Genomic DNA, 112,801 nt, shown 5'->3' on the forward strand with positions numbered 1-112,801 from the left:
TTGAGGCGCACGAAGAGCCGTTCGGGGCCGCCCAGCTGGGCCTCCTGGCGACCGCGCTCCACGGCTTTGCGTACCGCCTGGGCCACCTGAGCGGGACTATCCATGGCGTTGCCCAGAGCCGCGTTCATGGCCTCCACCTCGGGGGCGTTCATGGCGGTGCGGGTGGCCCGGGGCGAGACATGCAGCACCCGCACCCGAGTGTCGGCGAGCTCCCGGCGCAGGGCCTGGCTGAAACCGCGCAGGGCGAACTTGGTGGCGCAGTAGCCGACCTGTCCGGGATAGCCCAGGGTGCCGAAGGTGGAGCCCAGGGTGATCACCCAGCCCTGGCGCGCCGCCATCAGCTGGGGAAGCAGGGCGCGGGTCAGCTGCAGGGTGGCGGTAAGGTTGAGGGTAATGAGTCGCTCGAGATCGGCATCGGAGCCCTCGGTGAACAGTGCCGCCCGGTTCACGCCGGCGGCGTTGATCAGCATGTTGCAACCCGCTCGTCGGGCCGCGGCCACCAGCTGCTGGCGCTCCTCGGCACGGGTCAGATCGGCGGGCAGCGCGGTGATCCGGTCGGGGTGGCGGGCCGCCGTGGTCTCGAGGTCCTCCACCCGGCGGCCGGTAATCAGCAGCTGGGCGCCGGCGGCGGCCAGCTCGTCCACCAGTGCCTGGCCGATACCGCCGCTGGCCCCGGTGATCAGTACCCGCTGGGCGGGCCAGCCTCCTTCGGGTAGCCGAGGGTGTCGGGTGCGGCGATCAGACCAGCGCATCGGTGAACTCCTGGGCGGTATTGCCGCCGGCACAGCGTGCCTCGACGCCGCGGAACATGGCGCCGTAGAGGCGGTAGACCACTCGTGCGGTGTCGATCACAGCCGCCAGGTCCTGCTCCTCCAGGCGGTTCACCAGCCCTTCGAAGAAGGCCAGGTGGCCGATATCCAGGCTACCGTGGGAGGTCAGGTAGCGTACCGCCTCGTCGGGGAGGCCGAGGCTTGCCTGCAGTCGTTCGGCGGCCTGGGTGGCCAGCGCCGTGCTGGTGCCTTCCAGTACCTGGACCATGCCGAAGAAGCCCACCGGCTGACCATGTTCGATCTCATCGCGCACGGCGGCCACCATCAGCCGGGTGGCAGGATCCGCCGGCCGTGCGGCGGCCGCCGCGGGGTCACCACCGGTGGCGCGGATGTCGTCGAGAATCCACTGCTCGTGGCCATGCTCCTCCTCGATATACTCCACCAGGGCGCCGCGCAGCCATTCCAGCCGTTCCGGCAGGCGGGCGCCACAGGCCATCATCAGTGGCACCGTGAAGCGGACGTGGTGATAGGCCTGGCCGAGGAAGGCGAGGTACTCGTCACGGCTGACCTGGCCGGCCAGGGCGCGAGTCAGCAGCGGGGTGGAAAGCAGCCATTCGCGCTCATGGCGGGTGGCGTGCTGTAGTTGCTGATAGGGGGTCATGGGGTCACTCCTTGCATCGTCTGGGAAGGGTGGGACTCGTGCCGAGTAGGGGCGGCGCGCAGCCAGTCGCCATGGGCGCGGAGGATGGCGTCGCGACGCAGACGGCCATTGGCCGTCAGCTGCTGGTTGTGAGGGGTGAAGGGGGCACTGCGGCGCCACTCGTGGATTCGGGCGTAGTCGGGCAGACCGGCATTGGCCTCGGCCACTGCGGCGGCCAGCGTGGCGTCGTCGATCGCGGGAGAGGCGGGCACCAGCAGCGCACGGTTGATGGGCAGCGCCTCGCCGTGAACCAGCGCCTGGGCGATGGCAGGGCAGGCGCAGAGCTCGCCCTCCACCCACTGAGGATTGACGTTGCGCCCATAGGCGGTGATGAAGACCTCGCGACGACGTCCCCCCAGTACCAGGGCGCCGCTGGCCCAGTGCCCAAGGTCACCGGTGGCATGCCAGGCCGAGGCAGACGCCGGCTCACCGAGATAGCCGAGCTGGATGGCACCACGCACCCACACCTCGCCCGCGTCATCGATGCGCACCTCGGCATGGGGCAGTGGGCGGCCGACGCCGTGGGCGGGTTCGCCGGTGCGATTGAGACTCACCACCGAGGCGCATTCCGAGAGGCCATAGCCCTCGAAGACCGGCCAGCCACCGCGTCGGGCCCGTGCCAGCAGGGAGTCGGCGACCCGGGCGCCACCCACCGCCACGAACCGCAGGCTCTCGGGGGCCCTGGGTCGCGCCTCCACCAGCGCCTGGAGGAGCTGGGGAACCAGAATCAGGCTGTGGGGACGACAGGCGTCGAGGGTAGCCAGCGCTCGGTACGGGTCGAAGCCGCTGGCACCGCGCCAGCCCAGCGTCTCGACCCCGGGCAGAAAAACGCGGCCACCCAGCCACAGTGGCACATAGAGGCCGCCGATATTCTCCAGCAGGGTGGAGAGCGGCAGCATCGCCAGGTGGCGCTCTATGGCCAGCGGTGCCACTGCTTCGGCGATACTGGTAGCCACCGTAAGCGGCGCCGTGGCGTCGAGGCAGACCCCCTTGGGGGCACCGCTGGTGCCGGAGGTGAAGGTGATGCGCCTGGTACCAGGATGCAGAGTCGGGGGAACGACGACGCGCCGGCTGGCGATGGCCGGGTCGCGGCTGCTCTGGAAGCCATGGGCTTCGCCGCCGGGGCCGATCCAGGTGTCCAGCCCGGCGGCGGCGACCAGGTGGCGGCGCTGGGCAGCACTGAAGAAGCTGGGAACCGGTACCGCCACCCGCTCATCCTGTAGCAGCGCCAGATCCCATAGCGCCCAGTCGATGCCGTTGTCCAGGGCCAGGGCGACCCGCCGGGCGTTGGCTGCGTGCAGGCGTCGCCGGCGGGACGCGATTTCGCTTATCAGCTCGTCCCAGGGGAGTCGGCGGTGACCGTCGTCCAGCGCGATATCAGACCGCCGATCGGTGGCATGGCGGACCAGCCGTTCCTGCAGGGCGTCAGGCGTGGTGCGCATGGGCCACCTCCGCCGGGCAAAGGCGGGAGGGAAGCAGGCCGCGTTCGCTCAGCTGGCGGTGGGCGCGGTGCAGGTCACCGGCCATTATCCAGGGTTGGCGCTCGTAGTAGCGTCCCCAGCTGGCCTGCTCGTCACCGAGTCGTGTCGGGTCGGCGACCATCACCGGCTCGAGAGAAAGGCCCAGGCGACGAATGGCGTTGGCCACCTCCGGCGTGGCGGTGAACAGCAGCCAGCCGATACCCTCGTGGCCGAGCTGGTCCACCAGGTGCAGGAAGAGCTGGCACTGCAGGCCGGGACGGCGGCTGGCCAGGTTGCCGATCTCGGCGACCCGGTGACGGTCCACGGGCTGGGCGAAGCGCTCGGTCAGCAGGTGTTCGGCACTGACATCCAGGTAGCGCTCCTGGAAAAGCGGGCCGCTTGCCGCTGCACGCACTCCGACCGCCGCCTGGGGCCACTCGCCCTGCCACAGGCCGAACAGCCGCGGCAGCAGGTGGGTGATGGTGGCGCCATGCTCTTCGGCGAAGCGGCGTCGGACCAGGTGTTCCAGGCGTCGGCGACGGGTCCAGTGGTGTGCTTCTTGCCACTCCAGCGGTGAGATAGCTGGGATGACGGCGGGAAGGTCCACCGATGGTCGGCGACAGGGGACGGGGGAGAGAACGAGATCGGGGTGTGGCATGGGGGCGTCTCCATGACGTGTCACCCATACTCTGGTTCCGGTAACTTAACGTCCGCTTAAGGGCGGCAGAAATTCCGACCTCGACGATTCAGGCGCGGATGTAGACACGCTCCTCGGTCAGTCGCACGCCAGGCGGATGCCCGAGGCCAGGCTCGGGTCATCCTCGACCAGCACGATGAATGTCGGCTCTTCGCTTCCTGTGGCTGGCCTCCCTTCGGAACCGACTTGCCAGGTTGGACGTCAGGGTGCCAGGGCGGCGGCGCCAAGGAAGCGCTCCTGCCAGTAGGCGATCTCCACCGGCGAGGTCTCCACTCGGCGGCCACGACCGGGAGCGTGGATCATCTGCCCATTGCCGCGATAGATGCCGACATGGCTGGCCTTGCCGCCTCCGCTGGTGTCGAAGAACAGCAGGTCGCCCGGGCGGGCGCGGTCCACCTTCGGCAGCCGACGAAACTGATCGTCGGCGGTGCGTGGGACGGCAAGGCCCGCGGCCCGGTAGGCCAGTTGGACCAGGCCCGAACAGTCGACGCCGGAGGGCGAGTTGCCGCCGAAGCGATAGGGCGTGCCGAGGGTGCGCTCGGCCGCGGCGAGTATCAGCACGCGATCGATGGAGAGCCCCTCGTGAGGCGGCGGGTCTTCTACCGCCAGCTGCTTGCCGGCACAGCCGGTAAGCAGCATCAGGGTCATCAGTAGAACGACCAGCCGTGTCGATATCGGAGGCAGGTGAGCGGAGAGGGCAGGGGGCATTCGGGCTCCATGCGGGCGGCAAGTTTGCCCCTAGCCTAGACCGCCGGCTTCATTAACGAAAGGCGATGCGCGTGCCATAGGCAAGCATTTCATCGGGGGTCACGGCATGGCCGGGCACCCCGATCATCTCGTCGCCGCACTGATCGGACCAGGTCAACACCCCATGACTTAGTCCCAGGTTGCCAAGCAGGTCGCGAATCTCTCCGGTCCCGAGAAAGGTGCGAGTGTTGCCCTTGGCGTCGGCGAGCTCACAGACGCCTGTGCTGTGATGAAAGCGCACCGTATAGATGCCGTCCATCGACTCTATCTCGACGACAGGTGTGAAGCCGTGACTCAGGGCGTTGGCCAGCTGTTTCAGGGTGATACGGTCGTGAAGGTCGTAGGCGTGGGCGTTCATGGGCAGGCCTCGAAGGTTGATCCAGCCGAACGGCTAGTGGAAAACATCATCCCTGTATAGGAAGTGTAGAACTATTGTGGCGCCATACAAGCAGGATTTGGCCATTTTCTGGCAATTTTCGGAGGGGAAGCATGTGAAAGTAATGCGTTGTATAGCTTTTATATACAGTGCTGATGTATCGCTGCTGTGTATCCTGCTTGCTCCGCGTGATTCGGGTGGAAACCTGCCGTCGTCGCCCCCATGTCTATGCTCACATTCGCGCAATACAGGAGAGACCCATGAGCTTTCAGGGTGAACAGCATCCCGGGGTAAAGGCCCCCACGGCCGAGACCGATGGCTTCCGCCTCAATCACACCATGCTGCGGGTCAAGGATCCCGAGAAGGCCCTGGCCTTCTACTCGCGGGTGTTCGGCATGTCGGTGGTGCGCCGCCTCGATTTCGAGGAGATGCAGTTCTCGCTCTACTTTCTGGCGCGGCTGGAGAAGGACGACGTCGTGCCCGAAGAGGCCGGCCAGCGTACCGTCTGGACCTTCAGCCAGAAGGGGCTGCTGGAACTGACCCACAACTGGGGCACCGAAGAGCAGCAGGACTTCGCCTATTACGACGGCAATGCCGAGCCCCAGGGCTTCGGGCATATCTGCTTCAGTGTGCCGGATCTCGAGGCGGCCGAGGCATGGTTCGACGCCAACGATGTCGAGTTCATCAAGCGCTCCGATCAGGGCAAGATGAAGAACGTGGTGTTCGTGAAGGACGCCGATGGCTACTGGATCGAGGTGGTTCAGGCCGACCGTCTTGCCGCGATGGGCGACTGAGGTCGCGCCGGCGGAGGGGCGCTTCGTGGAAGTTGGCGTTTTTGCCCTCCACGTTGGAGGGCGATAAGGTAAGTTCATGACCATTCATGGCATGATCTGCCAAGGAGTATTGATGAATCTGCCACGTCGTCCTATCACCCTTGCCCTGGCTGGCGCCTTGCTGACCGCTCCGCTGGCCATGACTGCTCAGGCCGAGGAGCCAGCCGAGGTACGCTTCTCCGTGCCGCCCTGGCCCGGGGTGACGGTCAAGACCGAGCTCGCCTCACAGCTGCTGAATGCACTGGGGTACGAGAGTCAGTCACAGGAGGTGGGCTCCACCATCACCTATCAGGCGCTGGCCCAGGGTGAGCTCGACGCCTTCCTGGCCGCCTGGCTGCCGGCCCAGCAGGGCATGTACGACACCGCCATGCAGAGCGACAATCCGCTGGTCGACCTGGGCACCAACGTAGACGGTGCACGGCTGGGCTTCGTGGTACCCACCTACGTCTATGACGAAGGCTATACCTCGGCCGAGGATCTCTGCAGTGAAGAGCTGCGGGACAAGGCCGGCGGTACGCTCTACTCCATCGAGGTGGGCTCGGGTACCAGCGAACTGCTGGCCGGGATGCAGGACAACGGCACCTACTGTCTCGATGAGTGGCGTCTGTCCGAGACCTCCACCACCGGCATGTTCAGCCAGGCCAAGGCGAGCATGGATAGAGACGAGTGGATCGTCTTCTATGCCTGGACGCCCCACTGGGCAAGCATCGAGTATGACATTCGCTTCCTCGATGACCCTGAAGATGCCTGGGGGCCGGATGGTGGCCGCAGCGACGTTATCTCGCTGGTTACCAGCCGCTTCGCTGAAGGAAACCCCAATGCTACTCGGCTGCTCGACCAGCTGGTATTCAGCGCCGATGACCAGAGTGCGATGATCTACGGCTTCAGCTACGAGGAGCGTCCGCCCGAGGAGGTGGCCCTGGAGTGGCTGCGCAACAATCCCGAGCGGGTCAAGGCCTTCCTGGAGGGCGTGACCACCCGTGATGGGGAACAGGACGCCTGGCCGGTGGTTCAGGAAGCGCTGGAGATTCCCGACGCCTGAACCGGTCGCTGAGGCGCTGCCCATCGTTGCCGTATCGAGGCCGCCTACGGGCGGCCTCGATGCTTTGGAAGCATCGTGAACCAGCGTCACGCCGTTCGGCGACGGTCCTGGCGCGCGGCGGGAGTGCCTGATCCGATGGGCTTACACAGCTAGAGTGCCCAGCGGCGCAGCAGGTTGTGGTAGACCCCGGTCAGCTGGATGCTGGTGGCGTGGTCGGCCCCGAGCTGCTGGTGGGTCTGCTGGATGGCCGTGTCCAGGTCAAACAGCAGGCTGCGTTGGCCCTCGTCGCGCACCATGCTCTGAATCCAGAAGAAGGCGCCGAGGCGTGCGCCACGGGTCACCGGGGTGACCCGGTGCAGGCTGGAGGCGGGATAGAGGATCAGGTCTCCCGCCGGCAGCTTGACGCTGTGCGCGCCATAGGTGTCCTCGACGACCAGCTCGCCGCCGTCATAGCTCTCCGGCTCGCTGAAGAACAGTGTGGCCGACAGATCGGTGCGCAGGTACTCGCCGCGCTGGCGATCCATGCGCATGGCGTTGTCCACATGCAGTCCGAACGACTGCCCGCCCTGATAGCAGTTGAACAGCGGCGGAAATATCCTGGCCGGCAGGGCACCGGCGACAAACAGCGGATGGCGCTCCAGTGCCGCCAGCACCACCCTGCTCAGCCGCTGGGCCACCTCGGTCTCCTCCGGCAGCTGCAGATTGTTCTTGGCCAGAGCCGACTGGAAGCCGGCGGTGGACTTGCCGTCCTGCCAGGGCGCCTGGAGGAGCAGCTCTCGGCACTCGGCGACCTGCGCCTGATCGAGCACCTCGGGGATATGCAGCATCATGGGTCACGACCCTCTTGAATGAAGCGTGCCCGACCCCTGGGTGGGGTCGGGCGAGGAAAGACAACGGGCGTCACGGCCGGTTGATCAGAAACGCTGGATCAGAAGCGATAGTCGAGGGTCAGGATGCCCGCGCGACCGTCGCCGATCTCCACCGCCGAGCTGCGCGATGCGGTGCCGGGGCGCGGACGCACGCGCTCGACATACTCCTCGTCGAACAGGTTGTTGACGTTGAACTGGGCGCTGAGGTTGTCGGTCACCCGATAGGCCAGCATGGCGTTGTGCAGCCAGTAGCTGTCCACGGTGCCGGCCACGTCGGAGGCGACCTGTCGCTCCCCCACATAGCGGGCGCCATAGCCCAGCTGGAGGTCCGGGGCGATATCGTAGGTCGTCCACAGGTTGAAGCTGTGATCCGGCGTGTTGCCAAGGGAGTGACCGACGGGGTCGCGGCCGTTGGCCTGAGGCTCGGCGATCGACTTGCGTGTCTCGCTGTCGAGATAGGTGTAGTTGGCATAGACGCCCCAGGCATCGGTGAGCTGGCCGGTGACGCCCAGCTCGACCCCCTGTACCCGCTGCTCGCCGGCCAGCCGGAGGTCGTCGTTGGCATCCTGCTCACGCACGTTGTCATTGTCGACCCGGAACAGCGCACCCTCCAGGCCCAGCCGACCCTCCATGAACTCCCACTTGGTGCCCAGCTCCCAGGTCGAGCTCTCCTCGGGCGACAGGTTCTCGCCACCATTGCCCCGGGGCAGGCCGCCCGAGGTGGCCAGGTTTTCCGCGGAGGGGGCAAAGGAGGTGCCGTAGGCGAGGTAGACGCGGCCGTTGTCTGCCGGCTTGTAGACCACCCCGGCGCGCCCGCTGAGCTCCTTGTCGCGGGTGGATTGGCGCTCGTTGCTCTCCTTGTCGATCGCCTCGCCGTCGATCCAGTCGTGGCGCAGGCCCAGGCTCAGGTCCCACTGCGGGTCCAGGGTGATGGTGTCGAACACATAGAGTGCCTGATTATTCAGCGTCGCCTCGTCGGCGCCACGCGGCGTATAGGTGGTGTCGCCGTCCCAGCGGCCCGGCGGGTTGGAGAGGTCATAGCCGCCGTCGGGATAGGGGTGCGCGTCGCTACCCAGACCCAGATTGGAGGCGGTGCGATCGTAGGTCTCGCGGGATACCTCGGCACCCACCAGCAGCTCATGCTCGAAGCCCGCGGTGTCGAAGCGGGTGGTCAGGTGGGTCTGGTTGATCCACATCTCCGTGGTCACGTCCCGTCGGTAGGCCTGGGGGCCGGCCGGCTCGTAGTGTCCCGGTAGCAGGCCGGGAGCGGTGCGATCGACATGCGCCGCCGAGATGGTGGTGTCCCGGTCGAGATGGGTGTAGCGCGTCTTGTTCTCCAGCCAGGTCCTGTCGCTGACATCGTGCTCCAGGGTGAGCGTGGCGATATTGCTCTCGATCCTCTCCTCGTCGAGGTCGCGCCAGCCGTAGTAGGCCTCGTGATCGACGCCGGACAGCACCTTGCCGTTCTCCGCCGGCAGGCCGTAGTCCGGCAGGTTGTCATCCTTCTGGTAGACATAGCTCAGGGTCGCACGGGTGGCATCGCTCAGCCCCAGGGTCAGCGAGGGTGCGATGCCAAGGCGCTCGCGACCGATATCATCGCGGCCCGGCACGTCATTTTCATGGGCCATCAGGTTCAGGCGCAGGGCACTGCCTTGCCCCACGCCATCCAGCGTCTGGTTGGCATCGAGGGTCAGGCGGCGGTAGTCGTCGCTGCCCAGCCCCAGGCCGGCATCCACGAAGCTGCGGTTCTTGGGGGTCTTGCTGATCATGTTGACCACCCCGCCGGCGGTGCCCGCGCCGCCGAATACCGAACTCGGGCCCTTGATCACCTCGACGCGCTCGGTGTTGAACATGTCGGTGCGGTTGTTCTGGCTGCTGTCGCGCAGGCCATCCACCTTCATGTTGGCGTTGGCACTGAAGCCGCGGATGTTGATCTTGTCACCCGAGCCGCCGCCGCCCTCGCCGGCGTCGAAGGTGATGCCCGACACATTGGAGAGCACCTGGCGCAGGCTCAGCGCCTGCTGCTCCTCGATCACCTGCTCGGGCACCACGCTGACCGTCTGGGGCGTATCCAGCAGCGGCTTGACGTACTTGCCGGATGCCGAACGCTCGCTCTTGTAGCCGGTATCGCTGTACTCGCCGATTACCGTCAGCGATTCGAGCTCTATCGCCTCACTGGACTGGGCGATGGCGGGGGCGGCGGCCGACGCCATGGCAAGACCCGCCGCCGAGGCCAGCAGACGGTAGGGGGAGCGTTGGACAGATGTGATACCAGGTTTCACTGCACAGTTCCTTGTCAGGGGAGGTGGTGGAAGAGAACTATTATCAGAAAGCGACACATTCTCATTTGCACCAACTGCACAGTCAATCACTTTTTTTCCATATTCTCTGCCGAATGCTCGCTCAGTAGCCGGTCATCTCGAGATATCCGACTCCCACTCGTTCGCCGCCATCATGATCGCGGGCGACCACCTCGCCCTCCCAGTAGGGCACCGTGGTCTCCATCCAGCGCTCGGCATGGGGCGCCTCGACGATCAGATCGAGGTCGCGCCCGGGTACCTTAAGGCGCCAGCGGGTAGGCATCTCGCGGCCTGCCACGCGGGCGGTGGCCAACGGGGTCATCGCCAGCTCCTGCGAATCCAGCGGATGGGTGATGCCATCCGCCAGGATCCAGCTGCCGGAACGGTAGTCATCACCGTCGTTTCCGCCGCCACGCAGCCGGAAGGCCATCAGGCGGTGGCCGCTATCGAGGTGCAGCGAGAACCAGTCCCAGCCCGTCTGATCGGGGCTCAGCAGCTGGCTGCTCCACTCGCGGTCGAGCCAGCCTCGGCCGCTGACCTCGCGCGTCTTGCCGGCCAGGGTCACCTCACCCTCGATATGCCAGAAGGGCTGGCTGTAGTAATGGGAGCCCTGACCGTCGGCCGACTTCTGGCTGAAGCCGTCGTCGCCATGTCGTACCAGGGGACCCTTCGCCGTCAGCTCGAGACGATAGCCGAAGCGCTTGTCGCCTTCACCATCGAAGGCGGCGAGCCTCAGCCGCTCGAAGGTGTCGGCCTCGGGGTCGCTGACATCGCTGGCCAGCACCCAGTCATCGATCCAGGCCCGGAAGGGGTGGGCGGACGCACCGGCCTGGCTGGCCGCCTGCCTGGGAGAGGTCGTCGAGTGGCTGCGCGCGAAGCGCTCGCTGACGGCGTGCTGCTCCCCCCGGGAGACGGCCAGATGTGCCATCCATAGCTGATCGGCCACCCAGGGGGTCGGCTCGGAAGGCGTCTCCGTGGGGGCCGTTCCCGGTGGCAAGAGCGCCTGGCGGAACAGGGTCCACTGCAGCCCCAGCGGCTCGCCCTGCTCATCCTCCAGGTTGGCGGTGAGATACCACCACTCGATGCGGTAGTCGGGGTGCGCGCCATGATCCGCGGGAAAGTGCAGAGGCGTGCCGGGACTGGCCTGCATGAAACCGCCATCGCTCTCGCCCAGTCCGGCGAAGCCGGCGCTCGGGCGCTCGGGTGGAGCGTCGTCGCATCCGGTCAGGAGCAGGAGAGCGCCCAGTAGTGAGCCCAGCAACAACACCGCTCGCCAAGACCGCCAGCTAGCACGAACCGGCATGTGTATCGCTCCTTGAGGTAGATGGTCCCTACAGTAGCGCCGTCGTCCAGCGGTGTGAACGGTGTGGCGACTCGCTATGAATGAGGGGTGCCTCGCATCCGTGGGCGAGGCAACGTCCGGTTAGTCAGCGGGCCTGGGCCGGGAGATGACCCGGTCATGATAGCGGTGGCAGCTTGCGCAGCTGTTGAAGTCGAGTCCCAGGTGATAGTCGTGGTCGGTGACGATGCCGGCATGGCATAGGGTGCATTGGTCGGTGGGCAGCGCGCTGGCGAAACCGTCACCGGCGCGAACATGCCCGTTATGGCAGTCCAGGCAGCCATCCGCTCGGGTGTGCCAGGGGGAGTCACCGCGGCCAACGACGGAGAGGTACTCGGGCGAGTGGGCTCGCTGCTCGCCGAGCACTTCCTCGTGGCAGCCCTGGCAGCCGGTGATCAGCGTGGCCTGGCTGCTGTTGATACTGAGGTGACAGTCGGCGCACTCGAGGCCGACATGGCCCCGGGAGAGCGGTGCCGGGCTGGCGGCGCGCTGCCATTGCCCCAGCATCAGCAGGGCGGCGCCGGCCAGCAGGGCCAGCAACAGACTGATAAACAGAAGGCGTTGGCTGGAGATCATTGTCGGTAGCCGCCCTCAATATTGATAGATGAATACCAGATGCAGCAGCGTCGCCACCAGCAGGAGCAGCGTGGCAACCCGATGGCCAAGACGCAGCAGGAACGGCCGCCGGTGCAGCATCACCAGGGCACCGCTCAGTACGACCAGCAGCATCAGTGCGATGAGCCCGGCGTTCAGTCCGGCACCGCTGGAAAGGCCACCCAGGGCGTGCAGGGGCATCAGCAGCAGGGCGCCGCCCCCCAGCAGGCCATGCCACCAGTAGCGACGGGGACCTCCGCGGATCACCAGCGTCAGCAGGATGGCGAGGAGCAGCAGATAGCCGCTGAGCTCCCGGACGATGGCATCGGTCATCAGGCGGTAGGCCGTGAAGACATGCGTCGGGAGCACGCTGTCGGGAACCGGCCAGACCGGCAGCGCCCCCAGCACGCCGACGAGGAGTAGCGTCGTCACCGCCATCGACCAGCGCATCAGGCGCCTGCGCCACGGGCGGCGGCCGGCCAGGTCGGCGATCTCATCGAGGCAGTTGCCGCAGTAGTCGCCCGCTCGGGTGGCCTGGCGGATCATCGCAGGGTCGCTGCCATGCTCGGCGATGGCCGCCCGAATGGCCGAGTGGCGAACACCGGCGCAACGACAGACCAGGGGGTCGGAGGGACGGCGCGGCGGTAGCCAGGCCAGCCAGCGCAGTCCCACCATTTCGGTTCGGCTGAGTGTGCCATGGTCTGACCAACGTTCGGTGAGCCGCCTGGCCTGAGGGGAGGGCAGCAGCGCCTCGAAGGCAACGATGCGCTGCTGTTGTAGCGTCGCGCGCAGTACGCGTGTTCCGCGTCGCACAGTGAGCGCCTCTCCCTCCGTGGGTGTAGCGCTTGAGGTCGAGACCGAAGGCGGGTGCGGCCCGGCCACGACCAGCCGGGTGTCATCCCCCAACCGGCACTCCCGAAGCAGCCCTTCCGGGGGCGGTGGTGGCGGCTCGCCAGCGGCCGCGGCGAGGGCCAGGTCGGCGAGGTAAAGGACCTGAACGATATTTCCCCGCATCGATGGCCAGGGCGGCTGGGCGCAGTCGCCCACGGCGAAGATCCTGGGGTCACTGGGGCTACGCATGTCGGCATTGACCAGAATGCCCTCGTCGGTGGCGAGCCCCGCCTCCCCGGCCAGTCGCGTATTGGGGGTGATGCCGCAGGCCAGCACGACGCGTCGTGTTGTCAGGGATCGGCCGTCTGCCAGCAACACGCCGGTCACCCTGTGGCGGCCCAGCAGGCGATGCGGCGGCGCCTGCTCCAGTACCCGGACACCGCGTATCTCGAGATGCCGAACGACGCTGGCGCCGATGTCGGGGCTTAGATAGCGCCTCAGTAACCGGCGACGTGCGATCAGGGTGACGCTGGTGCGTCCCGCCGCCAGGGCGGCGAGTTCGACGGCGAGCAGGCCGCCGCCCACGATCAGCAGAGATTCCCGATGATCCAGGGCGTCGAGCAGGGTGTTGAGCTGGCGGCGGGTATAGAGGGTCTGCACTCCGGTGAGCCGGCTTCCGAGTAGCGTGGGCCAGCGGGGCGAGGCGCCCAGGGCGAGGAACAGGCGAGAGTAATCATGGGCCTGGCCGGTCTCATCGATGACCCGGTGGTTATTCCGATCGATCCTTACCGCTCGGCGCCCGGAAAGCAGACGGAGCCCTGTTGTCGGCGGCAAGGGGCCGGGGTTCGTAGGCGTGCCCGGAGACACGCGAGCGGAGTGGGAGGGATCGAAGGACAGAGGGGCGAGCAGTTGCGGACGCGCCTCGGTGGCCTGGGGGCTATCGGGGTCGGCGTCCAGCACTAGCACCTCCTCGTGCCGGGCCAGCCGGCGCGCCAGGTGCATGCCGGCTGGCCCGGCGCCGATGACTATCGGCGTGGCCACGCGTGAGCCCCCTGTTGCCGGCCTGGGCAAGGGCTGCCCGTTGCGGCGTTAACGCTAGGGGCGATCCTTGAGGCCATCATGAATGGCAATGTCCTTGGCCCGCATGCGGTCGAGCAGCACATCGCGGGTCTCCTCGACCTTGCCGAGCGGTTGGGCACGCAGTGCCGCCACCTCCTCGGCGGTGTAGGGCGTGAACTCCTCGGGTTTGCTGGTGCCGGCGATGCCGTCGGTGATAATCCAGTTGATCAACTCGGCCAGCTGGTCGTCGGCGAAGCTCGAGTAGGCCGAGCCTGGCACCTGGACGAGGAACTCCCGGCCGCCTTCGACTGACAGGAAGTGACCGACGAAGTCCTTCATGCGGGGAATGTCGTTCTTGCGCTCGCCTTCGCCATCGGCCAGGTGGCAGCCGCCACATTCAAGCTGATAGTAGACCTCGGGGCGGTAGACCATCTGGTGTGGTGGGGCCGGTCGTATCTCATTGCCCGGTGCCGGCTTGGTGTTGGGCATGGGCAGGCTTTGTGCGGCCAGCGAGCTGGCCGCGATCAAGCTGAATAGTCCCACCAGCGTTCTGGCGCCGTTGGAAATACGTAGCGTCATCATGGCAATCAGGTGGCTACTCCTTGAATGACCGTGATGGTGCAGACATAGGTGTTGCTCTCCGCCCCGATGCACCAGTTGATATCGTTGTTGTTGAATGGCCGGTAGATCGGCTGCTCGCTGTCGTTACGGTTACAGGCACACTTGCCGCACGGCTGGTTTCCACAGCAGTCGTTGTAGGAAATGATGTAGTCGCGACCGTCCGCCGGGTTGCGACAGGTGCCCACCCAGGCCACCCGGGAAATATCGGTGCCCGGGGGGCAGGAGGTCTTGCTGCCACCGCAGCAGCTGCACAGGTAGCCGTCGATGGAGCAGTAACGCCAGTAGTCGCACGACGTGGGATCGCCCGGGTCGCCGGGTTCGCCCTTCTCGGCCGCATGGGCGTTGCCGGCGCTGCGGTCGATGGGCAGGATCAGCGGCAGGGCGCTACCGGCTACCATCCAGGAGCCCAGCTTGAACAGGGTGTTGCGGCGGGAGGTGGAGTGGGCCACACGGCGTGAAGTACGTTCGAAGAAACGGTCGAGTAGGCTCATGTGAGCGGTCCTCCAGTTGTTGTTGTGCTTGTTGTTGTGTTCATTGCTGTGTGCGTTGTTGAGCTTGTTATTGCGTCGCCGCGGTCTGCTGGCGCATGTATTCCTGCAGCGTACCGACGCCCATCGCCTGGGCCTCGAACAGGCTCTCCAGATGCTCGCGGTTGTTGACGAGTCCCTTGGCCTTGAGCACGCCCTCGGCATCGATCAGTACGGCATAGGGCAGCTTGCCGATCTGATAGGTCATGCCGATCTCCGGCCCGATGACATAGCGGGCATCCTCGAGGTGATGCTGCTTGATCAGCTCCATCTGCTGTTCATGATCACCGTCACTGACGTAGATCACCTCGAGCTCCTGGCGATAGCTCTTGCCCAGCGAGCGCAGCGTCGGCAGCAGCGACTTGCACACAGGGCAGGTGGGTGACAGGAAGAACAGCAGCTGGCCGCGCTCCCCCTTGTAGCCGACGTTGACCGGCCTGCCGTGCCGGTCGGCGGAGGTCACCTGTGGGGCGGGGTTGTTCACCTCGACACCCTTGTCCAGGATCAGGGCGCCGGCGGGGGCGATGCGGGCGTGAAGCACGCCGATTTGTCGTACCAGTGCCACCACCACCAGGGCCAGGGCGATGAGGCCGATCCAGAGCAGGATGTGCGAGATCATGTTGGCATCCATAGCGTTATTTTCCTTGTAGTGCATTGAGACGTGGCCGATTGGCCAGGAGACCCTCAACCGAGGTGTAGATCATCAGTCCTACCAGGCTGCAGGCCAGGATCAGGAACAGATCGAAGCCGCCGAGGGGGTGCTGGTGAGCGGGCAGTGCCGCCAGCAGTGCCATCAGCACCAGCAGACCATTGCGCCACAGCAGGGCCGCGCTCAGCGGACGTTCCATCCCCGGGCCACTGCAGCCACAGTCGATGTCGCTGCGCCCACGCCACAGGTTGATGGCCATCGCGCCGGCATAGCCGCCCAGCAACAGCGCCGTGCCAAGGGCGCCCACCACACGCAGGGCAGGGATCAGCAGCAGGATGGCCAGGGCGATCTCGAGCGCCGGTACGATGCGGGCAACGACCCTCAGGCTGCCTGGAGGCAATAGCGCATAGTCATCCAGCTGTCGCCGAAAGCGCTGCGGGGCCCGCAGCTTGTGCATCGCGGCGCTCAGCAGGATGACGGCCAGGATGGCCGAGAGCGCCAGGGTAAAAACGGGATAGAGTGTCATGCCGTCCCCCTTAGTGGCTCAGCATCAGGATGGGGGTGCCGGCGATCTCTTCCATGGTGGCCACATGGCTATCCTGGGAGAGGTCATAGACCTCCATGTCACCCTCTACCGTGCCGCCGAGCAGCAGCGGTGATTCATCCTTGGTGACATGAATGCTCCAGACGTGATTGGGAAGCGTGATCTCGCCGACCTTCTCGCCACTCTCCAGGTCGTAGGCCCAGACGGTATCGCTGGGGTCTTCCCACTTGCGTGGCTCATGGTCAGGGTGCACCAGCGCATAGAGGCGGTTCAGGTGAGGGGAGGCGGCCAGTAGTTGCCAGCCACCGACACCCCAGTTTTCCTGCTGATGATCTTCATCGAACAGCGACCAGCGCTCTCCGGCCTGAAGCTCGCCATCGACGATATGCACTGGCTGGATCACGCCATCGGTGGTGGTGAAGTAGTAGGTGTCCCCGTTGAGAATGGCCCGTTCGTTCATCAGCTCTTCGTCGGGGTCGAAGAACCGTGTCTTGCTACGGCTGACCTCCTGCCCCTGGTCGTCGATCACCACCTTCTGCAGGGTGCCATCGCCGCAGATGGAGGCGAAGGCGCGATCGCCCACCGGATAGTTGAGCATGCAGCCGGGGATCTCGATCTCATTGACCATCTCCTGGTTCTTCACATCGACAACGGAGATCGAGGTCGCCGGCGTAAAGTTGTAGGCGTAGACGAAGCGGTCATCATCGCTGATGGTCAGCATATACAGCTCGGTCAGCATGTTGGCGAGCTTGGCGGGGAGTTCGACTTCCCACAGGGGATTCAGCGTTTGTGCGTCCGTGGCGGTCAGCACATCGGTGCGCTCGCCGCGGGTGCTGCGAGCGTAGAAGATATCGGCGGTATATATCGTGCTTTTATCGTGAGACAGCACCATGGGAGCCATATAGCCCGTCGATATGGTACCGAGAAGCTTCTGCTCGTTGGGATCGACGACGCGAATGCGGGTGGACAGAGCATGCGTGAAGTTGTTGTCGACGATATAGGTGCGGTGCTGATCCGGTTCGTCGAGGGTTTCGATCGAATAGCTTTCTCTCGCCAGCTGGGCCGAGGCGGTCGATATAAGCAGGGAGCTTAGCGACACGGCTAGCCCCGTGCGATAGAGAGACTTCTTGAGCATCCTGTCTTCCTTTCTTGTTGAATTATTAAGCGAACGACTGCCGATCAACACTCCTGCCGTATCGAGATGACGGTCGCCGGCATGACTCAATTGAAGGCATATGCTGTTCCGGCCTTTTTTTATATTAGTTTTATTGCCTTGCAGCCTCTGGTATAGCAAAGGGCATCACTCAGCACCGTTGCAGCGGGGAATGACATTGTTGCCATGAGGCAATAATCAGCAGAAGGGCAGCAGGAGTGACGTTGCGTCATCTACCAGTGCCCCGAATCGAGGGGTTGGACCTAGGTGGCATGGTGATTTCGTGGTTTTCTACTACTGCTGTGGGCAGACCAGGGCTATCGTCGAGGGCAGGCCAGGACTATCGCGGAGGCGCCCCCCAGTGTCAGGATGAGTGCCCGGGCAAGCGTCACTCAAGACGCCTGCTCCTCGGCCAGCAGCGCCCGGGGTGGCGTGCGCCATAGGCGCAGTGCCGGCAGCGTGGCGGCGAGCAGCGCCACCACCACGGCGGTGGCCAGGGTCAGGGCGATCTCCCCCGGGAAGAGGTGCAGCGGTAGCCGCCAGCCGAAGGCGGCCACGTTGATCACCGCTACCAGGCCCCAGGTGATGGCGATGCCCAGCGGCACGGCTACCAAACCCACCGCCAGTGCCGCGCCGCCCAGCTGAGCGAGCTGTACCCGAAGCAGCCGGCCCCTCGGCACGCCCAGGGCCCACATCGGCGCCAGCCGTCGGCGTCGCTCGCGGGCCTGGGCGAGCAGGCTGGCCAGCAGCGCCAGGGCGGCCACCGCCAGGGTCAGGGCGTTGAGGGCGCGGGTGATGGTGAATGTACGCTCGAAGATGCCGGTGGCGATGCGCTTGACCTCGGCCTGGTCGCGCAGGGCATCACGGTCCAGGGCGAACTCGCGGCCCAGCGCCGCGGCGAGGGCCTCGGCATCGGCGCCGTGGGTCAGCATGATACCGATGGAGTCCGGCGGGGCGGCGAAGCGCCTGCCCAGCTCGTCGCTGGTCATCAGCACCTCGCCGCGCGGGTTGCCGTAGTCGGGATAGATCGCTGCCACATGAAGGGTCTCCCGGCCGCGGGGTGAAGCCAGGTCCAGGCGATCCCCGGGGGCGAGCCCCTCGGCGATGGCCAGCTGCTCGTTGATAAAGGCGGCCCCTTCTCGCAGCGACGCCCAGGCCGTCGTCACATCCTGGTGGGTCTCCAGCAGCGGCCAGGTCGGGGTCAGGTGGTTACCCGGGGTCAGGCCGAACAGCGAGACCGGCAGCGCCAGGGGGCGTTCCCCCGAATCGCTTTTCACCGCCAGTAGGGTGCTCTCGCCATTGCGGGTGGCCAGGCGCTCGTCCACCTCCGCGCGCTCGCCCAGCCAGGCGTGCACCGCGTCGAAGCGTTCCGCCGGTGGGTCCAGGTAGAGGTCGGCCACCAGCCGCTGATCGAGCCACTCCAGGAAGGTCAGGCGGAAGCCGCCCACCATGCTGTTGACCCCCAGGCTTGCCGAGAGCGCGATCAGCAGCGCCATCAGCGACAGCGACAGCCGCGGTAGCTGCAGTTGCAGGTCGGCAAGCGCCCACTGGGCCAGCGGGCGCCGGCGGGCCAGGCGCGCAAGCCCCGCCAGGGCCGCGGCCAGCAGCGGCGGCAGCCAGAGTGCCCCCAGCAGCAGCATGGCGGCCATCAGGGCAAATCCCGCCGCCAGCCCCTCGCCGGCGGGCTGTCGCGACAGCCAGGCCCATAGCGCCAGGCCGCTCAGTGCGACTAAACAGCCGGCCAGGGTCATGCGCCGCAGCTGGCGCTGGTAACCGGTGCGCCACGCCTGGGCACGCCCCAGATCGAGCACCGACAGGCGGGCGGCCCGCCACAGCACCCCGGTGCCGGCCAGCAGCAGACCCCCCAGGGTGACCGCCAGGCCGCCGAGCCAGTAGTGCCAGGGTAGGCGCAGCTCCACGCCCACCCCGGCGCCGTAGAGGCTGCCCAGGGTGGCGGCCACATCGGGCAGCAGCGCCCGGGCCAGCCACACCCCGCCGGCGATGCCGGCCAGGGCACCGATGACGCCAAACAGCAGCAGCTCCAGGGCCAGGCCGGCCACCAGGGTGCGACCCGACACTCCCAGGGCGCGCAGGGTACGCAGCATCTCCAGGCGCTGCTCCAGGGCCAGGCCCAGGGCCGCCTGGACGATAAACAGGCCGACGATCAGCGCCAGCAGGGCCAGGGCGGTGAGGTTGAGATGGAAGCTCTGGGTCAGCTGGCCCGGCGAGACCAGGCGGGTCGAACGGGTCAGGGTGAGGCCCGCCGGGGCCACCTCCAGTGCCCCCGGGGCGCTGACCAGTCGGCTCAGGATCGCGCCACTCTCGAGCAGCCTGGCCGCCGCGGCGATATCCATCACCAGCGTGTGGGGTGGCAGCGAGGGGGCCAGAAAGAGCGGCGGCAGTCGCCCCGTCTCCAGGGTCGGCGTCGCGCCCGGCGCTTCATCGAGTGCCAGGCCCAGGGTCGGCAGGGTGTCCGGCGCGATTCGCGTCTGCCAGGGTGGCGTCAGAAAGCCGGTCAGCTCACCGGTGTTGTTGGCGGTGGCGAAGGCGCTGTCGCCGGGCAGGGTCAGGGGATCGATGCCGATCAGCGTCAGTTGGGTGCCGTCGGGTGCGGTGAGCTCACCCTCCAGCAGCGGGGAGACCGGCAGGCCCTGGCGGCGCAGGGCGAGGTAGTCGTCACGGGCCAGGGGAGCGCCATCGAGTCTCTCCAGACGGTCGAGGCTGGTGGTGAACAGCGCTTCGGCCCGGGCATAGCTCTCCTTGGCCGAGGCATTGATCGCCTGCACGCCGCTCCACAGGGCGCTGGCCACCCACAGGCCCAGCAGCAGCATGGCCAGCTGGCCGGGGTGGCGGCGGTAGTGGGAGAGCAGGGTGGCGAGTAGCGTGGCAAGCGGGGTGGCTATCACGATGTGGCCTCCTGCGCGGCCTGTTGCGACGAGGTCAGCCGGGCGTGCGAGAGCACCAGGCGGCGATCCAGAGGGGCGGCGATTCTCGGGCTGTGGGTCACCATCAGCAGTGCACAGCCGGTGTCGCGGACCAGCTCCAGCAGCAGGGCCAGGATAGCGTCGGCGCTGCCCTCATCCAGATTGCCGGTGGGCTCGTCGGCGAGCAGCAGAGAGGGGCGTGGCGCCAGGGCGCGGCCGATGGCCAGGCGCTGCTGCTGGCCGCCGGAGAGCTGCTCGGGATAGCGCCCCTCCAGCCCGGCCAGCCCCAGTCGCTCGATCAGCGCCCTCGACCAGGCACTCTTCTCCACGCCGGCCAGGCGCGCCTGCAGGCGCAGGTTGTCGATCACGCTGAGGCTGGGCACCAGGTGGAACTGCTGGAATACCAGCCCCAGGGTCTCCCGACGCAGCCTTGCGCGCTGGGGCTCGCCGAGTATGGAGATCGCTTGGCCCCCCAGGCGCACCTCGCCGCTATCCGGCAGGTCGAGGCCCGCGGCCAGATGCAGCAGGGTGGACTTGCCGCTGCCCGACTCGCCCATCAGCGCCAGGCTCTGGCCCGCCTCCAGCGTCAGGTCGACGCCACGCAGCACCTCGAGGGGCCCCTGAGGGGTGATATAGGCCTTGTAGACCTGGCGAAACTCGAGCATGGCGGCCTCCCGGACGCTGGAGTGAGCGGATGCAGTCCAGCCTGGAATGGTGGCACAGAACCCGTGCCAGCCCCAGACGACGGTGGAAGGAGTGTGACCGACGCCATGATCGGGTATAACCGAAGCACTCATGGGCCGGATGGCAAGAGGGAGACGAAGCGCATGACGGTGACGGTGTCACGGCATTTCGTTGGTGAGCTGTTCCAGGGTGTACCGGGCATGGCGGCCGAGCGAGCCAGCCTGCTGCGGCGCGCAGGCATTTCGCCGCGGCTGCTGGAGTCGTCACATGGCCGGGTGACCGTCGGGCAATTTGCCACCCTCTATCGACTGTTGGTCAACGAGTGTGATGACGAGACCCCGGGCTTCTTCTCGCGGCCGCTGCGAGGCGGCACCCTCAAGCTGCTCTGCCTGAGTCTGCTGGAGGCGCCCACCCTCAAGGTGGCCCTGCACCGCTATCGGCTGTTCTTCCATATCCTGCTCGATGATTTTGGCTACGAGGTCAGTCATGCCGATGACCTGGTGCGGATCGGGCTGGTGGAGCATCGCCCGCCGGCGGGCAGCCGCATCCTGGTGCATGAGCTGATGCTCAAGCTGCTGCATGGCATCGCCTCCTGGATGATCGCCCGCAAGATTCCGCCGATCACCCTGGAGTGCGCCTACCCCCAGCCCGCGCATAGCGCCGATTACCGCTACTTCTATCCCGGCCGGCTACTCTTCGATCGCCCCCAGACCGCGATCTACTTCGATCAGGCGGTGCTCGACGAGCCGATCCGCCAGACCAAGCGTCATCTGGGTGCCTTTCTGCAGCGCGCCCCGGCGGACTGGTTCTACGTCTCCTTCGAGGAGCGACTGCTCTCCCATCGGGTGCGCGAACATCTGACTCGTCATGATGCCTATGCCGCCGGGGTGGCCGAGGTAGCCGAGGCGCTGCATATGTCGGTGCGAACCCTGTCGCGCCACCTGGCCGCGGAGGGCACGCGCTTTCAGGCGGTGAAGGACGAGTGTCGACGCGATGTCGCCGTGCAGGCCCTGACTCGCAGCGATCAGCCTCTCGCGAGTATCGCCCAGCGGCTCGGCTTCGAGGATCAGGCCTGCTTCAGCCGCGCCTTCCGTGGCTGGACCGGTGATACCCCCGCCGCCTACCGGCGGGCGGCGCTAGCTTATACCTGCTGACGAATCCGTTTCTTGTCGAGCTTGCCGACGCTGGTCTTGGGGATCTCGTCGACCAGGCGAATCCTGGCGGGCAGCGCCCAGCGAGTGATCTGCCCCTGGTCGACGAACTGCCGCAGAAACACCTGGATCTCGTCGGCCTCGGGGGGAGCATTGAGGTCGCGTGGCACCACCAGGGCGACCGGACGTTCGCCCCACTTGTCGTCGGGCATACCGATAACGGCGACTTCGGCGACCCCGGGGCACTGGCTGATCAGGTTTTCCAGCTCCAGTGACGAGACCCACTCGCCGCCGGTCTTGATCACGTCCTTGATACGATCACGTATCTGCACACAGCCATGCTCGTTGATGGTGGCCACGTCTCCGGTATGTAGCCAGCCGTCCTGCCACAGCTCCTCGCTGCGGGTGGTCTCCTTGTAGTACGCCTGAGTCAGCCAGGGAGCGCGGACCCGCACCTCGCCGACGCTTTCATCGTCATGGGGCAGTGGTTGACCCGCCTCATCGACCACTTGCAGATGTACCAGGGGAATGGGCAGGCCGGTACTGCAGCGCCAGGGCAGCTGGGTTTCGAAGTCCGCCTGCTCGACCTCTCGGGGCAGGATGGCGGCGGTAAGCAGCGGACAGGTCTCGGACATGCCATAGGCCGTACGCGTGTCGATACCCAGCTCATGGGCCTGGCGGGCCAGCGAGCGGGTCAGGGCGCTGCCGCCGATCAGCAGCTTCCAGCCCGAGAGATCGATACGCCCGGAGGCGACCGGCTCAGCATTCAGCACCATGCCGAGCAGGGTGGGCACACAGTGCGAGAAGTCCACCTTTTCGCTGACCAGAAGCTTGATCAGCATCTCGGGTTCGTAGCGGCCCGGATAGACTTGCGTGGCGCCGAGCAGAGTGGCGGTATAGGGCACGCCCCATGCATGCACGTGGAACATCGGCGTGATCGGCATGTAGACCTTGTCGCGATTGAGCAGCTCCATCCCGGGCGCCTGTAGCGTGCTGGCCTCGGCCAGGGTGTGCAGCACCAGTTGGCGATGGCTGAAGTAGACCCCCTTGGGGTTGCCGGTAGTGCCGGTGGTATAGAAGAGCGTGGCTATCGCATTCTCATCGAAGGTGGGGAAGTCGTAGTGACAGGGCTGTTTGGCAAGCATCGCCTCGTATTCGCCCACCAGCGGTAACGTGGTCTCCAGGTCGGCCGGCTCATCCCGGCAGAGCAGGTAGCCACGCACGCGTGGCAGGCGCCCGTGGTGCTCTTCGAGCTGGGGCACGAAGTCCTGGTGCGTCAGGACGAAGTCGTCCTCGGCATGCTCCATGGTGTAGTGGATCTGCTCCGAGGAGAGGCGCACGTTCACGGTGTGGAGGATGGCCCCCAGCATCGGCACGGCGAAGAAGGCTTCCAGGTAGCGAGGGCTGTCCCAGTCGAGTACCGCCACGACGTCCCCGGCGCGAACTCCCTGGGCGGTGAGCAGGTGAGCGAGCTGGTGCACCCGTTCCTGAAAGCGATGGTAGCTGTGGCGGCTCAAGTCACGGTAGACGATCTGGTTGTGACCGGCCATGCGCACACCGCCCTCCAGCAACTCACGAATCAGCAGTGGCGGATTGGTGGCGGAAGGGGTGGGGGGCAGGATACGAGGATTTACGGTAGTCATGTGGCGTGCTCCTTTACGACTGGGTCGACCCTGACGAGATATCAGCAGCGCTCGATCAACAACGCGATTCCCTGGCCGCCACCGATGCAGAGGGTGATCAGGCCGTAGCGGCCATTGGTACGCTCCAGCTCGGCCAGTGCCTTGATCACCAGGATGGCACCGGTGGCGCCGACGGGGTGGCCCAGCCCCACGGCACCGCCATTGGGGTTGAGCTTGTCGGCGGGAAACTCCAGCGCATCGGCGACGGCGATGGCCTGGGCGGCGAAGGCCTCGTTGGATTCGATGACATCGATATCGTTGATGGAGAGGCCGGCCTGCTCCAGGCAGCGGCGTACCGCGGGAATCGGCCCCAGTCCCATCAGGTGTGGCTCTACCCCGGCGCTGGTGCCCACGCGCATCCGCGCCCGGGGCCTCAGACCCTGGCGTTCCGCCTCGTCGGCATGGGCCAGCACCAGGCTTGCCGCGCCATCGTTGAGGCCCGAGGCGTTGCCGGCGGTGACCAGGCCCTCCTTCTGAAAGGCAGGCCTGAGGCGGGCGAGCTCCTCCAGGGTGACACCGTCGCGCACATGCTCGTCACGCTCGAAGACGCGCTCCTGCTTCCCCTCACGCACGGTGACCGGCACGATCTGCTCGGTAAAGCGCCCCTCGGCGATGGCTCGGGCCGCCTTGTGGTGACTCTGCATGGCAAACCGGTCGACCGTCTCCCGGCTCAGCCCGCAGCGGCTGGCGATGTTCTCGGCGGTAACGCCCATATGGCCACTGCCGAAGGGGTCGCTGAGAATGCCCAGGGTCAGGTCGGTCACCCCGGCGTGGCCCATGCGCAAGCCGCTGCGCGCCTGGGGTGGCAGCAGATAGGCCCCACGGCTCATGGACTCGGCGCCGCCCGCCAGGGCGAAGCGGCTATCGCCCAGGGCGATCTGCTGGGCGGCCGACAGCAGCGCCTGCACCCCGGAGCCACATAGGCGATTGACGTTGAAGGCGCCGGCGGCATCGGGAACGCCGGCATCCCGTGCGATATGGCGTGCCAGGTAGGCGTCCTCGGGGCCGGTGGTGATGATATGGCCGTAGACGGCGTGATCGATCGCCTCGGCCTCGACCCCGGCGCGCTTCAACGCCTCCCGAGCGGTGATGGTGCCGAGCTCATGGGGGGCCAGCCCCGCGAGGCTGCCGCCAAAGCCGCCGATGGCGGTGCGGGCGCCGTCCAGGATAACAACGGAATCGAGATGCATAAGGGATCCTCCAGGTTCAGGCCTTGCCCAGCAGCGAGCGGGCGACGACTTCTTTCATGATTTCCGAGGTGCCGGCATAGATGGTCTGCACTCGGGCATCCAGATAGAAGCGTGCGATGGGGTATTCGCGGGTATAGCCATAGCCACCGAACAGCTGCAGGCAGGTATTGGCGGTGGCGCACTGCATTTCGGTGAGGCGCAGCTTGAGGATGGCAGCCTCGGTAGGGCCCATGGTGCCCTGGCGATACTGGGCCATGCACTTCTCGAGATAGGCACGGCCCATGTCGATATCCGCCCGCACCTCGGCCAGGGTGAAGCGGGTATTCTGGAAATCGCCCACCCGCTGGCCGAAGGCGCGGCGCTCCTTCACGTACTCGAGGGTCAGCTCCAGTGCGCCCTGCATGGCGCCCAGTGCCTGGGCACCGACGCCGAGGCGCTCCCGGGGCAACTCCTGCATCAGGTAGGCAAAGCCGGCGCCTTCCTCGCCGAGCAGGGCATCCTCGGGCAGCTCGATGCCGTCGAAGAACAGCTCGGCGGTGTCGCTGGCGTGCTGGCCGATCTTCTTGATCGGCTGACCACGGGTGAAGCCGGGCAGCGAGGTGTCGACCAGGAACAGCGAGACGCCCTTGGCGCCGGCATCGGGATCGGTCTTGGCACAGACGATCACCAGATCGGCCACCTGGCCGTTGGTGATGAAGATCTTGCTGCCCTCCAAGCGCCAGCCCGCTGGGGTACGCCGGGCCCGGGTCTTGATGGCCGCCAGGTCACTGCCGGCACCGGGCTCGGTCATGGCGATGGCGCCAATCGTCTCACCACTGGCCATGAAGGGGAGCCAACGCTGCTGCTGCGCCGGGGTGGCGATATGCAGCAGGTAGGGCATGACGATATTGGCGTGGATGTTGTAGGCGCTGGCCAGCCCGCCGAAGCCGTGCCGCGAGATCTCCTCGATGACCAGCTGGGTGATGGCGACGTCGGCACCGGCCCCACCCAGGTCTTCCGGCATGTCGATACCCAACAGCCCCGCCTCACCCATCTGGCGCCAGAGTGCGCGAGGCATCTCGCCGGCTTCCTCCCAGGCCTCATAGTGGGGAGTGACCTCCTGTTCGAGGAAACGGCAGATCATGTCGTGAAACAGCGGGGTCATCTCGTCCTGTGGTGTACTCACGGTCACGGGTGAAGCTCCTTGCGCAGGTGTCGCTTGAGAATCTTGCCGGCGGTGCTCTTGGGCAGCGCATCACTGAAGTGAATCTGCTTGGGTACCTTGTAGTGGGCCATGCGGGCTCGGGCATGCTCGATCAGCGCCTCCTCGCTGACCTCCTCCCCCTCCTTGAGCACCACCACGGCGGTGATCGCCTCGATCCACTTCTCATCCGGCAGGCCGATCACGGCCACCTCGGAGACGGCGGGGTGCTGGAACATCACGTCTTCCACCTCGCGACTGGCCACCAGCACACCCCCGGTATTGATCACGTCCTTGATGCGATCGACGATGAACAGATAGCCCTCCTCATCGAGGTAGCCCACATCGCCAGAGTGGAACCAGCCGCCAAGAAACGCCTCTTCGGTCATCTCGGGCTTGCCCCAGTAGCCGGTGAGCAGCTGAGGCGAGCGATGAATGATCTCGCCCTGCTCCCCGGCCGGCACGTCGTTCATCTCGGCGTCGACGATGCGGGTCTCCACGGTGAGGATGGGGCGCCCCGCCGAGGCCGGCCTGGCATCGTGCTCCTCGGGGCGCAGCACCGTGGCCAGTGGGGCGATCTCGCTCTGGCCGTAGCAGTTGTAGAGCCCTACCCCGGGGATGCGGCGACGCAGCTCCTCCACCACCGGAACCGGCATGATCGAGGCACCGTAGTAGGCCTTTTTCAGGCGGCCGAGATCATGCCGATCGAACTCCGGATGGCGCAGCAGGCCGATCCACACCGTGGGCGGGGCGAAGAATGACACGATGCCGTGGCGCTGGATCTGTGCCAGGCAGTCGTCCGGGGCCGGCGCCTCGCGAAGATGTATCGGTGCGCCCAGCAGCAGGGCCGGCATCAAGAAGACGTGCATCTGTGCCGAGTGATAGAGGGGCAGGGCGGCCAGCATCGGCTCGTCGGCCTTGATATCCAGCTCCACCATGCAGGCCATGTACTCGGCGAGCAGGGCCTGGTGGGTCATCATCGCCGCCTTGGGGGCGGCGGTTGTGCCCGAGGTGTAGAGCAGCTGGGCCAGGCTCTGGCTATCGAGCATGACCTCGGGCTCGGAGGCATCACCCGTGCCGAGGGCCTCCCGAATCACATCGAAATCGTCACCCTCCTGAGCATGCAGGGTGCCGGAAAGCACCAGGTCACGGCCTCGGCAGGCGGCCTCCACCTTGTCGGCCAGGCTGAGATCGCTCAGCAGGCCGCTGGCGCCGGACTGTTCGAGGATATAGCTGAGCTCCTCGCTGCTCAGGGCGAAATTGATCGGCACATGCACCAGGCCGGCACGGGTGGCGGCCAGCCAGGCGATCACATAGGCGTCGGAATTCTTGCCGTAGACCGCCAGGCGATCCCCCGGCTCGAGGCCCAGGGCCAACAGGCGGTTGGCCACCCGGTTCACTGCCCGGTCGAGTTCGCCATAGGTCCACTGACGATCGTTGAAGGTCAGTGCCGAACGGGCGGCGTGCTTGCGGGCGGTGCGCCCCAGGGCGGCGCCGATGGTGTGCTGCTGGATGCGGTTCTGCATGGTCATCTCATCTCCACGAGTTGTGCTGTCTTGTTGGGGGAGAGGGGCGTCAGGCATCACTGGGCGTGATCAGGCGGCAGTCGCTCTGGTCCAGGGGCCGAAACGCTTCCGCGGCGGGAATGGTGCGTACCAGGCGGAAGATATCGTCCTCGTCGGTGGCTTCCTGCGGTGACTTCACTTCCACCAGGTACATGTCATGAACCATGCGCCCGTCCTCGCGGATATAACCACCGCTGGCGAAGATGTCGTCGATCGGAGTTGCCGCCATCTGGGCGCGTACCGCCTGGGCCTCATCGGTGGCGGCCGACTCGATGGCCTGCAGATAGTGCAGGGTGCTGGAGTAGAGGCCGGCATGAACCTGAGTGGGCATGCTGCCGGTGCGCTCGCGGAAGCGCTCGGCCCAGGCGCGGGCCTCGTCATCGATATCGTAGAACCAGGCGGTGGTGAACTGCAGACCCTGGGCGGCCTCCAGGCCGAGGCTGCGAACGTCGGTGCTGAACAGCACCATGCCGGCCAGGATCTGGCCCGCCTGTGTCAATCCGAACTGACCGGCGGTGCGAATGGCATTGATGGTGTCGGAGCCCGCGTTGTTCAGGGCGATAACATCGGCACCAGAGGCCTGGGCCTGCAGCATGTACGACGAAAAGTCGCTGCTGGGGAAGGGGTGGCGGATGCTGCCGACCACGTTGCCGCCACTCTCCTCCACCACTCGCGCGACATCGCGCTCCAGGGCGTGGCCGAAGGAGTAGTCGGCGCTCAGCAGGTACCAGTCGGTGTTGCCTTCCCGGGTGATGGCACTGGCAGTGCCGTTGGACATGGCCCAGGTGTCGTAGACCCAGTGGACATGGTTGGGTGAGCAGTTTTCGTTGGTGATGCTCGAGGAGACCGCACCGTTGACCAGTCCCAGGCGGTTCTCCTCCTCGAGGAGCTTGACGGTGGCAAGCGTTACCGAGGAGGCCACCAGGCCGGTCACCATGTCCACGTTGCGCTCGTCGATCCACTCGCGTACCACGCTGGAGCCCACGTCGGGGCTATTGCGGTCATCGGCACTGAACAGCACCACCTTGGCACCGGCCACCTTGCCTCCCATGTCCTCGATGGCCATCCGGATGGCGTCTTCGCCCAGGGGGCCGATGGGGTCTCGATAGGCGCCGGTCATGTCGGCCAGGTAGCCGATGCGGATCTCGTTATCGGTGATGGCGGCGGTGGCGGCCTGTGAGGCGAGCAGCATGGAGGCGGCGAGAGCACCGAGGGCAGGCGTGCGGGTAGGGATCATGTGGGTGCCTTTGCGTTGTTGTTGTCCGATGGGTGGCTGGCGCCAAGGGCGGCGCCTGGATCCATGGTAGGAGCAAAGGCGAGGGCAGGGTTGACCTATCAGGCCAGGATTTTTGCATTTCATGCCATATTTGTCGGCAAATTTACCAAGCTTGCGAAGTGGTGACGCGACTTTCCGACATAAACGGCCACGGTTTTAGACCCCCAATAACGCAAGGAGGCGCCCGAAGGCGCCTCATGCTGGCTGGTCAAACTCGGTGGCTGAGTGGCTCAGTGATCGTGACCATGATCCTCGTGATCGTGATCGTGATCGTGATCGTGATCGTGATCGTGATCGTCATGCCCCGGTTCGGCCAGGGCGTCGTGCAGGGTGTGGGCGTTGTGGCGCATCATGCCCAGCCAGGTGCTGGCCTCGCCTTCGCTGGCCAGGGCGTCGGCGTAGAGGGTGCCGGCGATGGGCAGGCCGGTCTCCTCGGCCAGCTGCTCGAGCAGGGCGGGGCTGGTCATGTTCTCGTGGAAGAGGGCGCGCACATCCTGCTCGTGGATCACCTCGATCAGGCCGGCCATATCGGCGGCGCTGGGTTCGGCGTCGGTGGAGAGCCCCTGGAGTGACATGAAGCGAAGCCCATAGGCGTGGGCGAAGTGGCCGAAGGAGGCGTGACCGGTGATGACGCTGGTGGTGGCGGGGATCTCGTCGATCAGCGCGCGGACCTCGTCATCGGCCGCGTCGATCGCGTCGATATAGCGGGCCGCGTTGGCGGTATAGGCATCGGCGTTCTCCGGGTCGGCCTCGATCAGGCCGTCGCGGATATTGGCCACATAACGCTTGCCGGCGATCAGGTTCTGCCAGGCGTGGGGGTCCTGGTCGCCATGGTCATGCTCGTCATGATCGCCGTGGCCATGATCCTCGTGTCCCGTATCGTCCAGCGCCTCGATGCCCTCCGTGGTGACCACCAGTGGCCCGGTGTAGTCGCTGGCTGCCACCAGGCGCTTCATCCAGCCCTCGAACTGCAGGCCGTTGAAGACCACCAGATCCGCCTCGGCCAGGGCTCGGGCGTCGGTGGGCCGCGGTGAGTAGACATGGGCATCGCTGTCGGGGCCCACCAGGGAGGTGACCTCGACATGTTCGCCACCAACATTCTCGACCATATCGGCGAGGATGCTGAAGCTGGCCAGCACCTGCACGCGCTCCTCGGCATGGGCGGTGGGCAGGGCGAGCAGGGCGGCCAGGCCCAGGGCGTTGATGGCGGGGGACAGCGGACGCATGACAGGGGATCTCCGTTGAGTCATTCGGGTTCCGGGGCGCCCAGCGGCGTGGCGCGGCGACGCAGCCGGGCGAGCAGGCTGTGGTGGCGACCCACCAGGGCCGAGAGCAGGTAGCCGCTCCCGGCGAGCAGGATGATCGAGGGGCCCGAGGGCAGGTTGAGATGATAGGAGAGCAGCAGCCCGCCGCTGCTGGCGATCAGGGCGACCAGGATGGCGATGCCGATCAGCCCCTCGAGGCGCTGGCTCCAGAAGCGGGCGGTGGTCGCCGGCAGCATCATCAGGCCCACCGCCATCAGGGTGCCCAGGGTCTGGAAGCCGGCGGTCAGGTTGAGCACCACCAGGCCCAGGAAGACGCCATGGATCAGGCTCACCGGGTTGCCCTGGCCACGCAGGAACAGCGGGTCCAGGCACTCCACCACCAGGGCGCGGAAGATCACCGCCAGCACCACCACGATCAGGCTGCTGATGGCGGCGATCAGCAGCAGGGCGGTGGTGTCGACGGCCAGTATCGAGCCGAACAGCACATGGGTGAGGTCGACGCTGCTCCCGCCCATGGAGACCAGCATGACGCCGGCGGCCAGCGAGATCAGGAAGAAGCTGGCCATGGCCGAGTCCTCGCGGTGGCCGGTCATCTGCGACACGCTGCCGGCCAGCACCGCGACCAGCAGGCCCGAGAGGATGCCACCCAGGCTCATGAGGGGCAGCGAGAAGCCGGCGGCCAGGAAGCCCAGGGCCACCCCGGGCAGGATGGCGTGGGCCATGGCATCGCCGATCAGGCTCATGCCGCGCAGCATCAGGAACACCCCCAGCGGCGGGGCAGCCAGCGACAGCGCCAGGCCGGCCACCAGGGCGCGCTTCATGAAGCCGTAGTCGAGGGGGGCAAGCAGCCAGGCGTCAAGCAGTTCCAGCATCGAAGGTATCCGGGAAGGTGAGGGGCAGGCGGGGGGCACGGGGCGGCTGTCCGGCGTAACGCTCCAGCAGCGAGGCGGGGTTCGCCCAACGGCCGTGGCCACCGGTCAGTATCAGCACGTCGTCGGCCAGGCGCGAGAGCTGCTCCAGGTCATGCAGTACCACCACGATGGTGGCGCCATTCCGGGCCATGTCGCGCAGCACATCCATCAGCACGTCCACCGTCTCGATATCGACGTTGGCGAAGGGCTCGTCGAGCAGCAGCAGCTCGGCCTCCTGCATCAGGGTGCGGCCGATCAGTGCGCGCTGGCGCTGGCCGCCGGAGAGCTCACCCAGCTGGCGATGGGCCAGGTGCGAGATGCCCAGGCGCGCCATGATCTCGCGGCCGCGGCGGTAGTGGGCCGCACAGTACCCCTTGAGGGCGCCGTGGCTGGGCCAGCTGCCGGTCATGATCAGCTCTTCCACGCTCATCGGGAAGGTGAGATCCAGGGCCAGCTGCTGAGGCAGCCAGGCACGGCGCTCCTTGGGCACCTGGCAGGCCACCCGGCCGGAGATCGGTCGCAGCATGCCCATGATGGCGCTGATCAGGGTGCTCTTGCCGGCCCCGTTGGTGCCCATCAGGGCGGTGATGGCCCCGTCCTGGAAGCGACCCTCCAGGTGCTCCAGCACGGTGCGCCCGCCACGGGCCAGGGTCAGGTTCTCGAGCTGCAGGCGTGACATCACACCCCCCAGCCGGCGGCCCAGGCCACCGCCAGCCACAGGGCCACCAGCGGCAGTGCCGCCAGCAGCAGGCGGCGGGTGGCCGAAAGCGACATCAGCGAGAAGTGGCAGGGTCCTTCCGGGCGGTGCCGGTGTCTGCGGTGTGCCATGGGGTCCTCTGGGCAGTAGGCGGCGGAAAGCGGCAAAGGTTATAACATAACAAAATGCCGGCTGACCAGTGCCTATAGGCCGACCGGCCCCTGCCTGGAGCGGTCGCTGCGCGGGGCTTCGTAGGGGTGGGCCCTACAGCCCCAGGGCGTGACGCATCACCGCGCGCTTGGCACCCTCCAGGCGCTCGGCCACGGCCATGCCGGCGGCACCGGCGTGGCGCAGCGGGGCGGCGCCGGTGAAGACATGGTGGAAGGTCTCCATGGCGGCGATCATCGCCAGGGTCTGGGGGCGCCGCTCCCGGGCATAGCCGGCCAGTGGCGCCCGGCCGCCGGGGTCCTGCCGCGACCGGAAGGCATTGATCACCCGCCGGCTCAACGCCTCGGCGTCCTGCATGCCCAGGTTGAGTCCCTGGCCGGCCAGCGGATGGATCACATGGGCGGCATCGCCCACCATCGCCAGGCGCGGGCGCACATAGCGTTCGGCGTGACGACGCCGAATGGGGAAGCTGGCCCGCCCGAGCACCTCCTCCACGCCGCCCAGACGAGCGGGAAACTCCTGCTCGATGGCCAGGCGCAGCGCCTCGTCATCCAGCGCCTCCCGGGCCAGGGTGGCCTCGGCAGTGTCGTACCAGATCAGCGAGGCGTAGTGACCGGGCAGCGGCAGCATCGCCTGGGGCCCCCGGGGGGCGAAGCGCTGCCAGCTGACATCCTGCTGGGGCAGCCGGGTGCGCACGTTGGTGATCAGGGCGCGCTGGCCGTAGTCCTCGTCGCGGGTGGCGATGCCGGCCAGCTCCCGGGTGTGGGAGCCGGCGCCGTCGGCCCCCACCACCAGCCGCGTCGCCAGCAGGCGGCCGTCATCGAGCTCCAGCAGGCAGCGGTGCCCGCCGGGCACCCAGGCTACCGGGCCGGCGTTGCAGATCGTGGTGACGCCAGGCAGCTCGGCCAGGCGCTGCCACAGGGCGCGACGGATCACCCGGTTCTCGACGAAGAAGCCGAAGTCGGGCAGCTCGAGGTCGATGGCACTGAAACGGATATGGCGCTTCTCGGCCGCGTCGCTGGCCTCGATATGGCGGAAGGGGCAGCGCCGCGACTCGGGAATGAAGGACCAGGCGCCGACCTCCTCCAGCAGGCGCTGGGAGGCGAGGTTGAGCGACGACACCCGCAGGTCGAAGGGAGCGTCATCGGGAATCGCCGCCGGTGGGGCGCCGCCCTCCACCAGTGCCACGCGCATGCCGGCCTGACCCAGCGCCGCCGCCACGGCCGCCCCGACCATGCCGCCGCCAACGATGACCGCATCCAGGGTCTCGTCCATACCTCTCTCCTCGCCAGATGACTCTACGAGGCTGGCAGCATAACGCGTTACCCCTTCCGGGTCAGTCGGGCTTCGAGGCTGGCAACTCGCGACGTGGCAGTGCCCGCTAGAGAGAAGCCGGTGATAGTGTCACCGCTATAGTGGATGTAAGTATCGTTAGCCTCACCCTGAGCCACCCACTCCCCGGGTGTCAGCGGCGGATAAACGGCGAGTGGCAGGCATGGCGTCTTGATCACGATGGCCGAGTCATGGCCTGAATAGCACGCCTTCTGTCCGGCCAGAACAGACCCGATGACCTCTGCCTGGGCACGCAGCGGCTGCACATAGGGTGTTAGCTTGCCACGATGCTCCATGCAGTCACCTAACGCAAATATAGCGGGATCCGATGTTCTGAGCTGATCGTCGACCTGGATGCCGCTGCCGATGCGGAGTCCCGCCTGCCTGGCCAGACGCGTATTGGCCTTGAGCCCCAGAGCGCTGATCACGACATCGACGGTAACCTCTTCACCGCTGCTGAGCGTGGCCCGTAGTGTCTCGTTTGCGCCCTCCACACAGCCCACATGGTCCATATGGTGCAGTTCGCTAAGCGTACTACCGGTGTGCAAGGCTACCCGGCGATGTCGCAGGGCATCAGCCAGGCGAGTGGCGAGCGGTGGTGGCAATAGCCTGGAGAGCGGCTGGGCCGCCTGGTCGACCAGGGTGATGCGATGCCCCGCCGCGCTCAGGTCGTCGGCAAACTCGCAGCCGATCAGCCCCGCACCGAGAATCAAGACACGGGCCGAGCTCAGGGCGTCGATCCGCTCCCGCAGGCGCCGATAGTCGGCGAGGTGATTGACCTGCAGAACGCTGTCCGCCGCACTGCCTGCCAGAGCAGGGCGTGGCTGATGGCCTCCCAGTGCCAGGACCAGCCGTCCGTATGGCAGGCCGCCGCGCGGCGTAATAAGACGCTGATGCCGTCGGTCGATCTCCAGGACTCGCGTGTACGAGAGTAGAGTGATGTTCCAGCGTGCGGCCTGTTGAGCACCCGTCGCGGTAATCAGCGCCTCGGGTGTCCTGCCCCGCGCGGCGGCACTGGAGAGCTGGGGCTTTGGATAGACGTCTGCGCCACAGTGTGTCACCAGCACGATGGGGCAGTCAGGGTCACGCTTGCGCAGCGCTTCGGCGGCTGCCCAGCCCGCCATGCCACCGCCCAGAATAATGACTTGCTCGGGACACTGCGGCAGCCCACGGGGCGCCGTGGAAGCAGTTGGGCGGCCAGGCATTGGACCTTGCTCCTGAGCGGCCTCCAGCAGCACGAAATCGGCCTTGCCGACACCACAGTCGGGGCACACCCAGTCGTCCGGTATATCGTCGTAGCGGGTGCCGGGTGGCAGACCTCCATCAGGGTCACCCTCTGCTTCGTCATAGATGAGACCGCAGACGACACAGAGGTAACGGCGGAAGGGAAGGGCAGCTTGGCTCATGGCGATCAGGCGGCCTCGAGGCGCGCCAACTCCTTGCGAATATGCTTGATGGCGGGTGTCACGATGGCGACGAAATAGGCCTCTCGCAGCTTGCGCTGGGCCGGTGCATCGGCAAGGTAACCGCGGGCGCCAGTGTGCAGCATGGCGCCCTGGGCGGCGCGCAAGGCGAGGTGCGAACTGCCCTCGCGTAGCTGTAGCACATCGGCAAAAAGCGTATCGGAGTGATCACCGGCTACCTCACTGCCCAGCAGTCTGGTGGCCCTGCGGGCGTCATTGAGTTCCTCTTCCAGTGCCTCGGGCTGCTCATCGAGAAAGCCATTGACATGATGGTGGGTCTCGCGTGTGGCGTACATGATATCGATGCAGGCCTGCACGACCCCCAGCCCCATGCCCATCTGTAGCAGGACAAAGCCGCTGCGAATGCGTGGGATCAGCTGGGCGACATCGTGGCTGATCACGTTAGCATCGGGGATGAAGCTGTCGCGGAAATGGCAGGCATAGGTGCCGCTCCCCTCCAGCGCAATGAACTCGGGGCAGGCCCTGAGTGTGAAGCCGGGCTGATGGCACTCGGTCAGAGCCATGACGCGGCGTTCGCTTCCTTCTAGTTCAAACACGGCCGCAAAGACATGCTCCGGCCCCAGATTGGAGACCCAAGGCAAGGTACCGTTGGCGATGTAGCCGCCAGCGACTCGCGTCAACCGTACCTTCAGAGGTTCAATGCCAGCCAGGTGCTTCATCGCATTCGAGAGCCCCGTACCGCCCAGCCGGGCACCTGAAGCAAACTGCGGGAGCCAGCGTTCCCGCACCGCACTCTCATCGCTGTTGTCCAGATACCAGCCCAGCGCGTCCTGACACCACACACAGAAACCGGTGGACATGCACTCCCGTGATACCTGAGCCATGGTGTCAACCGCAGCGTAAAAGGCGTGGCCGTTGCTGGCGAGATGCCGAGAGTAGCCGCCAAGCTGTCCCAGTGAGTGCATAAAGGAGCTGGGGTAGTAGCCTTGGCGATCGATCGTTTGGGTGTGAGGTGCAAGCCCCTGGGCAATCAGCTGCTGAAGGTCAGCTGTCCGAGCTGTCGCCGGTGGAGACGAGTAGGCGTCGGGCGCTGTTACGGTGATATCGGCGGTGGCACCCATGAAAACCTCCCTCTGGCCCTCTCTCTGGCCCTCTGGCAGTGACAGAAGCAGCGGCGATAACGCTGCTTATGGAATAAATAACTGTTTTTCAGCTTATAAAAAACTATAAGCATTGGAAAATAACCATTCTCGCTACACCCATCGCTCTATGGAATATGCGATAAGGGAATAGATTTTTAGTCTGCATATTCTAAATTGGTATATATGGGTGAGGAAAGAGTCTTTTATTTCCTCTCCGGCGGCGGGCTACTCTGCCTGGCTCTAGCCCCTTATGCATGGCCTACAGGATGGAGCGTTATCATGGGTGCCAGCATCCAGATCGACAAACTGACGCATCGCTTTCACAAGTATGCAACCCCGGTCATCCGTGATTTCTCGCTGGAGATCTCTGCGGGTCAAAGCCTGGCGATCATCGGTGAGAGCGGCTGCGGCAAGTCGACCCTGCTGCACATGCTGGCTGGCCTGACGCAGCCCAGTGGGGGCTGCGTTCGTATCCAGGACAAACGAGTGTGTCGGCCGCACCCTGAGTGGAACATGATGTTTCAGAGCCCGGCGCTCTATCCCTGGCTTAGCGTCGAGCAGAACGTCGCGCTGGGGCTGGAGTTTACCGGCCAGACCCGAGGCCTAAAGGCCAGGGTGGCGGAAATGCTCGAGTTGGTGGGGCTGGCAGAGCGTGGCCGAGCCAGGCCTCACGATCTGTCTGGCGGTCAGCAGCAGCGAGTCGCACTGGCGCGCTCGCTGGCGGTGTCTCCCGAGGTGATTCTGCTGGATGAACCGTTCTCCGCACTGGATGCATTTACTCGCCGCGCCCTGCAGCGGGAAGTGACCCAGATCGCTCATGATCACGGCATTACTCTGGTGCTGGTCACTCACGATATCGACGAGGCGCTGATCATGGCGGATCAGGTGGCCGTCATGGGTCGGAACCCAGGCACTCTGCGCAGCCTGCTTGACGTATCGCTGGCCTATCCGCGTGACCCCAAGGAGCCGGCCTTCAAGGCGCTGCGCGATGAGTTGATGTCTCGCTTCCATGATTCAGTGTCATTGAACTCGGCGGTCACCGCCTGTGGTGTAGCAGCCGATGACGGCTCGTGCGTGGTGAGTAGCGCCTGATCGGGTCGCTGTCCCCGGCTGGTAGGTCCGGCACGTCGATTGTTTATCTCGTTTGCTGCTCAGGCGATCAACAGGAGAGTCAGGGTTCATGTCTCACACGCCTCCTTATCACGCTCCTCCTCATCATGCACCCGGCTGCGGCTGTCATGGCGCCGGCACGCTAGAGGAGTATCGCCTGGACAGTGGGCGTCGGCGCTTTGTACTCGATGGCCTGGCGGCTATCGGCGGACTTGGAGCGGCACTGAGTTTGCCGGGAGTGCTGCCCAATGCCATGGCCGACACTACGCCACCCAGCACTGATATGACCGTGCGTATCGGCTACCTGCCGATTACCGATGCAACGCCGCTGCTGCTGGCCCATGCCCTGGGCTATTTTGAAGATGAGGGCCTTGCCGTGGCTCAGCCCGAACTGATTCGTGGCTGGGCACCGCTGGTCGAGGGGTTTGTTCGTCACCGCTTCAACCTGGTGCATCTGCTCAACCCGATTCCCGTGTGGCTGCGCTACAACAACGACTTTCCCGTGAAGGTCGTGGCCTGGGCGCATGTCAACGGCTCAGGTCTGGTGATTGGCAAGCACCGCCAGGCACGCGAATTTGCCGACCTGGGCGGGATGCAGATCGCAGTTCCCCACTGGTATTCGGTTCACAACACGCTGCTGCAGATGGCGCTGCGTCAGGCAGGACTTGAGGCAGTGATCCAGGATCAGTCTCTGCCTCTAGCGCCGAACCAGGTCAATCTGCTGATCCTGCCGCCGCCTGAAATGCCCCCGGCGTTAGCGGCAGGGCGTATCGATGCCTACACCGTCGCTGAGCCCTTTAACGCCGCCGGAGAGCTATTGGCCGAGGGCACGGTGCTGCGTTTTACCGGTGATATCTGGAAGAACCACCCGTGCTGCGTCGTGTGCATGCACCAACGCGACTGCGACACGCGACCAGAGTGGACACAAAAGGTGACCAATGCCCTGGTTCGGGCCTCGGCCTATGCCCAGCAACATAAGGCGGAGGTGGCCAGGTTGCTATCACGGGACGGCAAGGGCTACCTGCCCATGCCGGCAGAGGTCGTGACTGACGCCATGACCCATTACGCCGCCGAGGACTATACCGATCCGCCCGCGATTCGCCATGCGAACTGGCAAACAGGGCGTATCGACTTCGCCCCCTATCCGTTTCCTTCGGCGACCGTTGAGCTGGTACGCGCCATGAATCACACCAGGGTCAGTGGTAACACCACCTTTCTCAAGAATCTGGATCCTGACTGGGTGGCGCAAGACCTCGTCGATTATCGTTTTGTTCATCGCGCCATGGAGCGCTATCCGCAGGCTCACCTTCCCGGAACCCCTGCTTCTCAGCGCTGGAACCGGGAGGAGGTGATCAGCCTATGAATCTTCAGCCAGTCAGTACGCCAACCGTTCCGCCCTGGCTACTCTCCAGGCTGCGCGACCTGGGTTACACCCTGCTGGGGCTAAGCCTGCTGTTGAGCGTGTGGTGGCTTGGCGGCTATCTGATCGCCAATGAGCCCACGACCCAGGCGTTTGCCGGGTTTGCGCCCTCTGCAGCGCTGCCCGAGGCGTGGCGGCTGATCGTTACCGGTGTACTGCTCGATTCCGCGCTACCCAGCCTCGAGCGCATCTTTTTCGGGCTGCTCTGGGCGGCTCTGGTGGCGGTTCCGGTGGGTATCCTGGTGGGGGTCTCTTCCGTTCTGCGCCAGATCACCGGCTTTTCATTCCAGCTTCTGCGCATGGTCAGCCCGCTGGCATGGATGCCGGTCGCCGTGCTGGCCTTCTCGACCTGGGACGGGGCGATCATCTTTTTGATCTTTATGGCCGCGGTATGGCCGATTCTTTTCTCCACGGCGTTTGCCGTACAGCGTATCGACCCGGTGTATTTCAAGGTGGCACGTAATCTCGGCGCCTCGCCGTGGGCCAATCTGAAGCGTCTGGTGCTGCCCGCCATTACGCCGGACATTCTGGCCGGCCTGCGGCTGTCACTGGGTGTAGCCTGGATCGTGCTGGTCCCCGCCGAATACCTTGGCGTGACCAGTGGGCTGGGATACGCCATCAACGATGCCCGCGACATCCTGGCCTATGACATGTTGGCGGCGCTGGTACTGCTGATCGGAGTTATTGGCTACACCCTGGATGCCATCCTTGTGGCGCTGATACGTCACTTTGGTTGGCAGAGAGGCGCCTGAAATATCCGTCGACGACACCTCCTTTTCACGCTCCCTGCGATATCCATTCACTTACCCACACTCATCAACCCTGCATATAGGAGTTTATATGAGCACTGATACCCAAGCCCCTCAGACCATCACCACCACCCTGCGGCCCATCGATCGTGAAGGCCTGTTGGGTTTTGCCGAAAAAGGCCGCAACAACCCTGGCATGCGCGGCACCAACAAGGTGCATACCGTTACCGAAGGGCAGTACCGCACCATCAGCCATGTGAATGGCCATGAAGTCGTCGTGGATGAGCCACTGCATCTGTTTGGGCAGGACACCGCACCGGCACCGGGGGAGATCGTGTTGTCGGGGCTGGGCGGCTGCCTGGCAGTGGGCATCACCGCTGTGGCGACCTGGAAGCAGGTCAAACTCTCCAAGCTTGAGCTTTTTCTGGAAGGCGATATTGGCAACTCCGCGGCCTGGGGCGCGGGTGGCGCCGAGAACCTGCCGCCGGAGATGGGCTTCCAGGCCATTCGTGTCAAGGTGCTGATCGAAGGCGATGCCAGCCGCCAAACGCTGGACGAGATTGTCCAGCACGCCAACTTTTACTCCCCCGTGGCCAACACCATGCGCAATCCGGTCGATTTTGCTATCTCACTGACCGACTGAGTGACGCACCTGGCGTCGCATATTCGGCTATTCGGCAAACTGCTCGGTATCGACCTCGGCTTGTGGCGCTTCGGCATAGCGTGCGCCGGCGATACGCGGCGGGGCGAACAGCGCATCCAGGTGCGTTACGTCATCGGCGCTAAGGGTCAGCTCCTCGGCGGCCAGGTTCTCACGCATATGGGTCACGTGGCGGGTGCCGGGGATGGGCAGGATGTCGTCGCCCTTGGCACGCAGCCAGGCCAGGGCGAGCTGGCCACTGGTGGCTTCCCGCTCGTGGGCCAGGCGCTCGAGTTCGGACAGCAATTCCAGGTTGCGAGTGAGGTTCTCGATGGTGAAGCGGGGCATGCCGAGGCGTACATCGCCCTCGACCAGGCTCTCCCGTTCGCGGACCGACCCGGCGAGGAAGCCGCGCCCCAGTGGGCTGAAGGCCACGAACAGGGTATCGGCCTCACGGCACGCCTCGAGTACCGCGATCTCGGGGTTGCGGGTCCATAGCGAGTATTCTGTCTGCACCGCTGCAATGGGGTGCTCGGAGCGCGCCCGGCGCAGGGTGGCCGCGGATACCTCGGAGAGGCCAATGGCGCCGATCTTGCCTTCCTCAACCAGTCGACCCAGTTCGCCCACACTCTCCTCGATGGGCACCCCCTTATCCCAGCGATGCAGGTAGTAGAGGTCGAGATGGTCGGTCTGCAGGCGCTCGAGGCTCGCCTCGCACTGGCGGCGCAGGGTGGCCGGGCGGCCATCGATCACCTTTCGGCCCAGCTCGGGATCGATGGCCATGCCGCACTTGCTGGCCAGCAGAATCTCGTCACGCTTGCCGGCGAGCGCCCTGCCCACCAGGCGCTCGTTGGCGGTGGCGCCATACAGGGTGGCGGTGTCGAAGTGGCGATAGCCCATCTCGAAGGCCTCCTCCAGGGCGCGCCGCCCCTCGGCCTCCGAAAGCGAATGGCCGTAGCCGTGGGAGAGGTTCATGCAGCCCAGGCCGATGGCGGGGGAGGCGACGGCCTCGAGGCGAGCGATCAGGGGGTTCATCACGGCTCCTTCTGGTGTGTTCAGTATGGTGTGTTCAAGGTGACGGGCGATACTGTTCAGCACGCGGCCAAGCGTCGGGCTCGGCTCTCCTGGCGATGCAGATGAGGGACTCCTAGTGTCATCGCCTGGGTCCCGAGAGTAGCAAGATACGCCATCCTGTTGGCCGCTCCCTGCTAGCGTATCTCGACACCTGGTTCATATTTCTTGTGCGAACGGCCAGTAGCCTGTGGCGGTTTTTCCCGCTCCTGGCGTGAGGACGGGTCGGGCCGGCGCCACCTGATCGTTTGACCAGGCGTCGAAATTTGAGCGATCGCTCAAGATGCGTTAGGGTAACCAATGAAACACGGCGTAGCCATGCATGCGTCTAAATTTGAGCGATCACTCAAGTGCATGCTGGTCCCGACGACATCTTGTCGGCTTTCCGCTATTTCTCCTGACTCAAGGATTCGCCAAATGACCGAATTTACCCTTCACGACAAGCAAAGCGCACCAGAAGAGAGCCAGAAGCTTCTCGATAACTCCATACAAGCCTTCGGCATGGTGCCGGGCCTGCACGCCGTCATGGCGGAGGCGCCCGGCCTGCTCGATGCTTACCAGCAGCTTCATCAGCTGTTTCTGGACAGCAGCTTCAATGACGAAGAAGTGACCGTGGTATGGCAAACCATCAACGTTGAGCATGCGTGCCACTACTGCGTGCCCGCGCATACCGGCATAGCCAAGAGCATGCGGGTGGACGATGCCATCACGGAGGCCCTGCGCAACGAAACTCCGCTGCCTACGGCGCGTCTTGAGGCCCTGCGAGACTTCACGCTTGCAGTGGTGCGCGGGCGCGGAAATGTCGACGACAGCGACGTTCAGGCATTTCTGGAGATGGGCTTCACCAAGCGTCAGATCCTCGAGGTGGTTCTGGCGGTGGCGCAAAAGGTCATGAGCAATTACACCAACCACCTTGCCGATACACCGCTCGACGAACCCTTCAAGAAGTTCGAGTGGCACAAGGTCAGCTGAGATAGGGAGACGACGTGAATAATCTGACAGCGGTCGATGAAAGCAGTTACGTCGATGAGGTCGTGGAAAGCCACAAGCCCGTACTGATCAAGTTCTGGGCGCCGTGGTGTGCTCCCTGCAAGATGCTCGACCCGGTAATCGAATCCATCGCCGAGGAGCGCAGGGAGACCCTCAAGGTGGTGACCCTCAATGTCGATGAGGCGCCGGTACTGGCTGCCCAGAATGGCGTGCGAGGCCTGCCTACCGTGACCCTCTACAGGGAAGGGGAAAAGCTCGAGTCACTCAGTGGAGTGCAGCCCAAGGAGAGCCTGGACGCCCTGCTGGATCGCAACATTCAAGGCTAGGCGCCTGGGTATCGTGAGGTGCTACGTGGCCCGTTGAGGAGAGTTCCTCAACGGGCCACGCCTTTACCGCTCAGTGAGCAGAGGAGCGAAGCGCTTCCAGAGAGGATGCCATGTCGTCGGCCAGAGCATGTACGGCTGCACTATCGACATCGCGCTGGGCGAAGGAGCGCAGCCCCATCACCTCGGCCTGTAACCGCCGACCAAGCCGGGTGGGGTCGAGCTCCTTGTCCAGCTCTCCTGCCTGCTGGGCCTTCGCGAAGCTGTCGATAAAGCGCCTCTCCATCGTCGTCAGTAGCGCCTCTGCCTTCTCCCGGGCGTCCTGCTCCCGCTCCCCCAGTTCCAGCAGGCTCTTGACCAGCATGCAGGCACGGCTGGGTACCGCTTGATCGCGTAGTCCGCCAAACTGGCGCAAATAGGCAGCCAGTCCGGCTAGCGGTGACTCGTGAGTCGCCAGGGTGCGCTCAAGCTCAACCAGCGCCAGGTGGGCATAGCGCTCCAGCGCCTCCTGGAATAGCTGACCCTTGCTGCCGAAAGTGGCATAGATGCTCCCCGGGTGCATCCCCAGCGCCCGCTCGAGATCCTTGAGTGAGGTGTCATGAAACCCCTTGTGCCAAAATAGTTGCAGGGCACGTTCCAGAGACTCTTGTCGGTTATGTTGTGTAACTCGGGACATGATGCCGGTCCATGATTTCAGCGCTTCACCCCTTGAGGATAAAGCTTGAGTGATCGCTCAATGCTATCCTTTCGGCCCTGCCAACGTCCAGCCGTCGCCATTCGGCGCTGGCCGCCAATGAAAGCAGAAAAGTGCCTCCTTCATGGCTGATTAAGCGGCTTGTCACGATGCTCGATCGCACCGATTTCGTCTCGAGGAGTGATGAAGGCAAGGCGTTTTCTATGCATTGGCCGCTTCCATCCATTGGCTGCGACCAAAAGGAGATGATGTGGCCCGCATCCTCTTCCCGCTCGCAATCGCTATCCGGTGGCCCCCATGGGCCGTGTCCTCCCTGTGCAAGCCTGACTCGTCTGCCGGGACGCACCTGCCCAGTTGGGCGAACGTCGCGATTTCCTATCACCGAGCATGTGGTAGGTTGGCCGGTGATGCGCCCCTATCGGCGCCACCTTCCAAGGATCACGGAGCGCCAGGCATGGCCAAGCCCTTTCTACTCTTACCGCGCTACCGCGTGCTGCTGGCCGGGCTGTTCAGCCAGCTGCTGTGTGTGGGCGTGGCGCGTTTCGCCTATACCCCGCTGCTACCGGTGATGCAGCAGCAGACCTGGCTGAGCGACGCTCAGGGGGGCTGGCTGGCCGCCCTCAACTACGCCGGCTATATGCTCGGGGCACTGACAGCGGCCTCCATCAGCAGCATCCGGCTCAAGGATACGCTCTACCGCCTCACCCTGGTGCTGGCGCTGCTCTCCACCGCCGGCATGGCGCTGGCCGACAGCTTCTGGCTATGGGCGACGATGCGCCTGGTGGCCGGCTTCTCCAGCAGCGGCGCCATGCTGCTCGCCTCGGGGCTGATCCTGCACTGGTTGATCAGCCACCGGCAGCGCGGTGAGCTTGGTATTCACTTCGCCGGGGTTGGCCTGGGCATGCTGCTGGCGGCCCTGGCGGTCGAGCTGATGCTGCGGCTCTCGTTCGACTGGCAGGCCCAGTGGTGGGGCTTCGCCGCCCTGGCCGTGGGGCTGCTGATTCCCGCCTGGTGCTGGCTGCCGAGACCCGCGAAGCCGGCACCGGGTAGCGGGGGAGAGCAGCGCCGGGCCCAGCCCCCCAGCCGTACCTTCATGCGACTGATGCTGGCCGCCTACTTCTGTGCCGGTTACGGCTATGTGATCAGCGCGACCTTTATCGTTGCCATCGTCGAGCGCGAGCCGCTGCTGGCCGGGGCCGGCAACTGGACCTTCGCCCTGGTGGGCCTGGCGGCGGCGCCTGCGGTAATGCTGTGGGATCTGATCGCGCGTTGGGTCGGCTATCTCGGCGCGCTGATCGCCGCCATGGGCCTGCAGGTGGTGGGGATCGTGCTGCCGGCGGTGACCGACAGTCTGGCGGGGGTGCTGACGAGCGCGCTGCTCTACGGCGGCACCTTTCTGGGCTGTGTCAGCCTGGTGCTGACCATGGCCGGCCGGCTCTACCCCCAGAGCCCAGCGCGCATGATGGGGCGCATGACACTGGCCTATGGCGCCGCCCAGATCATCGCCCCGGCGCTGACCGGCATGCTGGCCGAGGCCACCGGCCACTACGATATCGGGCTGTGGCTGGCGGGTGGCTTCGTGGCGCTGGGTGCCGTGCTGCTGAGCTGGCTGCGCGGGGTGGACCAGACCGCCCAACGGTTGGATGCGGAGGCCAAGGCGGTGGCCTAGTGCACCGTTGGGCGATTCGCTTACCTCACTCGTCGATGCCGAGCATCACATCCGAGGCCTTGATGACCACCTGAACCTCGCTGCCCACGGCGATGCTGAGCTCCTCGATGGCGTCGCTGGTGATCATCGACTTGATGGTGTTGCCGCCGCCGATATCGACGCGGACCTGGCTGTTGACCGGGCCTTCCTTCACTTCCAGCACGGTGCCCTTGATCACGTTGCGTGCGCTGATCTTCATCCTTGAGTCTCCTCGAGAGTGGTGAGTCAGGGGCAGTGGCCCCTGTCAGGCGGCGTGCCCTCGGCGCGCCTGCGCACAAGATGCCGGCGCAGTCGCTCGCTGGCAAGTCCTACCCCCAGGCCGACCAGTGCGCTACCAAACAGGGTTGCCACGGCGGTGACGGCGATCACCGGCCGACAGTCGGGGCGAGCGTCAAACAGCCGCTTGCTCAATGCCAGCTCGAGCCCGGCAAAGGCCAGCAGGGCGCCAACCAACGGCGTGGGAATCGCCACCAGCCAGCCGATCACGGCGTCCCCGTGCAGCGCGGCCGCAGTGCAGGCGATTGCCATGGTCAGCGGAGCGATCAGGCTGCGGGCGCCGAAGCGATAGTGGGCGGCCATGCCACCGGCGCCGTGACACATCGGCATGGCGCCCAGCGGCGTCAGCACCAGGTTGAGCAGCCCGCTGGAGGCCGCCAGGCGACGTTCGCTGATGCGCGGCGCCGCGGTCGGAAACAGCGAGCGCGAGACGGCGGTGGCCACCACCACGGCATTGAGCAGTGTCAGCGGCAGCTGGGCCAGGAGCCCGCCCGCCACCGATGAAAGCGAGATGCCTTCGCCCGCCGGCGTCGAATGCCCCGCCTCGAGCAGCATATCGGCCGGCATCAGCCAGATGGCGATGATGACCACGAACAGTGCCCAGGGGCCCCGCGGCCAACGCCAGGACAGGCTTAGGGCGGCCACGGCCGGCAATGCCAGCCACCAGCCTGCGGCCATCATCTCGAACGCGAGTGCCATCAGCATCAACCCCAGGCCGGCATGCAGGCCGACCGTCACGGACTGGGGCAGCGCCCGGGCCGCACGGCCAAGATAGGGAGTGGCGGCCAGCACCAGCAGTACCAGACCAAGCGTGGCGCCGGCCAGGGCCGTTTCACCGGCGGTGAGGCCGCCGACGAGGATCATTGTCCCCAGCGCCTTCATCGGCTGCACGGCGATGGGCGCGCGGTAGAGCAGAGCCACCAGCAGATAGCCGATGGCGAGGCCGACAAACACCGGCCGCGGCGACAGCACGCCCAGGGCAGTCGCGCCGATCACATAGGGCAGCAGCGTGCCCAGGTCGCCGAAGGCGCCGGAAATATCGCCGCTCAGTGCCGCCAGGGCCTGCCGGCGAGGTCGCCATGGGGTAAAGGAAGACATACCCTCCACTGTAGCGCCTTGGCGCAGGAACAGAACTCAGGCGGCCTGTTCGCTACCGCCGCCGTCATATCAGTTGCCACAGCAATCACCACCCCAGGAGTGACCCGACCATGGCTGAACGCGTGATCCTGACCACCTCATCGCACCTCGAGGGTTACCGAGTCACCGAGCATATCGACATCGTCTCCGCCGAATGCGTGTTCGGCATGAACGTTCTCAAGGACATGTTCGCCGGCTTCCGCGACTTCTTCGGCGGGCGAAACAAGTCGTCCCAGAACGCGCTGCGCGATGCCAGAAAGACCTGCCTAGACGAGCTGCGAAAGGAGGCGGAATCCGTGGGCGCCAATGCGGTCATCGGCATCGACCTCGATTACAGCGAGATCTCCGGCGGCGGCAAGTCGATGCTGTTTTTGGTGGCGACCGGCACCGCGGTGAAGGTCGCTAGGGGGTGAGGTTGTCTGTCACCTTACAGACACTGCAAGACCCTGTATCCGGGCTATGGGTTCAGGTTAACAACTGCTAGCTGCCCGGCGGCATCACCACCCACTCTGGCTCCTCGAACTCGCCGATCACGCGGATCTCGCAGTAGGGTGCGGCGCTCTTGATGATCTCCTTCACCTTGGGCGCAGGCTGGGCCTCCATGGCGTCGCGGCTGGCCTTGCTGTCCCAGTGGGCGATGGCGATCAGGGTCTTGGGGTCGCCGATCTTGCGATGCAGCTCGGTGCCCCGGGCGCCGGGGGCCTGCTGGATCAGTTCGCTGGCGCGCACCCAGGCGTCGGCATACTCCTCTGCGGTGTGGCCGTCGCGGATCGTCACTTCGAAGAGGTATTTCATGGTGTCTCCTCCCGGCGGGTGGCGTGTCGGTCTACCTTGAGGGTATCCAATGATGCAAGGTTTGCCCGGGCTTGAGCCGCCGCCGATGGGGCGGGCGGCCGAGGGCAGGGCATCAGGGAGCGGCCATGTCTCACCCTTCTCAGCGTTTGATCCTGTTGTTCGACGGTACCTGGAACGATCCTCAGGACCGAACCAATGTCTATCGGCTGGCGGGGGATATCCACGACCTCGATGCTCACGGCGTACGCCAGCGCTTCTTCTACGAGCCGGGGGTCGGTACCCGGCAGTGGGAGCGCCTGGTCGGCGGGGCCTTCGGAGTGGGGCTGAGCCGTAACCTGCAGCATGGTTATGACTGGTTGGTGCGCCATTACGTGGAGGGCTCGGAGGTCTTTATCTTTGGCTTCAGCCGCGGGGCCTATACGGCCCGCAGCCTGGTGGGCATGATCCGCAAGTGCGGCTTGCTGCGGGTCTCCACGCCGGCCCTGGTCAAGCAGGCGGAGTCGCTCTATCGCAACAAGCGCATCGCCCCCGATGCGGCGCCCTGTAGTGACTTTCGCCGCCACTACAGCCGCGAGATCAGGGTCGACTTCATCGGCGTCTGGGAAACCGTGGGGGCCCTGGGGATCCCCGGCACCCAGCTTTCCGAACATGGCCGCTTCTCCTGGCATGATACCGAGCTCTCCTCCATCGTGCGGCGAGCCTATCAGGCGCTCGCACTGGATGAGCATCGCGCGGCCTACGATGCGGCCCTGTGGTCGCACCCCAGCGGCAAGTTGAAGGCCAGCCAGCGTGAGGTGGAGCAGCGCTGGTTTGTCGGTGCGCACGCCAATGTGGGAGGGGGATACGAGATGCCCGACGGCGGCGTCGACCCGCTGGCCGACCTGGCCTATGCGTGGCTGTGCCGCCAGGCTCATGAGGCGGGGCTGGCGGTGGATCTGTCGGAGGCGGCGGAAGTGGCGCACCGCGGCGAGATACGGGACTCCCATGCCGAGTTCTTGAAGGGGCTCTATCGCTGGTACCGCTCGCTGCGCGATCGTGATGGCAGCGGTCGTCACTTTCGGCACTATGGCCGGGACTCGCAAGGACTGCCCGCCGTGGGCGTCAGCGTGGATCCCTCGGTGTGGCGGCGCTGGCAGGAGAATTCGAATTACCGGCCGCCCACCCTGGTACGGGCCGGCTGCACACCGCCGACATCTGCTCCTCCCCCTGCGGAGGAGTGACATGGCCTGGGTTGAAGCGTCAGCATTGCCGCTCACCATCGGAAAGGATGCCCTGCATGTTTGAGCTCCCCCTGTTGATCGCCATCGCCGCCCTGATCGGGGCGGCGCTTCGTTGCAGAGTGGCCGATGCTTTACGCCCGTTGGGGCGTCAATGCCTGGGTATGCAGGGCGTTCCCGGCCGCATCCATCAGGGTGACGGTGAGGACCTCGCTCTCGCCGTCGAGGTCCACCTGGCCGAAGAACTGGTAACCGTCGGAGGGCGGCAGGTTGGACTGCCCTTCCGGCGGTGCCTTCTGGAACACCACCTCGGGGCCGAAGGTGCCATCCAGCTCGCCGGGCCCGAAGGTGCCGGCGTGGAGAGGACCGCTGACAAACTCCCAGAAGGGGGCGAACTCCTTGAAGCTGGCGCGTTCGGGTGAGTAGTGGTGGGCGGCGGTGTAGTGCACATCGGCGGTGAGCCACACCACGTTGTGAATGGCTTCATCGCGGATGGCGCGCAGCAGCTCGGCGATCTCCATCTCACGTCCCAGTGGCTCGCCATGGTGATCGTTGGCGATGGCCTCGAAGTGCTCGCCATCGCGCACGATCAGCCCGATCGGCATATCGGCGGCGATGATCTTCCAGGTGGCGGTGGAGCGGCGTAGGCCCTCGAGCAGCCAGCGCAGCTGATCCTGCCCCAGGAAGGTGGCTGCCTCACCCTCGGCCTGCCGGTTGTGGCTGTTGGCCGCGCGGTAGGTGCGCATGTCGAGCATGAAGACCTCAAGGCTGGGGCCATAGGCGAAGCGTCGATGGATCCTGCCGGGCGCCTCGGGCAGTTGGCGCAGCGGCATGTACTCGAAGAAGGCACGCCGCGCGCGAGCCGCCAGCAGGCTGGCGTTCTTCTCGGTGTAGCGGTCGTCGTCGAGGAGTTCGCCCGGGTACCAGTTGTTGGTGGTCTCGTGGTCGTCCCACTGGGCGAGCATGGGGACCTCGGCGTTGAACTGGCGAACGTTGGCGTCCATCAGGTTGTAGGCGTACTGGCCGCGGAACTCCTGCAGCGTTTCCGCCACCTTGAGCTTCTCCGGCGTGATCAGATTGCGCCAGGTCTCGCCGTTGGCCAGCGTCACGCTCTCCTTGAGCGGGCCATCGGCGTAGACGGTGTCGCCGGAGTGGATAAAGAAGTCGGGATGCTGACGACGCATGGTGGCGTAGGTGGTCATGCCGCCGCGCGATTCGTCGATGCCCCAGCCCTGACCGACGGTGTCGCCGGACCACACGAAGCGGACGTCGCGGCGGGTGACGGGCGGCAGGCGCAGCCGGCCGGTAATCGGTTCACTGATGGCGCGGTGGTCATCGAGGGCGGCGAAGCGCACACGGTAGTGAGCGGTATCCATGCCACCAAGGCCGGTGACGTCGAGCTTGGCGGCAAGGTCGGTGGCAGGCAGGACCTCGGGGCCCATCAACTGACGAGCGTGGCGGAATTCGGGGTTGTCGGCGACTTCCACCAGCATGCGTGAGGGACGGTCGGCGCGTGCCCAGAGCATGGCGCGGTCGTGACGCATGTCTCCGCTCATCACGCCGTAGGGCAGTATCGGGCGGCGGCCCTGGGCCAGCACGATGGAGGGAGCGGCCAGGCAGGCCCCGAGGGTGCTGCCTGCCCTGAGGCCGAGCTTGAGGGCATTACGCCGCGTGATATTCCTAGGGAACTCCGGAGGTAATGAAGTCTGCCATCGCATCATCCGCGGCGATGATGACAACCTCTTGTCGGCGTCATGACATCTGGCTTTCCTTGTTAAGCCATTGATGTTTCGGCGTCAGGCTAACCTTGAAAGTTGGGGTCAAGCTGCGCATAGTCAAAATGATCAAGATTGAGGAACTCAGCTTGCCCCGTTTACGCCAATATCTTATCCATGCGGCATGGCTGCTGCTGATGGTCGGGGGAGTGGCGCTGGCTTCCCCGGCTGGGTTGATACTTTCTCAGGGCACCACGAAACGCACCCTGACGCTGGACGAGGTGGAGGCTGTGCCAACGACCAGCATCGATATGCGGCATCCGGAAGGTTTCGAGGGGCGCTTCGCCGGGGTCTGGCTGGATGATTTCCTGCGCGAGTATGGCCTGGATTCGGCGCCTCGGGTGCGCTTCGTCGCCCATGATGGCTACACCACCTTTCTGACGCCTGCTCAGCGTCGCGAGAAGGCCTATCTGCTGGTGACCCGGATCGATGGAGAGCCGCTTACCGTCAGGAGCCATGGGCCCTTCATGCTGGTGGTGCCGGAGGAAGCCGAGGCCGTGATCGAAGGCAGCGAGCCCATGACACGCTGGATCTGGGCCATTCGCGAGATCAACGTCAGGTGATGTCACGCCTGTGGGCAAGAGGCCTGCTGCTGGCTTATCTGCTGGTCGTGCTGCTGTGTCTCTCGACCTTCGGGGTCTACTACTCCGAGGCGCGACGGCTGGTGGGTGCCAACTACGCGGCGATGGTGACCGATCTGGTGCGTGCCCAGCATGACCCCGATCGATTGCGGCTGATCCTGGAGAGCCTGGTCGAGAGGCCCGACCCTATCTATCTGCAGCAGCTGCGTGATCTGACCTGGAGGATCCCACTCAGGATACAGGGGCTTGATAACCACTTGCGGCACAGCGATCTGCCCCCCCAGGATTATCGGCCCTTCGTGGCGGAGCTAGCGGATGCGGAAGGCCGCCTGTCGGAGCTGGAACAGGTGATTGACCGAGTGGGCCGCGACAGCACCCTGACACCCCAGGAGGCCCACCTGCTGCGCGAACTGGGGCTGGATATCGAGGAGTCGCTGGCCTGGTCCTATAGCGAGCTGAATCAACTGCTGCACCAGGCCTCGGCCGATCAGCGGCACTTCATGCAGCGCCTTACCCTGGCTGTCGCCGTGTTGATGTGGTCACTGCTGGTGGCCATCGGGGGTGTGCTGTTGATGCTGTGGCGTTTGCAGGTGCAGAGCGAGGCGATGCAGCGCCTTAGCCTGACCGACCAGCTGACCGGACTGGGTAACCGCCGCCGCCTGCTGCAGGAGGCGGAGGGAGCCTTCGCCCGCCGTGAGCGAAGTGATGAACCTCTCGCCCTGGTCCTGCTGGACCTGGATCATTTCAAACGCTTCAACGATACCTATGGCCACCCTCAGGGCGATGAGGTCCTGGTGCGGTTTGCCCGGCTGTTGCAGGAGAGTGTGCGTCGCATGGATGTGGTGGCTCGCATGGGCGGTGAGGAGTTCGCCATTCTGATGCCTCACAGCGACCTCGATGCGGCCCATCGCCTCGCCGATCGCCTGCTGGAAGCGGTAGGGAAGATGCCCCTGCCTGGAGCGGCGGCCACCGGTGAGCTTAGTGTGAGTATCGGCATCGCCGAGGCGGGCGAACAGGATGACTTCGACCGGCTCTATGCCCGCGCCGACCGTCGGCTCTATCGTGCCAAGGAACTCGGCCGCGACCGCGTGGAGTGGGCGACATAACGAGTGAATCTTCGGGAGATGTGTAAATGACGGTTCCGTCTATCGACGAAGCCCCCTTCCAGCAGGTCATGGCGGCGCTCGATGCGCTGCATGCCCAGGACCCTCGCCACGTCACCGTGGAGGGCGAGAGCGTGCCTCGGGAGCTATGGCATGCCGGGCGCATGAGTGCCTGGCTGGAGCGGTTGCACGAGCACCCCGATGAGCGCATGCGCCTGGCCGTGCGGGGGCAGCATCTGCAGCGCTGGGAGCTGCCGCGCAGCGACTATCCCGAGGGCCGGGTGGGCTACCTGACCTGGCGTCGCGATCAGGGCCAGCGCGCCGGTGCGACCACCGCGGCGCTGATGCGCGAGGCGGGCTATGCCGAAGAGGATGCCGAGGCGGTGGCGCGGATGATTCGCAAGCAGGGGCTGGGGCGAGAGGCGGGCGCCCAGGCAGTGGAGGACTGTGCCTGCCTGGTCTTCCTGGAGCACTATTTCGCCGACTTCTCCAGGCAGATCGACCATGATCACCTGATCCGCATCGTGCAGAAGACCTGGAAGAAGATGTCGCCGCGGGCCCACGAACTGGCGCTTGAACTGCCGATGAGCGAGGAGGCGCGAGCCCTGGTGGAGGAGGCGCTGGCGGGCTGAGGCCCGCCGCGCGTGATTAGTCGAGCAGCGGGGCCATGCCGTCCAGGTAGGCCTCGCCGTTGCTGCGTACCCGTTCGCGATCGAAGGCCTCGGAGCCGAGGTGGACCTCTTCCAGGGTGCCTTCCAGCTGGTAGACCTCCTCGTGGATCCGCCCCAGGGCGTTTTCCATGGTGTAGGAGAGCTGGTGGATCCTGGCCAGGTCGGCGTCGCTGAGCTCGCCGTCCAGCAGCTCGGCAAGTTCCCGGTTGGCTTCGCTGGCGTTGGCCACGGCCTCGGCCATGGTGTCGGCCGGCTTGCCGCTGAAGTGCTGGGGCTGGTCGTCGTCGGCCAGGGCGGGGGTGGCCATCAGGCCGGCGAGCAGCAGGGGCAGCAGATGACGCGTCATTGGTAGTTCCTTCTTGCGGGGTAATGAGAATCTTTCGCGTATGCAAATTATGCGCTTTCACGGGCCTCGTCGCAAGGCCCCCTTCGCGACCCCGTTGATCCAGATCAGGCCGGCGTCAGGCGTATTTCGAGGCTGTCTTCGCTCTCGCACGGCTTGCCGTGGCGCAGCGTCAGGCGCCGCTCGGTGAGATTCATGACCACGCCGAACAGCGTCTCCATGCGCTCCTCGGCGGGTTGGTCGGGGTTGAAGTGGCGACAGATCGACAGCGGATGGTGCTGGTGGTCGGCGAGGATCTCGAACAGCCGTGCCTCGTCTACCGGGGCATCTTCCGCCAGGCTACCCAGCAGCGTATCCAGGCGCTCCAGGCGAGGGCGTGAGTCGGGGCGCGGGAAGTCCTCGATCTGGCAGGTCACGGCGGCGTCATAGAGATGGTTGGTGTGGGTGACCGCGCCGCCGCGGGGGGAGAGCACACCGGGCTCGCCGGGGTGAACCTCGAGGCCCACCGCCCGGCCATCGGCACTCGCCACCAGGAAGTGCGCCGGAGAACAGACCCGGCTGTCGGTGGCCACCGCACGGGCGGAGGCCAGGTCGGGGCTCTCGAGTATCCGGCGCAGCGCCACATGGATCGGCAGCCCCTCGCCGCAGGTGCGGGAACGGATGGCATTGAGGCAGACGCCGATGCCGTGGGCATTCATGCCGATCTTGGCCACCATGCCGGCCTCGCCGATGCTGACCAGCGGCGGGGCGTCGTCGCCCTCGATATGCAGCGCCACCACATTGTCGAGCTGGTCGGCGCGCCAGTCCCAGTTCTGGGCTAGCCACTGTGTTTCAGCGCGTTCGAGGGCGAAGGCGGAGCAGCCGCCGCTGGCCTGGGTGAGCGATATCTCGCTGCGGCAGTTGAGGGTCAGGATATCGGCAAGCTCGAGTCCGGCGCCCTCGGCGATGCCGGCCATCTCTTCGAGAATGGCGGGAAAGCGTTGCTCGATCATGCCGCCGAAGCGCTCGGCCTGGTGGCGCGCCTGGGGCCAGTCGAGGCCGACGAAGTCCCGGAACAGGCGGTCGTAGACCTCAATGCTGGCGTGGATCAGTGGCGCATGGGCACGACCGTGCCCCAGGCCGATAGCGCGGCGGCTGCCGCTGAGGTGAGTGATCTGCATGGTGACCTCCGCACGCGGATGTGTCGGGTCACTCTAGCATGGGGAGGCGGGCGGGGCCGGCAGGGTGCCGGCCCCGGGTGGATCAGCTCTTGCGCGGGGCGTTGTAGATGCTCTCGTCGAGCTCGCCTTCGCTCTTGCCGACCAGGGTGGTGACCATCAGGTCGCCGGCCACGTTCACGCTGGTGCGGGCCATGTCGAGGATGCGGTCGATGCCGGCGATCACGGCGATCGCCTCCAGCGGCAGGCCGATCTGGGCCATGACGATGGAGAGCATCACCAGGCCGGCACCGGGCACACCGGCGGTGCCGATGGAGGCCAGGGTGCCGGTGACGATGATCATCCCGTAGTCCATCAGGCTGAGGTCGACGCCGAGCAGCTGGGCGATAAATACCGCGACCACACCCTGATAGATGGCGGTACCGTCCATGTTGATGGTGGCACCGACCGGCAGCACGAAACCGGAGACACCCTCCGAGACGCCGAGGTTCTTCTGGGCGCAGCGGATGGAGACCGGCAGGGTGCCCGACGAGGAGGCGGAGGAGTAGGCCACGACCAGGGCGTCGAGGATGCCCTGCAGGTAGCGCAGCGGATTGAGCTTGCCGATCAGGGCGAGCATGCCGGAGTAGACCACCAGCACATGCAGGATACTGGCCAGGTAGGCGACTGCGATCACCTTGGCCAACGGTAGCAGCACCTCGAGGCCATAGCTGCCGGCCACATGGGCGATCAGGCCGAAGACGCCGAACGGGGCGAAGGCCATGACGATACCGGTGAGCTTGTACATCGCCTCGGCGAAGCTGTCGAAGACGCGTACCGCTGGTTCCCCTCTCTCGCCGATCAGGGTCAGCGAGATCCCCAGGCCGATCGCAAACACGATGATCTGCAGGATATTGCCGCTGGCCAGGGCGCTGACAGGGTTCTGAGGCACCAGGCCGACGATGATCTCCACCAGGCTGGGAGCCTCCTTGGCCTCGGCACCGGCCTCGAAGCTCAGCTCCAGGCCGACCCCCGGCTGGAAGATCCAGGAGGCCAGCAGGCCGATGCTGATGGCGAAGGCGGTGGTGATCAGATAGAGGGCGATGGTGCGGGCCCCGATGCGTCCCATCTTCTGCGGGTCGCGCATGGCGGTGATGCCGACCACCAGGGTCGAGAACACCAGCGGCACGATCAACATCTTGATGGCGCTGATGAAGATATCGCCGATGGGTTTGAACACGCTGGCGCTCTCGCCCATCAGGGCGCCGACCAGCACACCGAGTACCAGGCCGGCCAGGATCTTCTGCCAGAGCGGCGTGCGCCGCCAGAAGTTGCCCCTGGGGCTATGCGAGGATCGGGTCATTGCATGACTCCTTGCTATATAAAGGCGGTTTTTATGGTGAACTTGTTATGCAGGGCGGTGATTCTACAGAAAGAAGTTCTGTTGTTCCCGCCAAGGCGGTGCCGCACACGTCAACATAAGGCCGCCTGATGCAGGGCGGGTCGTGCCGGGCGACGGTGCGGTCACGTCAGTGGGTGAATATTCCAGGCTTGGTGGGCAGCAAGGTGCCGGGCCCGAGCCTGGAAATAGCGGGCCAGGAAACAGCCGGTCAGGAAGAGGGCGGCAGGGCCTGCGCAAGCAGCTCCTGGAAGGCGCGCCAGGAGCGCTCATCGGCGCGCTGCCGATAGGCGTCGCTGCCGAAGACGGTGAAGGCGTGTGGAGCGCCGGAGTAGATCTCGATCTGGTAGGTGGCGCCGGCACTCTCGAGCTCATTGCCAAGGGTGGCGACATCCTCCAGCGAGATCATCGCATCGGCGCCGCCGTGGGCGATCAGGATGGGGCCAGCCCCTTCGGGCCAACTCTGGCCTTCGGGCGTGCTCAGGCCACCGTGGAAGCTGGCGAAGCCGTGCACGTCCTCGGCCTCGCCGGAGCGAGCCATCTCCAGCACCACCGAACCACCGAAGCAGTAGCCCATGATCACCGCGCCATTGCCGGCGCCCTGGGCGCGGGCCTCGGCCAGACCGGCCAGGGTCAAAGTGCGCATGCGTTCGCGATCTTCATAGAGGCGCGCCGTCTCGGCCTTCTTGGCCTCGATTTCCGACGGACGGTTGCCCTGGCCGTAGAGATCAACGGCGAAGGCGTCGTAGCCCAGCTCGGCCAGCATGTCGGCGCGGCGGCGTTCGTAGTCATCCAGGCCGCCCCAATCATGGATGATCAGCACGCTGCCGCGGGCCTGGCCCTCGGCAAGGGAGAGATAGCCCGCGAAGGCTTCGCCGTCGACCCGGTAGGCGATCTCCTCGCCGGTGGGTTCGAAGGCCTGGACGCCGCCGGCGGTCATGGCCAGGGCCATGGTGGCAGGAAGCAGGGCCGCAGGAATTGGAGAGTGACGAATCATCGTGGAAACTCCCGTTGGTGGGATTGCCTGACTCAGTACTGTTTGACTTCGTGTTGCCTGACTCTGTATTGCCTGGCTCAGTATAGGTGCCACTTCGCCACCCTGAGGGGCCGAGCGTTGGCAGGCAGACTTGAGTTTTTTCCTTTGCCCTTCCAGATTTGGGGGGTGTGACATCTCTGCAAACCATCCTTGAAAACCAAGCGAGACGAACAATATGAATAAGAGCCCGGTTCAGAAGAGTCTGGTAGCGATGGCGGTGGCGGCTTCCGCCCTGGCCATGGGGTCGGCCCAGGCCGAGGTGAAGGTTGGCTTCCTGGGCGGCTTCACCGGTCCGATCGAGACCCTCACTCCACCGGTCTATGATGCGGCGCAGCTGGCCATTCAGCATGTCAACGAGCAGGGCGGCGTGCTGGGCGGTGAGCAGATCAGCATGCCCAGCGGCGATACCACTTGCTCCGATGCCTCGGCGGCCTCCAACGCGGCCGACCGCCTGGTCAACAGCGAGCAGGTCACGGCCATCGTCGGTGCCCTGTGCACCGGTGCCACGATTGCCGCGGCCAACAACGCCGCCATTCCGGGTGGGGTGGTGATGGTCTCGCCGGCCTCCACGGCGCCGGCGGTGACCGAGCTGGACGACAACGACCTGGTATTCCGTACCGTGCCCTCCGATGCCTTCCAGGGTGAGGCGCTGGCCAAGATGCTGCTGGAGAAAGGCATCGATGAGGTCGCGGTCACCTACGTGAACAACGACTACGGGCGCGGCCTGGCCGATGCCTTCGTGGCCACCTATGAGGCCGAGGGCGGCACGGTGGCCGAGAACCTGGCCCACGAGGACAACCGCGCCGACTACCGCTCCGAGCTGGGTACGCTCTCGGCCACCGGGGTCCCGGATCTGGTAGTGCTCGCCTATGGCGATACCTCCGGCCAGACCGTGGTGCGCCAGGCCTACGAGAGCGGCATGTTCAACCGCTATATCGGCGCCGATGGCATGGTGATCTCGGGGCTGCTCGATGGCGTGGGTGAGGAGGTGTTGAACGACAGCTTTATCGCCACGCGGCCGGGCAACCCCGACAGCCCCGGCACCGAGCGCTTCGTCGAACTGGCCGAGGCGGGGGGTATCTCCCACGAGGCGGTATTCGCCGGCCAGGGCTACGATGCCGCCTTCCTGCTGGCGCTGGCCATCGAGCAGAACGGCAGCGCCGAGCGCGAGGGCCTCTCCGAGGCGCTGCGCAGCGTCTCCTCCGCCCCGGGTGAGGTGATCCTGCCCGGCGAGTGGGAGAAGGCCGTGGAGTTGATCGCCGCCGGTGAGGAGATCAACTACGAAGGCGCCTCGGGCAGCCATGAGTTCGACGAGAAGGGCGACGTGCCGGGCATCGTCGAGGAGATGGCGGTCGAGGACGGCAAGTTCGTCAGCAAGGGCTTCCTGAACAAGTAAGTCCGCTCTCGGTGTTGATATCCACACCCTGAAAGCATCGGCCCCGGCGGGAAACCGCCGGGGCCGATGTGTTTGTATTGCTTACAGCTTATGGCCATCAGCCATGATGCTTGACCTTCTCGGGCAGCAGCCCCTTGGGGGCGAAGCGCAGCACCAGGGAGATCAGCAGGCCGATCACGAACACCCGGGCCTGCAGGGCGCGGCTGTCGAGGTTGGTGGTGGCCTCCCAGCCGAAGCTGCCCTCGCCCAGGGTGACCGCCAGATCCAGCACCGCCAGCGCCAGGGGCTCCGACATCACCCAGATGATATAGACCGCGAAGGCGCCGAAGATGGTGCCGAGGTTGTTGCCCGGACCGCCGAGGATCACCATCACCAGCACCAGGAAGGTGTGGTTGAGGGGCAGGTAGCCCTGAGGGTCGAAGAGACCGTTGAAACTGCCCAGCGCGGCGCCACCGACCCCCATCAGGATGCAGCCCAGCACGAAGATCTCCAGGCGGCGGTGGTTGATATCCTTGCCCATGGCCGCGGCGGAGATCTCGTTGTCGCGAATGGCGCGGATCATGCGTCCCCAGGGGGCGTGATAGGCGCGGGTGAGCAGATAGAAGATCGCCACGATCATCACCGCGGTCACCGAGAAATAGAGTGCCCGTGCCAGGGTGAAGCCAACCTCGGCGGGACCCGGCACCGGCCAGGGCAGCGGTGAGACGGTGGCGGTGCCACGGGTCAGCCAGTCGGCATTCTTGAGCACCGCCTTGATGATCTCGGCGATGCCCAGGGTGGCGATGGCCAGGTAGTCGCTGCGTAGCCCCAGGCAGACCTTGCCGATGAAGTAGCCCACCACTCCGGCTACCACACCGCCGACGATCCAGCCCAGCCAGGGGGGCAGACCCAGGCCGCCGATATAGTCGTACTGCGACTCGATCTGCTCGGTGACCACGCCGAGGCGGGCCGAGACCAGCATGTAAAAGAGGAGCGCCAGGACCACCGCCAGAGCGGTGCGCAGGCGCTTGGGGACGCCCAGGTGATGCAGGCGACTGGCGCCGACCACCACCAGCAGGCCTCCCAGGGCCATCAGGGCCACCATGCCCAGCTCGCCGGCGAGGGGGCTTGCCCAGAACTCGCCATTGACCGGCATGCTGAAGGCCATGGCGCAGTAGCCGCCGAGCGCCACGAAACCCATCACGCCGGCATTGAACTGGCCGGCGTAGCCCCACTGAATGGTCAGGCCCAGGGCCAGGATGGCGTAACAGGCGGCCTCCACCAGCATGCGGGTGCTGTAGGCGGCGCCCATGGTGGTAAACACCCCGAGGATGGCGGCCATCAGGATGGCGAACAGCACCACCTCGCGCAGGGGGAAGCGCGATGGTGCGGCGACCAGGTCCTCTCGATGCGTTTGTTGTGTGCTCATATCACCTTACCCTTGAAGATGCCGGTGGGGCGCCACACCAGGATGGCGACGAGGATGAAGAAGGGCACCACGATCTTGTACTCGGAGCCGACAAAGGCCAGGTTGCCGGCGGCGGAGAGCCACTCCGGCAGGCTGTCGCGGAAGGGCCGCAGCAGCACGCCCCAGTTGAAGACCGCCAGGGTCTCGGCGAAGCCCACCAGGAAGCCACCGGCGATGGCACCGTAGGGGTGGCCGACGCCACCGACGATGGCCGCTGCGAAGATCGGCAGCAGCAGGAAGAAGCTGAGGTCCGGCTTGAAGGTGACGTCCAGCGACAGCAGGGTGCCGGCGATGGCCGCCAGTCCCCCGACGATCACCCAGGTCACCGCCACGATCAGGTTGGTGTTGATGCCCGAGGCCCGTGCCAGGTCGGGGTTGTCGGACATCGCCCGCATCGCCTTGCCCAGCCGCGAGCGCGACAGGAAAAGATGCAGGCCCACCACGCAGAGCACGGTCAGCACGAACAGGATGAGCTGTGGCTCGGTGACCACGATCGGCGCTCGGGCGCCCTCGAAGGGCAGCGCGAGGCGAAAGATCTCCTTGCGGTCGTCGACATAGAGGCTCTCGCCGCTGGTGCCGGCGAAAACCCGGATCAGCCCCTGCAGCATCAGGGTCACCCCCAGCGAGGCGATCACCATGACGATGGGCTTCACGCCGTGGGCCCGCAGCGGCTTGTAGAACACCCGGTCGATGCCTACCGCCAGGCCGGCGGTCAGCAGCATGGCCAGCGGCAGCATCACCACGGCGGTGGGTAGTCCGACGGCGGCACCGGCCTGGGGGAAGGCCATGGTCAGCAGCAGGACCATGAAGGCGCCGAAGGTCATCATGTCGGCGTGGGCGAAGTGGGCGAAGCGCATGATGCTGAAGACCAGCGTTACCCCCACCGCACCGATGGCGTAAATCGAGCCGGTCACACTGCCGGCGACGATCACGTTGTTGATAAAGAAGACGAGTTCATTCACGAGGCTGATTCTCCTTTTCCTCCCGGGCCGTTCAGCCGCCCAGGAAGCTCCTTGCCACTTCCGGGTCCGCCAGCAGGGCGGCACCGGTATCGGTGAAGCGGTTCTGGCCGGCGGCCAGCACGAAGCCCTTGTCGGCGATGGCCAGGGCCTGCTTGGCGTTCTGCTCCACCATCAGGATGCCGACACCGGCGGCATTGACCTGCTTCACCTGGGCGAAGATCTCGTTCATGTAAAGCGGCGAGAGGCCGGCGGTGGGCTCGTCGAGCAGCAACACGCTGGGCTCGGCCATCAGCGCACGGCCCATGGCAACCATCTGCCGCTGGCCGCCGGAGAGCTCGCCGGCCGGCTGGTGTCGCTTGTCATGGAGAGGCGGAAAGAAGTCGTAGATCTGCTTGAGCATGCGCTTGACGTTGCCCGGCTTGAGGAAGGCCCCCATCTGCAGGTTCTCCTTCACCGTCAGGCTCGGAAACACATTGTGCTCCTGGGGCACGAAGCCCATGCCCTGCTGCACCAGGCGATGGGGCGGCAGGTTGTGGATGGGCTCGCCGCGCAGCAGGATCTCGCCCTGGGTGACGACGAGCTGGCCGAAGATGGCCTTGAGCATGGTGGACTTGCCGGCGCCGTTGGGGCCGACGATGACGCCGATCTCGTCGGCCTCGAGGGTCATGTTCACCCCGTTGAGGATGTTCATGCCGCCGTAGCCGCCATAGACGTCACGCGCTTCAAGTAGTGGCATCTTGGGACGCTCCGAAGTAGGCCTCGATGACCTCGGGATTGTTCTGGATCTCCTCGATGGAGCCCTCGACCATCACGCTGCCCTGGGCGAGCACGATCACCGGGTCACAGAGCCGGGCGATCATGTCCATATCGTGCTCGATGACCAGGAAGGTGTAGCCCATCTCGCGGTTGAGCCGCTCGATGTTCTCGACCAGGTCACCGAGCAGGGTGCGGTTGACCCCGGCGGCGATCTCGTCGAGCAGCACCACCTGGGCATCGGTCATCATGGTGCGGCCAAGCTCGATCAGCTTCTTCTGCCCTCCGGAGAGGTTGCCGGCAAGCTCGTTGCGCACGTGATGCAGGCCGATGAAGTCGATCACCTCCAGTGCGCGGCGGCGCACCTCGGCCTCCTGGGAGCGCACCAGACCGGGCTTGAGCCAGGTATTGAACAGGCTCTCGCCTGCCTGGGCCGGTGGCACCATCATCAGGTTCTCCAGGGCGGTCATCTGGGAGAACTCGTGGGCGATCTGGAAGGTGCGCAGCAGCCCCTTGTGGAACAGCTCGTTGGCCGGGCGGTTGGTGATCTCCTCGCCATTCAGGAGCACCTTGCCGCTGTCCAGCGGCAGGGCCCCGGCGATGATATTGAACAGGGTCGACTTGCCGGCGCCATTGGGGCCGATCAGGCCGGTGATCGAGCCCGCTTCTACCGAGAGCGAGCAGTCGTTGATCACCTTGAGGCCGCCGAAGGCCTTGTTGACGTGTTGCACGTCGATCATGGGTACCATGCGTTATGTCTCGTGGTTGTTTTATCTGCTTGTTTTATCTGTTTGCTTTGTTTGCTTGTTTTATCTGCCTGTTGCATCCAGAGGCATCTCTGCTGGCGATGCCTTGCCAGGTCGCTTCGCTGCCCCCGATGAGTGCCTCGATGAGCGGCACGGGAATCAATGCTTAGGGTCATCCTCCATCAGGAAGATGCGGCTGGCGGCGAAGGCGCCGACGATCACTACCGCGCCGATGGTCGGGATCAGGTAGCCCCCGACCTGGGGGATGGCGTGCAGGAAGACGAAGGCAACCGCCGCCGGGGCGATGAAGCGCACCAGAAAGCGCCAGGTGATGAACCAGGCCCCGTTGGTGCCCATCTCCTTCACCACCTCGGAGTGGGTCAGGGCCCAGCCGGCGAACAGGGCGATCAGCATGCCGCCCAGTGGCATGAAGATGTTGCTGAGCAGTTCGAAGAGGTCGAAGGGGCTGTAACCGAGCAGGTCGTGGAAGGGGCTCTCCTCGGCCCAGAGGTTGAAACTGATCACGGTGAGCAGGCCAAGTGCCCAGGTGGTCACTACCATGACAAACACCGCCTGGGGGCGGGTGAGGTCGAAACGCTCGACCAGATAGGCGGCCACCGGCTCGATCAGCGAGATGGAGGAACTGAGCGCCGCCCCCAGCACCAGAACGAAGAAGACGCCACCGATCAGTGCACCGGCGGGCATCTCGGCGAAGGCCAGCGGCAGGGTGATGAACATCAGGCCCGGGCCCTGGCCGGCATCGAGCTCGGCCCCGAAGACCAGCGAGAAGATCGCCAGGCCGGCGACCACGGCCACGGCGGTATCGACGACGGCAACGATGATCGCGGTGCGGGTCAGCGACACCTCGCCGGACATATAGGCGCCGTAGGCCATGATGGCGCCCATGCCGAGGCTCAGGGTGAAGAACGACTGGCCCATGGCCTCCAGCCAGCCCTCCAGGCTGAGATCGGCGAGGTTGAAGGTGAACAGAAAGTCGGCCGCGGCGGGGAAGTCGCCGTGGGTCACGCCGTAGGCGAGCACTACCAGCAGGATCACGAAGAGGGCCGGCATGATCACTCGCAAGCCGCGCTCGATGCCCTGGTGGACGCCGAGGCCGACGATCAGCCCCGAAGCGGCGATGAACAGGGTGTGATAGAGCGTGAGCAGCGCGGGGGAGGCGAGTAGGGCATCGAAGCCGGTGGCGATACTCTCGCTATCGGCCCCGACCAGGGAGCCGGTCAGCATCTGCCAGGTGTAGTGGATGGCCCAGCCGGCGATCACCGAATAGAAGCTGAGAATCAGGAAGGCCGAGATGCCGCCCAGCCAGCCGATGGTTTCCCAGCCCCGTGAGGTGCTGTGGGTGCGGGTGAGAAAGCGCATGCCCATGATGGGGCTGCGCCGGCTGTTGCGACCGAGCATGGTCTCGGCGATCAGGATCGGGATGCCCACGGCGAAGATGGAGAGGGCGTAGACCAGGAAGAAGGCCCCACCGCCGTTCTCGCCGGCCAGGTAGGGGAAGCGCCACAGGTTGCCGAGGCCGACCGCCGAGCCGATCGCTGCCAGCAGGAAGGTACCCTTGTGAGTCCAGACGTTATGCGTGCTCATCGTGGCTCCGAGGCTAAGTCCGTGGGCCGGTGGCCGTTTCGCCACTGTGCGCCAAAACCCGGTCGGTAACCAGTGCGCTCCGTTTACGTCGCGTTAACGTTCTGGAAGATAAGGCTATCGACTAGCCATCCTGGTCTCTGTCGTCGGGGTCACCCAGGGTCGGCTCCAGGGCGCGGCAGGCGTCGGGGAGGCGCACGGTATCGCCCAGGGCAAGCTTGCCGTGAGACTTGAGACGGCGGCCGTTGTCCACGGCGATGATCGCCGCCACATCGCCGATGCTGGTGCCATCCACATAGGCCTCGACCTTCACACGCACCACGGCGCCTTCGTGGCGCGCCGAGAGGATATCGCCGGGCCCAGGCTCGGAGTGGCCGCTGTTGTCCTGCTGGAAGTGGCGCATCACGCTGTCGGCGCCGGGGTCGTCCCACTCCACGTGCTTGTGCATGCTGGTTCTCCTGCGCGAATGGCTGTCGGTGCGGCAAGCCGCGCCCGTCATGGGTGACTCCAGCATAGAAGGTTGCGGCAGTTCAGGGAAAGGCATGGCCGACCAAAGCTATCGCAGTTACCGGGGTGAAAGGCGCCGAGGACAGGTCGGAGAGGGGGCCGAGGACCATGAAAAAGCCCGCCGGGTGGCGGGCTTGGCAGAGCGATACGGCAGCGTTTACTTCTTGGCGGCGCGCTTGCGCTCGTTCTCGGTCAGGTGCTTCTTGCGCAGTCGAATATGGTTGGGAGTGATCTCGACCAGTTCGTCGTCATCGAGGAACTCGATGGCCTGCTCCAGAGAGAACCTCACCGGCGGGGTCAGCACGATGTTCTCGTCGTTGCCCGAGGCGCGCATGTTGTCGAGCTTCTTGCCCTTGGTGGGGTTGACCACCATGTCGTTGGCGCGGTTGTTGATGCCGATCAGCATGCCCTCGTACACCTCGGTGCCGTGGTCGATGATCAGCTTGCCACGCTCCTGCAGGGCATAGAGGGCGTAGGCCAGTGCCTTGCCCGGGACCATGGAGACCAGCACCCCATTGCGGCGCTCGATGGCGGCGTCGGGCTTGAGCGGGCCGTAGTGGTCGAAGCGGCTGGTGAGGATGCCGGTGCCCGAGGTCAGGGTCATGAACTGGCCGCGGAAGCCGATCAGGCCACGCGCCGGGATGATGAAGTCCAGACGCACACGGCCCTTGCCGTCGGGGTTCATGTTGCTGAGCTCGCCCTTGCGGTAACCGAGCTCCTCCATGATGGCACCCTGATGCTGCTCCTCGCAGTCGATGATCACTTCCTCGTACGGCTCCTGCATCTGGCCGTCGATCTCGCGGATGATCACCTCGGGGCGGCCCACGGCGAGCTCGAAGCCCTCGCGGCGCATGGTCTCGATCAGCACTGAGAGGTGCAGCTCGCCACGCCCGGATACCTTGAACTTCTCGGGAGTATCGCCCTGTTCGACACGCAGCGCCACGTTGTGGATCAGCTCCTGCTCGAGGCGATCCTTGATGTTGCGACTGGTGACAAACTTGCCGTCCTTGCCGGCGAACGGCGAATCGTTGACCTGGAAGGTCATGGAGACGGTGGGTTCGTCCACCGAGAGCGGCGGCAGCGCCTCGGCGGCGGCCGGGTCACACAGGGTGTCGGAGATCGCCAGGTTGTCGATACCGGTGATGCAGACGATATCGCCCGCGGTGGCCTCGTCGGTCTGCACGCGCTCCAGGCCCAGGTGGGTCATCACCTGGCCGACCTTGCCCTTGCGGGACTCGCCTTCCTTGGTGATGACGGTGACCTGCTGGTTCGGCTTGACGGAACCGCGGCTGATACGGCCCAGGCCGATGACGCCGACATAGCTGTTGTAGTCCAGCGCCGAGACCTGCATCTGGAAGGGGCCGTCGAGCTCGACCTTGGGCGGCTCGACGATATCGACGATGGCCTGGAACATGGGGGTCATGTCCTCGGCCAGCTGGTCGGGCTCCGGGCCGGCGATGCCGTTGAGAGCCGAGCAGTAGATGATCGGGAAATCGAGCTGCTCATCGGAAGCGCCGAGGTTGTCGAACAGGTCGAAGATCTGGTCGATCACCCAGTCGGGACGGGCGCCAGGGCGGTCGATCTTGTTGACCACCACGATCGGCTTCAGGCCCTGGTCGAAGGCCTTCTGGGTCACGAAGCGGGTCTGAGGCATGGGGCCATCGACCGCGTCGACCAGCAGCAGCACCGAGTCGACCATGGACATGACACGCTCGACCTCGCCGCCGAAGTCGGCGTGTCCGGGGGTGTCGACGATATTGATGTGGTAGTCCTGGCCGGCCGGCGCCTGCCAGCGGATCGCGGTGTTCTTGGCCAGGATGGTGATGCCGCGCTCCTTCTCCTGGTCATTGGAGTCCATGACGCGCTCCTGACCTTCGGCCTTGCGGTCCAGGGTGCCGGACTGGCTGAGGAGCTTGTCGACCAGGGTGGTCTTGCCGTGGTCGACGTGGGCAATAATGGCAATGTTGCGAAGATTGCTTACATCAGAATGACTTACGGTCGTGCTCATAAGGTGTGACTCGCTAATATGTACGCACCTATGTACACGTTCTGGTAAGTACCCTAGGCGCGGGGCAGGGATGTGGGACGCGTATTGTACAGATTAGCGGTGCGCAGGAGTAGCAAGTTTGCCGATGTGGGCTGTGTATCCTGGTACTGGTGAGGGATCAGCCTGCCTGGCGGTCCGTGGTGATGCGCTCCAGGCGAGCCCCGCAGTGGCGCAGGCGTTCCACCAGATCGTCGAGGGCACCCTGGTCGAGCAGCGGATCACAGCCGCCGAGGCGCTCGTACCATTGACGGGCCATGCAGATGCCGACGATGGGGGTCGGTTTCTGGCGCCTCAGCAGTCGGGCGAACAGGCCGGGTGGCTCGCCGGACAGCGTCACGGCGTCAACCTCGCCGGCATCGATGCGCTGCACCAGCTGCAGCAGGGCACGGGTCGAGGCGATACAGCCAAGGATGGGGAACACCAGCACCGAGCCGCTGGTATCAGCGATGGTGGCATTGAGCCGTTCGCCCAGCGGGAGGCCGGACATGCGCACATGGCGTGCCTTGTAGCGGCTGGCGATACGGGTGACCCGGGTGTCCTGGGTATCGTCGATCACGATCAGCTCGACGCCCTGGTCGGTGGTGAGTGGTGCCACTAATGACAGTTCTCTGGGTAGCCTTGCACCGGCATTGCGTGCATCGATGAGTAGGGTGCCGGATGGTAAGGCCATGAGGAACTCCGAGGCCAGAAGAAAAGGCTCTGGACGACGGCCTGGAGTCGCGGCCGACGGGTGGGTTGTAATAAAGTGTAGCCTGAAGTTAATTAACGTATCAAATGTTATTGATGCTATTTGGTGGTGCGTAAAGCTCCATTTGCGCACCATTTTGGTGCACAAGCTGTCGAGCCTCTCCTTCGCGGCGCCTGTCTGCCCCTGTTGATCATTGGGGAAACTCGGAAATAGGTCCCTGTATTCAATAGATTGAGAATATTTTTACTGCATGGTGCAGGGTTGGCACGCTGCCTGCATTGTTATAATTATAAGTGATCACAGGTGATCATCAGCCAGTATTGCGGGGCCGTCGTGGGCAGTGAGCCTGCGGCGTGCTACAACAACTTGCCGGGGCTACTGCATTTCGCTGCCTGCCCCCCTCAATTATCGAGCCATGCTCAACCGGAGGACACCATGTCTACCAAGACGCTCGCCCTGATCGAAGAACATGACGTCAAGTGGGTCGACCTGCGCTTCACCGATACCATCGGCAAGGAGCAGCACGTCACCATTCCGGCGCGTGACGTCGATGAGGAGTTCTTCGAGAACGGCCAGATGTTCGATGGCTCTTCCATGTCTGGCTGGAAGGGGATCAATGAGTCCGACATGATCCTGCGGCCGGAGGATGGCACCGCCTTCCTGGACCCCTTCACCGAAGACTCGACCCTGGTGCTGCGCTGCGATGTCATCGAGCCGGCCACCATGCAGGGCTATGACCGCGACCCGCGCTCCATCGCCAAGCGCGCCGAGGCCTACCTGCAGTCCACCGGCATGGGCGACACCGCCTTCTTCGGTCCGGAGCCCGAGTTCTTCATCTTCGATGAGGTGCACTGGAAGGCCGACCCCGAAGGTGCGATGTACAAGATCACCTCCGAGGAGGGGGCCTGGGCCACCGATCGTCATGTCGAGGGGGGCAACCTGGCCCACCGGCCGCGGGTCAAGGGTGGCTACTTCCCGGTGCCGCCGGTGGACAGCTTCCACGATATTCGCGGTGCCATGTGTAACACCCTGGAGGCGATCGGTCAGAGCGTCGAGGTGCACCACCACGAGGTGGCCAACGCCGGCCAGAACGAGATCGGGGTCAAGTTCAACACCCTGGTCAAGAAGGCCGACGAGGTCCAGGAGATGAAGTACGTGATCCACAACGTGGCTCACGCCTACGGCAAGACCGCTACCTTCATGCCCAAGCCGGTGGTGGGCGACAATGGCAGCGGCATGCATGTGCACCAGTCCTTCTGGAAGGAGGGGGTCAACCAGTTCGCGGGTGACGAGTACGCCGGCCTCTCCGAGATGGCGCTCTACTACATCGGCGGCATCATCAAGCATGCGCGTGCCCTGAACGCCTTTACCAACGCCTCCACCAACTCCTACAAGCGTCTGGTGCCGGGCTTCGAGGCGCCGGTCATGCTGGCCTACAGTGCCCGCAACCGTTCGGCTTCCATCCGTATTCCCTACACCGCCAGCCCCAAGGGCAAGCGTGTCGAGCTGCGCTTCCCCGACCCGACCGCCAACCCCTACCTGTGCTTCGCGGCGATGCTGATGGCCGGGATCGACGGTATCAAGAACAAGATCCATCCCGGCGATGCCATGGACAAGAACCTCTATGACCTGCCGCCGGAAGAGGGCAAGAAGGTGCCGACCGTGGCCCATAGCCTCGACCAGGCCCTGGAGGCGCTGGAAAATGACCGCGCCTTCCTGACCGAGGGTGGTGTGTTCACCGACGACATGATCGATGCCTATATCGAGCTCAAGAGGGAGGACGTGGATCGTCTGCGCATGGCGACCCATCCGATCGAGTTCGACATGTACTACAGCTGTTAACGACAGCTGTTAACTACGCACTGCAGCTGTTAATGAGAGCCCACGGGCTCTTATTCGGCCAACGCAAGCGGCACGCCTTCGGGCGTGCCGCTTGCGTTATCAAGGGTGCAATGCCGTGGTCTTAATACCGTGGGCTCAGTGGATCAACATATGGCCCATGATGCCTAGGGCGAAGCCGAACACCGCGCCGAGCGGCGGACCCCAGTGGCGCTCGAGCCTGGCCTGGGGGGCAAGGTCCTGGAACACCGAGTAGAGGATGCCGCCGGCGGCAAACAGCATGATGGCTGCGACTACCGAGGGGTAGTCCGATAGCCACCAGAACCCACCAAGACCGGCGAGCGGCCCCAGCCAGGCCATGGTGAAGAACATCCCGACCAGGCGGCGTGATGAATAGGCGGTGCTCTGGCGAAGCTCGTGATAGGCGTTGAAGCCTTCCGGCAGGTTCTGCAGCGCCATCAGACCGGCCAGCAGCATGCCGCCGTTGCTGCCATAGGCGAAGGCGGCCCCCAGTGCCAGCGCCTCGGGCACGAAGTCGGCGAGCATGGCGGCAAGCTGACTGGCCGAGGAGCCGCTGCGTGCCAGCATCACGTCCAGTGTCATAAAGGCAATGCCGCCGGCCAGGAACCAGGCGGCAGCCCCTCCGAGGGTGAGGTCCGGCAGGCTCTCGGGCACCAGCACCAGGGCCACCGCCGAGAGCAGCGCCCCGCCACCGAAGGCGATGATACCGTGGCGCAGCTCGCTCTCGAGCCACGGGATATCGATGCGCTCCTTCCAGGCCGCCCAGGCCCCTAGCGGCATCGCCATGCCCGCCATCAGCGTCAGTGCCACCACCGCTTGCCAGTTGTCCACCATCGGTCTCCTTGGGTAGCTGTCTACAGGGCCATCCTAGGCCGTAGCCTCGCCACTCGGCCAGTTGCTGCTGGCGCTGAGGCATCGGGCCTGCTTATGATGTGGCCTATATTACCGGTAGGCGGCAGGTTGCCGGCGATCGACTCTTTGGCAAGGCGGAGAACTCCATGGGCAAAACGGTCCTGACCCTCGTGCTGGCTCTGGGCGTAACACTGACGGCCCACGGCCAGACCATCTATCGCACCACGGACGCCCAGGGGAATGTGGTATTCACCGACGACCCTGACCTGGGTGGCGAGCAGGTGGAGCTGGCGCCGGTGACGGTGGTACCGTCCCGGGGGAGTGCAGACGCCGGCCAGGTCGTGCCGCGCCGCGACAGTGCGCCCGCGACGTCCCGCCCGGGGCAGCCCTTCATGCCCTATGACAGCTTCCGTATCATCTCTCCGACCCATGAGCAGGCCTTTCCGGTAGGCGCGGCGGGTAATGTCGCCGTGGATCTGGGGATCTCGCCCGACCTGCGCGAGGATCATCGCGTCAGGCTGCTGGTGGATGGCCAGATCAGCCAGTCGGCGATGCACACCTCGGCCTTCATGGTGCCCAACATGAACCCTGGTGAGCACGTGCTTCAGGCGGAGCTGCTGGATGCCCGCGGTGGGATTCGCCATCGCACCTCACCGGTGACGATCTACGTACTGCGCGCCAACGTGAATCGCCAGCCCAATGGCTGACCACCCTTACGGGCGTCCCTTCTTCCTCCAGTCATGACACTGCCCCCCTCCTGATCAACGCCTGCCGATGAGAGGAGGGCGGTGTGTCCCGCTGTCTCGATCCTCGCTGTCTCGATCCCCGCTGTCTCGATCCTGGCTGTCTCGCTTGTCGCCGGGGACGATGCAGGGCGCCACGAAATGCACTAATTTGGTGCATACATGGGGCGTCTCGTCCCGTCACAAGCCCGGCCAGGGCGCCTCGCGTCCTGGCCCACTTCTTGCTTCATCTAGACGTCTCTCTTGCACAAGCCCCTCTTGCACAAGCTGACCTGGAACCGATATGGCCGCTGCGATGTACCAACGCCTGATGGAACACCTCTCCACTGCCGTGCTGCTGCTGGATGGTGAGCTCAGGGTGACATGGATGAATCCCGCCGCCGAGGCGCTGCTTTCGGTCAGCCTGAGCCGGGTTCGGGGAAGTGCACTCTGCGCGTCGATGGAGCAGGAGGATGGGATGGAGGCGGTGCTCACCAAGGCGCTGGATGCCTGCCACCCCTTCACTCGCCGTGAGGCGCGCCTGGTGCTGCTGGGAGGCGAGCCACTGACCGTGGACTTTACCGCCACTCCCCTCGCCGAGGACGAGCTGCTGCTGGAGGTGGAGCCCCGTGATCGACTGATCCGCATCTCTCGGGAGGAGGCGCTGATGACCCGCCAGGAAACGATCAAGGTGTTGACCCGGGGGCTGGCCCACGAGGTCAAGAATCCGTTGGGGGGCATTCGTGGCGCGGCTCAGCTGCTGGAGCGCGACCTGGAGAATCCAGCGCATCATGAGTTCACGCGCATCATCATCGAGGAGGTGGATCGCCTGCGCGATCTGGTCGACTCCATGCTGGGGCCCAATCGAGTGGCCCGTCACGAACCTCTCAGCATTCACAAGGTGCTGGAGCGGGTCCGCACCCTGGTGCTTGCCGAACACCCCGGGGTGCGCATCGAGCGTGACTACGACCCCAGCCTGCCGGATCTCTCCGCTGACGAGGCGCAACTGATTCAGGCGGTGCTCAATGTGGCGCGCAATGCCATGGAGGCGATGCACGAGGCGTCCACCCCCGAGCCACGGCTGGTGCTGCGCACCCGGGCGCGTCGTCAGTTCACCCTGGGAGCCGAGCGCCATCGGCTGGTGTGTGAGGTGGCGATCATCGACAACGGGCCGGGCATCCCCGAGGCGCTGCAGGAGACGCTCTTCTACCCCATGGTGTCGGGACGTGCCGGAGGCAGCGGCCTGGGGCTCTCCATCGCCCAGGGCATCCTGCATCAGCACCAGGGGCTGATCGAGTGCGCTTCGGCGCCGGGCCATACCGAATTCCGACTGCTGATTCCTCTGGAGACGCGCCATGACTGATGTTGCACGCGTGATGGTCGTCGATGACGACCGCGCCATTCGCTGGGTGCTCGAGCGCGCCCTGGCCCAGCCCGACCTCGACGTGGAGTGCCTCGAGCGTGCCGACTCGGCTCTCGAGCGCCTGCTGGCCGACCCGCCTGACGTGCTGATGACCGATATCCGCATGCCGGGCATCGATGGTCTCGATCTGATGGCCAGGGTGCGCGAGGCGCACCCGGAGCTGCCGGTGATCGTGATGACCGCCCACTCCGACCTGGACAGTGCCGTGGCCTCTTATCAGGGCGGTGCCTTCGAATACCTGCCCAAGCCCTTCGATGTCGACGAGGCACTGGCCCTGGTGCGCCGTGCGGTGGCCCATGCCCGCGAGCGCCGCAGGCCGATCAGCGCCCCGGAGGGGCTGGATGCCGAAATCATCGGCGAGGCGCCGGCCATGCAGGAGGTGTTCCGCGCCATCGGGCGCCTCTCGCACTCGCCCATTACGGTGCTGATCAATGGTGAGTCGGGTACCGGCAAGGAGCGCGTCGCCCGGGCGCTGCATCAGCACAGCCCGCGGACGGACAAGCCCTTCGTGGCGCTGAACATGGCGGCGATACCCCACGACCTGATCGAGTCCGAGCTGTTCGGCCACGAGAAGGGGGCCTTTACCGGTGCGACCGCAAGCCGGCAGGGCCGTTTCGAGCAGGCCGACGGGGGTAGCCTGTTTCTCGATGAGATCGGTGACATGCCCGCCGAGGCTCAGACCCGCCTGCTGCGCGTGCTGGCCGACGGCGAGTTCTATCGGGTGGGCGGGCATACCCCGGTGAAGGTGGATGTGCGCATCATCGCCGCCACCCATCAGGACCTGGAGCGGCTGGTGGAGGAGGGGCGCTTCCGCGAGGATCTGTTCCATCGGCTCAATGTGATTCGTGTGCATCTGCCGCGGCTGGCCGAGCGCCGCGAGGATATCCCGCAATTGACGCGTCACTTTCTGGCCGAGGCGGCCAGGGAGCTGGCAACCGACGTCAAGGTGCTGACCCCCGAGGCGGAGCGCTATCTGGCGCGACTGCCCTGGCCCGGTAACGTGCGCCAGCTGGAGAATACCTGCCGTTGGCTGACGGTGATGGCCTCGGGGCGCGAGATTCTCTGTGAGGATCTGCCGCCGGAACTGCGCCAGGCGGGGGAGGAGACGCTCAGCGCCAGCGGCGACTGGCGGACGGCCTTTCGCGACTGGGCCGATCACGCCCTGGCCGCCGGCCATACGCACCTGCTGGAGGAGGCCATGCCCGACTTTGAGCGCATCCTGATCGAGACCGCGCTGCGCCATACCGGCGGACGCAAGGGAGAGGCCGCCGAACTTCTGGGCTGGGGGCGTAATACCTTGACGCGAAAATTGAAGACGCTGTTGCCGGCGCTGGCCGAAGGAGAGTGAGGAGGCATGACACGACCCCAGAGATAAGCGGCGAGGCGTGTGCGGCAAGGGGTAACAGTTAAAAGGGGTAAATGGGGAGAGGATAAGGAGGAAAGGAGGGTAAGCCCGCGGCGCTATAGGACGAAAGGTGCATTGTGAGGGAGTGATGCCCTGGCTTAGCGTCCATAAGAATGCATTGATTCAGCAGGCCTGCCATGTCCGCCCTCACCACACCGCCCCAGCACATCCACGTTACCGAGGTGGGGTTGCGCGATGGTCTCCAGAACGAGCCGGTGGTGCTGAGTACCGAACAGAAGCTGTCCCTGGCCAGGGCGCTGGTGGCTGCCGGTGTGCGTGAATTCGAGATCAGCTCCTTCGTCAGCCCAAGGGCGGTGCCGGCGCTGGCCGATGCCGCCGAGATGGTCGCGGCGCTGCGTGGTGTGGGGGGCCTCCATCTCTCGGCCCTGGTCCCCAATCTGCGGGGCGCCGAGCGGGCGCTTGAAGCGGGCGTCGACTCGGTGGTGCTGTTCGTCTCCGCCTCCGAGCGTCACAACGCCAAGAACGTCAACCGCAGCGTGGCGTCCTCACTCGAGGGATTCGAGCAGGTGGCGCGCCTGCTCGAGGGTAGCGATGTAGCCCTCAGGGGGGCCGTCGCCACCGCCTTCGGTTGCCCCTTTACGGGCAATGTCCCGGTCGAGTCGGTGACCGAGATCGCTCGACACTTCGCCGACCTGGGCGCGACGCACCTCTCTCTTGGCGATACCACCGGCATGGCCACGCCGCCGCTGGTCACCGAGCGTGTCACACGGCTGCGGGAAGCGACGCCCGACCTTCCGCTGACGCTCCACTTCCACAATACCCGAGGCATCGGCCTGGCCAATGTCATGCAGGGGCTGGCGCTCGGCGTCGACCGTTACGAGAGCTCCATCGGCGGGCTCGGCGGCTGCCCCTTTGCGCCGGGGGCCTCGGGCAATATCGCCACCGAGGACCTGGCCTATCTGCTCGAGGAGATGGGGCTCGAGACCGGCCTCGACCTCGAGGGACTGATCGCCGCGGCAGGCCGCGCCAGCGAGCTGATGGGCCGCCGTCTGCCGGCCCAGGTCTCCCAGGCCGGCCCCCGCCTGGCACTGAGCGACTGCAGCGTCGTACCCACCGCACAGGGATGATGGCGAACATGACTCCTATCTCCTCCAGTTCTACCGGCTCGCTTGCGGGCGTACGCGTCATCGATCTGACTCGAGTGATCTCCGGCCCCTTCTGTACCCAGATCCTCGGCGACCACGGTGCCGACGTGATCAAGATCGAGCCGCCCGGCAAGGGCGACGTGGTTCGCCAGCAGGGCAACATGGTCGATGGCGAAAGCTGGTACTTCGCCCAGTTCAATCGCAACAAGCGCTCGCTCACCCTCGATCTGCGCAGCGACGAAGGCAAGCAGATCCTTCACCGGCTGCTCGAGAATGCTGACGTGCTGGTGGAGAACTTCCGCCCGGGGGTGCTGAGCAAGATGGGGCTCGACGACGACACCCTGCGCCAGCGTTATCCCCGGCTCGTGGTGGGGCGCATCAACGGCTTCGGCTCCAGCGGACCCTATCGCGACCGCCCGGCCTACGACTTCATCGCCCAGGCCATGAGCGGCTTCATGGGCGTCAACGGCACCGCCGATGGCGAGCCGATGCGGGCGGCGCCGCCGATCAGCGATATGGTGGCCAGCCAGAACCTGGCCTTCGGCATCTGTGCGGCCCTGGTGCGTCGCGCCACCACGGGGCAGGGCGATATCGTCGAGACGGCCCTGACCAACGGCCTGATCGCCATGATGGGTTACCTGGCGGCGGAGTACTTCGCCACCGACCGCGTACCGGCCCGCACCGGCAACGATCACCCCATGCTCTATCCCTACGGGCTGTTTACCGCCCGTGATGGCGAGGTGGCGATCGCGCCGAGCAACGACACCATGGTCGAGCGCTTCCTCGGCGCCCTGGACATGCTGCACCTGCTCGACGATGAGCGCTTCGCCGACAATCGACGGCGCATGGCCAACCGCGAGGCGCTGCGCGAGATACTCAATGCCATCATCGTGACGCGTCGGGTCGACGAGTGGATCGAGCACTTCAATCACGCGGGGGTCCCCTGTGGGCGCGTGCATGACCTGCGCGAGACCTTCGATGACCCCCAGGTGAAGGCCCAGGAGATGCGCCTGGAGCTGACCCAGGCCTCCGGCCGGGTGCCCGTCACCGGCTTCCCGGTCAAGCTTCGCGAGGCGCCTGCGAGTCTCTACTACCCGGTGCCACAGCTCGGGGAGCATACCGATGAGCTGCTGGCCGAACTGGGCATCGAGGGCGATGAGCTGACGACCCTGCGGGAGCGTCGCGTGATTTAAGGCGATGAAGCCGCGGGCAGGCAGTCGTGCCTGCCATAACAACAAGCAGAAGGAGCACACCAATGCGTACCGTCAAGAAAGGGGGCCTCGGCCTGGTCGCCGCCACGCTGGCAGGCGTCGGGCTCGCCATCAGCGCGCCGGCCCAGGCGCTGCCGATCAGTGAGTGCATCGCGCCGGCCGACCCGGGTGGCGGCTGGGACTTTACCTGCCGCTCGGTCGGCAAGCTGCTGCTGGAGCTGGACCTCGTGGAAAGCCCGGTGCAGATCACCAACATGCCAGGCGGCGTGGGGGCGGTGGCCTTCGCCAGGGTCGAGAGCAGCCGAGCCGATGACAGTGACCTGATGGTGGCCACCAGTACCGTTGGCGTGACCCAGATCGCCCAGGGCAAGTATCCCGGCGGTGCCGATACCATGCGCTGGGTGGCCATGCTGGGCACCGATGTGGGGGTCATTCTGGTCGATGACGAGAGCGAGTACGAGAGCCTCGAGCAGCTGATGACCACCCTGGTTGAGGATCCCGGGGCTCTGGCCGTGGCTGGCTCCAGTGGTGCCGGCGGCTGGGATCATATCCGTGCCTTGATGCTGGCCAAGGAGGCGGGCATGCCCAATGAACAGATCGGCAACCTGCGCTGGGTGCAGTTCGACGGCGGCGGCCCCGCGGTGACCCAGATGATGGGTGGTCATGTCGACGTGGTGTCTACCGACCTGGGCGAGATCGCCGGTTTCATCGAGTCCGGCGATGTACGCGTGCTGGCGGTGCTCTCCGAGGAGCCGTTGCCCGCTCCCTTCGATGATCTGCCCACCGCCGCCTCCCAGGGCTATGACGTGGCCGGCTACAACTGGCGCGGCTTCTATACCGGTGGCGAGGTCTCCGATGAGGACTACGCTGCCATGGTCGATGACCTGAAGTCCCTCTACGACAGCGAGGAGTGGAAGGCGGTGGCCGAGCAGAATGGTCTGGTGCCGCTGTGGCGAGGTGGCGATGAGTTCAACGGCTTCGTGCTGGAAACCATCGACCAGGTGGAGTCCATTTCTCGAGAGATCGGAGTCATCGAGTGAAAGAGGGAGTTGGGGCGGTCGGTGATCGTATCACCGGGGTAGTGCTGTTGTTGGTGGCAGTGGTTGCCTGGTGGCTGTCCCATGACTACACCAGCAGTTTCGGGCAGACGATAGGACCGGGGGCCTTCCCGCGTCTGGTCAGCGTGCCGCTGGGGCTGCTGTCGCTCTACCTGATCGCCCGCCCGGGAGTGAATCAGCGCTGGCCGGAACGGTCGGCGCTGCTCCGCCAGCTTAGCCTGCTGGTCCTGTTGATGGTCTATGCAGGGCTGATTCAGCCACTCGGCTTTCTGCCTACCGCCCTGCTGACCGTGACCCTGGTGATCCGGCTCTTCGGTGCCAGCTGGCGCCAGGCCCTGCCATTCGGACTGCTGTTGACCCTGGGCCTCTATCTTCTCTTCGAATTCGCCCTCGGCATGCCGCTGCCCGACATGCCGGGCATGAACTGGTAAACGCGCCATGGAACTTCTCGCCTTTCTCGCCCAGGGTTTCGCCGTGGCGCTCGAGCCCCAGCACCTGTTTCTGGCGCTCGTGGGTTGCGCGCTGGGCACCCTGATCGGAGCGCTGCCAGGCCTCGGGCCGGTCAACGGGGTGGCCCTGATGATCCCGCTCACCTTCAACTTCAGCCTCTCGGCCACGGCCGCGCTGATCCTGCTGGTCAGCATCTACTACGGCTGCATGTATGGCGGCCGCATCAGCTCCATCCTGCTCAATATCCCCGGCGACGAGCCGGCCATGATGACCACCCTGGATGGCTTTCCCATGGCGCAGCAGGGTCGTGGCGGCGAGGCGCTGGGGCTGACCGGTGTCGCCTCCTTCGTCGGCGCCCTGGTGTCGACGGTGGGTCTGGTGCTGTTCGCCCCGGTGCTGGTGAACTTCGCCATTCGCTTCGGTCCGGCCGAGTACTTCGCGCTGTTCGTGCTGGCCTTCGCCACCATCGGTGGAGTGACCGGGGGGCACCTGGCGAAGAGTTTCCTGGCCGCCTGCCTGGGACTGCTGTTGGGCACCGTGGGCATCGATGCGGTCAGCAGTGTGCCTCGCTACACCTTCGGCTGGTATGAGCTCTACGATGGCATCGACTTTATCGTGGCGCTGGTGGGGTTGTTCGCCATCTCCGAATGCCTGGTGTTCCTGGAGGATAGCCATCAGGGGCGCAAGCCCACCATGACCCTGGGCTCCGCCCTGCCGGGTGTGCGCACCGCCTGGCGCTGCCGTGGCAGCATCGGGCGCAGCTCGGTGCTGGGTTTCATCGCCGGCGTGCTGCCGGGGGCGGGGGCGGCGCTGGGCAGCTTCCTCTCCTATACCCTGGAGCGTCGCTGGCAGGGCGCGCGTGGTGACTTCGGCAATGGCGACCCTCACGGGGTGGCGGCCCCGGAGGCGGGCAATAACGCCGCTGCCGGTGGCGCGCTGATTCCCATGCTGTCGCTGGGCATTCCCGGCAGCGGGACCACGGCCATCCTGCTGGCCCTGCTGCTGTCGATGAATATCACGCCGGGGCCGCTGCTGTTCGAGAACCAGCCCGAGCTGGTGTGGGGCCTGGTGGCGGCGCTGTTTATCGGAAACCTGATGCTGCTGGCACTCAATATCCCGTTGGTGGGGCTCTTCGCCCGCGTGCTGCGCGCGCCGGGCTGGTTCCTGATGCCCATGGTGGTCATGGTCGCCTTCGTCGGGGTCTATTCGCTTGGCAACAGCGCCTTCGACCTCTATCTGATGCTGGCCTTCGGCGTGCTGGGCTATGTGCTGCGCAAGCTGGAGATTCCCACGGTGCCGGTGGTGCTGGGGCTGCTGCTGGGGGGGCAGATGGAGTACAACCTGCGTCGCGCCATGTCGATCTCCGGGGGCGACTGGAGCATCATCTGGAACAGTGGCATCTCGGTGGGGATCTATCTCTTCGCCATCGCCCTGCTGCTGGGCGGGCTGCTGTTCCACTGGCTGATGAAACGGCGGAGGTAGATCACGGCCTCTTCCCTTCGAGCCGCACGCTCATCGAGGCTCCAACGACTCCAACGAAAAAGGGGCGCCGGCATGCCGGCGCCCCTTTCCGTCCCTTTCCTGTTGGGCTTCGTCCAGCAGGGGGCGAGGCTCGCCTAGCCTTGCGCGAGCGGCCGGGTGCGTTCCTCGAGCCAGGCCAGGGCGTCGCCCTCGAGGCGGGGGGCGAGTCGTTCGCGCACCTCGGCGTGGTAGGCGTCGAGCCAGTCGGCTTCGGCGGCGTCGAGCAGCGCGACGTCGAGGCAGCGGGTGTCGATCGGACACAGTGTCAGCGTCTCGAAGCGCAGGAAGTCACCGAAGTCGCTCGCCTCGGCCGGCCGGTTGGCGACCAGGTTCTCGATGCGCACCCCCCACTGCCCCGGTCGATACACCCCGGGCTCGATGGAGGTGATCATCCCCGCACGCATGGCGGTGTGGGGCGCCACCGGCGCGCCGGCGCTGATCACCTGGGGCCCTTCGTGGACGTTGAGAAAGTAGCCCACGCCGTGGCCGGTACCATGGCCGTAGTCGCGGCCGGTGGCCCATAGCGGTGCCCGGGCGATGGCGTCCAGACGGGGGGCGGCGATGCCCTGCGGGAACCGAGCCCGGGAGAGGGCGATGGTGCCCTTGAGCACCAGGCTGCAGTCCTCGCGCTGGGCCGCCGAGACCTCGCCTACCGGCACCATGCGAGTGATGTCGGTGGTGCCGCCGTGGTACTGGCCGCCGGAGTCGATCAGCAGCAGGCCGTCGCCCTCGATCACCGCGTGTGCCTCGGGCGTGGCCCGGTAGTGGGGCAGGGCGCCGTTGGCGTTGAAGGCGGCAATGGTGTTGAAGCTCTCGCTGACGAAGTGCGGGTCCCGGGCGCGCTCCTCGCGCAGCCGCGTCTCCACATCCAGCTCGGTGACTCGCTCGCCGCGCGAAAGCGCCTGCTCCAGCCAGGCGAAGAAGCGGCACAGGGCGGCCCCGTCGGCCTCCATGGTGCGCCGCACGTGGGCCAGCTCCTGGTCGGTCTTGCACCCCTTGTCCAGGGTGCTTGGCTGGAAGGCCTCGACCGCTGCCATCTCGGCGGGCAGCGCCTGGCGGGTGCCCAGGGTCAGCCTGGCCGGGTCGAGCAGCACGCATGACTCGGCGGGCAGGGCAGCGAGATGCGCGCGCCAGTCGTCGTAGGGGGCGATGTCGATGCCGTCGGCGGCCAGCGCCGCCTCGAGCTCTGCATCGACGGTGCCGGGGGCGATGAACAGGGTTGCCGTCTCCCGGCCTACCAGCAGGTGGGCGAGGAACACCGGGTTGTAGGCGACATCGTCGCCGCGCAGCTGGGTCAGCCAGGCGATGTCGTCCAGGGTCGAGATCGGGTGCCAGTCGGCACCCTGCTCGGTCATGGCCGCGCGCACCCGCGCCAGACGCTCGGGGCGTGTCTCGTCCCGGAAGGCGGCGGGCTGGGCGTAGAGCGGCTGCGCCGGCAGCGCCGGACGATCCGGCCAAATGGCGTCGAGCAGGTCCAGGTCACCGCGCTGGGCGATGCCGACGGGGCCGAAAATCTCTTCCATCTGGCTGGCGTGGGCCAGAGCGACCACCTGGGCGTCGTAGCCAACGGTGGCGCCGGCCGGGAGGCGTTCGGCCAGCCACTCCATGGGCGCCGTGGCCTGGCCTTGAACCAGTTTCATCATGGCGATGCCGCTACCCGCCAGTTGCGCCTCGGCCTGCACGAAGTAACGGCTGTCGACCCACATTCCGGCGGCCTCCTGGGTCACCACCAGGGTGCCTACCGAGCCGTCGAAGCCGGAGAGCCAGGCGCGGCCGGCCCAGTGCTCGGGCAGATACTCGGAGTTGTGGGGATCGGAGGAGGGCAGCCACCAGGCGTCGATGGCGTGCTCGCGCATGACGGTACGCAGGGCGGCGAGTCGGTCCGCGGGCGTCGAGAGGACTTGGCTCATGTCAGGCTCCAGAGGTCGAGGAGGAGGAAGATGTGGCGGTGGTGCGCTGGCCGCCCTTGAGCATGCGGCCGATCAGCGGTGTCAGCAGCGCCAGAACCAGGGCACAGAGTACCAGTGCCACGGCCGAGCGGCCGAACAGTGCCGGCAGCTCGGCGAGCTTGTCGGCGCTGACGTTGCCGCCGATCAGGCCGGCCACCAGGTTGCCCAGCGCCAGGGAGGTGAACCACAGGCCCATCAGCTGGCCGCGGATGCGCTGGGGCGCCAGGGTGCTCATGGTGGAGAGGCCCACCGGGCTCAGGCACATCTCGCCGAGGGTCAGCAGCAGCAGACTGGCGGTGATCCACAGCGGCGAGACCAGGCCGTCACCGACCAGCACCTGGCGGGCGGCGAGCATCATCAGGCCGAAACCCGCGGCGGCGAACAGCAGTCCCATCACGAACTTGGTGGCGCTGCCCGGCTCCAGTCCGCGGCGGCCCAGGGCCGGCCACAGCCAGCCGAACAGCGGGCCGAGCAGAATGATGAAGACGGCATTGAGCGACTGGAACCACACCGTGGGGATCTCCCAGCCGAACAGGGCGCGGTCGGTGTAGTCGTTGGCGAAGAGGTTGTAGGAGGTGGGCTGCTGCTCGAAGGAGGCCCAGAAGAAGGCCGAGGCGACGATCAGCAGGAAGGCCACCACTACCCGGGCGCGCTCCCGGGCGTCGAGGCCGGCGAAGGCCATCAGATAGACGAAGAAGCCCAGGGCGCAGACGATGATCACGCTGGTCATGGCCTCGGCAATCGCCACCGGGTCGAGCCGGATCACGCCGACGGCCGCAAGCGCCACCAGGGCGGCGCCGAGGATCGACAGCCCCGAGACTGCCAGTCCCACGCCGCGACGCTTGACCGCCGGGGCGTCCCAGCTGGCCTCGCGACCGCGCTCGGCGTCAGCGCGGCGCATGGCGGGGATCGCCCACAGGCGGAAAATCAGCAGAGCCGCCAGCATGCCCAGGCCGCCGATGCCGAAGCCCCAGTGCCAGCCGCCGCTCTCGATCAGCAGGCCGGTCATCAGCGGGGCCAGCAGGGCACCCAGATTGATGCCCATGTAGAAGATCGCGAAGCCGCCGTCGCGGCGTGCATCCTCTTCCTCGTAGAGGCTGCCCACCATCACGGTGATGCAGGTCTTGAACAGCCCCGAGCCGAGCACGATCAGCAGCAGGCCGACGAAGAAGGCGCTGGCACCCCACAGCGCCGAGAGGGCGATGGCCAGATGGCCCAGGGCGATCAGGATCGAGCCATACCAGACGGCGCGGCGCTGACCGAGCCAGTTGTCGGCCAGCCAGCCGCCGGGCAGGGCGGAGAGGTAGATGGCGCCGGCGTAGATGCCGACGATGGCCGCGGCATCCTCGCGGCTGAAGCCGAGACCGCCCTCGGCGAGGCCGGCGGCCATGAACAGCACCAGCAGCGGGCGGATGCCGTAGTAGGAGAAGCGCTCCCACATCTCGGTGAAGAACAGTGACCCGAGCGGTCGGGGGTGGCCGAAGAAGCCGCGATCCCCTCGGGGCGTCGTGGCGGGAGCATCGGAAGTCGAGGACATGAAGCGTCTGCCTTGTCAGGTGTTTGTGGCGTTGGGGTCGCGTCGAGCGGGAGGTTGCCAGGCGAGCCTGCGGTCTGGCTCCGCCCTTGCCTGGTGTTCTTGCTGAATGACGCGGTCTGGGCAGGTGATTCTATGGAAATTCGTTAGTAGGCGAAACGATGTTGATCGGTCGCGGTGCATCGCGATGGCCAGGTTGCATCCGCCGGTGCCAGAATGGGGCTTCCAAGGAGAGATTGCCCATGACGCAGATGAGCTGGGAGCGGCTGCTCGATCCGGGGCGGCTACATGACCGGCGCGGCGCGCGCCCCGGGAACGGCCGCGGTGAGATCGGCCGCAGCCCCTTCCACAAGGATCACGACCGGATCGTCTTCGCCGGCTCCTTCCGGCGGCTGGGGCGCAAGACCCAGGTGCACCCGCTGACCGACAATGACCACATCCATACACGGCTGACCCACTCGCTGGAGGTTGGCTGTGTGGGGCGCTCGCTGGGCATGATCGTCGGCGAGGGGCTGAGCGGCCGGCTGCCGGCATGGATCACACCGGCCGACCTGGGTGTGATCGTGCAGGCCGCCTGCCTCGGTCACGATATCGGCAATCCGCCCTTCGGCCATGCCGGGGAGTACGCCATCCGCGACTGGTTCAAGCGCGCCGAGGCCGATGGCAAGGGCTTGCTCGAGGGGTTGTCACCCCTGGAGCGCGAGGATCTGCTGACCTACGAGGGCAATGCCCAGGGCTTCCGAGTGGTTACCCAGATCGAGTACAACCAGTTCCGTGGCGGCATGCGCCTGACCACGGCGACCCTGGGGACCCTGCTCAAGTATCCCTGGACGGTGGAACATGGCGGAGCGGCGGGCAAGTTCAGCTGCTATCAGAGCGAGCGTGAGCTGCTGGTCGAGGTGGTCGAACGACTGGGGTTGTTGCCCAGAGGAGAGGGGCGCTGGTGCCGCCACCCCCTGGCCTGGCTGGTCGAGGCCGCCGACGATATCTGCTATGCCCTGCTCGACCTGGAGGATGGCCTGGAAATGGACATCCTGCGCTATGACGAAGTCGCCGAGATCCTGATCCAGATCGCCGGTGGGGCTCCGAGCGACTACACCGCCATGCAACGTCAGGGGGTCTCCCAGCGCCGGCGCATCGCGGCCCTGCGTGGGGCGGCCATGGAGCGCGCGGTCAACGACGTGGGGGCGGTGTTCGTGCAGCATGAGGCGGAACTGCTGGGGGGGCGACTGCAGGCAGACTTGCTGGAATTGTGTCATCCCGATCTGGACTGGGGGGTGAAGGCGGCCAAGCAGCTGGCCCGGGAGCGCATCTTCCAGAACGAGCGCAAGGCCAAGCTCGAGATCGGGGCCTACACCACCCTGGGCATCCTGCTCGAGGCGTTTATCGGTGCGGCCCATGAGCTGCACTACACCGGCAGGTCGACCTTCAAGCACCAGCGGGTGCTGGCGCTGATAGGCGAGAATACGCCGCGCTCCTCATGGAGCCTCTACGACAGTTATCGACGCATGCTCGACTTTATCGGCGGCATGACCGATCACTATGCCGTGGACCTGGCCCAGGAGATGGGAGGGCGGCTGCGCGGGGATTGAGTCGACTCGGCGGACCCGTTACTCGCCTGGTGCCCGACTCGCTCCGGCATGCTCGAGCAGGGTGGCGATGACCGCATCGTGGGTGGCGGCATCGAAGTCGCCGGGACACAGTTCGGCCAGGCGGCTGGCCAGCTGGTCGCCGCTGGCCACCAGCAGGTCGTCGGGTCCCTGGCTGGCGTCCACCTGCCAGCCGGGAAGGGTCAGCACGCCCATCACCGGTACCGTGCGGCCGGTGCGTGAGCTCAGCCACTCGGCCATCCAGCGCGCCAGTTCGCGGGTCTTGTTCAACGGTGTGCGCTCGTTCCAGCCCGGGAAGCGCAGCCGCGAGGGCTCTACCACGAGCCGGTACTGCTCTTCTCCGGAGGGGGTAAAGGGGCGGGAGCGGGCTCGGGTCTCCACCACGAAGACGCCGCAGGGTGTGACCACCACGTGGTCGATGCGTGTATCGGCCGCCGGCACATCGTGAAAGACGTAGAAGGGGTGGGCTTCCGGGCGCACCAGCCGTTCCAGCTCCTGGCCGACTGCCAGTTCGCAGGCCAGCCCCAGCTTGAGGCGGCGGATGCGCTGGAAGTCACGCATCAGTCGAAAGCTGAAGGTCAGCACCAGCAGGGTGCTCAGCGCCCCGTAGAAGGCCCACTCCACCCAGATCTGTTCCGTGGCAAGGAGCATGCGGCCCATGCCGTAGACCAGCGGGGCAAGCGTGATGATGGGGCCCAGGGCACCACTCAGGTAGAGTCCGGCGAAGGCGTCGTCGAGACGGTCGCGCAGCTGCTGGCCGGGCTCACGCAGCGGTTGAGCATCGAAGGGTGAGTGCACCCGTGCATCATGGAGGTTGCGAAGCGCCACGACGATTCCCCCCATGGCGGCGAGGGGAAACAGGAAGATCAGGGGTAGCAGGTATTCCAGCCAGGCCATCGGGATTCCTTGCTAGGGGGAAGCGGCGAGAGGTGGCCCATTCTAGACAACCTGCCCCGCGCGGGGCCATGCTCTGTTTGGCGCAGACAGCGAGGCATCAGGATGACGGCAGCACAGGTGAAACCCGAGACCAGCGAGGCAAATCTGGCGGCACTCGTCGAGTTTGTCGAGCGCCATCCACGGCTGGCGGTGCTCGGTGGAGCCGGCATCAGCACCGCCAGTGGCATTCCCGATTATCGCGACGCCGCCGGCGAGTGGAAACGCTCGCCGCCCATGGAGCATCGTCAGTTCATGGGCAGCCATGCCGCTCGGCAGCGCTACTGGGCCCGCGCCCTGGTGGGCTTTCGCACCCTGGATGAGGCGCGGCCCAATGCGGCGCACCAGGCCCTGGCACGACTCGAGAGCCTGGGGCATGTTCGTGGGATGATCACTCAGAACGTGGATGGCCTGCATCAGCGCGCAGGCTCGCGGCGGGTGATCGACCTGCATGGTCGCGCCGACCGGGTGCGCTGCATGGGATGTGGCTCCAGCCGCATGCGTCATGCCCTGCACGCCGAGCTCGAGAGCCTTAACCCGCGCTGGACGACCCTCGGCGCGGCCGCGGCACCGGACGGGGATGCCGATCTGGAAGCGGACTTCTCCGCCTTCCGGGTGCCCGATTGCTCGCGCTGCGGCGACGGCATCTGGAAGCCCGATGTGGTGTTCTTCGGTGACAGCGTGCCGCGTGGCGTGGTCGAGCGCGCCTTTGCCCTGATCGAGGAGTGTGATGCCCTGCTGGTGGTTGGCTCCTCGCTGATGGTCTATTCGGGTTTTCGCTTCGCGCGAGCCGCGGCCCAGCAGGGCAAGCCCATCGCATGCCTCAACCTGGGGCGTACCCGTGCCGACGACCTCTATACCCTGAAGGTGACGGCCCCGGTAGACGCCTCGCTCGGGGCGCTGGTCGAGAGGCTGGAAGCCCGGCTTGCTGAGGGGCGCCTCAACCGCCGGCCAGCTTGACCGTGTAGCCGCGGCTCTCGAGCTCCGCCTTGAGTGTCTCGCGGTGGTCGCCCTGGATCTCGATCACCCCCTCCTTGACGGCACCGCCGATGCCGCAGCGCTTCTTCAACAGCTTGGCCAGGCGCTTGAGATCGGCCTCGGGCAGTGGCACGCCGCTGATGGTGGTGACGCCCTTGCCCTTGCGGCCGCTGGTCTCGCGGCGAATCCGCACGATGCCGTCGAGTTCGGAAAGACGTGCCTGTTCCGCCTGCTCGGCACAGCGACAGTCGGCGACGGGGTGGCGGCAGTCGGGGCAGGTCTCGCCATGCTCGGTGGAGTAGACGAGACCACGCAGCTGGTCCTGGAGTGATGACATGGTGTGGCTCCCGGGGTGGGTGGCTTCAGGCCGGGATGATAGCGGCTGTGGCTGCGTCCTGCATGGCCCTCAGCGCGTGGCGGTGCGTGCGTCCAGGTTGCGTGAGAGGCGTGCCACTACCGAGGGGAGCTGGAACATGCTGGTGATCATGATGGCGCCTTCGGGCGTGATTTCCGCATCGGGGAAGCGGTTGAGGTGGACGACCAGCATGCCGGCATCGAGGGCCGCCTTGACGCCGACCACCGAATCCTCGATGGCCAGGCAGTGGTGGGGGGAGTAGCCCATCCTCTGTGCCGCATGCAGGTAGAGGCAGGGATCCGGTTTCCAGCAGTTGGCGGTGTAGGCACTGAACAGGTGGTCGCCGAACAGGGTGTCTAGGCCGGTAGCCACCAGGGAGGTGCGGATCTTGTTCTCGGGCCCGTTGGAGACCACGCCCATGGGGAAGGTCGACAGGGCCGCCAGCGCTTCGGTGGCTCCCTCGATGGGAATGAGCTCTGTCGCCAGACGCCGGTCGAGGTTGGCTCGCATGCTGGTTTCCAGTGGCCCGAGCACCTTGGGGTCGACGCTGCCATGACGGTTCTCCAGCTCAGCGACAATGCGTCGGAAGCGGGCCCCGCGGAACTCGCCGATATAGTCGGTGGCCTGGAACGGCAGGCCCACGGCGTTCAGTGCCGTGGCCATTTCGTCGGCGAGCAGCGGCTCGCTATCGACCAGGGTGCCGTCGCAGTCGAAGAGCAGGCAGAGTGGATGTGCCATCACCGGGCCTCACGAGGAAACAGGGCGTTATAAATCCATTGTTACAGATGTCGGGGCTCCCTGCCCAATATTAAAGCCCAGTTACGCTGATTTTTGAACACTGTTCATAAATATCCCGAAAATTGGATGTCGCGGAGTCACGGCGCTGGCATTCGCGGTCTTAGAGGCCACCCACCTATACTGACGACGCGTCTCGGTCAGGAGTGGGCCAATGAATTTCGAACGTGTCGTCTTCGGTTTCTTCATCATCCTCACCCTGAGCCTCAATGCCGCCTTCGTTGCGCATGGCCTCGAGGCGGCAGCGCATCATAATGTGTGGATTCTCACCCTTGCCATCATCGCCAACCTGGTGGCGATCGGCCTGAAGCTGGGGGATCGCTCCGAGACCGGCGCCTTGCTGTTGGCATCCGGGCTGGTAGCCGGGGCCCTGCTGATCACGGCGCGCATCATCTGGATCGTCACGGTGCCCAGCGGCTGGGGCGTTCCGGAAGCGGGTGCGATGGCCGATATCATCTCGATCGCCAGGGGGGCGCTGGTGGCGAATATCATCGCAACGGCGATCCTGGTCGGCGATACGCTGTTATCGCGGCGCTAGTTGGGCGAACGAGCCGATGACGACCACTTCTGATCTCGATCGTGTAGGAATGATCCTTCTGCGCTACATGCGCCGGCCGCTGTTCGTGCTGCTCTTCGTCTATTCGGTGGGGATCATCGGCATGGTCCTGATGCCGGGGCGGGTCGTCGATGGTGAAACGACCCACATGGACCTCTTCCACGCCTTCTATTTCTTTACCTACACGGCGACCACGACCGGCTTTGGCGAACTACCCAACGGTTTCAGCGATGAACAGCGCCTGTGGACGATCTTCTGCCTCTATACCGGTGCCATCGCCTGGTTCTATGCGATTGGGTCGCTGATCAACCTGGTTCAGAACCCTCACTTCATCCAGTCAATGGATGGCTTCCGGTTCGCGCGCAAGGTCAGGCGCAACGCTGAGCCTTTCGTCATCCTGTGCGGTTTCGGTGATGCCGGCAGCCTGCTTGCCCGGGGACTGAGCGACCATCGCATGCGAGCGGTGATTCTCGATGTGGACCCGGAGCGCATCAAGGCGCTGGGGGTACGCGACTACACGGTGGCGATGCCGGGGCTCTGCGCGGACGCCAGTGCGCCCAAGCATCTACTGGCGGCAGGGGTCGAGCACCCCGCCTGTCGGGCCCTGGTGACGCTGACCAACGACGACGATACCAATCTCAAGATTGCGGTGATGTCTCGGCACCTCAATCCACGGCTGCGGGTCATCTGCCGTTCCACCTCGACGCGTCATGGTGCCACGCTACGAGCGCTGGACAATGTCACGGTGGTCGACCCCTTCCTGATCTTCGCGCAGCTTCTCTACTGGGTGATTGCACGCTCAGAACTCCATAACCTCAATGCGTGGTTTGTCGGCGCACCCGGCGTGACGCTCGGCGCGCCGTTGCGGGTGCCCCAGGGGGAGTGGATCCTGTGTGGGTTCGGCCGAATGGGCCACCGGATCCATCGTTGTCTCCATGACCATGGTATCGGCGTCCGCGTTATCGATCCGTGCGAGAGAAGTGATGAGACCGACACAGAAGGGGACCCGGTGTTGGCTCAGGCCGACCACTCGGCGCTGGAGGCGGCCGGTATCGGAGACGCTGCCGGTATCGTTGCCGCGATGAATCGCGATGCCGACAATCTCAGTACGCTGTTGTCGGTCAATGAGCTCAACCCCGATGTATTCCGCATCGTGCGTCAGAACAGCCATGAGAATCAGGTGGTCTTCGATGCCGCAAGGACCGATCTGGTGCTTCAGCACAGCCTGACGACGGCGCGTCGCATCCTGAAGCTGCTGATCTCGCCGCTGATCCAGGAGTTGATCGACTGGCTGGCGCAGCGGGAGCCGACCCGGACAGAGGCACTGGTGGCTCGACTGCAGGCGGCCGTCGGTGACGAACCCCCACACCTGTGGTCGGTCAGACTGAACCCGGACGAGGCGCCGGCCGTGACCCGACTTCTGAGCGAGGAGGGCGTGGTCACGCCCGGAGCCCTGTGTCGTGATGCGCGCTACTTCTCCCAGGCGCTACCGTGCGAAATGCTGGCCATTCGCCGCGAGGGGCAGTCGATCATGCTACCGGACGCCGACTTTCCCCTCGAGGCGGGGGATGAGCTGCTCTTCTGCGGGGTACAGGCGGCGGAGCTCATGCTGCAGGCGACGCTCCATAATCCCTATACGCTTCATTATGTCCTGACGGGAGTCGATCCACCGCGGGGCTATGTGTTCAGGTGGCTTGCTGATAGGTTTGGGGGGCGTTGCCGTGGCAACACGTCGAACAGTCGGCACCCTCGAACATGACGCTCCAGGCTACACAGGGGCGATATCGTTGGCCTGGAGCGCGTTTTCCAGGCCAGTGTCGACTAGCATGAAGCGAGGCCCGGAGCGGTCCTTCCCTTATCGATGGCCCCTCCGGTGAGATCCACACCCAGCAGGCGAGGTACAGCATGAAGCAGGACACCCTCTGGTCGCTGGCGGGTTCCGCCGCGGCGGTGGCAGCCAGCATGATGGCCCGCAAGGCGGCGGACAAGGCCTACCAGAAAGAGGTTGGCGAAACCCCACCGGAAAACCCCGATGAGCCCGATGTGGAGTGGCGCCAGGCCCTGCTGTGGGGCGCCGCTACCGGCGTGCTGGTGGGAGTCGCCCGGGTGGTGGGCAGGCGCGCCGGGCGCGAGGTCATGCACAGGGTACCTCGTGCCGGCAATAAGGGGGGAGTGTTGCCCCGGCTGAAGCGGTAGCACGTCTCGCAGAGCTCGGAGATAATACAAGGCAGCGGCCCCCCCGAACCAACGGTGGGGCCGTTTACGCTATTGGTCATGGGGCATGTGGCTACCGCCGCCCCGACACGAGGAGAGGGTCTGTAATGAGCGAAGTGGAACGGCACTGCGACAAGGGGCTCGTCGAGACCAGCTCGGCGCTGCTTACAGGTGTCAGCCTACCGGCGGCGGTGATTCATGAGGCGCCCCTGGCCCATAACCTGATCTGGATGCAGCGCTTCGCCGAGGCTCATGGTGCCCGACTGGCACCCCACGGCAAGACCACCATGAGCCCGACGCTGTTCCGGCGCCAGCTCGAGACCGGCGCCTGGGGCATTACCCTGGCTACGGCGCCCCAGTGTCGAGCCGCCTTCGCCCACGGGGTGAGGCGACTGCTGATGGCCAACCAGCTGGTGGGGGAAGCCAATATGGCCATGGTGGCGGGGCTGATTCAGGCCGGGGCGGAGTTCTACTGCGTGGTGGACAGCAGCGACAACGTGGGTCAGCTGGGGCGCTTCTTCGCCGACCGGGACCTGCACCTCAATGTGCTGATCGAGCTCGGTGTTCCTGGTGGGCGCTGTGGCTGCCGCAACACCGCCGAGGTCGAGGCGCTGGTAGGGGCGATCGCCGAGCAGCCCTCCCTGCGCCTTGTCGGTATAGAGGGCTATGAGGGGCTGATCGCCGGCGGCGACGAGGTCGCGGCGGTGCGTGCCTATGGGGAGCGGCTGGTCGAGACCGTCAAGGTACTGCACGGCAGCGGCGTGCTGGCGAGCGAGGCGCCCATCGTTACCGCAGCGGGCTCCCGGTGGTTCGATCTGATTGCCCAGGCCTTCGACGAGGCGGAGTTGCGCGAACACTACACCCCGGTGCTGCGGCCGGGGTGCTATGTGGTGCATGACCACAGGCTCTATGCCGATGCCATGGCCGAGGTGAAGGCACGCGATCCGCACCTCCAGGGCGAGCTGCAGCCGGCGCTGGAGGTGTTCGCCCATGTGCAGTCACTGCCCGAGCCGGGACTGGCCATCGTGGGCCTGGGCAAGCGCGATATCGGTCACGAGCCGGACATGCCGCTGCCGTTGCGGCACTATCCGCGCGACACGCTCGCCACGGGAAACGGGGCGGTGACTGCGCCCGGTAGCTGGCGCGCCACGCATATCATGGATCAGCATCTCTTCCTGACGATTCCCGAGGATGCCGAGCTCGCGGTCGGTGATGTGATCGCCTTCGGCACCTCCCACCCCTGTCTGACCTTCGACAAGTGGCGTCATCTGCTGCTGGTGGACGAGACGTTGACGGTCACGGAGTCCGTGGAGACCTGCTTCTAGGCGGTTCGGGGCCTCCAGGCCTCCTCGTTGACCAGGCTGATGGGACGCTGCCCCTGTAGGGCCCGGCTGATGTTGTCCACGGCACGCTGTGCCATGGCATCCCGGGTCTCGCGAGTCGCGGAGCCGATATGCGGCAGGGCGACCACGTTGGGCATATGGGGCAGGGGGGACTCGGGAGAGAGCGGCTCCTGCTCGAAGACATCGAGCCCGGCGGCACGCACCTGGCCCTTCTCCAGCGCCGCGATCAGGTCTGCCTCCCGCACCACTCGGCCGCGGGCAATATTGACGAAGATCGCCGAGGGCTTCATCAGGCTGAATTCACGAGCGCCGATCAGGTGTTCGGTCTCGGCGGTCAAGGGGACGGTCACACAGATGATATCCGCCTCTTCGAGTAGCGCGTCCATCTCACGACGCTCGGCCCCCAGCTCCTGCTCCAGGGCCGGCTTGGGAGAGGCGTTGGAATAGAGCACGCGCATGCCGAACCCCAGGGCACCGCGGCGCGCGACGGCGGCGCCGATGCGGCCGAAACCGATCATGCCCAGCGTCTTGCCGTACACATCGCTACCGAACTGTGCCTCGCCGATGCTGGCCTGCCAGTCGCCGCGCCTGACGAAGTCGGCCAGCTCGACGACGCGGCGAGATGCCGCGAGTATCAGCGCGAAGCCGGTATCTGCCGTGGTCTCGGTGAGCACATCGGGCGTGTTGCAGAGCAGGATGCCGCGCCGTGTCAGCTCCTCCACCGGGATGCCGTCGTAGCCCACGGAGATGGTGGCGATCGCCTCCAGGTTTGGTGCGGCATCGAGCCACTCGGGGGTGATGGCGAGTCCGCTGCCGATCAGACCGTGGGCCCTGGGCAGGGCGTCAAGGAAGTCGGGGTCCTCGGCAGGGGTGGCGCCCAGACAGACCTGAACCTCGAAGCGTTCGGCGAGCTGCGCCAGCTGGGTGTCTGTCAGGCGACCATGGATCAGGATATGTTTCTTCATGCTGCACCGTTCCATTAATCAATCATCGATGAATATCGAAGCGGGACCATTATCTGGTATCTGAAGGTATAACACCTCGCGTTCTGCCCGTGCCCTTGCGAGTCACACCGGGCAGTGGAGCATCAACCAGGGGCAGATACAAAACGGGCGGCCCTGAGGCCGCCCGTTGATCATGCAAGGTGCGAGGTATGCTTAGCGCACCTTGGGGTCCAGCTCGCCGCTCGCGTAGCGCTCGAACATCGCTTCCAGGTTGATCGGCTTGATCTTGGATGCGTTGCCGGCGGTGCCGAAGGCCTCGTAGCGATCGATACAGAGATCGCGCATGGCGGTGACGGTCTCCTTGAGGAACTTGCGTGGGTCGAATTCGCTGGGGTTCTCGGCCAGGAAGCGACGCACCGCGCCTGTGGAGGCCAGGCGCAGGTCGGTATCGATATTGACCTTGCGTACCCCATGCTTGATGCCCTCGATGATCTCCTCGACTGGTACGCCGTAGGTCTCGGGAATCTCACCGCCGTGGGCGTTGATGACCTCGAGCCACTCCTGGGGTACCGAGGAGGAGCCATGCATCACCAGATGGGTATCGGGGATGCGGGCGTGGATCTCCTTGATGCGCTGGATGGAGAGGGTGTCGCCGGTGGGCGGCCGAGTGAACTTGTAGGCGCCGTGGCTGGTGCCGATGGCGATGGCCAGGGCGTCGACACCGGTGGCCTTGACGAAGTCGGCGGCCTCTTCCGGGTCGGTGAGCAGCTGCTCCATGTCCAGCTTGCCCTCGGCGCCGATGCCATCTTCCTCACCGGCCATGCCGGTTTCCAGGCTGCCCAGGCAGCCCAGCTCGCCCTCCACGGAGACCCCACAGGCGTGAGCCATCTCCACGGTGCGGCGGGTCACGTCGACGTTGTATTCGTAGCTGGCCGGGGTCTTGCCATCCTCGCCCAGGGAGCCGTCCATCATCACCGAGGAGAAGCCCAGCTGGATGGAGCGCTGACATACCGCCGGGCTGGTGCCGTGGTCCTGGTGCATCACCACCGGGATGTGCGGAAACTCTTCCACTGCGGCCAGGATCAGGTGGCGCAGGAAGGGGGCACCGGCGTACTTGCGGGCACCGGCAGAGGCCTGGACGATCACCGGGGAGTCGGTGCGGTCGGCGGCTTCCATGATGGCGCGCATCTGCTCGAGGTTGTTGACGTTGAAGGCCGGCACGCCGTAGCCATGTTCGGCGGCGTGGTCCAGCAGCTGGCGCATGCTGATCAGTGCCATATTCTCACCTGTCGTTCGTGGTGGCGGCGGCGCCCGGAGGCAGCCGCCGCGTGTAGAGTCGTGTCGGGATTCGTCTAGTCTATCAGGCCTGGGCCGCGGCGGCTTCCAGGGCGGCGACCGCCGGCAGGGTCTTGCCCTCGACATACTCGAGGAAGGCGCCGCCACCGGTGGAAATATAAGAGACCGCATCGGCGATACCATACTTGTCGATGGCCGCCAGGGTATCGCCGCCGCCGGCGATGGAGAAGGCCGGGCTGTCGGCGATGGCCCGGGAGATCACTTCGGTGCCCTTGCCGAACTGGTCGATCTCGAAGACGCCGACCGGGCCGTTCCACAGAATGGTGCCGGCATCCTTGAGCATGGCCCCCAGGCGAGCGGCGCTCTCCGGACCGATATCGAGGATCATCTCGTCATCGGCGACCCGGTCCACCGGCTTGACGATGGCCTCGGCGGCGTCGGAGAACTCGGTGGCCACCACCACATCGCTGGGCAGCGGGATCTCCACCTTGTCCATCAGTGCCCTGGCCTGGTCGATCAGGTCGGCCTCGTGCAGCGACTTGCCCACGTTATGGCCGGCCGCGGCGATAAAGGTGTTGGCGATGCCGCCGCCGACGATCAGCTGGTCGCACTTCTCGGAGAGCGCCGTCAGCACCTCCAGCTTGGTGGAGACCTTGGAGCCGCCGACGATGGCGGCCATGGGGCGGGCCGGAGTGGCCAGCGCCTTCTCCAGGGCATCCAGCTCGGCGGCCAGCAGCGGGCCGGCACAGGCCACGGAGGCGAAGCGGGCCACGCCGTGGGTGGAGGCCTGGGCGCGGTGGGCGGTGCCGAAGGCATCCATCACGTAGATATCGCAGAGGGCGGCGTACTGCTTGGCGAGCGCCTCGTCGTCCTTCTTCTCACCCTGGTTGAAGCGCACGTTCTCGAGCAGCACCACCTCGCCGTCGGTCACCTCGACCCCGCCGTCCAGGTACTCCTTGACCAGCCGTACCGGGCGGCCCAGCAGCTCGCCCAGATGGTCTGCCACCGGCGCCAGCGAGAACTCATCGGCGGGCTCGCCTTCGGTGGGGCGGCCCAGGTGGCTCATCAGCAGCACCCGGGCGCCGCCATCCAGGGCGGCCTGGATGGAGGGCAGGGCGGCACGCAGGCGCGCATCGCTGGTCACCTTGCCGTTCTTGACGGGCACGTTGAGGTCCTCGCGGATCAGCACACGCTTTCCGCTGAGGTCGAGGTCGGTCATCTTGCGCACGTTCATCGGGGGGTGTTCCTCATCTTGGGGAAACCGTAAGGGGATCAGGGAGCGTCGAGGGGCATGGCGGCCAGGCGCCGCGTGACATCGAGCATGCGGTTGGCGAACCCCCACTCGTTGTCGAACCAGCACAGCAGCTTGATCAGGCGGCCGCCGGCCACCCGGGTCTGGGTGGCGTCCACGATACCGGAGCGTGGGTCGTGGTTGAAGTCGACCGAGGCCATGGGCTCCTCGGTGTAGCCCAGCAGGCCGGCCAGGCGTCCGCGGCTGGCCTCGGCGAGCAGATCGTTCACCTCGCTGGCGCTGGTGTCCTGGCGCACCGTAATGGCCAGGTCCATGGCCGAGACATTGATGGTCGGCACCCGCATATGCAGGCACTCGAAGCGACCGGCCAGGTGAGGCATCAGGCGGTTGATGCCGCGAGCCAGGCCGGTGTCCACCGGAACGATGGAGTGCATCGCCGAGCGGGTCAGGCGCAGGTCGGTCTGGTGATAGGCGTCGATCACCGGCTGGTCGTTCATCGCCGAGTGAATGGTGGTGGTGACGCCGTGTTCGATGCCGAGTGCCTCGTCGAGCACGGTGAGCACCGGCACCAGGCAGTTGGTGGTGCAGGAGGCCGCCGAGACGATACGCCGGGCGGGAACCAGTTCGTGGTCGTTGATGCCGCTGACGATGGTGGCGTCGACGTCGGCCTCCGCCGGCTGGGAGAACAGCAGCCGGCCGGCACCGGCGTTCAGGTGGCACTCGGCCGTGGCGCGATCCTTGAAGCTGCCGGAACACTCCAGCACCAGATCGATATTGAGCTCCTGCCAGGGCAGGCGGCGGGGATCGGGCTCGGAGAGCACGCGGATCCCACGGCCGTCGATCACCAGATGGTCGCCATCGACCTCGACCCGCGCCGGGAAGCGGCCATGGGTGGTGTCGTAGCGGGTCAGGTAGGCGATGGTGTCGAGCCCCGACAGCTCGTTGATGGCCACCACCTCGAGCTGTGGCTCGGCACGCTCGACAAGAGCGCGCAGCACGCACTGGCCGATGCGGCCGTAACCGTTGATGGCGATGCGATAGGCCATGGCGTCGAGCGTCTCTCCAGCGGTTAGTGAAGATCGGCGATTCTAGCGTATTTCAGCCGACGAGTCCCGGCAGCCGCCAGGCCAGTGGCAGCAGCAGGGCGGTGAGGATGCCGGTCAGGCTCATGCCCAGCGAGGAGAAGGCACCGGCGGTGGGGCTGATCTCGAAGGCGCGAACCGTGCCCAGGGCATGGCCATTGATGCCCAGCGCCAGGCCGAGCAGGCGCTCATCCTGGATGCCGAGCCAGCGTGCCACCAGGCTGACGCAGCCGATCGCCGCCACACCGGTGACCAGCAAACCGCCCATCAGCAGCGCCACCGAGCCGCCCAGGCGTTCGGTGATGCCGATGGCGATGGGGGCTGTGACCGACTTGGGGGCCAGCGAGGCGAGGATCTCGGCGGGGGCCCCCATCACCCAGGCGATGCCTACCGCGTAGAGGGCGGCCATGGTGGCGGCGATGGGCAGGCAGAGCAGCAGCGGTCGCCACAGCTCGCGGATCTTTCCCATCTGCTGGTAGAGGGGCAGGCCCAGTGCCACCGTGGCCGGTCCCAGCAGCAACGTCATCCAGCCGGCTCCCGCACGGTAGTCGGCATAGTCGATGCCGAGCAGCCATAGCGCGGTGGCCAGCAGCAGGGCGGCCACCAGCAGCGGAGGACACCAGGCGGGGGCACGCAGGGCACGAAACAGCCGGTCGCCGGTGAAGTAGGCGGCGAGCGTGAGTGCCACGGCGGCGAGGGGGTTGACCATCAGCTGCTCGATCAGATCACTCATGGGGAGCCTCCCGGCTGTCGGTGGTGGCATCTGCCACCAGTCGACGCATCAGCCACAGGGTGGTGAAGACGCTGAGCAGGGTACCCAGCAGCAGGGCGACCAGGATGGCGGTGAGTTGGCCGGCAAGCTCGTCGAGGATAAAGAAGATGCCCACCACGCCGGGCATGATCAGCAGTGCCAGGGCGGCGATCAGCGGCCGGGCCGCGGCGGCGATATCGTCGAAGCCGCCGCCGTGGAGCGCTAGCCAGGCGGTGAGCAGCAGCATGCCGATCACGCCGGCTGAAACCGGCAGGCCAGTGAGGAGGACCAGCGCCTCACCGGCCAGCAGAAAGCCGATCAGCCAGAGGAAGCCACGCAGTGTCGTCAAGCCAGCCTCCGGTCCGAGGGCGCCATGGGGCGGTACTGTTCCAGCAGTATGGCGGCCATGGGTCACTCCTGTTGTGTGACGGCAACGCCCTGCTCGGCAAAGACCTCCTGTGCCACTCGCAGGGCGTTCAATGCCCGCGGGAAGCCGACATAGGGAATAAGGTGGATGATGCAGCCGGCAATTTCGTCGGGAGTCAGGCCAACGTTCAGGCCGGTTACCACATGCATGCCGATCTGGGGCGTGCCCTGGGCAACCAGCGCCGAGATGGTCGTCAATACCTTCTGTTTGTTGTCGAGGCCCGGTCGGGCATAGACATCGCCGAAGGCGAACTCCACCACCATCCGGGCCAGGTCGGGCGCGACATCCTTGAAGCTCTCGCCGATCTCCATGTGGCCCGTGGGGCTGTTCTCGTCGGGGATGGTCAGCTCCATCAGCTTGTCCATGCCCTTTTGATAACGATCAGTTGTCATATCCCTCTCCTTTCCTCTCCGGCGGGTGCAGGTTGCAACGCCGGGCTTGTCGACACTTGTCGCGCAAGGTTTCCACAAGAAAGGGGCTCGGCAATCGCCAGCCCCTTTCCAGGTGTCGCCTCGGCCCTACCTTTCCCTCCGGCTGACCTGCTCGCGGAGGCTGGAAGGGTAGGGCCGCGTTAGCGCCGAGGTCAGCCGTCAGTGCCCTCGAGCAGCTCGGTAGCCTGATTGATCACGTTTTGCACGGTAAAACCGAAGAGCTTGAACAGCTCGCCCGCCGGGGCGGACTCGCCATAGCTGCGCATGCCGATCACGCGACCGTCGAGGCCCACATACTTGTACCAGAAGTCGGCATGGCCGGCCTCGATGGCGATGCGACGGATCACGGCTCTGGGCAGCACGCTCTCGCGGTACTCGGCATCCTGGGCGTCGAAGCGGTAGGTGGAGGGCATGGAGACCACGCGCACGGCGTGGCCGGCCTGCTCCAGCTCGGTGGTGGCCTCCATGGCCAGGCCGACCTCGGAACCGGTGGCGATCAGGATCAGGTCGGGGGTGCCGTCGCAATCCTTGAGCACATAGCCGCCGCGCTGGATATTGGCCAGCTGCTGCTTGGTGCGCGACTGGTGGGGCAGGCCCTGGCGGGAGAGTACCAGCGCCGTGGGGCCGGCGTTACGCTTGATGGCGGCATCCCAGGCGGCGGCGGTTTCGGTGGCGTCGCAGGGGCGCCAGGTGGCCAGGTTGGGGGTGGTGCGCAGGTTGGTGAGCTGCTCCACCGGCTGGTGGGTGGGACCGTCTTCGCCCAGACCGATGGAGTCATGAGTGAAGACGTAGATGGCGCGCTTGCCCATCAGGGCCGCCATGCGCACCGCGTTGCGCATGTACTCCATGAAGATCAGGAAGGTGGCGCCGTAGGGAATAAAGCCGCCGTGCAGGACGATGCCGTTCATGATCGCGCCCATGCCGAACTCGCGGACCCCGTAGTGGAGGTAGTTGCCCTCCGGGGTCTGCGGGGTGATCGCCTGCGCCCCCTCCCAGAAGGTCAGGTTCGAGGGTGCCAGGTCGGCGCTGCCGCCGAGCAGCTCGGGCAGCTGCGGCCCCAGCTCGTTGAGGCAGTTGAGCGAGGCCTTGCGCGAGGCGATGGACTCACCCTTCTCCTGGGCACGCTGCACCATGGCTTCGCTGGTAAAGGCGGTGGGCAGCTTGCACTCCATGCGGCGAGCAAACTCGCGAGCCAGCTCCGGGTGGGCCTCGGCGTAGCGCTCGAAGCGGGCCTGCCACTTCTCCTGCTGGGTCTGGCCGGCCTCGCTGGCGTCCCAGCCACGATAGATCTCCTCGGGCACATGGAAGGGCGCGTGGGGCCATTCGAGGCGCTGACGAGCGGCGGCGACTTCGTCCTCGCCGAGCGGGGCGCCATGGGTGGCGGCGGTACCCTGCTTGCCGGGGGCGCCGAAGCCGATGATCGTCTTACAGATGATCAGGCTGGGCTTGTCATCCTGGCTGCGTGCCATCTCGATGGCGGCCTGGATCTCCTCGGGCTTGTGGCCGTCGACGTTGGGTACCACGTGCCAGCCATAGGCCTCGAAGCGCTTGGCGGTGTCCTCGGTGAACCACTCCTCGACCTCGCCATCGATGGAGATGCCGTTGTCGTCATAGAGGGCGATCAGCTTGCCGAGCTGCTGGGTGCCGGCCAGGGAGCAGGCCTCGTGAGAGACACCCTCCATCAGGCAGCCGTCGCCGACGAACACATAGGTGTAGTGGTCGACGATGTCGTGACCGGGGCGGTTGAACTGGGCCGCCAGGGTCTTCTCGGCGAGTGCCATGCCCACGGCGTTGGCCAGGCCCTGGCCCAGCGGACCGGTAGTGGTCTCGATCCCCGGCGCGTAGCCGTATTCGGGGTGGCCGGCGGTCTTGGCGTGAAGCTGGCGGAAGTTCTGCAGCTCCTCGAGACCGAGCTCGTAGCCGGTGAGGTGGAGCAGGGAGTAGAGCAGCATGGAGCCGTGACCGTTGGAGAGCACGAAACGGTCGCGGTCGGGCCACTTCGGGTCGGCCGGGTTGTGCTTGAGGTAGTCGTTCCACAGCACCTCGGCGATGTCGGCCATGCCCATGGGCGCGCCTGGATGGCCGGAATTGGCCTTCTGGACGGCATCCATGGAGAGGGCGCGAATGGCGTTGGCCAGTTCGAAACGTGACGGCATGGGAGAGCTCCTCGCCTGCGTTCCACGCCGTACGGGGGCGGGGACGGGCTGTCTGGCTGGATCGGACGCCGCGCGGGCGGGGCGCGGCGTGGTCGAATTCGGTGGCGTATTGTCGCCGACTTGACGGCGCGCTTCAAATCGTGGATGCCTCGCCACCTGCCAGCGTGTAGACTCTTGGCCCCAATATGAGGCCCACCGCGGCCTGTTTTTTGTGACTTGTTGTGACATCCGTGACTCCACGGTCGAGGACGCCATGAGCGAATACTCCCTGTTTACCTCCGAATCCGTCTCCGAGGGGCACCCGGACAAGATCGCCGATCAGATCTCCGATGCCGTGCTCGATGCCATCATCGCCCGCGACAAGCAGGCGCGGGTGGCCTGTGAGACTCTGGTCAAGACCGGCGTGGCGATCGTCGCCGGCGAGATCACCACCTCCGCCTGGGTCGACCTCGAGGCGATCGTGCGCGAGGTGATTACCGGTATCGGCTATACCTCCTCGGATGTCGGCTTCGATGGCCTGACCTGTGGCGTGCTCAACCTGATCGGCAAGCAGAGCGTGGATATCGCCCAGGGCGTCGACCGTAGCAAGCCCGAGGACCAGGGCGCCGGCGACCAGGGCTTGATGTTCGGTTACGCCACCAACGAGACCGATTCCTTCATGCCGGCGCCGATTCACTATGCCCATCGTCTGGTGGAGCGCCAGGCGGAACTGCGCAAGCAGGGCCTGCTGCCCTGGCTGCGCCCGGATGCCAAGAGTCAGCTCACCTTCCGCTACGATGCCGAGGGCAAGCCCTGCGCCGTGGATGCCATCGTGCTCTCCACCCAGCATGATCCTGAGATCGACCAGCAGGAGCTGCGCAAGATGGTTCGGCGCGAGATCATCGAGCAGGTGGTGCCTGCCGAGTGGCTCTCCGATGAGACCAAGTACCATATCAACCCGACCGGCAAGTTCGTGATCGGCGGCCCGGTGGGCGACTGTGGCCTGACCGGCCGCAAGATCATCGTCGACACCTACGGTGGCACGGCCCGCCACGGTGGTGGCGCCTTCTCCGGCAAGGATCCGTCCAAGGTGGACCGCAGCGCCGCCTACGCCGGTCGCTATGTGGCCAAGAACATCGTCGCCGCAGGGCTCGCCGACAAGTGCGAGATCCAGGTCTCCTACGCCATCGGCGTGGCCGAGCCCACCTCGGTCGCCATCAACACCTTCGGAACCGGCAAGGTGGATGAGGCGAGGATCATCGAGCTGGTCCGTGAGCACTTCGACCTGCGGCCCAACGCCATCACTCGCATGCTCGATCTGCTGCACCCCATGTATCGGCTGACCGCGGCCTACGGTCACTTCGGCCGTGAGCCCTTCGAGACCTCCTATACCTGGACCGATACCGATGGGCAGCAGCACACCGAGACCTTCACGGCCTTCCCCTGGGAGAAGGTCGACCGGGCCGCTGCCCTGCGTCAGGCCGCCGGCCTCCAGTAAAGCATGACGCAGTAGGCTCAGGCCTGCGCGACATAATGGGCCCCGCCGGCAGCGCCGTGCGGGGCCCGTTGCTAGGGTAAGAGCAAACCCCTCGCCGAGGTGCCACCCATGCACCTTCTTCGCCTTTCGCACCTTGCTCACCTTTCGCATTCACTGCGCCTGACCTGCTTGCCGGTCCTTCTTCTTCTGGTTCTGGCCGTGCCGGTTGCCTCTGCTTCCTGTCCGTCGGCGCCGTCGTCGGATTCCGTCGCCGCGCTGCTGGCTCGCCTGGCCGAGTGGGACGACGCCTACTTCCGGCGTGGCGAGTCGCTGGTGAGCGACGATATCTACGAACAGGCCCGGGCTCGGCTCGAGGCCTGGCGGCGCTGCTTTCCCGATCGGGTGCCCGCGATGGCAGCGCCGAGTTATCCCGCGGGCGAAGGCGTTCACCCCGTCCCCCAGACCGGTCTTGCCAAGCTCGCCGATGCCGCTGCCGTGGGGCGCTGGTTGATGCGTCGCTCCGACGCCTGGATTCAGCCCAAGGTGGATGGGGTGGCGGTGACCCTGGTCTATCGTGATGGACGCTTGGCGGCAGCGATCAGTCGCGGCGATGGCGTGTTCGGGCAGGACTGGATCGGGCGTGTGCAGCGTCTGCCGTCGGTGCCACCCCGGCTGCCCGAGTCGTTCGATGGCGTGCTGCAGGGGGAGCTCTACCTGCGGCAGAAGGGGCATGTGCAGGCCGAGCGCGGCGATGCCGGGGCGCGTGCCGAGATCAGCGGCCTGATGGCGCGCAGGGTGCTGAACGCTGACGACGCGGACCGGGTCGGGCTGTTTATCTGGGACTGGCCCGACGGTCCGTCCAATATGGGCGAGCGCCTGGCGGGGCTCTCGAGGCTCGGCTTTGTCGATACGCTGCGCTTTACCCATCCGGTAGCGGATCTGGCCACGGTCAAGCAGTGGCGACGCGCCTGGTTTCAGGGACCGCTGCCCTTCGCCACCGATGGGGTGGTGCTGCGTCAGGCCTCGCGGCCACCCGCCGAGGCCTGGCGGGCCGAGCCGCCGGAGTGGGCGGTGGCCTGGAAGCATCCGCCCCGGGAGGCACTGGGCGAGGTGCGTGGGGTGGAGTTTCGCATCGGTCGTACCGGGCGCATCACCCCGCTGCTCCACCTGCACCCGGTGACGCTCGAGGGGCGCAATATCCGCCGAGTCAGCGTGGCGTCGCTCTTCCGCTGGCAAGCACTGGACATTCGCCCCGGCGACCACGTCATTATTGCCCTGGCCGGACTGACCATCCCGCGCCTGGAGAGCGTGGCCTGGCGCGCTGTCGAGCGTCGCCCGCTGGTGCTTCCGTCCCCGGCACGCTACCACGCCCTGAGCTGTCTCCGCCTGGTGCCGGGCTGTGAGAAGCAGTTCCTGGCGCGGCTTGAGTGGCTGTCCGGCGATCAGGGGCTGGCCATGGCCGGCGTCGGCCGGGGGACTTGGAAGGCGCTGGTCGAGGCGGGGCTGGTCGAGGGACTGCTCGACTGGCTGGAGCTGGATCGACAGACGCTGCGCCGCGCCCGAGGCATTGGCGAGCGCCGAGCCGATACTCTGGTGGCGCTCTTCGCGACGACAGAAGAGGCGCCCTTTGCGCGCTGGCTCCAGGCGCTGGGAGCGCCGCCCGGAGTCGAGGCCGCCCTGCCAGCCGACTGGCACACCTTGGAGCGTCATGACGAAGACGACTGGAGGGCCATGTCCGGCATAGGGCTGGGGCGCGCCGAAGAGCTTGGCGAGTTCTTCGCCCACCCGGAGGTGCGGCGCCTGGCCGAGCGGCTTGTCGAGCTTGGGGTCCCCGGGTTCGGGCGTTGATTGTCGGTCGCCGGAATCGCCGCCTATAGTGAAGGTCACGCTTTCAGCACGTGACGAGGTGCGCCCATGAACCAGCCCGCCGTGACCACTCCCGCCCAGCAGGACTTCAAGGTTGCCGATCTCGCCCTGGCCGACTGGGGGCGTCGCGAGATACGCATCGCCGAGACCGAAATGCCGGCATTGATGACGATCCGTGAGCAGTATCGCGATGCTCGGCCACTGGCCGGGGCACGTATCGCCGGCTGCATTCACATGACCATCCAGACCGCGGTGCTGATCGAGACCTTGATCGATCTGGGGGCCAGCGTGCGCTGGTCGTCCTGCAATATCTTCTCCACCCAGGATCACGCCGCGGCGGCCATCGCCGCCGCCGGAATCCCGGTATTTGCCTGGAAGGGGGAGAGCGAGGAGGCGTTCTGGTGGTGCATCGAACAGACCGTCACCGGCCCCGACGGCTGGACCCCCAATCTGGTACTCGACGACGGCGGTGACCTGACCCTGCTGCTGCACGAGAAGCGCCCGGAGCTGCTCGATGCCGTTCATGGCATCAGCGAGGAGACCACCACGGGCGTGCATCGGCTGCAGGAGATGCTGCGCGACGGCATCCTGCGTGTGCCGGCCATCAACGTCAATGACGCCGTGACCAAGTCGAAGAACGACAACAAGTATGGCTGCCGGCATTCGCTCAGCGATGCCATCAAGCGCGCCACCGACCATCTGCTGTCCGGCAAGCAGGCGCTGGTGGTGGGCTATGGCGATGTGGGCAAGGGGTCGGCGGCGTCGCTCCGTCAGGAGGGAATGATCGTCAGGATTGCGGAGATCGACCCGCTGTGCGCGATGCAGGCCTGCATGGACGGCTTCGAGGTGGTCTCTCCCTATGTCGGTGGCATCAACCGGGGTGTGGAGAGCATCGACCGTGAGTTGCTGCGTCGCATCGATCTGGTGGTGACCTGCACCGGCAATATCGCCGCCTGCGATGCCACCATGCTGCAGGCCCTCAAGTCCGGGGCGGTGGTGTGCAATATCGGCCACTTCGACAGCGAGATCGACACCGGCTACATGCGCCGCCACTGGCACTGGGAGGAGGTGAAGCCCCAGGTGCACAAGGTCTATCGCGACAGCAGGCCGGGCGACTTCGATCCTGCCAGCCGCGACTATCTGATCCTGCTCTCCGAGGGGCGCCTGGTGAACCTGGGCAACGCCACCGGTCATCCCTCGCGGGTGATGGATGGCTCCTTCGCCAACCAGGTGCTGGCGCAGCTGCATCTCTACCGGGGCCGGTTCGCCGAGCTGTCGGCCGAGGAGAAGAGCGAGGCGCTCGGGGTGAGCGTGTTGCCACGCCACCTCGATGAGGAGGTGGCCCGCTATATGGTGGAGGGCTTCGGTGGTGTGATTACCCGCATGACCGAGGCCCAGGTCGAGTACACCGGCGTTCCGGCGGATGGTCCCTTCAAGCCGGACCACTATCGTTATTGAAGGGTCGGCGTTACTGAATGGCCCGCGCTAAAGAGGGGCCCGGTGAACCAGCTCCCCGGGGGTTCTGCCGAACTCCTCGCGAAAGGCGGCGATAAACGCCGACAGGCTCTCGTAGCCGCAGGCCAGGGCGACGTCGGTGACCCGCTCACCGGCTTCCAGCCGGGGCAGGGCGGCAAAGAGCCGGCAGCGCTGGCGCCAGCGGCGAAAGCCGATCCCGGTCTGGGCACGAAAGGCGCGGCTCAGGGTACGCTCGGCCACCCCCAGCCGGCGGGCGTGCTCGCTGAGCCGGTGGGGCGCGTCGGGGCGTGCCTGGATGCGCTGACATAACCGGGCCAGTCGAGGGTCGCGGGGCCAGGGCAGCATCAGCGGCACTCGGGGGGCGGCCCGTAGACGGTCCAGCAGCACCTGGGCCAGCCGGTTGTCAGCGCCCTCCCGGTCATAGAGCACCGGCAGCTCGCCAAAGGCGCGGATCAGCTCGCGCAGCAGCGGCTGTACCTCCAGCACATGGCAGTCGGGCCACCCCAGGTCGCAGGCCTCCGGTTCGAGATAGAGGCTGCGGATCTCGCTGTCGCGGGAGCAGCGTACGCCGTGGAGGCGGCCGGGGGGAATCCATACCGCGCGGTCGGGCGGGGCGATGAAGCGTGCCTCGGGGGTGGCCACCTCGACCACTCCCCTGGCGGCGTAAGAGAGCTGGGCCCAGGGGTGGCGATGGCGGCGTGGGATGGCGCGGTTGGGCAGCGTCTCACGATGGCCGTAGAGCGGACGGGGTAGGCGCTTCAGCTCACCGAGGCGCGTCGGTTCTGGGTGTGGGATGTCCGTTTGTCGATACATGGTGTCTTGTTGGCGTGAAAACGACGTGACCGTTCAGGATAGTCTGTGGCGATCCCTTCGGTCATGGCCTTTCTGTCACTCGAGGTGCACCCATGTTGTCGCGACTGCGTACCCTGTTCGATACCTTCACCCTGCTGCTGATGGCGGTGGTGGCCGTGGCCACCTTGCTGCCGGCCCAGGGAGCTTGGGAGGTGTTCTTCGTCTGGTTGACCCGGCTGGCCATCGCGCTGCTGTTCTTCATGCACGGTGCCAAGCTGTCGCGTCAGGCGATCATCGCCGGCGCTACCCACTGGCGACTGCATCTGCTGGTGTTCGCCTGTACTTTCATGATGTTCCCGCTGATAGGCTGGGCGCTCAAGCCGCTGTTGTTGCCGCTGCTGGGTCTGCCGCTGTATATCGGCATGCTCTATCTATGTGCGCTGCCGGGTACGGTGCAGTCGGCGATCGCCTTCACCTCCATCGCACGGGGCAATGTGTCGGCTGCGGTGTGCAGTGCCTCGGCCTCGAGCCTGATCGGCATCGGCCTGACACCGCTGCTGCTGACCCTGCTGCTGGATGCCGAGGGAGTGGGCGAAACCGCGGTAAGCCTCGATGCGGTGGGCAGGATCTGCCTGCAGCTGCTGCTGCCCTTCGTGCTGGGCCACCTGTCGCGCCCCTGGACCGGCGACTGGATCGCCCGCAACCGCGGCTGGCTGGTAAGTGTCGACCAGAGCTCCATCCTGCTGGTGGTCTATACCGCCTTCAGTGCCTCGGTGGTGGGCGGGCTATGGCAGACCGTCGCGGCCCGGGAGCTGGCGGCACTGACCCTTACGTGCTGCGCGTTGCTGGCGCTGGTGTTGTGGCTGACCGCCTGGCTGGCGCGGCGCCTGGGGTTCAGTCGCGAGGACGAGATCACCATCGTGTTCTGCGGCTCCAAGAAGAGCATGGCCACTGGCGTGCCCATGGCCCAGCTGCTGTTTACCGGCGGCGCCATCGGCCCCGCGCTGTTGCCGTTGATGCTGTTCCACCAGATTCAGCTGTTGGTCTGCGCGGTATTGGCCCAGCGCTACGCCCCTCGCGAGGAGAGCGCCGCTCAGCCGGCCACCAGTGGCAGCATCAGCCCAAGGTAGAGCGGTATCAGCAGCGGCGCGGCCAGGGTGGTGATCAGTACCGCCTGGGCGCCCTTGCCCGGGGCGATGCCCAGCTCCATGGCCACCACCACCACGTTGGCGGCCATGGGTACCACCCCCAGCAGCAGCATGGCCATGGCCAGCTCCCGCGAGAGCGGTGTCATGGCCTGGAGCAGCAGCACCGCGCCCAGCGCCAGCAGCGGCCAGAGCACGCAACGGATCGCCACGCAGGCCCCGATAAAGCGGCCATCCAGCTCGCGAATGCTGACCCTGCCCAGCGTCATGCCGATGATCATCATGCCCAGCAGGGTGTAGGTAGCCGGAAATACCGCCAGCCCCTCCATGGCGGTCGCCGGTATCGTCAGGCCCAGGCCGCTGACCACCAGTGCCGCCAGGAAGGCGTAGATCAGCGGCAGTCGCACGATCTTGGCCAGGCTATCGGCGACCGAGAACTGCCCCCGGGCGCTGAGGTAGAAGCCCACCGTGAACTCGTAGAGGGTGATGCCCAGCACGCAGAACAGGTAGAGGGTGACCCCCTCCGGTGGCAGCAGCACCAGGGCCACCGGCAGGCCGAAGTAGCCGGTGTTGCCGGTGCCGGCGGAGAAGGCCAGCAGGGCGCTCTCCTGAGGGAGAAAGGCATGCCGGGTCAGGCGGTGCACCAGCAGGGCGAGCAGGCTGGCGGTGACGAAGGCAGCCAGGGTCAACAGCAGGAAGCTGGGCGTGGGGCCACCCTGAACCAGGCCGCGAAAGAAGGTCAGGGGAGCCACCAGGTAGATCAGCAGGGTCGCGATGGGGCGTGGGTCCACCGCCAGCCGGCGAGCGGCCAGCCAGCCCAGGGCGACATAGCTCAACAGTATCCACAACGGGCCCATCAGGGCGCTGGGGTCGATGGCGTGCATGGAAAATCCTTGTCTGATGACTCCGGGGCATCATGATGCCCGTGGCGCTGGTGGGGGGCCAACTTGAATGAAATCGATATGAGGCCACGAATCTTTCATTGGTGGGTAGGGTAACGACTCGTCACAATGGACACATCATGCAGACGCCTCATGAGGAGATCCGATGAGCACGCAACAGCACCCACTGGGTATCAGCTTCGAATTCTTCCCGCCCAACACCGCGGCCGGTCGCGAGAAGCTGGTCGGTGTGCGCGATGCTCTGGCCGAGCGTGGGCCGCGCTTCTTCTCAGTGACCTATGGCGCCGGAGGGTCCACCCAGGACCGTACCCTGACTACCGTGCGCCAGGTACGTGAGGCGGGCATCATGACCGCGCCCCATCTCTCCTGCATCGGTAGCGAGAAGGGGCAGTTGCGCGAGCTGCTGGCTCGCTACCGGGAGGAGGGCATCGATAGCCTGGTGGCCCTGCGGGGTGACCTGCCCTCGGGCATGGGCGGCATCGGCGAATTTCGCTATGCCAATGAGCTCGTCGAGTTTATCCGCGAGGAGAGCGGTGATCACTTCGAGATCGCCGTGGCCGCCTACCCGGAGTCGCATCCCCAGGCACCCAGCCTGGCGCTGGATGTCGAGAACTTCGCGCGCAAGGTAAAGGCCGGTGCCAACCTCGCCATTACCCAGTATTTCTTCAACGCCGATGCCTACTTCCACTTCGTGGAGCGGGCTCAGGCCCTGGGGGTCGATACGCCTATCATCCCGGGGATCATGCCGATCACCAACTACACCAAGCTGGCGCGCTTCTCCGATGCCTGTGGCGCCGAGATCCCGCGTTGGATGCGCAAGCAGCTGGAGGCCTACGGCGATGACAGCGAGTCGATTGCCGCCTTCGGTGAAGAGGTGATCTCACGCCTCTGCCAGCGTCTGCTCGATGGGGGCGCGCCAGGCCTTCACTTCTATACCCTTAACCAGGCCGCCCCCAGCCTTAAGATTGTGGACAATATCGTCGGCTGAGGCCGGCAGTGCCTGCCCAGGATTACTGACCAGGGAACGCAGAAGGGCCCCGCCATCTGGCGGGGCCCTTCGCGTGGTGGGTGACGGTGAAGCGTCAGCCGGCGGTGGAGGCCGGTGACCCACCTCCTCCGCCCTTGCCGTGCAGGCGGCGCTGCATCAGGACCAGGCCGACGCCGATGGCCAGGCCGGCGATATCGGTGACGATGCCGCCGTAGATCATGAATAGCGCACCGATCAACATCACCACCCGCTGCCAGCTTTTCACCGGGCCGAAGAACCAGGCCTGGACCACCGCGGCCAGCAGGATGATGCCCAGGGTGGCGGTAACGCCGACTCGCAGGATCTGCACCCAGGAGCCTTCCATCAGCATGGCGGGGCTGTAGAAGAACATGAAGGGCACGATAAAGGCGGCCAGGCCGATCTTGAACGAGGCCACCGAGGTGCCCATGGCGTTGTCGCCCGAGATGCCCGCCGCGGCATAGGAGGCGAGTGCCACCGGAGGCGTGATCGCCGACACCACCGCGAAGTAGAACACGAAGAAGTGCGCGACCAGCGGCTCGATACCGATGCTGATCAGGCCCGGGGCGACCACCGAGGCGGCTACCGCATAGGCGGCGGTGGTGGGCATGCCCATGCCGAGCAGGATCGAGATACACATGGCGAAGAACAGCGCCAGCAGCTGGCTGACCCCGGCCAGGCCCAGCAGCAGCGAGGAGAAGCGCGCGCCGACCCCGGTCAGGGCGATCACCCCCACGATCAGGCCGGCGCAGGCGCACACGGCGATGATCTGGATCGACATGGCGCCGGCCAGCTGCAGCGCCTTGAGGATGGCGCGGATGCCCATCCGGTGGGGCGTGAGCCAGCTCACCACGGCCGCCGAGGCGGTGGCCAGGGTGCCGGCACGGATCACCGAGTAGCCCATGAACAGCGCGGCGATCAGGATGATGATTGGTGCGAACAGGTAGATCTGCCTGACCAGCCGTCGGAACTGAGGAATCTCCTCCTTGCGCATGCCGCGCATGCCCTTGCGGGCGGCCTCGAAGTCGACCATGCAGTAGATCGACAGGAAGTAGAGGATGGCGGGAATCAGGGCCGCCACGGCGATCTCGGTGTAGGGGATGCCGGTGACCTCGGCCATGATGAAGGCCCCGGCCCCCATGATCGGCGGCATGATCTGTCCACCGGTCGAGGCGGCGGCCTCGATGGCGCCGGCGCTGCGTGACGGGTAGCCCACCTTCTTCATCAGCGGGATCGTCAGCGAGCCGGTGGAGACCACGTTGCCGGCCGAGGTGCCGTTGATCATGCCCATCAGGCCGGAGGCGAAGATGGAGACCTTGGCGGGGCCGCCCCGGGCCCGGCCGGCGGCGGCGAAGGCGAAGTTGACGAAGTAGTCACCGACCTTGGAGGCCTGCAGGAAGGCGGCGAAGATGATGAACAGGATGATGTAGGTGGACGAGACCGCGGTGGTCGGCCCGAGGATGCCGGCGTCGGTATAGACCTGGCTGAAGAAGCGGTTGAGGGACAGCCCCGGGTAGCCCAGGAAGCCCGGCAGGTAGGGGCCGGCGAAGACGTAGATCAGGAAGATCGCCGAGATGGTCACCAGCGCCAGGCCCGCGACCCGGCGGGTCAGCTCGAGGATCAGCAGCGAGCCGGCGATGGCCGCATAGGAGATGCCGATCGGGGCGAAGGGGGTACCGGTGGAGGCGCGCAGTGGGCTGTTGAACATCACCAGCAGGTAGCCGGCCACCGACAGGGAACAGACCATCAGCACCAGATCGGCGGGGGAGAGTGTCTCGCGCACCTGGCGGTAGCCCCAGGAGAGCAGGATAGCGGCGGCGGTGGTCAGCATCAGCGGATAGCCGAAGTGCCAGGCCTCGATCTCCGGGGCGATGCGCAGGGCGCCTGCGTCGATCGCCTGATACATCATCACCACTCGCACCAGGGTGTAGAGCGCCGGGATTAGCAGGGCGTAGCTCAGCCAGCGCATCCAGGCGGGAGAGCGGTCGCGGTCATGCTCGGCGAAGCGGGTGCCGGCATAGAGGCCATACCCGAGTATCAGCGCCCCGGCGATGTGCAGGATGCGAAATGACCAGGTCTCCAGTGGATAGACGTTGAGCGAGATGAGGTGAAACAGCGAATAGGCGATGGCTAGCGCACCGAAGAGCAGCCACTGCCAGCCGGTATACAGGCGCCGGTTGGATTCGACGGCGGCCTCGTCGACGCCCTCGGCATTGACGACCTCGACGACATCGTCGGTGCCGGTGTCGTCGCGGGATTCGGGATGTTGGGACATGAAAACACCCTTGGGTGTGGAACGGACGGCAGGCATGCCACCCCGGATCGCTCGGCGACCCGGGGTGGCGTCAGGGTCTTGCGCGGTTACAGCTTCAGGTCATCGGGAATCTCGTAGCCGTTCTCCTCATACCAGCGCACCGCGCCCGGATGGAAGGGCAGCACGGTGTTGTACTGGAAGTTCTCCGGAATGCTGGTGGCCGCACTGCGATGGATATCCATCATCTTGTCGTTGTTCTCCAGGCTCAGCTTGGTGATCTCGTAGACGAAGTCTTCGGGCAGATCACAGCCGGCGATGGTGAAGTTCCACATCGAGACGGCACGGGCATCCGCTTCCAGGGTCTGGTAGGTGCTGGCCGGAATCATGAAGGGCGATACCGGGAACGCCTCGAGTACCTTGGCCTGCTCCTCCTCGGTGAACTCGACGATATTGATATCGGTCTGCACCTCGAGCTGGCTGACCGCAGGGATCGGGATGCCGGCAGCGAAGGCGATGACATCGATCAGGCCATCCTGCAGCTGGCCGCCCAGGTCGTTCCAGCCGCCGTTGCGACGATCGAACTCGACACCCAGCTCCTCGAGAATGGCCGGGAAGTAGGTGTCGGAGGTAGAGGCCGCCGGGCCGAAGCCGATGCTGGCGCCGTCGGGGATGTCGGCGATCGACTCGATGTCGCTGTCGGCCAGGGTGGTGATGGAGAACGGTGTCTCGTACATCGGGAAGAGAGCGCAGACATTGTCCAGCGGTACTCCCGGGGCGAGAGGACTTTCGCCGGCCAGGGCCTCGGCGGCGGGCCCCATGGTGGTCAGTCCCAGGGCGATATCACCGGTGTGGACCAGGGCGAGGTTCTGGTTGGGGCCACCGGTGACCTCACCCCCGCCGGAGAGACCCAGCTCGTCGGCGATCAGGTTGGCCCAGCCGGAGCCGTAGACGAAGTAGGTGCCGCCCTGGCTGGCGGTGCCGACGGTGAAGTTCTCGGGCCAGTCACTGCGGTCCTGGGCGGCGGCGGAGGCGGCTACCAGAAGAGTGCCGGCGACGGTGCCGGCGAGCAGACGGGGGGAGAGAAGACGCATGGCGTAGCTCCATCATGGGGTTAGTGATAACTCGGACGCGGATGCCCGAGAAATACCGTGTCATTCTGGCAGTTCGGGGCAGGAGTGTGGCGGTCATCAACGCCGTTTCATTCAACGTATACCATTCGACCCATGCCGGGGCATGGGTCGAATCGCGTGAAGAGAGAAGCATTGATTTGAATCAATCGCAATCGGCTGATGGATCCCCGGTCGTGCTGTCCGGGCCGACCAGCGGAGCGGGGAGCCGCATCGTTAGCCCTTGGGGTCGATGATCTTGACCGTCTGGAAGTCCTCGGTGGGCTCTTCTCGGTGCGTCCGATCGATACGGGTGGCTAGCTCAGGGGCGGCCTGCTCCTCGATGGGCAGCTGCTCGAAGAAGTCGCAGCTGACACACTCGCGGTAGCGGATGCCGTTCTGTTCCCAGCTGCGAATTCGGTCCATCTCGGCACAGCGTGGGCAGATGGCGCCGGCGATAAAGCGTTTCTGGGTGGCCATAATGGACTCCTGTTGTTACCGGCAATGACAGGCGGAGAGCCCGGCGCGAATACGGTGTTCGTTCACACCGGCACAGCGTGGACAGATGCCACCGGCGATAAAGCGTTTCTGGGTGGCCATGAAGACTCCTGTAGGCCTCGGCCCGTGGGCCGAGGCGGGGGTGACGTTGGGTCAACCGGCAGTGATGCCGCTATGACGCAATAGCGGTTCGACACTGGGCGCGCGGCCGCGGAAGGCCTGGAAAAGCTCGGCGGCGTCGCGGGCACCGCCCTGTTCGAGGATCTCGCTGCGGAAACGGCCCCCGGTCTCGGGGTCGAAGATGCCCGCCTCCTCGAAGGCGCTCCAGGCGTCGGCGGAGAGCACCTCGGCCCACTTGTAGCTGTAGTAGCCCGCCGCGTAGCCCCCGGCAAAGATATGACCGAAGCCGTTCTGGAAGCGGTTGAAGGAGGCCCTGGGCACCACCGAGACGGCGTCGCGTACCGCATCGAGCAGCGCCTGGACCTCGCTGGCGGAGGGCGCCTCGAGCTCGTGGTGCAGGCGCAGGTCGAACAGCGAGAACTCCAGCTGACGCACCATGCCCATGGCGGACTGGAAGTTTCTGGCCGCCTGCAGCTTCTCGAGCAGCTCGCCGGGCAACGGCTCCCCGCTGTCGACGTGACCGGCGATCAGGTCGAGCCCTTCACGCTCCCAGCAGTAGTTCTCCATGAACTGGCTGGGCAGCTCCACCGCATCCCAGGCCACGCCGTTGATGCCCGAGATATCCGCGATGGTCTGGCGGGTCAGCATATGGTGCAGACCGTGACCGAATTCGTGGAACAGGGTGACCACCTCGTCGTGGGTCAGCAGCGCCGGTCGACTGCCCACCGGACGGGTGAAGTTACAGGTCAGATAGGCCACCGGCAGCTGCAGGGCATCCCCCTCGTGACGGCGCACCCGGCACTCGTCCATCCAGGCACCGCCGCGCTTGCCCTCGCGGGCATAGAGGTCCAGATAGAAGCCGGCGATCGCCTCGCCATTCTCGAGGATCCGGAAGAAGCGCACGTCAGGGTGGTAGCGCGGCGCCTGCTCGTCCTCGCGGAAGGTGATGCCGAACAGGCGCTCGACGACCTGGAACAGCCCCTCGACCACACGGGGGGCGGGAAAGTAGGGACGCAGCTGCTCCTCGTTGATGGCGTGACGCGCCTCGCGAAGCTTCTCGCTGACGTAGCCGATATCCCAGGGCTCGAGATGGTTCATGTCCAGTTGCTGACCGGCGAAGGCCTCGAGCTCTGCGAACTCCTGGCGGGCCTGGGGGACCGCACGGGTGGCCAGGTCCTCGAGGAAGCCCTGCACCTCGGCCGGCGACTCGGCCATCTTGGTCTCCAGCGAGTAGTCGGCGTAGGTGGCAAAGCCCAGCAGCCGGGCCAGCTCGTGGCGCAGGGCGAGTATCTCCTCCATCAGCGGGGCGTTGTCGTACTGATCGGCGTGAGGGCCCTGATCCGAGGCGCGGGTGACGAAGGCGGTGTAGACCTCGCGGCGCAGTTCGCGGTCATCGGCATAGGTGACCACCGGGAAGAAGCTGGGGAAGTCCAGGGTGATGCGGTAGCCGGTTTCCCCCTTGGCCTCGGCATTGGCGCGCAGGGTGGCCAGGGCGCTTTCCGGCAGGCCGGCCAGGCGTGATTCGTCGGCGAGCTCCAGGTGCCAGGCCTGGGTGGCATCGAGCAGCTGGTTGGAAAAGGTGTTGGAGAGCTCGGAGAGTCGCGCCTTGATCTCGCCATAGCGGCGCTTCTTCTCGGCAGGCAGGTCGACGCCGGCGAGACGGAAGTCGCGCAGGGTGTTGTCGACGGTACGTCGCTGGGCCGCGTCGAGAGTTTCCCAGGCCGCCCCCTCCTTGAGGGCCTGCCAGGCACGGAACAGCCCCTCGTGCTGGCCGAGCCAGGTGCTGTAGTCGGAAAGCTTGCCCAGGCAGGCCTGATAGGCCTCGCGCAGCTCGGGGTTGTTCATGGTGCCATTGAGGTGGGAGACCGGTGACCAGGCGCGCGACAGACGGTCATTCAGCGACTCCAGGGGAGCGGCGAGGCTCTGCCAGCTGGGTGCCTCC

105 protein-coding genes (2 of these 105 cut by a window edge) are annotated in these 112,801 nt (G+C 65.8%); 36 read left to right on the forward strand and 69 right to left on the reverse strand.

Translation table 11 applies throughout. From position 1 onward, the window contains the following. The 6 genes from Q0894_RS03005 to Q0894_RS03030 all read right to left on the reverse strand — a co-directional run. Window positions 1-752, reverse strand: the 5' portion of a protein-coding gene (locus tag Q0894_RS03005; RefSeq protein WP_299231366.1) for an SDR family oxidoreductase. The gene continues 91 nt to the left of window position 1, outside the view; the window shows 752 of its 843 coding nt (coding positions 1-752); its start codon is at window positions 750-752; the stop codon falls past the left edge of the window. Next, window positions 739-1,431 (reverse strand): iron-containing redox enzyme family protein, encoded by a 693-nt coding sequence (locus Q0894_RS03010; protein ID WP_299231368.1) that lies wholly within the window; start codon window positions 1,429-1,431, stop codon window positions 739-741. Before Q0894_RS03010 ends, Q0894_RS03005 begins: the two co-directional genes overlap by 14 nt. Beyond that, window positions 1,428-2,912 carry an AMP-binding protein gene (locus tag Q0894_RS03015; RefSeq protein WP_299231370.1) on the reverse strand — a complete coding sequence of 495 codons (1,485 nt, stop codon included), beginning with the start codon at window positions 2,910-2,912 and terminating at the stop codon, window positions 1,428-1,430. Before Q0894_RS03015 ends, Q0894_RS03010 begins: the two co-directional genes overlap by 4 nt. Continuing rightward, the gene (locus Q0894_RS03020; RefSeq protein ID WP_299231371.1) at window positions 2,896-3,588 is read right to left on the reverse strand and encodes a thermostable hemolysin; all 693 of its coding nucleotides are present in this window, start codon (window positions 3,586-3,588) and stop codon (window positions 2,896-2,898) included. Before Q0894_RS03020 ends, Q0894_RS03015 begins: the two co-directional genes overlap by 17 nt. A 240-nt stretch (window positions 3,589-3,828) precedes the next feature. Beyond that, the gene (locus Q0894_RS03025; RefSeq protein WP_299231374.1) at window positions 3,829-4,335 is read right to left on the reverse strand and encodes a C40 family peptidase; all 507 of its coding nucleotides are present in this window, start codon (window positions 4,333-4,335) and stop codon (window positions 3,829-3,831) included. 52 nt (window positions 4,336-4,387) lie between these two features. Beyond that, the gene (locus Q0894_RS03030) at window positions 4,388-4,732 is read right to left on the reverse strand and encodes a hypothetical protein (RefSeq protein ID WP_299231376.1); all 345 of its coding nucleotides are present in this window, start codon (window positions 4,730-4,732) and stop codon (window positions 4,388-4,390) included. A 278-nt stretch (window positions 4,733-5,010) separates the two neighbouring features. Between Q0894_RS03030 and gloA the strand changes: the two genes are divergently transcribed. Continuing rightward, complete coding sequence (gene gloA, locus Q0894_RS03035) at window positions 5,011-5,544, forward strand: lactoylglutathione lyase (protein WP_299231378.1); 534 nt, start codon at window positions 5,011-5,013, stop codon at window positions 5,542-5,544. A 112-nt stretch (window positions 5,545-5,656) separates the two neighbouring features. Further along, on the forward strand, window positions 5,657-6,625 hold the full coding sequence (locus tag Q0894_RS03040) for an ABC transporter substrate-binding protein (protein ID WP_299231380.1): 969 nt from the start codon (window positions 5,657-5,659) through the stop codon (window positions 6,623-6,625). Between the two features lie 149 nt (window positions 6,626-6,774). On the opposite strand, the gene Q0894_RS03045 is transcribed toward Q0894_RS03040, so the two are convergent. From Q0894_RS03045 to Q0894_RS03100, 12 genes are all read right to left on the reverse strand, one after another. Further along, the gene (locus Q0894_RS03045) at window positions 6,775-7,455 is read right to left on the reverse strand and encodes a Fe2+-dependent dioxygenase (RefSeq protein WP_299231382.1); all 681 of its coding nucleotides are present in this window, start codon (window positions 7,453-7,455) and stop codon (window positions 6,775-6,777) included. Window positions 7,456-7,553: 98 nt separating this feature from the next. Next, window positions 7,554-9,776, reverse strand: coding sequence for a TonB-dependent siderophore receptor (locus Q0894_RS03050; protein ID WP_299231384.1), 2,223 nt, complete (start codon window positions 9,774-9,776; stop codon window positions 7,554-7,556). Between the two features lie 121 nt (window positions 9,777-9,897). Then, window positions 9,898-11,097 (reverse strand): lipocalin-like domain-containing protein, encoded by a 1,200-nt coding sequence (locus Q0894_RS03055; RefSeq protein WP_299231386.1) that lies wholly within the window; start codon window positions 11,095-11,097, stop codon window positions 9,898-9,900. A gap of 120 nt (window positions 11,098-11,217) precedes the next feature. Continuing rightward, the gene (locus Q0894_RS03060) at window positions 11,218-11,709 is read right to left on the reverse strand and encodes a cytochrome c3 family protein (RefSeq protein WP_299231388.1); all 492 of its coding nucleotides are present in this window, start codon (window positions 11,707-11,709) and stop codon (window positions 11,218-11,220) included. 15 nt (window positions 11,710-11,724) lie between these two features. After that, window positions 11,725-13,599 (reverse strand): FAD-dependent oxidoreductase, encoded by a 1,875-nt coding sequence (locus Q0894_RS03065; RefSeq protein ID WP_299231390.1) that lies wholly within the window; start codon window positions 13,597-13,599, stop codon window positions 11,725-11,727. A gap of 54 nt (window positions 13,600-13,653) precedes the next feature. Beyond that, window positions 13,654-14,199 (reverse strand): cytochrome C, encoded by a 546-nt coding sequence (locus Q0894_RS03070; protein WP_299231392.1) that lies wholly within the window; start codon window positions 14,197-14,199, stop codon window positions 13,654-13,656. 5 nt (window positions 14,200-14,204) lie between these two features. Continuing rightward, window positions 14,205-14,729 carry a methylamine dehydrogenase light chain gene (locus Q0894_RS03075; RefSeq protein WP_132041663.1) on the reverse strand — a complete coding sequence of 175 codons (525 nt, stop codon included), beginning with the start codon at window positions 14,727-14,729 and terminating at the stop codon, window positions 14,205-14,207. A 67-nt stretch (window positions 14,730-14,796) separates the two neighbouring features. Continuing rightward, window positions 14,797-15,384 (reverse strand): methylamine dehydrogenase accessory protein MauD, encoded by a 588-nt coding sequence (mauD, locus tag Q0894_RS03080; protein WP_237561929.1) that lies wholly within the window; start codon window positions 15,382-15,384, stop codon window positions 14,797-14,799. 16 nt (window positions 15,385-15,400) lie between these two features. Further along, complete coding sequence (locus Q0894_RS03085; protein WP_132041661.1) at window positions 15,401-15,940, reverse strand: MauE/DoxX family redox-associated membrane protein; 540 nt, start codon at window positions 15,938-15,940, stop codon at window positions 15,401-15,403. A gap of 10 nt (window positions 15,941-15,950) precedes the next feature. Then, complete coding sequence (locus tag Q0894_RS03090) at window positions 15,951-17,093, reverse strand: amine dehydrogenase large subunit (RefSeq protein WP_299231397.1); 1,143 nt, start codon at window positions 17,091-17,093, stop codon at window positions 15,951-15,953. Between the two features lie 410 nt (window positions 17,094-17,503). Beyond that, window positions 17,504-20,017, reverse strand: coding sequence for an ABC transporter permease (locus tag Q0894_RS03095; RefSeq protein ID WP_299231399.1), 2,514 nt, complete (start codon window positions 20,015-20,017; stop codon window positions 17,504-17,506). Further along, window positions 20,014-20,700 carry an ABC transporter ATP-binding protein gene (locus Q0894_RS03100; protein WP_299231401.1) on the reverse strand — a complete coding sequence of 229 codons (687 nt, stop codon included), beginning with the start codon at window positions 20,698-20,700 and terminating at the stop codon, window positions 20,014-20,016. The genes Q0894_RS03095 and Q0894_RS03100 overlap by 4 nt, the downstream gene beginning before the upstream one ends. A gap of 162 nt (window positions 20,701-20,862) precedes the next feature. Between Q0894_RS03100 and Q0894_RS03105 the strand changes: the two genes are divergently transcribed. Next, window positions 20,863-21,873: an AraC family transcriptional regulator gene (locus Q0894_RS03105; RefSeq protein ID WP_299231403.1), complete on the forward strand. Its 1,011-nt coding sequence runs from the start codon at window positions 20,863-20,865 to the stop codon at window positions 21,871-21,873. Here the strand turns inward: Q0894_RS03105 and Q0894_RS03110 are convergent. From Q0894_RS03110 to Q0894_RS03165, 12 genes are all read right to left on the reverse strand, one after another. Continuing rightward, window positions 21,861-23,513: a fatty acid--CoA ligase gene (locus tag Q0894_RS03110; RefSeq protein WP_299231405.1), complete on the reverse strand. Its 1,653-nt coding sequence runs from the start codon at window positions 23,511-23,513 to the stop codon at window positions 21,861-21,863. The genes Q0894_RS03105 and Q0894_RS03110 overlap by 13 nt on opposite strands. A gap of 41 nt (window positions 23,514-23,554) precedes the next feature. Further along, entirely contained in the window at window positions 23,555-24,742 is a 1,188-nt protein-coding gene (gene bktB, locus Q0894_RS03115; RefSeq protein WP_299231407.1) for a beta-ketothiolase BktB, read from the reverse strand. 16 nt (window positions 24,743-24,758) lie between these two features. Next, window positions 24,759-25,886 carry an acyl-CoA dehydrogenase family protein gene (locus tag Q0894_RS03120; protein ID WP_299231573.1) on the reverse strand — a complete coding sequence of 376 codons (1,128 nt, stop codon included), beginning with the start codon at window positions 25,884-25,886 and terminating at the stop codon, window positions 24,759-24,761. Between the two features lie 23 nt (window positions 25,887-25,909). Beyond that, a complete protein-coding gene (locus Q0894_RS03125) occupies window positions 25,910-27,454 on the reverse strand; it encodes an acyl-CoA synthetase (RefSeq protein ID WP_299231409.1) in 1,545 nt (514 codons plus the stop codon). A gap of 43 nt (window positions 27,455-27,497) precedes the next feature. Further along, the gene (locus tag Q0894_RS03130; RefSeq protein ID WP_299231411.1) at window positions 27,498-28,724 is read right to left on the reverse strand and encodes an ABC transporter substrate-binding protein; all 1,227 of its coding nucleotides are present in this window, start codon (window positions 28,722-28,724) and stop codon (window positions 27,498-27,500) included. 269 nt (window positions 28,725-28,993) lie between these two features. After that, entirely contained in the window at window positions 28,994-29,989 is a 996-nt protein-coding gene (locus Q0894_RS03135) for a metal ABC transporter substrate-binding protein (protein ID WP_299231413.1), read from the reverse strand. A 20-nt stretch (window positions 29,990-30,009) separates the two neighbouring features. Then, window positions 30,010-30,900 (reverse strand): metal ABC transporter permease, encoded by an 891-nt coding sequence (locus Q0894_RS03140; protein ID WP_299231414.1) that lies wholly within the window; start codon window positions 30,898-30,900, stop codon window positions 30,010-30,012. After that, a complete protein-coding gene (locus Q0894_RS03145) occupies window positions 30,884-31,618 on the reverse strand; it encodes a metal ABC transporter ATP-binding protein (protein ID WP_195689514.1) in 735 nt (244 codons plus the stop codon). The genes Q0894_RS03140 and Q0894_RS03145 overlap by 17 nt, the downstream gene beginning before the upstream one ends. Then, window positions 31,618-31,767, reverse strand: coding sequence for a hypothetical protein (locus tag Q0894_RS03150; RefSeq protein ID WP_165927470.1), 150 nt, complete (start codon window positions 31,765-31,767; stop codon window positions 31,618-31,620). The genes Q0894_RS03145 and Q0894_RS03150 overlap by 1 nt, the downstream gene beginning before the upstream one ends. A gap of 133 nt (window positions 31,768-31,900) precedes the next feature. After that, entirely contained in the window at window positions 31,901-33,079 is a 1,179-nt protein-coding gene (locus Q0894_RS03155; RefSeq protein ID WP_299231419.1) for an FAD-dependent monooxygenase, read from the reverse strand. Between the two features lie 47 nt (window positions 33,080-33,126). Then, window positions 33,127-34,542 carry an FAD-dependent oxidoreductase gene (locus Q0894_RS03160; protein ID WP_299231421.1) on the reverse strand — a complete coding sequence of 472 codons (1,416 nt, stop codon included), beginning with the start codon at window positions 34,540-34,542 and terminating at the stop codon, window positions 33,127-33,129. Between the two features lie 5 nt (window positions 34,543-34,547). Further along, window positions 34,548-35,681, reverse strand: a complete 1,134-nt coding sequence (locus Q0894_RS03165) for an acyl-CoA dehydrogenase family protein (protein ID WP_299231422.1) — start codon at window positions 35,679-35,681, stop codon at window positions 34,548-34,550. A 300-nt stretch (window positions 35,682-35,981) separates the two neighbouring features. Between Q0894_RS03165 and Q0894_RS03170 the strand changes: the two genes are divergently transcribed. The 4 genes from Q0894_RS03170 (at window position 35,982) to Q0894_RS03185 (ending at window position 39,624) form a co-directional block, all read left to right on the forward strand. After that, a complete protein-coding gene (locus Q0894_RS03170; RefSeq protein ID WP_299231424.1) occupies window positions 35,982-36,794 on the forward strand; it encodes an ABC transporter ATP-binding protein in 813 nt (270 codons plus the stop codon). An 88-nt stretch (window positions 36,795-36,882) separates the two neighbouring features. Continuing rightward, window positions 36,883-38,175 carry an ABC transporter substrate-binding protein gene (locus Q0894_RS03175; RefSeq protein ID WP_299231426.1) on the forward strand — a complete coding sequence of 431 codons (1,293 nt, stop codon included), beginning with the start codon at window positions 36,883-36,885 and terminating at the stop codon, window positions 38,173-38,175. Next, complete coding sequence (locus Q0894_RS03180; protein WP_299231428.1) at window positions 38,172-38,984, forward strand: ABC transporter permease; 813 nt, start codon at window positions 38,172-38,174, stop codon at window positions 38,982-38,984. The genes Q0894_RS03175 and Q0894_RS03180 overlap by 4 nt, the downstream gene beginning before the upstream one ends. An 88-nt stretch (window positions 38,985-39,072) precedes the next feature. Then, window positions 39,073-39,624, forward strand: coding sequence for an OsmC family protein (locus tag Q0894_RS03185; RefSeq protein ID WP_299231430.1), 552 nt, complete (start codon window positions 39,073-39,075; stop codon window positions 39,622-39,624). A gap of 27 nt (window positions 39,625-39,651) precedes the next feature. Here Q0894_RS03185 and Q0894_RS03190 read toward each other — a convergent pair whose 3' ends face one another. Continuing rightward, entirely contained in the window at window positions 39,652-40,656 is a 1,005-nt protein-coding gene (locus Q0894_RS03190; RefSeq protein WP_299231432.1) for an aldo/keto reductase, read from the reverse strand. 453 nt (window positions 40,657-41,109) lie between these two features. On the opposite strand from Q0894_RS03190, the gene Q0894_RS03195 reads away from it, so the two are divergent. Both Q0894_RS03195 and trxA read left to right on the forward strand, forming a co-directional pair. Then, window positions 41,110-41,664 carry a carboxymuconolactone decarboxylase family protein gene (locus Q0894_RS03195; RefSeq protein ID WP_299231434.1) on the forward strand — a complete coding sequence of 185 codons (555 nt, stop codon included), beginning with the start codon at window positions 41,110-41,112 and terminating at the stop codon, window positions 41,662-41,664. Window positions 41,665-41,678: 14 nt separating this feature from the next. Beyond that, complete coding sequence (gene trxA / locus Q0894_RS03200; protein WP_299231436.1) at window positions 41,679-42,008, forward strand: thioredoxin; 330 nt, start codon at window positions 41,679-41,681, stop codon at window positions 42,006-42,008. A 70-nt stretch (window positions 42,009-42,078) separates the two neighbouring features. Here the strand turns inward: trxA and Q0894_RS03205 are convergent, their stop codons facing one another. Continuing rightward, window positions 42,079-42,681, reverse strand: a complete 603-nt coding sequence (locus Q0894_RS03205; RefSeq protein WP_299231439.1) for a TetR/AcrR family transcriptional regulator — start codon at window positions 42,679-42,681, stop codon at window positions 42,079-42,081. Window positions 42,682-43,153: 472 nt separating this feature from the next. On the opposite strand from Q0894_RS03205, the gene Q0894_RS03210 reads away from it, so the two are divergent. After that, window positions 43,154-44,368, forward strand: a complete 1,215-nt coding sequence (locus tag Q0894_RS03210) for a YbfB/YjiJ family MFS transporter (RefSeq protein WP_299231441.1) — start codon at window positions 43,154-43,156, stop codon at window positions 44,366-44,368. Between the two features lie 25 nt (window positions 44,369-44,393). On the opposite strand, the gene Q0894_RS03215 is transcribed toward Q0894_RS03210, so the two are convergent. Next, entirely contained in the window at window positions 44,394-44,606 is a 213-nt protein-coding gene (locus tag Q0894_RS03215; RefSeq protein WP_299231443.1) for a TOBE domain-containing protein, read from the reverse strand. Between the two features lie 26 nt (window positions 44,607-44,632). Beyond that, window positions 44,633-45,781: a molybdate transporter family protein gene (locus Q0894_RS03220; protein ID WP_299231444.1), complete on the reverse strand. Its 1,149-nt coding sequence runs from the start codon at window positions 45,779-45,781 to the stop codon at window positions 44,633-44,635. A gap of 110 nt (window positions 45,782-45,891) precedes the next feature. Here Q0894_RS03220 and Q0894_RS03225 point away from each other — a divergent pair, with 110 nt between their 5' ends. Further along, on the forward strand, window positions 45,892-46,233 hold the full coding sequence (locus Q0894_RS03225; protein WP_132041632.1) for a YbjQ family protein: 342 nt from the start codon (window positions 45,892-45,894) through the stop codon (window positions 46,231-46,233). 67 nt (window positions 46,234-46,300) lie between these two features. Here Q0894_RS03225 and Q0894_RS03230 read toward each other — a convergent pair whose 3' ends face one another. Next, window positions 46,301-46,615 carry an antibiotic biosynthesis monooxygenase gene (locus Q0894_RS03230; RefSeq protein ID WP_299231446.1) on the reverse strand — a complete coding sequence of 105 codons (315 nt, stop codon included), beginning with the start codon at window positions 46,613-46,615 and terminating at the stop codon, window positions 46,301-46,303. 125 nt (window positions 46,616-46,740) lie between these two features. On the opposite strand from Q0894_RS03230, the gene Q0894_RS03235 reads away from it, so the two are divergent. Then, window positions 46,741-47,835, forward strand: coding sequence for a DUF2235 domain-containing protein (locus Q0894_RS03235; RefSeq protein ID WP_299231448.1), 1,095 nt, complete (start codon window positions 46,741-46,743; stop codon window positions 47,833-47,835). Between the two features lie 131 nt (window positions 47,836-47,966). Here Q0894_RS03235 and Q0894_RS03240 read toward each other — a convergent pair whose 3' ends face one another. Further along, on the reverse strand, window positions 47,967-49,553 hold the full coding sequence (locus Q0894_RS03240; protein ID WP_299231451.1) for an alkaline phosphatase D family protein: 1,587 nt from the start codon (window positions 49,551-49,553) through the stop codon (window positions 47,967-47,969). A 143-nt stretch (window positions 49,554-49,696) separates the two neighbouring features. Between Q0894_RS03240 and Q0894_RS03245 the strand changes: the two genes are divergently transcribed. The 3 genes from Q0894_RS03245 to Q0894_RS03255 are packed head-to-tail and all read left to right on the forward strand — an operon-like array spanning window position 49,697 to window position 51,923. Then, window positions 49,697-50,170, forward strand: coding sequence for a molybdopterin-dependent oxidoreductase (locus Q0894_RS03245; protein ID WP_161422962.1), 474 nt, complete (start codon window positions 49,697-49,699; stop codon window positions 50,168-50,170). Continuing rightward, entirely contained in the window at window positions 50,170-51,294 is a 1,125-nt protein-coding gene (locus Q0894_RS03250) for a GGDEF domain-containing protein (protein WP_299231454.1), read from the forward strand. Before Q0894_RS03245 ends, Q0894_RS03250 begins: the two co-directional genes overlap by 1 nt. Before the next feature lie 26 nt (window positions 51,295-51,320). Beyond that, window positions 51,321-51,923 (forward strand): DUF4202 domain-containing protein, encoded by a 603-nt coding sequence (locus tag Q0894_RS03255; RefSeq protein WP_299231455.1) that lies wholly within the window; start codon window positions 51,321-51,323, stop codon window positions 51,921-51,923. 16 nt (window positions 51,924-51,939) lie between these two features. Here the strand turns inward: Q0894_RS03255 and Q0894_RS03260 are convergent, their stop codons facing one another. The 4 genes from Q0894_RS03260 to Q0894_RS03275 form a co-directional block, all read right to left on the reverse strand. Beyond that, window positions 51,940-52,308, reverse strand: coding sequence for a DUF6746 family protein (locus Q0894_RS03260; RefSeq protein WP_132041620.1), 369 nt, complete (start codon window positions 52,306-52,308; stop codon window positions 51,940-51,942). A gap of 104 nt (window positions 52,309-52,412) precedes the next feature. Next, window positions 52,413-53,465: a C45 family peptidase gene (locus Q0894_RS03265; protein ID WP_299231456.1), complete on the reverse strand. Its 1,053-nt coding sequence runs from the start codon at window positions 53,463-53,465 to the stop codon at window positions 52,413-52,415. A gap of 82 nt (window positions 53,466-53,547) precedes the next feature. Then, window positions 53,548-54,804, reverse strand: a complete 1,257-nt coding sequence (locus tag Q0894_RS03270) for a dicarboxylate/amino acid:cation symporter (RefSeq protein ID WP_132041618.1) — start codon at window positions 54,802-54,804, stop codon at window positions 53,548-53,550. A gap of 247 nt (window positions 54,805-55,051) precedes the next feature. Continuing rightward, window positions 55,052-55,837 (reverse strand): dienelactone hydrolase family protein, encoded by a 786-nt coding sequence (locus tag Q0894_RS03275; protein ID WP_299231457.1) that lies wholly within the window; start codon window positions 55,835-55,837, stop codon window positions 55,052-55,054. Window positions 55,838-56,051: 214 nt separating this feature from the next. Between Q0894_RS03275 and Q0894_RS03280 the strand changes: the two genes are divergently transcribed. Then, window positions 56,052-57,272 carry an ABC transporter substrate-binding protein gene (locus Q0894_RS03280; RefSeq protein WP_299231459.1) on the forward strand — a complete coding sequence of 407 codons (1,221 nt, stop codon included), beginning with the start codon at window positions 56,052-56,054 and terminating at the stop codon, window positions 57,270-57,272. Window positions 57,273-57,369: 97 nt separating this feature from the next. Here the strand turns inward: Q0894_RS03280 and Q0894_RS03285 are convergent, their stop codons facing one another. From Q0894_RS03285 to Q0894_RS03320, 8 genes are all read right to left on the reverse strand, one after another. Continuing rightward, window positions 57,370-58,680, reverse strand: a complete 1,311-nt coding sequence (locus tag Q0894_RS03285) for a branched-chain amino acid ABC transporter permease (protein ID WP_299231461.1) — start codon at window positions 58,678-58,680, stop codon at window positions 57,370-57,372. After that, window positions 58,677-59,681, reverse strand: a complete 1,005-nt coding sequence (locus Q0894_RS03290; RefSeq protein ID WP_299231464.1) for a branched-chain amino acid ABC transporter permease — start codon at window positions 59,679-59,681, stop codon at window positions 58,677-58,679. Before Q0894_RS03290 ends, Q0894_RS03285 begins: the two co-directional genes overlap by 4 nt. Before the next feature lie 31 nt (window positions 59,682-59,712). After that, entirely contained in the window at window positions 59,713-60,417 is a 705-nt protein-coding gene (locus tag Q0894_RS03295) for an ABC transporter ATP-binding protein (RefSeq protein WP_299231466.1), read from the reverse strand. After that, a complete protein-coding gene (locus tag Q0894_RS03300) occupies window positions 60,404-61,183 on the reverse strand; it encodes an ABC transporter ATP-binding protein (RefSeq protein WP_299231468.1) in 780 nt (259 codons plus the stop codon). Before Q0894_RS03300 ends, Q0894_RS03295 begins: the two co-directional genes overlap by 14 nt. A gap of 156 nt (window positions 61,184-61,339) precedes the next feature. Next, the gene (locus tag Q0894_RS03305) at window positions 61,340-62,785 is read right to left on the reverse strand and encodes a sodium-dependent transporter (protein WP_299231470.1); all 1,446 of its coding nucleotides are present in this window, start codon (window positions 62,783-62,785) and stop codon (window positions 61,340-61,342) included. A 121-nt stretch (window positions 62,786-62,906) separates the two neighbouring features. Continuing rightward, on the reverse strand, window positions 62,907-63,230 hold the full coding sequence (locus Q0894_RS03310; protein ID WP_299231472.1) for a hypothetical protein: 324 nt from the start codon (window positions 63,228-63,230) through the stop codon (window positions 62,907-62,909). A 216-nt stretch (window positions 63,231-63,446) separates the two neighbouring features. Beyond that, window positions 63,447-65,297 carry a translational GTPase TypA gene (gene typA, locus Q0894_RS03315; RefSeq protein ID WP_299231474.1) on the reverse strand — a complete coding sequence of 617 codons (1,851 nt, stop codon included), beginning with the start codon at window positions 65,295-65,297 and terminating at the stop codon, window positions 63,447-63,449. 157 nt (window positions 65,298-65,454) lie between these two features. After that, window positions 65,455-66,006 (reverse strand): hypothetical protein, encoded by a 552-nt coding sequence (locus Q0894_RS03320; RefSeq protein ID WP_299231476.1) that lies wholly within the window; start codon window positions 66,004-66,006, stop codon window positions 65,455-65,457. A 453-nt stretch (window positions 66,007-66,459) separates the two neighbouring features. On the opposite strand from Q0894_RS03320, the gene glnA reads away from it, so the two are divergent. Further along, window positions 66,460-67,866 (forward strand): glutamate--ammonia ligase, encoded by a 1,407-nt coding sequence (gene glnA, locus Q0894_RS03325; protein ID WP_299231478.1) that lies wholly within the window; start codon window positions 66,460-66,462, stop codon window positions 67,864-67,866. A 135-nt stretch (window positions 67,867-68,001) separates the two neighbouring features. Here the strand turns inward: glnA and Q0894_RS03330 are convergent, their stop codons facing one another. Further along, complete coding sequence (locus tag Q0894_RS03330; RefSeq protein WP_299231480.1) at window positions 68,002-68,718, reverse strand: divalent cation transporter; 717 nt, start codon at window positions 68,716-68,718, stop codon at window positions 68,002-68,004. Window positions 68,719-68,882: 164 nt separating this feature from the next. On the opposite strand from Q0894_RS03330, the gene Q0894_RS03335 reads away from it, so the two are divergent. The 8 genes from Q0894_RS03335 (at window position 68,883) to Q0894_RS03370 (ending at window position 77,593) form a co-directional block, all read left to right on the forward strand. Then, window positions 68,883-69,443 carry a DUF4124 domain-containing protein gene (locus tag Q0894_RS03335; RefSeq protein ID WP_299231482.1) on the forward strand — a complete coding sequence of 187 codons (561 nt, stop codon included), beginning with the start codon at window positions 68,883-68,885 and terminating at the stop codon, window positions 69,441-69,443. A 331-nt stretch (window positions 69,444-69,774) separates the two neighbouring features. Further along, window positions 69,775-70,821, forward strand: a complete 1,047-nt coding sequence (gene glnL, locus Q0894_RS03340) for a nitrogen regulation protein NR(II) (protein WP_299231575.1) — start codon at window positions 69,775-69,777, stop codon at window positions 70,819-70,821. After that, window positions 70,814-72,229 carry a nitrogen regulation protein NR(I) gene (gene ntrC, locus Q0894_RS03345; RefSeq protein WP_299231484.1) on the forward strand — a complete coding sequence of 472 codons (1,416 nt, stop codon included), beginning with the start codon at window positions 70,814-70,816 and terminating at the stop codon, window positions 72,227-72,229. Before glnL ends, ntrC begins: the two co-directional genes overlap by 8 nt. Before the next feature lie 194 nt (window positions 72,230-72,423). Beyond that, entirely contained in the window at window positions 72,424-73,374 is a 951-nt protein-coding gene (locus tag Q0894_RS03350) for a hydroxymethylglutaryl-CoA lyase (protein ID WP_299231486.1), read from the forward strand. Window positions 73,375-73,382: 8 nt separating this feature from the next. Then, the gene (locus Q0894_RS03355) at window positions 73,383-74,585 is read left to right on the forward strand and encodes a CoA transferase (protein WP_299231488.1); all 1,203 of its coding nucleotides are present in this window, start codon (window positions 73,383-73,385) and stop codon (window positions 74,583-74,585) included. Between the two features lie 62 nt (window positions 74,586-74,647). Next, window positions 74,648-75,643 carry a tripartite tricarboxylate transporter substrate-binding protein gene (locus tag Q0894_RS03360; protein WP_299231490.1) on the forward strand — a complete coding sequence of 332 codons (996 nt, stop codon included), beginning with the start codon at window positions 74,648-74,650 and terminating at the stop codon, window positions 75,641-75,643. Continuing rightward, on the forward strand, window positions 75,640-76,092 hold the full coding sequence (locus tag Q0894_RS03365; protein ID WP_299231492.1) for a tripartite tricarboxylate transporter TctB family protein: 453 nt from the start codon (window positions 75,640-75,642) through the stop codon (window positions 76,090-76,092). The genes Q0894_RS03360 and Q0894_RS03365 overlap by 4 nt, the downstream gene beginning before the upstream one ends. Before the next feature lie 7 nt (window positions 76,093-76,099). Then, the gene (locus Q0894_RS03370; protein WP_299231494.1) at window positions 76,100-77,593 is read left to right on the forward strand and encodes a tripartite tricarboxylate transporter permease; all 1,494 of its coding nucleotides are present in this window, start codon (window positions 76,100-76,102) and stop codon (window positions 77,591-77,593) included. Between the two features lie 134 nt (window positions 77,594-77,727). On the opposite strand, the gene Q0894_RS03375 is transcribed toward Q0894_RS03370, so the two are convergent. Beyond that, complete coding sequence (locus Q0894_RS03375) at window positions 77,728-79,542, reverse strand: aminopeptidase P family protein (RefSeq protein WP_299231496.1); 1,815 nt, start codon at window positions 79,540-79,542, stop codon at window positions 77,728-77,730. A gap of 1 nt (window position 79,543) precedes the next feature. After that, on the reverse strand, window positions 79,544-81,118 hold the full coding sequence (locus tag Q0894_RS03380) for a peptide MFS transporter (RefSeq protein ID WP_299231498.1): 1,575 nt from the start codon (window positions 81,116-81,118) through the stop codon (window positions 79,544-79,546). A gap of 239 nt (window positions 81,119-81,357) precedes the next feature. Here Q0894_RS03380 and Q0894_RS03385 point away from each other — a divergent pair, with 239 nt between their 5' ends. Continuing rightward, window positions 81,358-82,707 (forward strand): deoxyguanosinetriphosphate triphosphohydrolase, encoded by a 1,350-nt coding sequence (locus Q0894_RS03385; protein WP_132041593.1) that lies wholly within the window; start codon window positions 81,358-81,360, stop codon window positions 82,705-82,707. An 18-nt stretch (window positions 82,708-82,725) separates the two neighbouring features. Here Q0894_RS03385 and Q0894_RS03390 read toward each other — a convergent pair whose 3' ends face one another. After that, complete coding sequence (locus tag Q0894_RS03390) at window positions 82,726-83,622, reverse strand: nuclease-related domain-containing protein (protein ID WP_299231501.1); 897 nt, start codon at window positions 83,620-83,622, stop codon at window positions 82,726-82,728. A 102-nt stretch (window positions 83,623-83,724) separates the two neighbouring features. On the opposite strand from Q0894_RS03390, the gene Q0894_RS03395 reads away from it, so the two are divergent. Continuing rightward, window positions 83,725-84,618 (forward strand): NAD-dependent protein deacetylase, encoded by an 894-nt coding sequence (locus tag Q0894_RS03395; protein WP_299231504.1) that lies wholly within the window; start codon window positions 83,725-83,727, stop codon window positions 84,616-84,618. On the opposite strand, the gene Q0894_RS03400 is transcribed toward Q0894_RS03395, so the two are convergent. Together Q0894_RS03400 and Q0894_RS03405 are read right to left on the reverse strand one after the other, a co-directional pair. Then, window positions 84,599-84,973: a translation initiation factor Sui1 gene (locus Q0894_RS03400; RefSeq protein ID WP_299231506.1), complete on the reverse strand. Its 375-nt coding sequence runs from the start codon at window positions 84,971-84,973 to the stop codon at window positions 84,599-84,601. The genes Q0894_RS03395 and Q0894_RS03400 overlap by 20 nt on opposite strands. 69 nt (window positions 84,974-85,042) lie before the next feature. Then, window positions 85,043-85,729, reverse strand: a complete 687-nt coding sequence (locus tag Q0894_RS03405) for an HAD-IA family hydrolase (RefSeq protein ID WP_299231508.1) — start codon at window positions 85,727-85,729, stop codon at window positions 85,043-85,045. Window positions 85,730-85,940: 211 nt separating this feature from the next. Here Q0894_RS03405 and Q0894_RS03410 point away from each other — a divergent pair, with 211 nt between their 5' ends. From Q0894_RS03410 to Q0894_RS03425, 4 genes are all read left to right on the forward strand, one after another. Further along, complete coding sequence (locus tag Q0894_RS03410) at window positions 85,941-86,324, forward strand: DUF6394 family protein (protein WP_132041587.1); 384 nt, start codon at window positions 85,941-85,943, stop codon at window positions 86,322-86,324. A gap of 16 nt (window positions 86,325-86,340) precedes the next feature. Beyond that, the gene (locus Q0894_RS03415) at window positions 86,341-88,101 is read left to right on the forward strand and encodes a potassium channel protein (RefSeq protein WP_299231510.1); all 1,761 of its coding nucleotides are present in this window, start codon (window positions 86,341-86,343) and stop codon (window positions 88,099-88,101) included. A gap of 146 nt (window positions 88,102-88,247) precedes the next feature. Next, on the forward strand, window positions 88,248-88,538 hold the full coding sequence (locus tag Q0894_RS03420) for a DUF4235 domain-containing protein (RefSeq protein ID WP_299231512.1): 291 nt from the start codon (window positions 88,248-88,250) through the stop codon (window positions 88,536-88,538). A gap of 125 nt (window positions 88,539-88,663) precedes the next feature. Next, complete coding sequence (locus tag Q0894_RS03425) at window positions 88,664-89,881, forward strand: amino acid deaminase (protein ID WP_299231514.1); 1,218 nt, start codon at window positions 88,664-88,666, stop codon at window positions 89,879-89,881. Here the strand turns inward: Q0894_RS03425 and Q0894_RS03430 are convergent. The 8 genes from Q0894_RS03430 to tkt form a co-directional block, all read right to left on the reverse strand. Then, a complete protein-coding gene (locus tag Q0894_RS03430) occupies window positions 89,878-90,864 on the reverse strand; it encodes a D-glycerate dehydrogenase (protein WP_299231516.1) in 987 nt (328 codons plus the stop codon). The genes Q0894_RS03425 and Q0894_RS03430 overlap by 4 nt on opposite strands. Window positions 90,865-91,056: 192 nt before the next feature. Then, complete coding sequence (fba, locus tag Q0894_RS03435) at window positions 91,057-92,121, reverse strand: class II fructose-bisphosphate aldolase (protein ID WP_132041582.1); 1,065 nt, start codon at window positions 92,119-92,121, stop codon at window positions 91,057-91,059. A gap of 82 nt (window positions 92,122-92,203) precedes the next feature. Continuing rightward, window positions 92,204-93,373, reverse strand: a complete 1,170-nt coding sequence (locus Q0894_RS03440) for a phosphoglycerate kinase (RefSeq protein WP_299231519.1) — start codon at window positions 93,371-93,373, stop codon at window positions 92,204-92,206. A gap of 38 nt (window positions 93,374-93,411) precedes the next feature. Next, window positions 93,412-94,437, reverse strand: coding sequence for a glyceraldehyde 3-phosphate dehydrogenase NAD-binding domain-containing protein (locus tag Q0894_RS03445; protein WP_299231521.1), 1,026 nt, complete (start codon window positions 94,435-94,437; stop codon window positions 93,412-93,414). A 52-nt stretch (window positions 94,438-94,489) separates the two neighbouring features. Continuing rightward, entirely contained in the window at window positions 94,490-95,206 is a 717-nt protein-coding gene (locus Q0894_RS03450; RefSeq protein WP_299231523.1) for an LrgB family protein, read from the reverse strand. After that, complete coding sequence (locus Q0894_RS03455) at window positions 95,199-95,573, reverse strand: CidA/LrgA family protein (RefSeq protein WP_299231526.1); 375 nt, start codon at window positions 95,571-95,573, stop codon at window positions 95,199-95,201. The genes Q0894_RS03450 and Q0894_RS03455 overlap by 8 nt, the downstream gene beginning before the upstream one ends. Window positions 95,574-95,635: 62 nt before the next feature. Further along, window positions 95,636-96,043 carry a carboxymuconolactone decarboxylase family protein gene (locus tag Q0894_RS03460; RefSeq protein WP_299231528.1) on the reverse strand — a complete coding sequence of 136 codons (408 nt, stop codon included), beginning with the start codon at window positions 96,041-96,043 and terminating at the stop codon, window positions 95,636-95,638. A gap of 191 nt (window positions 96,044-96,234) precedes the next feature. Further along, the gene (gene tkt, locus Q0894_RS03465) at window positions 96,235-98,238 is read right to left on the reverse strand and encodes a transketolase (protein ID WP_299231530.1); all 2,004 of its coding nucleotides are present in this window, start codon (window positions 98,236-98,238) and stop codon (window positions 96,235-96,237) included. Between the two features lie 253 nt (window positions 98,239-98,491). On the opposite strand from tkt, the gene metK reads away from it, so the two are divergent. The 3 genes from metK to ahcY all read left to right on the forward strand — a co-directional run bounded on the left by metK (window position 98,492) and on the right by ahcY (window position 103,018). Next, on the forward strand, window positions 98,492-99,715 hold the full coding sequence (metK, locus tag Q0894_RS03470; protein ID WP_299231532.1) for a methionine adenosyltransferase: 1,224 nt from the start codon (window positions 98,492-98,494) through the stop codon (window positions 99,713-99,715). A 108-nt stretch (window positions 99,716-99,823) separates the two neighbouring features. Then, on the forward strand, window positions 99,824-101,542 hold the full coding sequence (gene ligB / locus Q0894_RS03475) for an NAD-dependent DNA ligase LigB (RefSeq protein ID WP_299231534.1): 1,719 nt from the start codon (window positions 99,824-99,826) through the stop codon (window positions 101,540-101,542). A 66-nt stretch (window positions 101,543-101,608) separates the two neighbouring features. Beyond that, on the forward strand, window positions 101,609-103,018 hold the full coding sequence (gene ahcY, locus Q0894_RS03480) for an adenosylhomocysteinase (protein ID WP_299231536.1): 1,410 nt from the start codon (window positions 101,609-101,611) through the stop codon (window positions 103,016-103,018). Window positions 103,019-103,045: 27 nt separating this feature from the next. Here the strand turns inward: ahcY and Q0894_RS03485 are convergent, their stop codons facing one another. Then, window positions 103,046-103,849, reverse strand: a complete 804-nt coding sequence (locus Q0894_RS03485; RefSeq protein ID WP_299231538.1) for a helix-turn-helix transcriptional regulator — start codon at window positions 103,847-103,849, stop codon at window positions 103,046-103,048. Between the two features lie 92 nt (window positions 103,850-103,941). On the opposite strand from Q0894_RS03485, the gene Q0894_RS03490 reads away from it, so the two are divergent. After that, a complete protein-coding gene (locus Q0894_RS03490; protein WP_299231540.1) occupies window positions 103,942-104,958 on the forward strand; it encodes a bile acid:sodium symporter family protein in 1,017 nt (338 codons plus the stop codon). On the opposite strand, the gene Q0894_RS03495 is transcribed toward Q0894_RS03490, so the two are convergent. Next, entirely contained in the window at window positions 104,922-105,857 is a 936-nt protein-coding gene (locus tag Q0894_RS03495; protein WP_299231542.1) for an AEC family transporter, read from the reverse strand. The genes Q0894_RS03490 and Q0894_RS03495 overlap by 37 nt on opposite strands. Window positions 105,858-106,020: 163 nt before the next feature. On the opposite strand from Q0894_RS03495, the gene metF reads away from it, so the two are divergent. Continuing rightward, window positions 106,021-106,863 (forward strand): methylenetetrahydrofolate reductase [NAD(P)H], encoded by an 843-nt coding sequence (gene metF / locus Q0894_RS03500; RefSeq protein ID WP_299231544.1) that lies wholly within the window; start codon window positions 106,021-106,023, stop codon window positions 106,861-106,863. A 94-nt stretch (window positions 106,864-106,957) separates the two neighbouring features. Here metF and Q0894_RS03505 read toward each other — a convergent pair whose 3' ends face one another. The 5 genes from Q0894_RS03505 to prlC form a co-directional block, all read right to left on the reverse strand. After that, complete coding sequence (locus Q0894_RS03505; protein WP_299231546.1) at window positions 106,958-109,156, reverse strand: TRAP transporter permease; 2,199 nt, start codon at window positions 109,154-109,156, stop codon at window positions 106,958-106,960. A gap of 86 nt (window positions 109,157-109,242) precedes the next feature. Then, window positions 109,243-110,226: a TAXI family TRAP transporter solute-binding subunit gene (locus tag Q0894_RS03510; RefSeq protein ID WP_299231548.1), complete on the reverse strand. Its 984-nt coding sequence runs from the start codon at window positions 110,224-110,226 to the stop codon at window positions 109,243-109,245. Between the two features lie 252 nt (window positions 110,227-110,478). Next, the gene (locus Q0894_RS03515; RefSeq protein WP_132041567.1) at window positions 110,479-110,721 is read right to left on the reverse strand and encodes a YheV family putative zinc ribbon protein; all 243 of its coding nucleotides are present in this window, start codon (window positions 110,719-110,721) and stop codon (window positions 110,479-110,481) included. A gap of 15 nt (window positions 110,722-110,736) precedes the next feature. Further along, window positions 110,737-110,841, reverse strand: a complete 105-nt coding sequence (locus Q0894_RS03520; protein ID WP_299231552.1) for a YheV family putative metal-binding protein — start codon at window positions 110,839-110,841, stop codon at window positions 110,737-110,739. A 51-nt stretch (window positions 110,842-110,892) separates the two neighbouring features. Continuing rightward, window positions 110,893-112,801: the 3' portion of an oligopeptidase A gene (gene prlC / locus Q0894_RS03525; RefSeq protein WP_299231554.1), read on the reverse strand. Its footprint extends 140 nt past the window's final position; 1,909 of the gene's 2,049 nt are visible here — the last part of the coding sequence; its start codon lies beyond the right edge, outside the window; the stop codon is at window positions 110,893-110,895.

The organism is uncultured Halomonas sp., from assembly GCF_947501415.1.
Taxonomy (GTDB): domain Bacteria; phylum Pseudomonadota; class Gammaproteobacteria; order Pseudomonadales; family Halomonadaceae; genus Halomonas.

Coding starts and splice junctions, on each gene's coding strand:
- Q0894_RS03010 (WP_299231368.1), bottom strand. CDS start 1,431: ATGACCCCCTATCAGCAACTACAGCACGCCACCCGCCATGAGCGCGAA.
- Q0894_RS03015 (WP_299231370.1), bottom strand. CDS start 2,912: ATGCGCACCACGCCTGACGCCCTGCAGGAACGGCTGGTCCGCCATGCC.
- Q0894_RS03020 (WP_299231371.1), bottom strand. CDS start 3,588: ATGCCACACCCCGATCTCGTTCTCTCCCCCGTCCCCTGTCGCCGACCA.
- Q0894_RS03025 (WP_299231374.1), bottom strand. CDS start 4,335: ATGCCCCCTGCCCTCTCCGCTCACCTGCCTCCGATATCGACACGGCTG.
- Q0894_RS03030 (WP_299231376.1), bottom strand. CDS start 4,732: ATGAACGCCCACGCCTACGACCTTCACGACCGTATCACCCTGAAACAG.
- gloA (WP_299231378.1), top strand. CDS start 5,011: ATGAGCTTTCAGGGTGAACAGCATCCCGGGGTAAAGGCCCCCACGGCC.
- Q0894_RS03040 (WP_299231380.1), top strand. CDS start 5,657: ATGAATCTGCCACGTCGTCCTATCACCCTTGCCCTGGCTGGCGCCTTG.
- Q0894_RS03045 (WP_299231382.1), bottom strand. CDS start 7,455: ATGATGCTGCATATCCCCGAGGTGCTCGATCAGGCGCAGGTCGCCGAG.
- Q0894_RS03055 (WP_299231386.1), bottom strand. CDS start 11,097: ATGCCGGTTCGTGCTAGCTGGCGGTCTTGGCGAGCGGTGTTGTTGCTG.
- Q0894_RS03060 (WP_299231388.1), bottom strand. CDS start 11,709: ATGATCTCCAGCCAACGCCTTCTGTTTATCAGTCTGTTGCTGGCCCTG.
- Q0894_RS03070 (WP_299231392.1), bottom strand. CDS start 14,199: ATGATGACGCTACGTATTTCCAACGGCGCCAGAACGCTGGTGGGACTA.
- Q0894_RS03075 (WP_132041663.1), bottom strand. CDS start 14,729: ATGAGCCTACTCGACCGTTTCTTCGAACGTACTTCACGCCGTGTGGCC.
- mauD (WP_237561929.1), bottom strand. CDS start 15,384: ATGATCTCGCACATCCTGCTCTGGATCGGCCTCATCGCCCTGGCCCTG.
- Q0894_RS03085 (WP_132041661.1), bottom strand. CDS start 15,940: ATGACACTCTATCCCGTTTTTACCCTGGCGCTCTCGGCCATCCTGGCC.
- Q0894_RS03090 (WP_299231397.1), bottom strand. CDS start 17,093: ATGCTCAAGAAGTCTCTCTATCGCACGGGGCTAGCCGTGTCGCTAAGC.
- Q0894_RS03100 (WP_299231401.1), bottom strand. CDS start 20,700: ATGCTCGAGTTTCGCCAGGTCTACAAGGCCTATATCACCCCTCAGGGG.
- Q0894_RS03105 (WP_299231403.1), top strand. CDS start 20,863: ATGACGGTGACGGTGTCACGGCATTTCGTTGGTGAGCTGTTCCAGGGT.
- Q0894_RS03110 (WP_299231405.1), bottom strand. CDS start 23,513: ATGACTACCGTAAATCCTCGTATCCTGCCCCCCACCCCTTCCGCCACC.
- bktB (WP_299231407.1), bottom strand. CDS start 24,742: ATGCATCTCGATTCCGTTGTTATCCTGGACGGCGCCCGCACCGCCATC.
- Q0894_RS03120 (WP_299231573.1), bottom strand. CDS start 25,886: ATGACCCCGCTGTTTCACGACATGATCTGCCGTTTCCTCGAACAGGAG.
- Q0894_RS03125 (WP_299231409.1), bottom strand. CDS start 27,454: ATGACCATGCAGAACCGCATCCAGCAGCACACCATCGGCGCCGCCCTG.
- Q0894_RS03130 (WP_299231411.1), bottom strand. CDS start 28,724: ATGATCCCTACCCGCACGCCTGCCCTCGGTGCTCTCGCCGCCTCCATG.
- Q0894_RS03135 (WP_299231413.1), bottom strand. CDS start 29,989: ATGCGTCCGCTGTCCCCCGCCATCAACGCCCTGGGCCTGGCCGCCCTG.
- Q0894_RS03140 (WP_299231414.1), bottom strand. CDS start 30,900: ATGCTGGAACTGCTTGACGCCTGGCTGCTTGCCCCCCTCGACTACGGC.
- Q0894_RS03145 (WP_195689514.1), bottom strand. CDS start 31,618: ATGTCACGCCTGCAGCTCGAGAACCTGACCCTGGCCCGTGGCGGGCGC.
- Q0894_RS03150 (WP_165927470.1), bottom strand. CDS start 31,767: ATGGCACACCGCAGACACCGGCACCGCCCGGAAGGACCCTGCCACTTC.
- Q0894_RS03155 (WP_299231419.1), bottom strand. CDS start 33,079: ATGGACGAGACCCTGGATGCGGTCATCGTTGGCGGCGGCATGGTCGGG.
- Q0894_RS03160 (WP_299231421.1), bottom strand. CDS start 34,542: ATGAGCCAAGCTGCCCTTCCCTTCCGCCGTTACCTCTGTGTCGTCTGC.
- Q0894_RS03165 (WP_299231422.1), bottom strand. CDS start 35,681: ATGGGTGCCACCGCCGATATCACCGTAACAGCGCCCGACGCCTACTCG.
- Q0894_RS03170 (WP_299231424.1), top strand. CDS start 35,982: ATGGGTGCCAGCATCCAGATCGACAAACTGACGCATCGCTTTCACAAG.
- Q0894_RS03175 (WP_299231426.1), top strand. CDS start 36,883: ATGTCTCACACGCCTCCTTATCACGCTCCTCCTCATCATGCACCCGGC.
- Q0894_RS03180 (WP_299231428.1), top strand. CDS start 38,172: ATGAATCTTCAGCCAGTCAGTACGCCAACCGTTCCGCCCTGGCTACTC.
- Q0894_RS03185 (WP_299231430.1), top strand. CDS start 39,073: ATGAGCACTGATACCCAAGCCCCTCAGACCATCACCACCACCCTGCGG.
- Q0894_RS03190 (WP_299231432.1), bottom strand. CDS start 40,656: ATGAACCCCCTGATCGCTCGCCTCGAGGCCGTCGCCTCCCCCGCCATC.
- Q0894_RS03195 (WP_299231434.1), top strand. CDS start 41,110: ATGACCGAATTTACCCTTCACGACAAGCAAAGCGCACCAGAAGAGAGC.
- Q0894_RS03205 (WP_299231439.1), bottom strand. CDS start 42,681: ATGTCCCGAGTTACACAACATAACCGACAAGAGTCTCTGGAACGTGCC.
- Q0894_RS03210 (WP_299231441.1), top strand. CDS start 43,154: ATGGCCAAGCCCTTTCTACTCTTACCGCGCTACCGCGTGCTGCTGGCC.
- Q0894_RS03215 (WP_299231443.1), bottom strand. CDS start 44,606: ATGAAGATCAGCGCACGCAACGTGATCAAGGGCACCGTGCTGGAAGTG.
- Q0894_RS03220 (WP_299231444.1), bottom strand. CDS start 45,781: ATGTCTTCCTTTACCCCATGGCGACCTCGCCGGCAGGCCCTGGCGGCA.
- Q0894_RS03225 (WP_132041632.1), top strand. CDS start 45,892: ATGGCTGAACGCGTGATCCTGACCACCTCATCGCACCTCGAGGGTTAC.
- Q0894_RS03230 (WP_299231446.1), bottom strand. CDS start 46,615: ATGAAATACCTCTTCGAAGTGACGATCCGCGACGGCCACACCGCAGAG.
- Q0894_RS03235 (WP_299231448.1), top strand. CDS start 46,741: ATGTCTCACCCTTCTCAGCGTTTGATCCTGTTGTTCGACGGTACCTGG.
- Q0894_RS03240 (WP_299231451.1), bottom strand. CDS start 49,553: ATGATGCGATGGCAGACTTCATTACCTCCGGAGTTCCCTAGGAATATC.
- Q0894_RS03250 (WP_299231454.1), top strand. CDS start 50,170: ATGTCACGCCTGTGGGCAAGAGGCCTGCTGCTGGCTTATCTGCTGGTC.
- Q0894_RS03255 (WP_299231455.1), top strand. CDS start 51,321: ATGACGGTTCCGTCTATCGACGAAGCCCCCTTCCAGCAGGTCATGGCG.
- Q0894_RS03260 (WP_132041620.1), bottom strand. CDS start 52,308: ATGACGCGTCATCTGCTGCCCCTGCTGCTCGCCGGCCTGATGGCCACC.
- Q0894_RS03265 (WP_299231456.1), bottom strand. CDS start 53,465: ATGCAGATCACTCACCTCAGCGGCAGCCGCCGCGCTATCGGCCTGGGG.
- Q0894_RS03270 (WP_132041618.1), bottom strand. CDS start 54,804: ATGACCCGATCCTCGCATAGCCCCAGGGGCAACTTCTGGCGGCGCACG.
- Q0894_RS03275 (WP_299231457.1), bottom strand. CDS start 55,837: ATGATTCGTCACTCTCCAATTCCTGCGGCCCTGCTTCCTGCCACCATG.
- Q0894_RS03280 (WP_299231459.1), top strand. CDS start 56,052: ATGAATAAGAGCCCGGTTCAGAAGAGTCTGGTAGCGATGGCGGTGGCG.
- Q0894_RS03285 (WP_299231461.1), bottom strand. CDS start 58,680: ATGAGCACACAACAAACGCATCGAGAGGACCTGGTCGCCGCACCATCG.
- Q0894_RS03295 (WP_299231466.1), bottom strand. CDS start 60,417: ATGCCACTACTTGAAGCGCGTGACGTCTATGGCGGCTACGGCGGCATG.
- Q0894_RS03300 (WP_299231468.1), bottom strand. CDS start 61,183: ATGGTACCCATGATCGACGTGCAACACGTCAACAAGGCCTTCGGCGGC.
- Q0894_RS03305 (WP_299231470.1), bottom strand. CDS start 62,785: ATGAGCACGCATAACGTCTGGACTCACAAGGGTACCTTCCTGCTGGCA.
- Q0894_RS03310 (WP_299231472.1), bottom strand. CDS start 63,230: ATGCACAAGCACGTGGAGTGGGACGACCCCGGCGCCGACAGCGTGATG.
- typA (WP_299231474.1), bottom strand. CDS start 65,297: ATGAGCACGACCGTAAGTCATTCTGATGTAAGCAATCTTCGCAACATT.
- Q0894_RS03320 (WP_299231476.1), bottom strand. CDS start 66,006: ATGGCCTTACCATCCGGCACCCTACTCATCGATGCACGCAATGCCGGT.
- glnA (WP_299231478.1), top strand. CDS start 66,460: ATGTCTACCAAGACGCTCGCCCTGATCGAAGAACATGACGTCAAGTGG.
- Q0894_RS03330 (WP_299231480.1), bottom strand. CDS start 68,718: ATGGTGGACAACTGGCAAGCGGTGGTGGCACTGACGCTGATGGCGGGC.
- Q0894_RS03335 (WP_299231482.1), top strand. CDS start 68,883: ATGGGCAAAACGGTCCTGACCCTCGTGCTGGCTCTGGGCGTAACACTG.
- glnL (WP_299231575.1), top strand. CDS start 69,775: ATGTACCAACGCCTGATGGAACACCTCTCCACTGCCGTGCTGCTGCTG.
- ntrC (WP_299231484.1), top strand. CDS start 70,814: ATGACTGATGTTGCACGCGTGATGGTCGTCGATGACGACCGCGCCATT.
- Q0894_RS03350 (WP_299231486.1), top strand. CDS start 72,424: ATGTCCGCCCTCACCACACCGCCCCAGCACATCCACGTTACCGAGGTG.
- Q0894_RS03355 (WP_299231488.1), top strand. CDS start 73,383: ATGACTCCTATCTCCTCCAGTTCTACCGGCTCGCTTGCGGGCGTACGC.
- Q0894_RS03360 (WP_299231490.1), top strand. CDS start 74,648: ATGCGTACCGTCAAGAAAGGGGGCCTCGGCCTGGTCGCCGCCACGCTG.
- Q0894_RS03370 (WP_299231494.1), top strand. CDS start 76,100: ATGGAACTTCTCGCCTTTCTCGCCCAGGGTTTCGCCGTGGCGCTCGAG.
- Q0894_RS03375 (WP_299231496.1), bottom strand. CDS start 79,542: ATGAGCCAAGTCCTCTCGACGCCCGCGGACCGACTCGCCGCCCTGCGT.
- Q0894_RS03380 (WP_299231498.1), bottom strand. CDS start 81,118: ATGTCCTCGACTTCCGATGCTCCCGCCACGACGCCCCGAGGGGATCGC.
- Q0894_RS03385 (WP_132041593.1), top strand. CDS start 81,358: ATGACGCAGATGAGCTGGGAGCGGCTGCTCGATCCGGGGCGGCTACAT.
- Q0894_RS03390 (WP_299231501.1), bottom strand. CDS start 83,622: ATGGCCTGGCTGGAATACCTGCTACCCCTGATCTTCCTGTTTCCCCTC.
- Q0894_RS03395 (WP_299231504.1), top strand. CDS start 83,725: ATGACGGCAGCACAGGTGAAACCCGAGACCAGCGAGGCAAATCTGGCG.
- Q0894_RS03400 (WP_299231506.1), bottom strand. CDS start 84,973: ATGTCATCACTCCAGGACCAGCTGCGTGGTCTCGTCTACTCCACCGAG.
- Q0894_RS03405 (WP_299231508.1), bottom strand. CDS start 85,729: ATGGCACATCCACTCTGCCTGCTCTTCGACTGCGACGGCACCCTGGTC.
- Q0894_RS03410 (WP_132041587.1), top strand. CDS start 85,941: ATGAATTTCGAACGTGTCGTCTTCGGTTTCTTCATCATCCTCACCCTG.
- Q0894_RS03415 (WP_299231510.1), top strand. CDS start 86,341: ATGACGACCACTTCTGATCTCGATCGTGTAGGAATGATCCTTCTGCGC.
- Q0894_RS03420 (WP_299231512.1), top strand. CDS start 88,248: ATGAAGCAGGACACCCTCTGGTCGCTGGCGGGTTCCGCCGCGGCGGTG.
- Q0894_RS03425 (WP_299231514.1), top strand. CDS start 88,664: ATGAGCGAAGTGGAACGGCACTGCGACAAGGGGCTCGTCGAGACCAGC.
- Q0894_RS03430 (WP_299231516.1), bottom strand. CDS start 90,864: ATGAAGAAACATATCCTGATCCATGGTCGCCTGACAGACACCCAGCTG.
- fba (WP_132041582.1), bottom strand. CDS start 92,121: ATGGCACTGATCAGCATGCGCCAGCTGCTGGACCACGCCGCCGAACAT.
- Q0894_RS03440 (WP_299231519.1), bottom strand. CDS start 93,373: ATGAACGTGCGCAAGATGACCGACCTCGACCTCAGCGGAAAGCGTGTG.
- Q0894_RS03445 (WP_299231521.1), bottom strand. CDS start 94,437: ATGGCCTATCGCATCGCCATCAACGGTTACGGCCGCATCGGCCAGTGC.
- Q0894_RS03450 (WP_299231523.1), bottom strand. CDS start 95,206: ATGAGTGATCTGATCGAGCAGCTGATGGTCAACCCCCTCGCCGCCGTG.
- Q0894_RS03460 (WP_299231528.1), bottom strand. CDS start 96,043: ATGACAACTGATCGTTATCAAAAGGGCATGGACAAGCTGATGGAGCTG.
- tkt (WP_299231530.1), bottom strand. CDS start 98,238: ATGCCGTCACGTTTCGAACTGGCCAACGCCATTCGCGCCCTCTCCATG.
- metK (WP_299231532.1), top strand. CDS start 98,492: ATGAGCGAATACTCCCTGTTTACCTCCGAATCCGTCTCCGAGGGGCAC.
- ligB (WP_299231534.1), top strand. CDS start 99,824: ATGCACCTTCTTCGCCTTTCGCACCTTGCTCACCTTTCGCATTCACTG.
- ahcY (WP_299231536.1), top strand. CDS start 101,609: ATGAACCAGCCCGCCGTGACCACTCCCGCCCAGCAGGACTTCAAGGTT.
- Q0894_RS03485 (WP_299231538.1), bottom strand. CDS start 103,849: ATGTATCGACAAACGGACATCCCACACCCAGAACCGACGCGCCTCGGT.
- Q0894_RS03490 (WP_299231540.1), top strand. CDS start 103,942: ATGTTGTCGCGACTGCGTACCCTGTTCGATACCTTCACCCTGCTGCTG.
- Q0894_RS03495 (WP_299231542.1), bottom strand. CDS start 105,857: ATGCACGCCATCGACCCCAGCGCCCTGATGGGCCCGTTGTGGATACTG.
- metF (WP_299231544.1), top strand. CDS start 106,021: ATGAGCACGCAACAGCACCCACTGGGTATCAGCTTCGAATTCTTCCCG.
- Q0894_RS03505 (WP_299231546.1), bottom strand. CDS start 109,156: ATGTCCCAACATCCCGAATCCCGCGACGACACCGGCACCGACGATGTC.
- Q0894_RS03510 (WP_299231548.1), bottom strand. CDS start 110,226: ATGCGTCTTCTCTCCCCCCGTCTGCTCGCCGGCACCGTCGCCGGCACT.
- Q0894_RS03515 (WP_132041567.1), bottom strand. CDS start 110,721: ATGGCCACCCAGAAACGCTTTATCGCCGGCGCCATCTGCCCACGCTGT.
- Q0894_RS03520 (WP_299231552.1), bottom strand. CDS start 110,841: ATGGCCACCCAGAAACGCTTTATCGCCGGTGGCATCTGTCCACGCTGT.